Below are 105,694 nucleotides of genomic sequence, written 5' to 3' on the forward strand. Positions count from 1 at the left end.
GGGAATATGATAAGGGGTGGCAAAGAGATGAAACGCTTCTGGCCGGCGCAATTTTAAGGCTTGATTTAAAAAAGTTGAAAAATATCAAGCTGCCACTTAACGTACAAACCACGGCAACTCAAAGCCTGATAAACCAGGCGTCTGACGTTGCAATGAAATTACCGGACGGTACCTATAATCCTTATTGCGCGGCAGCGCCGCTTACCATCTTCGCTTCCGGGATCCGGAATGCATATGATATGGTTTGGCACACCAATGGGCAGTTATACGTTCCGGCTAATGGATCTGGTGGCGGTGGCAATTCGCCAGCATCTGTTAAAGGCACCAGACGACCGGATGGTTCATATTACACAGGGCCGGAAATCCCCTCTACCAGGAACGTACCTGTTCAGCACGATTGGTTATTCCGGATAAACCCGAATAAGCCGGTTGGTTTCTTCGGACATCCCAACCCTTTGCGCGGCGAGTATGTAATTAACCGTGGTTCTGTAGATAATCCTAACTATCAGCCAAACACAAAACCTGATATCAATTATAGAGGTGCTGCGTATGATTTTGGTTTTAATAAATCGCCAAATGGTGTAATTGAATACAAGAGCAACAATTTTAACGGAACTCTTAAAGGGAAACTACTGGTTTGCAGGTTTAGTGGCGGCGGCGATATAATGGTTTTAGAGCCAGGCACAATGACAAAGCAAAACAACAAAGCTTCATTAGCCGATGATCACATTTTTGACATATCCCGTGCAGCAACCGGTGTAAGCAATTATGGACTTGAAGGTATGAATGGATTTGCTAATCCTTTGGATCTGGTAGAGGATACCTTAACCGGTAATTTATACGTAAGTGAGTTTAACTGGAACGAGAACCCAAATTCTATCTCACAAATAACACTTTTAAAAGCCAACAAGAAAAATATAGATCAACCTAAACCAACTGTTTATGCATCAGATAAGCATTGATATAGCCGGGAGAAGGTTATTAAGCGAGTTACATTTTTAAGCCAGAAATTTTAACATATTATATGATCCCTTCACAATTTAAATCCTCCTTTCCATGAAAAAAAACAGGTACATTTTACTCAGTAACTCTACGTATAAGCGGTGCTGCAATGTTTTAATTTTATGCTGCCTGGCAATCAACTGTGCTTATGGTTCAGATAAAGTAGCCGTGAAAGGTTTAGGGACAAATATTGCAGATAATGTTGCTAACCGGGCAGCAGATGGCTGCCCACTTGTAAGTACGCTGCCTTGTTCGGCAATTACAGTAGGTTTGCCTTATAGTTTATCATTTACCAGCAGCGTGGCCTCTACCATTTTAGATAAAAATGGATTAGGTACTGGCTTTACTACTGTTAACAATTACTCAGGCACAAGACTGCCTGACGATGGTACACCCACCGATGCTACTGTACCTGGTTATGTACCCTCAAAAATAACTTTAACAGGAGGGAGGCTTCAGATTGTTACTAATAAAGGTATCGACATACTTACAAACAATAATCAGTTAAATGTGCTTGGGGCGAAAATTACAGCCGTGCAAAAGTTACAGTTAGATGTAAAAATTATTAATCCTGCAAATGGAACCCTATCACAACAAGGCGGTTTATGGTATGGACTAAATGATAAAACCTATATTAAGCTGGATATCAGCGGAAACAAGGTAGAATTAAGAAAAGAACTAAACGACGTTACGAGTTCTGCCGCTGGCACTTCAAATCCTGATCAAAGGATCACCGCTGTAATTAGCAATCTTAATACTCAAACCGTTAGTTTACGATTGATAATTGATTCAGCTACAAATACCGCAGAAGGTTTTTATTCTGTAGATGGCGTAAATTTTATAAGCACGGGTGCCGGATATTCGACTACCGGATTAAATATTGCCGGAATGGGTTTAACTACGGGCGAACAGTTTATAGGTATTTTCGCAACCCATCGTAATTCTACTACATCTTCAACCTATAATTTTGATGACTTTGCGGCAAGTAGCATTGCGGTCTCAACTCCAGCAACCACTAATATTGATTTTTTACCGGCTGGTTCTGCGGTTCCTGCAGGTTTTACGGCAGATAATGGATTGCCTTACGACGCCACAAGAAAATACGGATGGATCACACCGGTAACCAAAGTACCGGTAGATCTGAGTGCCAACATGCGATTGCGTACAGGTACTGCCGATGCGAAATTAAGGTCGGTTGTTCAAATGCAAGCCAGTACCGCCGGACAAAATCCTGGTACATGGGAATATGCAGTGCCAAATGGAAAGTACACTGTAACAGTGAGTGCTGGCGATGATGGTTTTTACGACAGTAACCACCAAATTAATGTAGAAGGTTTACCTGCAATAAGTGATTTTACACCTTCGTCCGCAAATAAATACAGGTCGGGCACAGCTACGGTCCAGGTAAGTGACGGCAAATTAACTATCGATGCTAATGGTGGCGTAAATACCAAAATGAATTATCTCACATTTGCGCCTTTTAGCGTTGTAACAGATAATACCGCTCCAACGGCCAGCGTTAGGGCAACCGGCACCTTAAAATCAACTGGCGTGTATTCTGATTTGGCGAAAGTTTATATCACTGCAAACGATGCCGGCGGATCTGGATTGAGCTCATTACAATATTCGATAAATAACGGTGCCTATGTTAATTATACTGCCCCGTTTTTCGTTACGGCTTCCGGGGCTTACAAAATACAGGTAAAAGCAACAGATGGTAACAATAACCAGTTAATTACAACCGGATACAATTTCAGTATTGCCCCTTCTTCGGGAGCATTTATGGTATTGAACAATCCAGATCTTTTTCCAAGTAATGATCGTTTGGTTTTTTCGTTGATCCAAACGCCATGGAGAAGAACAAGCCCGGATACTACTCCTTACAATGCAAATCACAATAAGGTAAAACTTCGCATAAATAACAAAGGTACGGGTAACCTGGTGTTAAGTAACCTAATTTTATCAAATAGCGCGGCCTGGAAAATAGCGTCTGTTAATACAGATACTAATAGTACTGTTCCGATAAGCATCGCTCCGGCTTCATTTGCGGACGTTACCGTACAGTTTATTGCTAAAAACGCGGCAACGAGACTGAAAGTTTTTACCGATACTTTAACCATAGCGAGCAATGACAGCATTAATCCGTTAAAAAAAGTTGTATTAAGCGGAATATGGCAGGGAGCTGGCGAGGATATAAACGAACCTTATGCCCAGCAAATTATAAGCGCGTTTGGCTTTAAAACAAATACAGGTTACGCGCACGACGATGGAAATGTAAAAGGCACAACAAGAGTGCCTAACTCCAGCGAAGTAAACGCGGCCTATTTTGTAGCTGCTGATCCGAGTAAGCCGGTAACGGTGTATCAATTGGCGGCTTATCATAACTGCTGCGCGGCGGTAGAAACGTTTACTTATTACAAAAAAGGATCAAGTACGCTCACTGCATTGTTTGCGCATAGTAATTTAGATGGCCAATCTATTTTACCCAGGCTGCTAAACACTGCGAACGGAACGGCAAGAGGTACACTTAACTTAACAGGTTCGTTCGGTTTTAAAGTGGGCTCCTCATACTCCGATCGTACTAAAAATTTTAACGGCCTTATTGGTATGAGATTTTTAAAGGTGTTTGGTGAGGATGGTAATATTATACCTGATGCCTACATTTTGGATTGCGATTATTTAGGCACTGCCGTCACTAACTATGATTACCAGGATAATGTTTATTACGTTGATAATATCAAACCTGATTCCGGTTCTGTACATCACTCTGAATTAGCTGCATTGCCCAAAACTGCTGTTAACTTCGATCCAATTAATACAGGCGCAACTACATCGTTTTTGTTGACGCTCAAAAACCAGGGGATCACTTATCCTGACGGAACCGGCGATTCGCCAATAACATTAAAAAGCGCTGTTATCTCAGGCCCAGATGCTTCAGAGTTTAGCGTAAGCGCGCTAAAAACTTTTACGTTAGCCGAGCAGGCAACTACTACGCTCACCGTTAGGTTTACACCAACTTCGGTAGGTATAAAAAATGCAGCTTTACTTGTAAATTATAACAGCGGGGTTTCGCCGTTAAGGGTACCGTTATATGGAATTGCCAATAATGCAAATAGTACGGTTAGTGTTGTAAAACGGATCAAAGGTGGTTCGGATGTAAACTTAACCATAGGCAACCAGGTTTACGAGTCGGATAAAAATTACCGCCAGGGATCGATCAAGTTTGATTCGCAGCCAGTAGTTACCGGAGTTGCTGGAACCGATATTGATTCGTTATATATAAGTTATTTATCGGCAGCGGTAGATAAGGGACAAACGCGTTATGAAATTCCTGTAACAAATGGCGATTATTTAGTTAGGTTACATTTTGTTGAGAACTTTTGGACCGTACCTGGCTCGCGGATCTTTAATGCTACAATAGAAAACAAAGTAGGCTTGCAGAATTTTGACATTTTTAGCGAGGTTGGCTACCGGACGGCGTTAGTTAAAGATTTTGCTGCTACCGTAACAGATGGTTCATTGAGCATAAAATTTGATCCTACTGCAGATCGTGTAGCATTAGCTGGCCTTGAGTTGTTCAAAATCAATGCAATACCATCTTTGTTTGCCAAAGCATTAGCCACTCCCTTGGCACCGGCTATCACCGATAAAAATATAACGCTATTTCCTAACCCAAACTCGGGAGGGGCTTTTAGCCTAAACGCGGCTAATTTTCCAGTAAACGAATCTGTGCAATTATCAATAAGCAGCATGAGCGGTAAATTGATCCAAACCGAAACGTTCACTACCGATCAGTCTGGTGCAGCAGGAGTATATGTTACCTTAAAAAGCAAGTTACAGCGCGGTGTATATATAATTAATACACACTCTTCGTCCGGAAGTCTTTATGCTAAATTGTTAGTGCAATAACAGGACTGTTTTTTTAGTGTTCATAGAGCTGAATTTGGCATGTTACGTGTCAGATTCAGCTCTTTTTTTTGCTGTATTTCAAGTATACAGAAATCATTCATTTCATTGCCAAATACGGTTGCCAAACACAGTTTCACACCTATTCTCACAATTTTACATTAAAGTATCAATACCAAAAATCAGGCTCTAATAATTGATATTTTGATAATATTTGTTGGAGATCAATGTAAAAATACTTCAATAAGCATTGAAATATTAAATTGATTGCAACCTATGTTAAAAAAATGTTACTCTGTGAGTGAGATGGCGAAGCTTTATCAAAACCAATAAAATTCATGTTTTGTAAAAAGTTTTATAAGCCTTAATAAGTACAACCAAAAACAACAATAAATATTTATTCATGGAAAATAACCGTTACTTCCTTGCTTCATTTATTGCACTTGTCACTATTCTGGCATGTTCATGCAGCAGCACAAAAAAGCTGATATACGTACAGGATGCTTCTCAAGCATCTACCCCGGCACCTTTAGCTATTGGCAATTACACAGAACCGGTAATTAGGCCGGATGATATCCTGGCTATCAATATAAATACAACAGACCCTAACGCCACTTTAAGCATCAATAGTAAAAATGGTGTTTACGTTAATGGTGGTACCTCAACTAATGGTTCGTCTAATCCGCTTGCAGGTTATTTGGTAGACAAAGATGGCAACGTTGATATCCCGGTGCTTGGAACTATAAAACTTGGCGGTTTAACCACGTTTGAGGCTAAGAAAAGTTTAAAAGCCCTCGCAAAAAAATCGTTTGAGAACCCGATAGTTGATGTTAGGTTTTCAAACTTTAAAATTACTGTTTTGGGCGAGGTAAGTCATCCTGCTGCCTATATACTTCCTAATGAACAGGTAACAATTTTTGATGCCTTAGGGTATGCTGGTGACCTTACCATTTATGGCCGCCGCACAAATGTATTACTTATTCGTAAGGGTGTTAATGGGAATGACGTATCTGTAAGGTTGGATATGACCAAAAAGGATTTTTTAAACTCTCCTTATTATTACTTGAAACAGAACGATATTTTATACGTGGAACCACTTAAAACTAAAGTTCTTAACAACGATAGTAACCTGATAAAATACCTGTCTTTGGCTGCCACATTACTTACCGCCGGGATACTTGCCAAGCGTTATTGGTAAAAGCCGCTTTTATATTAATTATTCCTTGATCTACTAATTCACCAGAAAAACAGATGAAAAAAAGATATTTAAACGGAAGCGATAAAAATGACAATAAATTTATTACCCAGCTTAAATCTTATTGGTATTTATATTTATTGTGCCCGGTACTATTTGTAACATTAGCGTATTTTTTTACAGTTTATGCCACGCAACAGTACCTGGTTAGCAGCACTATGCTTTTGCAACAGCAACCCAATAATCCGGATGCCAGTTCGGCCTATGCAAATGGAGGAGCAGCTGCGGCATTAAACGTTAACGAGATCATAAAAAATGAAGGTGATGTGCTTAGATCGCGTAACCTTATCCAGGAAGTAGAGCAAAAGCTGCACCTTAACGTTAAAGTATTTGCGAACAGCGGCATATTTGGTACGGAGATTTATGATCAAGCTCCTTTTGATGTAAAGATAACAAAAGCTAAAGTCGACTCTTTGAGAAAGCGGGAGTACGTAATTACTATAGTAGACGGCAACCATATAAATGTTGCTAATCCGAAGGAAAAAGTGGACTTAAATGTAGGTTACGGCGATACTATCAGTTTGCCTCAATATAACCTGGTAATTGCCAAAAAACCGGGCGTGACGGCTTTACAAACCGAGTACTCTACACAAATTGTATCTGATGATGACGCTATAGCCGATATTACCCGAAACTATGACGCCGATTTTATAGATAAAGGCACCACTACCGTCGCGCTTACGTTGTATTACCCAAATTCAAAAAAAGGTGAGGTTATATTACAAGCGATAATGAACCAATATCTACAGGATAATCTCGAGCAGAAGAAGCAATCTATCGATAGCACCATTAATTTTATTAATTCCCGTTTAAGCGTTGTAGAAGGCGAGTTGACTAACGTTGAAAAAAACTATCAGGCTTATCGCAGTTCCAATAACATTGCAGATCTTGATGAACAATCCAAAGTACTGGTAGGTTCTGCAAGCGAAAACACCAATAAGTATCAGCAGCAACAGATTCAGTTATCTATCATTAAAGATTTAAAAAGCAGGTTAAATGACCCTAACAATAAACAGGTTATACCAAGCTCGTTAAATATTCAAAATGCATCATTTGCCGCAAGTTTATCTCAATACAACAACCTTTTAAATGAAAGGATTAAACAACGTTTATCTTTTACAGAAACAAACCCTGTAATAGTTAATATAGATCAGCAAATACAAACGGTAAGGCATAACTTATTGCAAAGCATCGATAGCTACAAGAATGAAATGGTGTTAAACAGTTCGGGTATCAATGCCCAGACCAACATGCTGAGTAACTTTATTAAACAGGTTCCGGGAAAACAGCGTACCATCATGGATTATACCAGGCAGCAGGAACTTAAACAGCAATTATATGTTTACCTGTTGCAAAAAAGAGAAGAAACTTCGATGGCTAAGGCCGCTAATATATCTTACTCGAGGGTAATTGATAACGCAAAAAGTTCTAAAGACCCAGCTAAGCCTATTAAGCCGCTTATTTACGTAATGGGCTTTTTTATGGGAATAATAGTTCCTTTTGGATTGGTTAACTCTAAGAAACTCATACAGTCAAAAATTATATCTGAAGGTGATATTGAACAGCAAACCGATGTTGCCATTATAGGCAAAATTGGGCACCAATCGCTAAAACTTAATTCAAAATCAGATCAGCTATCCAGAACCCAGGTTGCAGAAAGCATGCGCACTTTGCGAACCAAGCTGAGAAACATATTAGATAGCGGACAATCGAGTGTTATTATGGTTACTTCAAGTGTGAACGGAGAAGGAAAAACCTTTTTAACCAGGAACCTTGGTGGAACTTTTGCAATTGCCGGAAAAAAGGTGTTGATGATAGAACTTGACCTTAGGAAGCCTAAGCTTTCAAGCATGTTAGATATAGACAACAATGATCTTGGCTTTTCTAATTACGTTTTAGATGATATTGATGCCGACCGGCTTATCAAACCAAGTGGATTTGATGATAACTGTTTTATAATAACTTCAGGACCGGTTGTTTCAAATGCCAGTGAACTCTTACTGACAGATAAATTGGGCAAACTTATAACTGAAATGAGGGATAAGTTTGACTACGTTATTATAGATAGTTCGCCCGTTGGGCTTGTATCGGATGCTTTAGTAATTCAAAAGCATGTAGACATGACCATTTACGTTTGCAGGCATAATTATACAAACAGATCTCAGATCGAGATCATAAACGAGATGAAGCAGAAAGATAACGTAGATAATTTGTACGTGGTTATTAACGACGTCAACTTTTCAAAATCCGGTTATTTTGGATATGGATACGGCATAGGTTACGGAGATTGATCCATCATTATTTCATCAGTATAATATCACCTATAACATTTCTGGAAAACTAAACTTTATGATGAAATTATCATTCATGGTTTGCTGGTATATGCTACTATTTTATACATGCAGTGCTCAAGATAATAAATCGCAGTTTATATGGGGTATAAACGGGCATCCCTTAACACAGCAAGACTACAGTAACATCGATGATCAGATAACTGCGTTAAACGACCTTAATGTGAGTAGCTATCGATTTGACGTAGTGCTGAATAAGGACGGCTATGCGAAAAAACAAGATGATTTTATAAAGCTGTTAAAAGCCCTTAAGGGCAATAATATATTACCATTTGCTGCGGTAATGCAAACGGGATTTGGTGTTATGCAGCCAGATTCTGTTTATGCCACAGCGGTTTTACAGGGTAAAAATTTCGGTACAGCCTACGGCGACTATTTTACGGTACTTGAAGTAAATAACGAGGTAGATACCAAAATCGCTTTAAAAAATTCGCCGGGTGGAGTTGCATCCAATACGAAGTATGATACCGCAAAAAGCAAGCGTTTCATGGCCCAGATCTCGGGTTTTATAGATGGAATAAAATCCGTTAAGCCGTCGATAAAAATCTCGCTGTCGGTAAGCTTTACTCATTTTTATTATCTCAAATTATTACAGGAAAATAAGGTGAACTATGACATTATTGGCTGTCATTGGTATTCTAATATGGGTGATATGCTGGCGCAAAAACTACCTATCGCAAATGTGCTATCCTATATAAAAACTAATTTCAATAAGCCTGTCTGGATTACCGAGTTTAATCGGTTTAAAGGTACTGGTAGCGTAAGTTTTGCTATGCAGAGCCAATACATTACTGAAAGCATTCCTAAGCTGATAGCACAAAGGCAAATAGGCGCATTTTTCCTTTATGAACTTTTTGATGAACAATCCTTAGCTGCAAAGTATCCATTAGAAGCGAACTATGGCATAATGTACAGGGATCCTTCCGGAAACTTTGTTAAAAAAGATGCTTATCAAGGATATAAAACTATGATTTCCAGGCAAACAAAATAAAGTGATTGAAGGAGGCATTGAGTAGCAGTTACCAAAGCACTCAATCATCGGCCGTAATAATTTAAGTATTGCGTAAAAAATTACAAATCTCACAGCTATGAAAATTGCAATTGTACATGATGACCTGGTACGTAAAGGTGGCGCAGAACAGGTAGCTTTAAGTTTTCACCATGCATTCCCATCTGCGCCAATCTATACCCTTTCTTATGATGCTGCTAATACTTATCCGGAGTTCAGATCGTGCGATATAAGGACAAGTTGGTTTGGGAAATTCATTAAAAGGGAAAAAAACATGAAGCGGTTTTTCTATCCTCTTGGTGTTTTGGCAATGCAAAAGCTTGATTTTAGCGAATACGATGTTATACTACAGTCAACAACTCACTGTGCCAAATATGTTAAAGCCGGCGATAAAACATTGGTCATCACCTACTGCCATAATCCGTTCAGATTGGTTTGGAGTCCGGATTCTTATGAAAAAGTAAAAGAGTCTGGAAGCCTAAAAAGGAAGGTATTAAATAAAGTTTTGGCCGCCTTAAAAGATATCGATATCAAAGCTGCTGATCGTACAGATTGGTTTATTACCAACGCGCAGGAGGTTGTGCCAAGAATTGAGAAGGCTTACCATCCTAAAAAACCTATCGCTGTGATAAATCCTCCTGTAAGAATAGAGAACTTTTATGTTTCTAATTCTGTTAGCGATTACTTTTTGGTGGTATCCCGTTTTGAATCATATAAAAAGGTCGACCTGGTAATTGAGGCCTTTAACCAAATGCCAAACAAAAAGCTTTTGATAGTTGGCAAAGGTTCAAGAGAAAAAGAACTAAAGGAGATAGCTAATAATAATATAACATTTTTGAGCGGGCTTGATGCCAGCAATCTGGCCAGACTTTATGCAAACTGTAAGGCGTTCATTTTTCCGCAATTGGAAGATTATGGCATTACCCCGTTAGAGGCGAATGCATCAGGACGGCCGGTTATAGCTTTTAATAGGGGGGGAGTACTGGATACCATGATCCCTTATACCAACAATTCGATGGAAGCTACGGCGGTATTTTTTGATCAACAATCTGTTGCATCCTTAAAGGAGGCCATTTTGTTGTTTGAGCAGTTGCAATTCGATCCGGCATTTATAAGTGCCCATGCGCATACATTTGATGAAAGCCATTTTATTGAAAAAATAAAGGCCTTTGTTTTAGAAAAATATAATGGCGAAGCGCAGATACCTCAAAAGTTGCCCAAGCAAAGTGAAAAAGTTGCAGTATGAGTGTGTATTGATAAGCATTAACAGCGCAAATTGAATTAGCATGGCTGCCCAGTAAACATGCTAATAGTTACCATCCTAAAAAACATCGTTATACTCCTCAAATTTATATGGATAACGTAATTCTACAAACTGAAAAAACAGACGAACATAATATCAAGAAAGCAGGATCAGACAAGAAGGTTGTAGTATCCGGTATCTTTTGGAATTTTGTTCAGATGGTTATTAACCAAGCATTTAGCTTCTTGCTTAAGCTGGTGTTGGCAAAGTTGCTATTTCCGGGTGAGTTTGGAATAGTAGGTATGGCTACAGTATTTACCGGATTTGTGCAGGTGCTAAATGATTTGGGTGTTGGCGCTGCGTTGGTACAAAAAAAGGAAGAAACTTTACGTACAGAGCATTACCATACCGCTTTTTGGACAGGCGTTGCCTGGTCGGTTTTTTTGTTTCTTGTTATGAGTTTCGCTGTTGCGCCGCTGGCCGCAATGTTTTACAACAAACCCATTCTGGAGTCGATAGTGCCTGTGCTTAGTATAGGCATTTTAATAAGCCCGGTTAATTTGGTTCATAAAGCCCAACTTACCAAGCAAATGGATTTCAAAAAGCTGGCTTATATTGACAATGTATCGAATATAGTGGTTGGTTTAATTGCACTTGTACTGGCTTTTGAAGGGGCCGGGGTATGGGCACTGGTTTTTAACTCGGTAGGGAATGTTTTTTTTGCGATGCCTTTATTTTACAGGGCAACCAGGTGGAAACCGGCATTTATTATGGAGAAAAAGGCGTTTCAAGAGATATTTGGATTTGGTGTGTATACAACAGGATCTAATATCTTAAATTATTTATACAATAACATTGATTATTTATTGATAGGCAAACTGTTAGGCGCCTCGTCCCTTGGTTTGTACACGTTGGCTTTTGTGCTTACAGATACATTTCGTGGCAGGCTGATGGCTGTTATCAATAACGTTATGTATCCCATTTACGGTAAAAAGCAAAATGACCTGGTATCTATCAAAAAGTATTATCTAAAAGTAGTTTTAGCCAATTGTGCACTTGTTTTTCCGGTAATGATCTATTTTATAGTAGAGGGTAACCGTTTTATTACCCACGTTTTTGGTGCCAAGTGGCAGGATACAGTAGCGCCTTTACAAATTTTGTCGGGTGGCGTAATGCTGCATCTTCTGGTTAGCGGTAATACATCGTTACTAAGAGGCTTGGGGAGGCCAGGTATGGAGATGAAACAACAAGTTTTAAAAGCCTTAATATTTCTTCCTACTCTGGCATTCGGAATATATTATAATGGGCTTGTAGGTGCAGCCTGGGCAATTCTCTTTAACAAGCTTTTTGTTGTATTGATAGCACAATATGGGTTCATTTATCTGCTGCCGGTAAAGATCTCTGTAATGGACTTTTGTAAAGAGTTAAAGGCACCATTTATCGCGTCTGCGGCTTCGTTCATTATAGTTTACTTGTTGAAACTGGTTGGTGTTAATTTCATAATAAATGGAATTTGCCTCTGTATAGTATATTTTGGTTTGATTTATATGTTGATGGGCAGTGAATTAAAAGAACTTTACCGGGGATTTAAAACCAAAAGAGAGCAATCATAAGTTTATTTATGATAAAGTTTTGCTTAAGCAATGTATTACAGAACATCAATTTACCAAGCCATTTTACTCAAATTAAAATGGTAATTAACTGCTAAACCCCCTAATTCAAACTTACTTGGTCCGTTAACCTTTCACTTCAATTTACCTGTATGAACCAAAAAAAAGTTTCGATTATAATTCCTACGTATAAAGATTGGAATAGGCTATCGTTGTGCTTAAATGCCCTCGAAGCTCAAAGCTATGATTCTGATTTATTTGAAATTATTATTGTTAACAACTATCCCAATGCCAAAATTCCCGCTAATTACTTTCTTCCCAAAAATTGCCTTGTAATTGTTGAGGGAAAGCCTGGATCTTACGCTGCCCGCAATGCCGGAATTACAATGGCAACCGGCAATATCATCGGCTTTACAGATTCTGATTGCATACCCGATGTAAACTGGATTAAAAATGCTGTTCTATTTATGGAGGCAAACACGGATTGTGATAGGATAGCCGGCAGCATAAAACTATATTACCATTCAAACAAGCTGACCGAGGCTGAATTGTACGAAAAAATTTATGCCTTTAATGAAGATATATATGTTCATCAGGACGGTACCGGAGTTACAGGAAATATGTTTAGTTATCGGCACGTGTTTGACGCGGTTGGTGTTTTTAGGGATGATTTAATGTCGGGTGGCGACTACGAATGGTCTATACGAGCGAAAGATAACGGTTATAAAATAAAGTATGCCGAGGATGTTATTGTAAATCATCCTGCGAGGCAAAATATATCTGAACTCATCAAAAAAGCAAAAAAGATTGGGGGAGGGCAGTCCGGGTTTAACCCACCGCCCGATCAAAATAAGTTCCAGGCCATTGTTAGTTTCCTTTATGATCTCAGGCCGCCAATTAAAAGCATAAAATTAATAGCCCAAAAAGGTAAAGATCTTCATATAACACAAAAGGTTACTGTGTTTTACATCCGGTACTACCTCTCAATCATTACCGCTCGCGAAAAATTTACAGTAAGCTTCGGCAAAAATTCAGAACGCCAAAAAGTATTACACCACACATAAATAATCACCTTTAAAAAAAACATCATTATGAAAATTGCTATTGTGGGAACCGGCTATGTTGGTTTAGTAACCGGAACTTGTTTATCAGAAACCGGAAATGACGTTACCTGCGTTGATATTAACAAACAAAAAGTTGCGATGATGCAACAGGGCCAGCTGCCAATTTATGAGCCCGGCTTAGAGGCTCTGTTTCAAAGAAATATTATTCACGAACGGTTACGTTTTACAGATGATCTGGCAGTGGCGATTGAGCATGCGGAAGTTATATTCCTGGCATTGCCAACTCCTCCGGGGGGCGATGGCTCGGCAGATTTGAGTTATGTGCTTGGTGCGGCAAAGGATATTGCTAAACTAATAACCGATTACAAAGTGATCGTTACAAAATCTACAGTTCCGGTTGGTACAGCCGATAAAGTAAAAGCGGTGTTTCAACAACATACCGATGTTGAAGTTGCAGTAGTATCTAACCCTGAGTTTTTAAGAGAAGGTGTTGCCGTAGAGGACTTTATGAAGCCAGATAGGGTTGTTGTTGGCACCACGGACGAAAGAGCTAAAAAGCTCATGGCCGAGCTTTATGCGCCATACGTGCGCCAGGGTAACCCGGTTATTTTTATGGATGAAAGATCATCTGAATTGACCAAATATGCAGCTAACTCCTTCTTGGCCACTAAAATATCGTTTATGAATGAAATAGCGAATTTGTGCGAACTGGTTGGTGCAAACGTAGATATGGTACGTCTTGGTGTTGGCTCAGATGACCGTATAGGTAAACGCTTTTTGTTTCCGGGGATAGGTTATGGTGGCAGTTGCTTTCCAAAAGATGTACAGGCGCTTGCAAAATCGGCAGAGGATAATGAATATGATTTCAGGATACTAAACGCCGTAATGGAAACCAATACCATACAGAAGAAAATTATGGTAGAGAAGCTGAAAAAATATTACAACGACGACCTGAAAGGGAAAAAATTTGCCATTTGGGGGTTAGCCTTTAAACCCGAAACTGATGATATCAGGGAAGCACCGGCTTTGGAGATTATAGATGAGTTGGTTAATGAAGGGGCGCAGGTAATAGCATTTGATCCGGAAGCTGCTAACAATGTGAAATACCTCATCGGCGATAAGATCGGTTACGTTGATGATCACTATGAAGCTTTACCAGGCGCAGACGCATTATTGATATTAACTGAGTGGAGTATTTTCAGAAATCCAGACTTTGCGCTTATCCAAAAAAGCCTTAAAGAGAAAGTGATTTTTGATGGCCGAAATCTATATGATCTTGATAAAATGGCCGAATTAGGTTTTTATTACAATAGCATAGGCAGGAAAACTATTAATGAAACAATAACATCTACAATATCTTAATTTTAAGTTTTAAGCCACCTACCTCAAGCATTTTTAACCTTATTTATTGGCACTACACAGTTTTATACATAATGGTGCCAGAATCATAAATCGGCCGAAATAGCGGTGTGAATATTGTATTATTGTTAAAGAATTCGCCATTAGCTTATTAACTTTTGCGATTTACCTTAATAGCCTTATTATTTTTTTATTTTAAATATTTGGATAAGTTGTTATAATAACATTTTTAACCATGGTTTAATAAAAACACGCTTATGAAAACACGCTACCTTTTCTTGATTTATTTTGTGATGGCCGCTACCGATCTTGCCGTAGTTAATGTTGCGTTTTTAACTGTTATCAATTTGTTAGGTTATGAAAATGCACGCGTTGACATGGGGCTGATGATGAGCGCCAATTATCTATGGTTGCTTGCAGCTTTGTTATCCGGACTTTACACAAGCAGATCTATCCATCGTCTCGACAACATTTACAGGTTAACAGTAAAAAGTTTTATTGGATTCTCTGTTCTGTTTTTATCTTCCATGATCTTGTCTAAGGCACACCAATTCTCTTTCTCTTTTATATTTCTGTTTTATGCATCGGTGTTAGTTGGCCTTGTATTGAGTCGGGTTTTCGGTGCCGCTTTTGAACGAAACTTAAAAAAGAATTTCAAAATTACTCGCTCTGTTGCTGTAATAGGTTTGAATTCGATGGGGCTTAGGTTGGCTGGTTTTTTTCAAAATACTGATAATCACTTCTCTTTTCAGGGTTTTTTGAACCAGGAAGATAACTCTATGCTTGATAATCGCGGAGAGGTATTGCAAACCGTTAAAGAGCAGATTTTTAGCGCTGCAAATTCGGGTATCAGAGATGTTTACGTGTCCTTATCTCCTGAACGCATTACCGAATATAACAAACTGCAAGAGGAAGCAGATAAGTATTGCCTTAGGTTAAAACTTGTACCGGATATGTCAAATTCAACTGTAAATAGCTTAAAGCTAAGTTACATGGGCGATTTTGCGGTGTTAAGCAACCGTAACGAGCCATTGGAGGAGATGGAGAACAGGTTTAAAAAGAGAGTTTTTGATATCCTGTTCAGCTCGTTGGTTATTGTTTTTGTATTAAGCTGGTTATATCCTCTTATTGGTTTATTGATCAAGCTTGAAAGCCGTGGCCCGGTAATGTTTAAACAGCTGAGAAGCGGCAGGGACAATGAATCATTTTTATGCTTCAAATTTAGAAGTATGAAGGTGAACAACCAGGGAGATTTGCAGGCCACTAAAAACGATAGCAGGATTACCAAAATAGGAGCTTTTCTACGCCGTACCAGTTTGGATGAACTACCTCAGTTTTTTAACGTGTTACTTGGCGACATGAGCGTTGTTGGCCCACGCCCACATCCGCTTAACATGACAAAGCAATACAGCCAGATCATTGATAAATACATGGTAAGGCATTTCCTTAAAGCTGGCATTACTGGCTGGGCCCAGGTAAATGGTTTCAGAGGAGAAACCCAGGACCCAGCCCTTATGGAACAACGCGTTAAACACGATATCTGGTACCTTGAAAATTGGTCGATGTGGCTTGAGTTGAAAATTGTTTACAGAACGGTTTACAACGTTATTAAAGGCGAAGAAAACGCCTACTAACAAAATTTTTAACTTAATAGCAAGCGTTATGTTAATACAAAAAGTATCAGAAGCACAACTTAAAAATAAGCCTAAAATTTTGGTTATAGGCGATCTGATGATCGATCGTTATATATACGGTAACTCAAGTCGCTTATCACCCGAGGCACCGGTTCCAATCGTTAATATTCAAAACGAATCTATTACACTTGGCGGTGCGGCTAACGTAATACAAAACTTGGTTAGCTTAGGGGCCAACGTTAATGTAGCTGGTATTATTGGCAATGATAACGCCGGTATCCAGTTAATTGAGCATTTGGAGATCGATTTTTTAGATACTGATCTTATTGTAAAAGATAGTACCAGGGTTACCACTTTAAAAACCAGGATAATGGTTGGTAACCATCAACTGGTTAGGCTTGATAATGAAGTTACTCACCCAATGGCCGTCGAACTGGAGAATGAATTGATCGAGAAGATTGACGATGCTGTTCGTGAAGCCGATATTGTAGTGTTATCTGACTATAATAAAGGCCTGTTAACCGAATCGTTCACAAGCCGTGTTATAGCTTTAGCAACTTTATACGAAAAAAAGGTTATTGTTGACCCTAAAGGTCTTGACTATCGGAAGTATAAAGGAGCTTTTCTTATTAAGCCCAATAGGAAAGAGTTGGCTGAAGCTTCAAAATCTGAGAATATCAATTCGATAGAAAAATTGAAAAATGCAGCCAGCGTTATTTTTGATCAAACCGATGTACCATACATGGTGGTCACTTTATCAGAACAAGGCATGGTTTTACTCTCTCCCGATACCCATGTTGAACTGCCGGTAAAAGCTACCGAAGTTTTTGATGTTACCGGAGCAGGTGACACCGTAATATCCTGCATAGCTTATTTCGTTTCTCTTGGTATGGATCTGGAGGACGCCTGCGAGTTGGCCAATCATGCCGCTGCCATCGTGATCCGCCGCTTGGGTGCAGTTACTACTACTGTAGAAGAAATACTGGCAGATCTTGCTCAAAGCGTAAAGCAAGGTGTGCACCTGGCACATTGATCTATCTATAATAATCCTGCATCTACAAACCCGAAATTATCATGATTACTGAAGAATTGAACGATCACCGTGATGTTATCACGAAGGTGCTTGATACCCTTGTGCCCGATATTGAAGCAGCTTGTACCACTATTTGTGAAGTGATTAAAGCCGGTAACAAAGTTTTGCTTGCCGGCAATGGAGGAAGTGCTGCCGACGCACAACATATTGCGGCAGAACTTACAGGTCGATTTGTGAAAGAACGCAGACCTTTACCTGGCATAGCACTTACAACAGATACTTCAGCAATTACTGCTATTGCAAATGATTACGGCTATGATCAGGTTTTTTCGCGGCAGTTGGAAGGTTTAGCTGCTCCGGGCGATCTGTTTATAGGTATATCTACAAGTGGTAACAGTACCGGGATTATTAAAGCGTTAGATATAGCCAAGGCTTTAAATTGCAAAACACTCGGCCTATCCGGCCGCGACGGGGGGAAGATGAATGATAGTTGCGACCTGAATATCATTGTCCCGTCAAACATCACCGCCCGGATCCAGGAGATGCATATTTTGATAGGACATATTTTATGTAAAGCTGTCGATAATTTATTTGAATAATAAACCGTGAAGAAATGAACAACAGCCTATCTGAAACGTTAAATGCCAAGATATATAATTTACCGGCGCTCTTGCAGCAAGTAACGCGCTGGAAAGAAAACGATGAACAGATAGTTTTTACAAACGGTGTTTTCGATATTCTGCACATTGGCCACGTTAGTTATTTGGCCAAAGCCAGAGAGTTGGGAAATAAGCTTATTATTGGTTTAAACTCTGATGCATCCGTTCGTCGTCTTAAAGGGCCCAGCAGGCCAATCAACAACCATTTTAACAGAGCCGGTTTATTGGCAGCGTTTTATTTTGTTGATGCCATAGTAGTATTTGAGGAAGATACACCGCTTAACCTGATCACCAATATTAATCCGGATATACTTGTAAAAGGCGGTGACTACGTTGTTGAAAACATTGTAGGTAGCCAGGAAGTGCTGGCAAACGGCGGAAGAGTAGAGACAGTTAGCTTTTTAGATGGCTTTTCCTCTACAAATATTATCGAAAAACTTCAGGCAGAAGCTTCCGAATAGCATTCTCTTCTTTATCGAGATCGCACAACTGTACCTGCCAACCAGGTAACGCGATTTTTATATTAACATTTCAAAACCAAAAAGATAATCATGACACCTCAGGTTAATTATCGATTTTACCCCGATTCGTCAGAAAGATCTATTAAAATCATTAAGGCGATAGATAAGGTATTTTACTTTTTTAAATCTAAAGGCGGATCCAAACCTGAGCGTAAAGGAACAGAAGAGATAACGTTTGTACAGTTGGCTCATATAGGCGATATGGTATTAATGCTACCCGCCATAAAAGCCATGAAAATGATGACTGGCAACAAAATTAGCCTGGTTGTTAGTAGTGGCAATTTTAAGTTGGCAACCCAGGTGCCTTTTATTGATGAGGTTTATATTGCTGATGCTCCATATTTTTCAAGAGGCAAGAAAGTATCCTATTCAAATTTTTTAAAACAAGTACGTAGAATAAAAACCGGGATATTATTTGATGTGAGGGGCGATTTGCGGAATAATTTATTTCTAAAGCTGTTTGCAAAAAAACAAATATTTACGGGTTATAACGTAGGAGGAGGGGGGGCTTTGTTGGATGTAGAATTACCTTATGTTCACGGAGGGCATGTATCAAAACGAAGTAATTCCCTTTTTAACTATTTGAATTTGCCGGATCCTGTATTCTCTGAGTATTGGAACGTTGATGACCTGCCTTGTGCTCCTATTGAAGATACATTACTGCCTGAAAAGTTTGTAATTGTACATTTAGGTTCGGGGGCACAGGCAAGAAAATGGCCGGTGAAAAATTTCATACAGGTAATTAAAGGAATAACCCCTTATTTTCCTGTGTACGTAATGGGGATTGAATCTGATCTATCTGCCGATGAAATCACAGAGATATCGCTTCTTGATAACGTTACTAATTGCATAGGGAAATTTTCTATGCTACAAGCGATCTCTTTAGTTAAAAAATGTACTTTGTTTTTAGGTTTAGATTCTGGCTTTTCGCACATCGCTGCTTTGCTGTACAGGAAAATAGTATTGATATTTAGCGGCACCGTTAGTTTAGAAGAGTGGAGACCGATATCGCTATTTGACAACCAGGTAACTGTTATTAAAGAAAAAGTTGATTGCGATTTAACAACCGGCTGCGGAAAGTTATCATGTGCCGATAATATTTGTATGACGCGGATATTGCCTGATAGGGTGATTAAAGCTGTACTAAAAACTGCCAGTGAAGCTATTGCTTTTAATAATAGCGAAGTGAATTAATTAGCCCGTTGATCTTTATTTATCGAACCGGTATCCACGTCTGTGCCACTGTCTACCTTTTTAATAAGTAGATCCAACTCCTGGTGATAGTTATTTAGGCTCAGCTCTGCTTTACCCATCTTGTCAAATAATGACTCGAGCTCAATTTTTAATAACTGATTCTTATTTAAACCATCAATTACTTTAAGCGTACCCATTGAATAGGATATAAATTCAGGCTCTTGTAAAAAGTTAAGCTCTTTTTTAAGATACTCAACCTTTACCTTTTCTAATTTAACCAAATTTAAAACCGCTAAATTCTTTTTGGTTCGGATGATATTCAAAGCGCGTTTTCGTTGGTTGGTCATCTTGTTAATGGAGAAAAAAAAGAGTCAATAATTCTTTTTAATTGTACTGTATAATTCGAAAATTTTGCAGCATGGTATTTATACGCAATGAACTTGTTTTTGTTGCCTTTTACTTGAAAATAATTCAAGGTTTTTTAAACAAAAGTTCGCAATAATTGTAGCCGCAACTTTACGTTAAAATAACGACAAAACAGCTTTGTGCTACCGTCTTAAAATTGGTTTATTGCAATGAAGAATAAATGAATTTTTCGTTTTATTTATCAGCTTGCTTGATGTTTTCTATTTTAAATTCGGCGCGACGATTTTTTTGCCTTCCTGCAGCGGTTTTATTACTGGCAATAGGAATGGTACTGCCAAATGGGGTTGTTGTGATCTTTTCGGCATCTACACCATTTTTAATCAAAAAATCTTTAACCAGGTTAGCTCGTTTATCCGATAAATGCCAGTTGCCTACGTAAGTGCCTATAGAATCTGCATGGCCCCGTATGGCCAAAACATAATTTCCGCTTGACATTAATGAAGCTAATTGCGTTAATTGATCTACATATTTTGAACGTATAGCCGATTTTGAGAAATCAAACTCTATGTTTCTTATCATCTCATCAACAGACATTGTTCTGTGGATTTTTGCCCGATTGTGATTTACACCTTTAATCGGTTTACTTAACACAGGCTGTTTTAAGAAAAATATAAACAATACAAAGGGTAGTGTTAAAATGAACTTATTTTTCATGACATCTGATTTTATAATTATCAAAGTAATAGTTATTTCAGATGATTTGATTTAGAAATATATTGCTTGTATATTATTTTGAGAATTTATGCCCTGTCTGTGTGTAAGTTATACGAGCAGTATCATATATATACTACAACATGCTTAGATGTAAACTATAGATAAGTATTGGAAAATAAATCAGAAATTAGCTAAATTCTTTATCACTTTTTGTTGTGATTCTTTAAAAAACCACAACAAATTTAAATACGTATAATACACTGTGTAACAGTGAGAAGTGTAATGTCATAGCTGTTTGTTATTTTTGATAGTAGATTTTTTAATAGTAGATTACCGATTTGGAATAAACCCTGAAAAGGGTTTATTCCATTTTATGGTTTTATAAATAATCACCTTTACCTTGTATTACATTTCTTGCTTGGATAAGCTATTTTAATGAAAAATTCAACGTTTACAGTTTGTTATTGCTTTAATAAAGATTGTCCGAGTTCGGTATATAATTTACAATGCGTTCCGGTCAAATTAAAGTTAGATACAGTTCTTACGCAATCGTTCGGTTGTGCCACATGTGGCTCTGAACTTCTATCTTCTTTCACCCTCGATTTGCAGATCGAGCTTTTCTCTATCCTCAATTCCAGGTCAATCAAATCTATAGCAATAGTAGATGATGACTTAATGTATCATTACTCCATAAAAAAATTACTTCAAAATACAGCTTCAATTAAAGCCGATTTTTACGAGAATGGAGAAGCTCTTCTTCGTGATCTGAAAAGTAATTTAAAAAATGAAATGGGTTTGCCAGCTATGATTTTTTTAGATATACACATGCCGGTTATGGATGGTTGGGAATTTCTTGATCATTTTGAAAAAATAAATAACAACCTGAATGTGCCTATCCATGTTCATCTCGTTTCAAACTCGATCGAGCCTTTAGATGAAAAGATAGGCCAACACTACCCATGTGTTAAAAGTTTTATCCCCAAACCTTTAACCTTGGAGCTTTTAAAGCAAATGTTAATGTAAAGCAGAAAATAAACGTTGATACGACCTTCTTTTTCAAATACTCTTTAGCCTTTGCGCACTATTACTCACAATTTGTGCAGTAAACTGCCGCGGCAGAAAGTGCTTTATCAGTATAAATCCTCATATTTTTATACGTGACGATACCGGCGAATTGCATTTGCATTTCGAAATAATCTGTTTATCCTTATCTATCTGGCAGTTTCTATTAAATAATTACCTATGCTTTTTAACTCGCTTAATTTCGCTGTTTTTTTACCGATCATCTTTTGTTTGTATTGGTTGGTTAATAGAAACGGATTAAAAATTCAAAATATCCTTTTGTTAGCGGCAAGCTATTATTTTTACTCCTGCTGGGATTACAGGTTTCTTTTTTTATTGATATTTTCCACTTTGCTCGATTATTTTACTGGCCTCAAGATGGAAGATGCCAAGGGAATAAAGATGAAGCGGTTTTGGTTTTGGCTTAGCGTATCTGTTAACCTTGGCTTTTTAGGCGTATTTAAATACTATAATTTTTTCGCAGAATCTTTTGTTTCAAGTTTTGGTCATTTCGGGATAAAACTTCATGCATCTACAATTAACGTAATTCTGCCGGTAGGCATCTCGTTTTACACATTTCATGGTTTATCCTACGTTATAGATATATACAAAGGACGGATCAAGCCCGAGCGGAATTTTGTAGATTATTCGCTATTTGTGAGTTTCTTTCCACTGTTGGTAGCGGGGCCTATCGAAAGGGCTACACACTTATTACCTCAAATAAAACGAAAAAGAGCTTTTGATTATAGCAAAGCGATAGATGGCTGCCGGCAAATTTTGTGGGGGTTATTTAAAAAGGTAATTATTGCCGATAACTGCGCCGAATATGCAAACATGGTATTCAACCACTCTTCAAATTATTCGGGAAGCACCTTGGTATTGGGCGCTTTGATGTTTACTTTTCAAATATATGGCGACTTCTCCGGCTATTCGGATATAGCCATCGGCACAGCTAAACTTTTTGGTATAGATCTGTTACGGAATTTTGCCTTTCCATATTTTTCGCGCGATATGGCAGAATTTTGGAGGAGATGGCATATCTCATTGTCAAGCTGGTTTAAAGATTATTTGTACATCCCTTTAGGAGGCAGCAAAGGCAATGTTTGGATGAGGATAAGAAACACTTTTATCATATTTATAGTAAGCGGTTTTTGGCACGGTGCAAATTGGACATTTATAATTTGGGGATTTTTAAACGCTTTGTTTATCATACCATCCATAGTGATGAAAACCAACAGGAGCAACCTGGAAACTGTAGCTCAGGGACGTTTGCTTCCTTCATTTAAAGAGTTAACTCAAATGGTGGCCACATTTTCGTTAACTGTAATTGCCTGGATCTTTTTCCGTTCGGCAAGTATAGGCCAGGCTTTTCAGGTTATCAGGGATATTTTCAGATCAAGTCTTTTTACTGCTCCGCACAATCCACCGCGCCCGGTTATATTATTGATCCTAATAATTTTCATGGCAATTGAGTGGATAGGAAGAGAAGGAAGATACGCTATAGAAAATGTTGGTTTAACGTGGCCTCCTTTACTGCGCTGGAGTTTCTATTCGGTTATAATTGTTTTTATAGGCATGTATATGCAAACTGGCGGATCGGATTTTATTTATTTTCAATTTTAAATCATGAGAAAATTTGTCATTAGGCTTTTGTTTTTTTCTGGGTTCTGCAGCGTGTTTTATGTTGTTTTGATACTATTATACGGCACCATAGTCCCCGCATCGTTCGCTGTAAATTTTAACTATTTCGGTGGCATGGGCTTTACCAGGCAACGATTTGACGAGGCCGCGAAACTAAAAAATGTTGATTTGGTAATTGCCGGTTCTTCGCATGCTTATCGTGGTTACGATCCGAGGATATTTAAAAAATCGGGAATTTCGATGTTTAATTTTGGTTCGAGTTCTCAGTCGCCGTTGCAAACTAAGTATGTTTTAGATAAATATGTAACTAAACTAAAACCCAAATTGGTCATCATTGATGTTTATCCGATTCTGTTCGGTGTAGACGGACTTGAATCGCAAATAGATTTAATATCAAGCGGGCTTATTGATAAAGATATTGTAGCTCTGTCTTTTAAAATTAACAATATCAAGCTTTACAACACGTTGCTATTCGGGGCCTTTAACAATCAGTTTCATATAAAAAAGCAAAAGGTATCAGATAATGAGGGGGACACCTACATACCTGGGGGATATGTTCAATCGTTCAGGCATTTGGACTTCAAAAAAACAAGATTTAAACAAAGCGTGATAATTTCGGCCACACAGCTGGAAGCTTTTAAGGCTGGTTTAGAGGAGTTACGCGCCCAACAAATAAACTTTGTAATTATACAGGCACCTTTTTCGCGAAGTAACTACACTTCATATAAAAATAATGATGAATTAGATAGGATATTTTCCAGCCTTGGTGAGTACTACAATTTTAATAAAATATTGAACCTGCCTGATAGTATGTATTATGATGATAGTCATTTAAACCAGCAAGGCGTAAATATTTATAACGCAAAACTTATAGATACGCTATCGAAGCGTGGACACTTTGGGAAATTGGCAATGGCCAACTGAATCAGCCTGATATCAAATACCAATTATAAATCGTAATTAATGCCGGTAAGCCTAAAGCTCACCGGCATTTTTTTGAGCTTATTTATTTATTGTAGTTAACGAAGTCTTTATGATGAACTTCCAGTTCGGAAAGGGATTTAAAGTATTCAAGCGTTATTTTTAACCCCTCACTTCTTGAAACTTGCGGTTCCCATTCTAAAATGGCCTTAGCTTTTGTTATATCAGGCCTGCGTTGTTTCGGATCGTCGGTAGGTAATGGCAAACTAATTAATTCCTGATCGCTATTAGTCAATCTGAGTATTTCCTCGCCAAACTGGCGTATCGTTATTTCATCGGGGTTTCCAATGTTCATAGGTTGAACATAACTGCTGTGCAACAGGCGATAAATGCCTTCAATCAAATCATCTACATAACAAAACGAACGGGTTTGCGAGCCGTCACCAAATATAGTTAAGGGCTCTTCCCGTAAAGCCTGGCCAATAAAGGCTGGCAAAACGCGGCCATCGTTTAATCTCATTCTGGGTCCATAAGTATTGAAGATTCTTACAATTCTTGTTTCTACACCGTGAAATGTATGGTATGCCATAGTAATGGCTTCTTGAAAACGTTTGGCTTCATCATAAACCCCTCTGGGGCCTACCGGATTTACGTTACCCCAATATTCTTCGGGCTGGGGATTAACTGACGGATCGCCATACACCTCAGAAGTTGAAGCTATAAGTATTCTAGCATTTTTAGCCCGGGCCAATCCCAATAAGTTGTGGGTACCTAATGAGCCCACCTTTAAGGTTTGTATCGGGATTTTCAGGTAGTCGATGGGGCTTGCGGGCGAAGCAAAATGCAAAATGTAATCTAACTCGCCCGGAATAAAAACGAATTTCGATACGTCGTGGTGATAAAATTCAAAATTTTCAAGTTTAAACAAGTGTTCTATATTGCGGAGCTCACCGGTAATTAAGTTATCCATACCCAATACATGATAACCTTCCCGTATAAATCTATCGCAAAGGTGAGAGCCTAAAAAACCTGCGGCTCCTGTAATTAAAATCCTTTTTTGTTCTCCCATTTTTTAATGTATTTTAAGCTATTTTACCAAAAAAAATCCCGGTTGCAGCTACTATAATGGGATTGCGATTTTATTGAGAATAATTGAGCAAATGTGCGCAGCAGCGCGTAGGGTGATAAATGATGACTAAATGGTATCGCAATTTTCTAAAAGGGCGGATTAGAAAGGGGACAGAGATTAGAGCCCCCTATACAGGTAAAGTTCCGGCATATCTTATTGCCAGCCCTTGAATAGAGATTAAGGTTGGGCGGGGGGGATATTTGCAGGGATCGGTAGTCATTACCATCTATACCAATTAGTACAATTGAAAATGCCTAAATGAACATCAGGCATTAGCATTAGGATAAGATAGGCAATATAGGGCAATACAAAGACTGACCATATACGTGGTGAAACAGAATTATAGCAATAGGCAACCTCCGCCGCCTAATGAATTATTTTACAAGCAATAGCCGCTTTTCATCATTAATTAGTACCGCATTGTTATATTCCTCTAACAGCCGCAAATACTTTTCTTCCCAGTCTATTATTTGTTGAGGGGTAGTTGAAACTACTATGTTGTCAAGATACCGTTGATTAAGCAGCTTGAAATCATCTTTGCTAAACAGTTCAGGAAATTCAACAGAAAAATCATGCCGTATCACATTCCCAATTTTAAAAATATGCGCAGCACTTAGATCTTTTTGATTAAACCAGTTATATAAAGATCTTCGGTTAATGTTTAGACTTCGAGCCAGGTCGCTTATGTTAAAGCCCTTTTTTCTGATAACGTACTCAATAATTTGTCCAGAATGTTTTTCCATAATGTTAATAAAGTTTAGTGGTTTATACTTGATTTTACAACCAAGTTAACAAGTAGATGTTTCACCTAAGATAGGTTATTTTTTCGTAATTAAAAAAGAGATTCGCAATCATTTTAGTAATTAGCTGTTGCTTTTTTGAATTTTATGCCGTGATAGCCAGCATATTCATAGATTTTAGCTTAGCATTGCTTTTTGCCTTACAGTAATTTAATAATAAAATAATGCAGTAAAATCACTCTTATTTGGAGTATTAAATAATCGGGTGGATTTTTAACATCTCATAAATGCACATTTTCTTACCAATTGCATATAAGTTAGGTTAACTGAAAGTAAAACGCTTTAGATTTAGTTCAGCAAAAATTGAACATCTAAATATGCACACCTACGTTAAGACACAAGCACCCAGCGGCACTCATAACCATAATCATAGCAATAGATTAATGTGGGTTGATTACGCTAAAGGAGTGGGGATTGTGTTGGTTGTTTATGGCCATGTGCTGCGCGAGATCAGGCCCGCAAAAGGGTTATTTGCCGAGTATGCGAATTTTTTTGAGCTTTCTGACAAGTTCGTTTACAGTTTTCACATGCCCTTGTTTTTTATCCTTTCTGGATATTTTTTTATGTCGTCATTGTACAAAAAAGATTTTTTGCTGGATAAAATTAAGGGATTAGTTTATCCTTTTATTATATGGTCTATACTACAAACTACGGCCGAGATATTACTCTCTTATCTCAGTCCCTATACTAATACGCAAACTCCGCTAACCGAGTTAATAACCTGTTTGATAGTACCAAGAGATCAATTTTGGTTTTTGTATGCGTTGTTTTTCATAACGGTAATTAATTATTTTTTATTCAGGCTAAATGTTGCTGCCGGCATTTATTTTTCAATAGTATTATGGATTGGATATATTTTGTTGAGGCAATTTGTACCTGACACGTTTAATAACACTTTTCAATTTTTAATATTTTTCGACATTGGAATATTGTTTTCTCAAAGCAAGAAGTTTATCGTTGTAATAGGGCGTGGTAAGTTTTTATTAGCTGGTGCAATTATTTTTGCAGCAACAGAATATTTTTATTTTTCTGGGGTTTTCCCTTTTAATTCAATCATCTTGTCAAAGTTTTTGGTAGGAGTGGCTGGCTCACTATTAATTATTCAGCTTTCAAGGCTCGCAGTAGCAGCAAATTTTCTCCCCATTCTTAGTTATATAGGCAAACGCTCATTACCGGTTTATTTAGCTCACATGCTTGTTGCAAGTGGTACGAGAATTTTCCTGTTAAAAATTTTAAAGGTAGATAACCTTGCTGTCAATTGTATTATAGGTACCCTTACCGGCATATTTTTGCCGCTGCTATTATATAAGGTTGTATCAAAAAATGAATATACTGCCTGGCTATTTACATTCCCTAAAAAAATCAGCAATAATTATCCTGCTAAACGACAAGCCAAAATAAATCCAGCTTAACTATTTACTCTTGCGATAACCGGGTAGCTTCTAAGGCCATTGTTAAATTGGGGAGGGAAGGATAATATCTGCTGAACGAGAATGGGTTATACGAACTACTACACAAGTTTTCACATAAAAAGGCCAAATAGTTAAGGCCGGCTATTAATAAGTGAAACTTTGCAATATTTGTTTAAATACCAATGAAGTTGTATTGCCAAATAAGGTTAATGCTTTGGCTAATTCAAACATAACAGATGAAAAACTTAATGATAAATGATCCGGTATATGTCTTAGATACGGATGTAAATGCGTCTTTTGTGCGGAGAAGCGTTAACGCTTTAATGTTATTTTTTCCAATTACAACATTCGTGCTGGTGCCCGCTATACCAGGTACAACAATAATAACGGTTTTGGCTGGTTTGCTATTTGCAATTATTCCATTATTGCCGCCAATAACGGGTAAAAGATTTTTTTTTCAAGAACTGGGCTATTTTTTTTGCGTGATAATAATATTAGCGTTTTCGTCGCAAATGATAAACCTGTTAATAAATTTAAAACTGACCAAAGATCTGTTGCTGATCAACAAAAACAATTTCACTAAAACTTTTTTCCGCCCTTCATTAATTACACAATCTTTGTCATTGATTGTTGGGTTTATCATTTATCTGTACGTTAAGAATTTTTCGAACAATAAAGTAATCAACTTTATATATTTTGGATTGCGGTTTTTATGTTTTTACGCCCTGTATGAATTTATTCTTTATGCGGCAACTGGTCTTAACGGAGATTTTCTGGTTAATCGAACATTTGGCGACGATGAATCGTCAGGTTCGCTGTTTCAAACGGTTAGTCTCGGTGGCCTTGGTTTAATGAGATTAAAAGGCTGTACTGGCGAACCGTCGATGTTTGTTTATACAGTTTTTCCTTTTTGGGTACTGGCATTCGGTTTAAAAAGAAAATTTGATACCTGGCTCCTGTTTATTTGCCTGGTGCTTACATTTTCAACAACGGCCTATGCATCAATGTTATTGTTTTTTGGTTTTTGGGTGTTATATAAAAGGGATTATCAAATATTTCTTTACGGGTGTGGGTTTATCATTGTTGCATGCGCTGTGCTACAACTCGATGCATTTCACCATTTGATAGACAGTGTGTACGACTTTACTTTTGGAAATAAATTGGGCGGTAAAAGTGACTCTTCCGAATCAAGAGGGAATGATTTTATTAATCACATTTCTTTTTGGGCTAACCTTAACGGCTGGAGCCAGGCTTTGGGTATTGGTTTTGGTTATGTCAGATCCGGAGATTACTTTTCAACTCTAATGCTTAATAATGGCATTATAGGTTTTCTGATATTTAGCTGGTTTGTGTTAAGAAATGCTTTTCTCTCAATCCCAATTAAGTTGGTTTCAGTTGCCTATAAGTTAGGTTTGGTTATTTTATTCCTGATATTGATGACAACAGTACCTGAATTTGCCTACCCTTCTTTTTGGATATACTTAGCACTGGGGTTTGTGTTAGAACGCCTGGAGATATCGCCTAAAGCTGATGATAAGCAAACTGTGCATTTAGAAAATGTTGAACTAAGGTCAGTTGATAATAAAAAAGTGGCTGTCTCAACGCTTTGAGATCAGCCACCTTTATCCTTAGCTAACTTTAAAGTACTTGAAAGCCATATTTACCTGCTTAGTTAAGCGTCATATTACTTGCCGCCAATTTCTTTGTCCAGGAGGTGTAAGGTATATTCCATTTAATAAAACCGTAGCTTCCTTCTTGTTTGCTTTTTAAAGGTTCATCAAACAATTCATAAAGCATCAACACTTTAACTCTCGGATTAGCTTTACATTTTTTTATGAAATTTGCAACAAATGTGTTTTGATTCTGTTCTTTTACGCTTTGTTCCAGTGTACTATACCTGATATTGGCTTCTGTGATCCAAATTGGCCTATTAGGAAATAGCTGAGCAAGCTTGATAGTTATATCAGGGACTCCGTTTTCAGGGGCAAGTCTTTCCATTTCAGAGTACCAGTGGTAGGCAACTACGTTAAATTTAACACCGTATGAATCACATAATCTTAAAAACGCATATTGTAACCAGCCGGCAGAAATCATTGTTTTTGCAGTAGGGTCCTGAGATTTTATACCCTCATCCATACCTTTAAGATATGCTGCAGTTCTGTTAACTTTCGTTCTGTCGTAATCATTTACACTCTTGCCTGATTTATTAGGAAGCAAAAGCGCTAATGTAAGGTCGTTACCAAGATCGTAGTAATCAAAGTATTTTGCATACTTTGCTGCAAAGTTAGTGCCTAACGTTTTGCCAGCCTGGTAGTTTTCACTCTCGCTTTTGTTAAGATCCATAGTTTTGGTGTAAAGCATAGGTAAAATGTTTACGTTACCGGCTGCTGCTGCATCCAACAATGGGCCCAATAAATATGGTACGGTAATTGTTCCATTAGATTGAGGCATGCAATCTACCCTGTACCAGTTCATGCCCATGCCTTTTAAAAGAGAAATTTGTTGTGTAGCAGGAGTTTGAACATAGGGCGGGTCGCCGAGGGGGTGGCCATTAATGCCTAATTGTAATGTAGAGCCAGCAACGGAGATTTTAGATGAAGTTGCTGTTGTCGCCGTGGTAGCGAAAGCCGCTGAGTCGTTTTGCGGAATTGAGGCCATTTGAGCTGGTTGCACGTTATCTTTAATTGAACAAGATGCGAGAACACATCCCGCCGTGACACTAATTGCCCACAGTTTTGTAAGATTGAATTTTAACATGATAATGTATTTAATTAATAGTTAGGTGTCAAACGGGGATTTTATTGAAAATGTTGCATCTGTTTGTGCAATAATTTATTAAAATTGAATTTTTTGGGACTTTTGGGGTAGTTTCTTGTTTTTCTTAACATGCGTTATTGTCTGTTATTGAGTTAGTTATCTTTCACCTTAGTGTAATGTGTTTGTTACAAAAAAAAAATCAAACAAATTGATTTTTTTTCGCTTAGATAAGTGAAGGTTAACTTGCGCGCAAGTTTTTTTGCATGAAGCGATCCTATGAAACTTAACAGTTTCTGATGTTGATACCAGTATTTGTTTCTTAGGTAGAATATATTTTCGCTCAGCTATGAGCTTAACTATGCCTGGATACGGTTTGCAGGCCGTACCTCGATAGTGTTTTAATTACACAGGGCAAATATATGCCTAAGAGTTAAAAATTGAGTGTGGTGTTTTGACCAAAAACCAACACATATTTGATCAAATATGATGAAATGACGGTGGAGAGTGTGCATAAAATCCCGTTAGCCCTATTTTAGTCGGCAGAATGATGCTCGTCAAAAGCGAATGTTTTTAACGCTTTAAATAAAAGTTTGATTTTTACGAAATACCGCTATAAAGGTGGCTTGAAATAAAAGCGATGTCTGCGTTATTTTAACCTTTCTCACCAATATACAACTTGTTACACATCTGTAATTTAAGTGCACCTGCCTTTTAAATACTTTGTAATATTGCTATTATTCAATGTTAAAAAATTGGTTATGAACAAATTGCAAATTGTTTGTTGCTGTTGCGTTTTTTTCTGTTTTATGAGTTGTAAAACAGAACGTGTAGAGCCAGTTATCACTGGCACTCCAGATGTTGATAAATCGGCAGCTGCTAATGCAGCCCCTATCGTGTATCCTCAATTTACAGTGCGAACGATTGCTGGTATTTTTGAACAGCAGAACAGCGAGCCTCATTTGGTAAATGGCCCCGGCCCTAAAGCAAAATTTTGGAAACCGCATGGCATATCGGTAGCTATTGATGGTAGTATTTACATAGCCGATTTTTTTAATGGCGCAATAAGAAAAATATCCGTTACTAACGAAGTCACAACCATCGCGATACCTAAAACCTATCTACTGCTTCCGGAAGCGGTTGAAGTTGGAAACGATGGTACTTTTTACATCGTTTCAACCGGATACGGGGTTAGGATTTATAATAAAAATGGCATCGATTTAAATAGCCGAATTGGTAATGCGGATTCAAACCTGGATATCGAAAAAGATGACAAGGGGGGACTTTGGTTTGTTAATTCAAACAGTTTATGCAAAATAACAGGAGTGGATATTCAGCGTAATGTTGTGAATTTTTCGTCTTTGCTTTCTACAGGAGAAACGTTAAGGGCAATTGCCACCGGGCCTAATGGTGTTAAATATGTGAGTTCGGCTACGCAGCTTTTTAAAGTAGCGGCCGACGGGAAAATCACTAAGCTATTTACAGATACCAATTTTACTTTTATAAGTGGCATTGACGTAACCAAAGACGGATCGACTTTATATATAGTTGATGGTAATACTATAAAAAAGATATACCAAAACAAAATATCAGTAATTGCAAAACCTACCTCGGGGGATGGAAAAGATGGTATTGGGCTTAGTGCTGATATTGTTGGTGCTAATTTAGCATTATCAAATAGTGAAACGGCGTTGTTTGTAACAGATACGCGAAACACCATCAGGAAAATACAACTTTAGTTGAAATGATGCTGAGGTATGTTTCCTTGTAAATAATATTATTATATATGTTTTAATATTGCATATGCTCGCATCGGAGCGCTATCATCCTTTAAAGTTATTATTACAATTGCTTTTTTGATCATATTGATATCACTAAAGTAAAGTGTGTTTTTCTTTTAAAAGGGGTGTGAAATTATGTGTAGAAATATGTGGTTTGAGGCTTGAATTATATTTAAGATATTTATTACAAATGCAACGTATTGTCGGCAATGTTCTTTAGATCTGTTTGACACTTGTAGTTAGGAGACGAATATAATTAATGCCTGACCGAGACGTGGAAGTTTAACCAAAGTTCAGCATTATAGTTAATGAAAAAAACAATACTTGTAATAGAGGACGATGAGGATATTTTAGAATCAATCGCCACATTACTAACCTTGCATAATTTTAGCGTAAGGGGTATTGTACAAACCACGGATATTATCTCGGTGATAATTAACCTTAAACCAGACCTGGTTTTAACTGATTATATTTTACCTGGATTAAATGGCGGGCAAATTTGTCAAATGATCAAAAGAAATGTGCTCACATCAAAAATTCCGGTAATCCTGATGTCTGCTTATCATAAACAGGCTATTAACATTGGCAATTTTGGGTACGATGCTTACTTGCCAAAACCGTTTGAAAATAAAAAATTAATAAGCCTGATTGTAAAATTATTAGAGTAAAAGTAATTCCAGCAATATGCATATCTCGCTGAAGCGCAATTTACAAGTAGGTTATGGCTTCTCGTTGATCGCATTGTTAATTGTATCGGTAATAAGTTACCTGAGCGTGAACGGGATGTTGAAAAGCGGAAAGCTTGTAGAAAACAGTTATGGTGTTATTAGTAAAACTGATAGTATTGTTACCTTGATGAAGGATGCCGAGGCTTCGCAATACGGATACCTGCTCACTAATAAAATTGAATTCCTCAAACTCTACAACAACTCTGAAAAGAAAGTTATGGTGCTGCTTAGGGAAACAGAATATCTGATAGCAGATCATCAAATGGGCGTGATGACTTTTAGTAAAATTAAAGCTGTTATCAAAGGCAGGTTATCCGTTATCAAATTAGCAATCACAAACAGGCAAATAGTTGATACCTTATCTAAGGATCAGGTTATTGCGGGAATGATTGCAATGCAAACGCTTAATTCTTTGGTAGTACAGGCTTTAAGCGGCGAAAAGTTATTGTTACAAGAAAGGTTATTAGCCTATGAAACCTTCTCTAAATCCATTCTTACAATTATTATAATATCCGCCGCGGTTGCTTTTGCTATCTCTGTTGCCTCATACACTAAGGTTACTTCAACCATTACAGATCTCGAAGCATTGAGGAAAATACTGTTTATAAAAGAGCAGGAAACAACGGGATTAAATGAGAAGTTATCGGCTGCAAATGAAGCAATTACCTCGGCCAATATCGAATTGCTTAATAATAACACAGAACTGGCCAATTCAAGGAACCGGTTAATAGCACTCACCAATAATCTTGCAAACCAGGTTAATTCCAGAACAGAGGAGCTGGCTTTAAGCGAAAGCAGATTTAGGTTGATTTTACAAGTTTTGCCGCAAATAGCCTGGACAAACACACCAGAAGGAGATGTAGATTTCTACAATCAAAAATGGTTTAGTTATACAGGGATGGGATTCGATGAAACTAAGAATCAGGGATGGCAAAAAGTTATTCACCCCGATGATTTGGATTTCAATATTCAGTGTTTTAAAACCATTATCGAGTCGGAAGAACAAGGTGAATTTGAAATACGAGAGCGTAGATATGATGGTGATTATAGGTGTCATCTTGTGAAAATGGCGCCTTTAAAAAATGAGGAGGGGGATGTACAGATGTGGGTAGGTACCGCTACTGATATAGAAGATATTAAGCAATTACAACGACAAAAAGACGATTTTATAAATATAACAAGCCATGAACTTAAAACTCCGCTTACAAGCTTAAAATCAACCATTCAGTTGATAGAAGCAATGCAGGGTAATTTAACCGAAAAGCATTTATCAACACTTATAGTGAGGGCAGGTAAGGGGGTAAATAAATTGGCGTATCTTATCGATGAGCTTTTGTATATAGGAAAGGTTAACGAAGGACAACTGAACCTTAACATGGAAAGGGTTAACCTCATGGACATTATAAGGGATAGTTGCAGCGGGATCAGTATGGCCACAGAGTTTCAGATAAATATTATCGGCGATGAAAATTTTGGTGTGCTTGTTGACCCGGACCGAATAGAGCAAGTGGTTATAAATTTAGTGAACAACGCCGTAAAGTATGCGCCCCTTTCTGAGGTGATCGATATAAATTTTCAAGCCCATGGATCATATGCATTGGTACAGGTAACAGATTATGGCCCAGGAATCCCGGAGGATAAGCTGCCGTTTCTTTTTGACAGGTATTATAGGGTGCAAATGGGCGGAAGCCAGCATTCCGGGTTAGGAATAGGCCTATACATTAGTTCGGAGATCATCAAAAAACATGGTGGAGTGATAGGTGTCAATAGCGAATTGGGTAGGGGGAGTACATTTTGGTTTACATTTCCTATTAGTTAAAATCAAGGGACATCATAACAGAAAATAGATTGATAGTAAATGATATTAAAAGCATCGTTAAAATGAGTTTTATACATCATCCGGTATTTAAAGCATTGTTTGATGCCCCAATACCGCGTATAATTCTAAAAGCGGATCCGCCAAATTTTACAATCTTGAGATATAATATGGCTTATCAGAAAATTTCAGGTTTGCATCATCGTGACGTTATCGGATGGCATTTAATGGAAGCATTCGATCCCAAAAAAGCTGGAATATTTGATGATCGCTATTTACTTGATATGCTGGAAAAATCTCTTAAAACCAATAAGCCAATCACTACCGAACCTTTTAGGTTTGACGTGACTTTTCAGAACCTGGATGTATTTGTTGAAAAATGGTGGCAAATAGACATTTTGCCTTTTGATGGAACCGTTACCCAGCCGTTATTTTTGTTATTAACCGCAATTGACGTTACTGAGGCTAAGGTTTAACACTATCGCCATAACGGTTAAAAAAACAGGTTGACCAAATTAGGCCAACCTGCATGGGTTTAATTTAATTAATAGTTAGCATGTTAAACGTGATAAAAAAAGATAAGTTACACATAATTAAAAAAGGGGTTCGCACTTGCTGCTTGCCCCTTTTACTATTAATTAAATTATCCCATAATAGGATTCTCAAATTTATATATATATTATTATTAAACCTATCATTTATACCACATTTATTTAAACAAAGCTGTTGTGACTACCCTTAATGATTTTATGCAAGCAGGCGCTTCAATTAAATAAATTATTAGAATAAATTTCATTACTGAGATATTAATGCAGTTATAAAGCATTTAAAAATTGCAGCACTGAACTAAATATATCTAATGCCAATTTTCATGCTGGTAATGGAGCCAGTGAAAACTGTATCTAACATTTGTTATAAGTTAAACTTTGTTATTATGGATATAAAACTACCCTCAAGTGTTATGCTAATTGATGATGATGTAATTAACAACTACATTGCAGAAAAATTACTAAAAAAAGTATCGCATAATATACAAGTATCAATGTTCAGCAATGCTCCAGACGCATTAGAACAACTAAAAAAGTCGATTAGCGGATCAGGAGTATTTCCTGAAGTTATTTTTTTAGACCTAATGATGCGTCCTATGGATGGATGGGAGTTTTTGGATCATTTTGCTACGCTTAAATTGCCATCTCCTATCCGGATGGTTATCTTGTCATCTTCGGTATTTCGTCATGATATGGAGAGAGCGGCAGCGCATCCGGTTGAAAACGTTTTTGTTAGTAAGCCGCTGTCTGTAGATCGTTTATATGAGTTATTTGGAGTTATTTAACAACTTATATGATGCGGAACCAATAAACAATGCCATTGGCGTTTAGAGCCAATGGTTAAATTAACATACTATTAAAATTGATTTCTATCGTAGTAATAGTTTTCTTATAGTTGAATGGTCGCTGAAATAGAGCGTTCCTTCGTCTTTTGATAAAACCATATAAAGAGCAAAAACTTTTGCACTTGAACCAACACCATCTACTGCTGTTATATCATATTTTTGCGGACCAACAAGAAATTGCAATTTACCGTTTACCAGGGCTTTGATAGTCCCGTTATCAGCTATATATAATACCCTGCTATCTTTCGAGGCGGTGAGACTAAATATGTGCGTGAATTTTAAATCCTTATATATCTGTGTAAAAACGCCGGACGGCGTTAATTTGTAAATATGATTATTGTTTATCACAATATATTTCACCCCGTTATAACTGCAGTAGAAATTTGATATGTTATAGTTTTCTGTATTTCTCTCAGGCAATGCCAATGAATCTCTCGGTGGTAAAAATGTATCGGTTCCAATTCTACCATTAGCGTCGATGTTGAATTTTTTCAAAGACGTGGGTACAGTAACTGTGCCGCTACTTCTGTCATAATTTTGCGAAAACCAGAAAAAATCGCCAAAAGGATCTTTTTGCAAACCCGTGTAAAATGCCCAGACATTACCGTATGGATTTGGTGCTAATGGGGTAACAATTGTTCCATTAGGTTTAATTATCCAAACTCTTCTTATGCCGCTTTGAGTTAATATATTGATGGTTCCATCTTTCGCTACGCGTACATATTCAGGAAAGTAAAAATTTTCACCGTCACTTGCCGGAGGGATAGTTAATGTTGAAACCACGTTTGGAGGAGTTATTTTTCGGATCTTGTGATTGTCAAAGTCGGCTACGTAAATAGTTCCGTCATCTGTTACATCAATTCCAAAAGGATAATAGAACCTGGCTTCTTTACCGGCACCATCTTGCAGGCCTGTTTGAATCGGATCTCCGGCTATGGTAACAACCGTTAAAGGAAGGTGTGTACCGTTGGCCTTTAAGGAGGTGTTAGTTGTTAAACTGTCCGGTTGAAATGAATCGTCGACATTCTTTTTACATGAGAAAATTGTGAAAAGAATACATAATGCCCACGGCGACAAATAATGAAGCTTTTTCATGCTTTTTTTATTAAAGCTACCGGATAATTGATGAAAACATTTGTAATTATAGAAAATGATAAATCTTTGTGTAACACCGTTTAACCTTATGCTTAACGAGAGATGTGTTTTCTCATAAATGGAGCAAACTGTTTCGGTTTTTGCGGTGTAAACACTAATTACAGATAATGAAATTCGCTCTTTTTATTGCTTAAGTCGCAAGATTGAACAGGTGTAATTGGGTTATATCATATAAAAGAAGAAGCCTGCAATTGATTTGCAGGCTTCTTAATATTTGATATGAAAATCAGCGGAGAGTTAGGGATTTGTTTACGTACCTATTTTTCGCTCTAAATTGATATTTTAAGGGTTTTCAATTTCGAACTCACCGATTTACTCACCACTTTTATTTTCGTGAAATTAGCTGCAAATGCTATATTCAAATTTACAATAATCGACGCTGAGTATCAAATCTAAATGGATTAAATGAATAGTAATAGGGTTAAAACAACAGGTGTTTTCAACAAAATGGTTTGCTTAAATAGTCATTGGTGCTGATTGGTGCAAAGTATATTGAGTTATATAATTTCCGGAGGGGGCATGAAAAATCATATAACCGGCTAACCTTCAATATCAATATTTGGGCTTTTGACACTGCTCACTGTGTACTTATCAAATTGGCACTAATTGACCTTACTATGCTATTAATATAATTATTAGGATTTTTAGATGTGTTAAGCAGCTATTCTAATGAAAATGTTAGACAAAGCATGGTATGCTATCAGGTAGCAATGAGATATTTTAAATGTTGAGCTAGGTTAGTTAAAGAAGATAATCAGTTTAATCTCCGTTATAAATCAATGCTTTGTGTTTTCATTCTATTTAGAGGTTCCCAAATAGATCACCGCTATTTGTGTAGGTAATAGACTGGTGTAAAACAGGGTTGAGACATGAACAACACTAAAATCAAATATTATTGCTTTAATAAAAATTGCAGTGTTTCATTTATCAACACGATACTGCGCATACGAGGTAAATGTTTTGCAGGAGGACACCTTTGAAATCATGCAGGACCGCTCAAGTATGTGGGTTAGCTTTTATTTCATGGCTGGACCTGAAGTAAATGCCTTATTCTTTAAATCATCCTGTATATTGCCCGCTTCTTACTAGCAGAAATACCCGTGTAGTCCCCCAATTAGCGAACGAACTAAGCGTAAACGACAATTATCTTAAATGGAATTAGATTGTGCTTAAGAGATAGATAGTCTTTATAATCGATATTTTAATGCCTACAGAAGCTGTAATTAATTTTCGGGGCAAGGGTAAAAGGCTTAAAATGTATCCAAAATATCAAGAAAATCATAAACGGAAATCGGTGTAAAGTTAAGAACAGGTTAAAAGTGCTCATTTCTTTTTTATTTTAAGTTGAATGAAAAAAAAATAATTAGAAGTGAAACTATTTTTAAAAATAAACATTAACTACTTACAGCTCAAGCGATCTACCATATTTTCAAGCACTTCTCTTTACCAACATTGCTGTCATTACCTTAAGTGTGATTGCCATGGAAAAATTCCCTGAAGTGCCGACAATTAGTCAGCAGAGATTAACGAGGTCTGAAAAAACAGATTTATTTATTACTATTCTTTCCGACCTTCACAATTCAAAAGTCGCGTTGATCAATCATCTCTCTTTTTTCGTATCCAGAGCTTACGCTAAAGACGTTAAGTTGCTTCTTCTCGAATCCGCAACTATTATTAATGGCCAACTGATCAGGGTTTGTTTAACGAAGAATCTGTTAGGTTTAACTTTGACTACCCAAGCACCGATGTTAAACGGATGCCTTAATCTGGAACAATTCCTGAAAGAAAACATAAATAGCAAATCCCCCAAAACGGATGTCATTATCCTAACCCATCTCATCATAGCCGAAGGGATCGAGATAGACGCCTTCAGGGTACTTCTCAGTTTGGCAAAAAACATCAAGCCGAAAAGTATCGTCAAACTTATGTCTGTTTGTTGCAAGGAGGCTCATCAAAGTAAAAAAGCGCTGAAAGCCATGCTTGCTTTACACTAATCATACAACAAATTAAAATAAATTAATCTACATGGTTCCTATCTATTTTACCTTAAGTCCTCAGCTGTCTTTAATAATAATACCGGACACGCAGGCTCATCTCGACGGGCACACGATCATTACGCGTACCTACCACATCCATAAAAAGGACGAATCTCTCTCGAGAGAATTTTACCGTAACCTGGAGATACTGGGGATAAATCATAATGACGAACCAAGTTACATGGGCTATCTAACTTTCGATGTACCAGGACGTATATACAGCTACACAAGAGATGGTGATTTGACCCTATCCTCTGACGAAATAGAGGAACTGATCGAACAATTAAACGAGGTAAGGGAAAACCCAGGCATGTGGCCGCGTCAGGAAGAATAACCTTACCTGCCGTAAGCGTAACATGATTATGCCCGCCAATATCATAAACGCTTATCCAGCATTTTTAGAAATTACAAAAGCTGGAAAGATCTTGCTCGAAAAATACCAAATTTTGGTTTAACAATGCGAAAGATATTCCTTCGCATTTGCATTTATACCAGCGGCGGTGCGATAGACCCGCTTTTATTTGTTAAGCCTCAAAATGAAACTCCGCCAGCTGTTACTGCACCCGTAGTAAAGTTGGCGACTATGGCAAGTTACAGTGATATCCCGGTCACCATCAGCGCAGCTACAAGAAATTCATATAAAGTTATTTATCCCGATAACAGGTCAGTATTTGTTAATGCCGTGCAAGTAAAACCACTTCTTGATCTTCCCGAAACTATCCGGTACCGCCAACCATTATATAATGCGCCAGACAGCAATGCGGCGCAAATTACCGAGCTTAATACCAAAGATAATGTTAAAGTTAAGGGAATATTTAAAGGTTATCAGCTTATAGGTTTTGGAGATAAAACCGGCTGGATCAAAATACCCTCATCAAAAAACACAGCGTCGAAAATAAATTCCGGCGCTGTGTTTTAAGTTGCTGCTTTTGAAAATTGCAAAAATTAATGTGTGCTTTTCAAAGCCCAGGCAATCAGCACGGGTTGAAAGAATAAGCGCGCCAATCTTTTGTTAGATGTATCAAGCCCGAACGCATTCCTGTTGTGCGTGTATTGCGCTATGTTGCCGGGGAAGACGGCGGCGAAAAAGCCGGCAGCAACTTTCCCCATGGTTTTTTCAGTATGTTTACTACTTAGCGCCAAAGTTGCACCTAACGCTATTTCAGCAAAGCCAGAATAAATAACCGTATCATCTTTTTTTAATGGAACCCAGTTGGGTACCTGTGCCCTGAAATCTTTGCGCGCAAAGGTAAGATGGCTGATACCGGCCAATACGAGACTTGCGCCTAATAATATGCGCGCGGCTGTTTTGATATTTTCTTCTTTCATAACAATTTACTTTGCTACCTGATCTTTTATTTTTTCATCAAGCGCTTTTACGGCAGCGAGGTGCGCTTTAAGCGTAGGGAGTTGCCGTTGCGCAAACGCCTTGACCGCCGGATCTTTACCATTCACGGCATAATTTTCAAAAGTTTGAACCGTGTTATTATGCCCTGCCAACATGCCGTGTACATACAACCTGTCAAAATCCGGACCTGCATTTTTCAGGTTGAAATCGGGTTGGATACCACCGGTTGCTGCCGCAGGCAAGTTATAACCCCTGCTTTTAGCCAGCTGTAATAGTTGCTGCTCCGCCTGGGTATGATCTTTAACCATCATCTGTCCAAAAGAACGAACGTCGGCGAGGTTTGCTTTTTGTACAGCAAGTTGGCCTGCACTTGCTTCCTGCAGATTACCGATGCTGGCAACGATCAGAAAATGTTGAGCCGTTGTATCAGGATCAGGCTGTGGAATCTGGGCATGTGCGGTGAAACCGCCAATGCACAGCAATGAAATAAAAATCGCTTTTTTCATGATCTATTTGGATTAAGGCTGACCAACACCACCCGATGCACCATAAATCTGCCCGGAAGCAAAGCTGGCATCGGATGCTGCTAATTGTACATAAATAGAAGCCAGCTCTGCAGGTTGCCCCGGCCGGCCCAGCATGGTCCAGCTCCCAAACATTTGTTGTTTTTCGGGCTGCGCGCCACCACTGATCTGCAGGGCGGTCCAGATTGGCCCTGGCGCGACGCCATTAACCCTGATACCTTTCGGGCCTAATTGTTTGGCAAGGGATTTCACATAATTCATGGTAGCAGCCTTGGTTTGCGCGTAAGCATATAGGTCTGGCGACGGATCATATGCCTGCTCTGAAGTAGTGCCGATAATAGCTGAACCCGGCGGCAAATGAGGCAATGCCTCACGGATGATCCAAAATGGCGCATAAATGTTGGTTTTCATGGTAGAATCAAACTCCTCGGTGGTCACATCTGCAATAGAATTGATAGACTGCTGCCTGCCGGCATTGTTAACTATAATGTCCAGACCGCCGAGGCCGCTGATGGCTTTTTGCACTAGTTGCTTACAGAAATCTTCGCTGCGCAGATCGCCGGGGATAGCGATAGCTTTACGCCCTTCTTTTTTAATCAGGGTGATCACCTCCTGCGCGTCCTGTTCTTCGGTAGGATAGTAATTGATCGCTACATCCGCACCTTCGCGTGCGTAAGCAATCGCTGCCGCACGGCCCATGCCCGAGTCTCCACCAGTAATGAGGGCTTTTCGTCCCATTAACCTGCCCGACCCTTTATAGCTGGTTTCACCACAATCAGGTACCGGGTCCATTTTGCTTTGCAGGCCCGGCCATGGCTGGGGCTGACTCTTATATGGTGGTTTGGGATAAAGTTTAGTTGGATCGCTTATCTTTGCAGGGCCATCAACCGGCTTATTTAATGTTCCTGTGGTTGCCAATGCAGGCGAAACAGTGGCCGCTGCAATTGCAGCTCCCAAGCCGGCAACTACCTGTCGCCGGCTCATTTTATTTTCTTCGTTCATGTTAGTTTTCGGTTTATCTGTTATTTTTCCAGGCCTGTAGGTGTATTATCCATGATTAGGCCTGATGGCTAATTTTTATTTGCTGTTCCTGATCAACCGGCTGCTGCTGCTCATAAATGGCATGTGCAACCGAACTATCGGGCATCAGGTTACTCATGTTGACCTGAACTTTATTTTTAAAACCCGAGATCACGCGGTCATCGCCGGCCATCAATGCGTCGTAGCCATCCTTAGCTACACCCGCCGGATCGGCCAGGGCTTCTTTATCCTCTGCTATTTTGCTATCGAGCATGCCTGCTTTGTTAAAGAAGTCGGTATCAGTAGCACCTGGCATCAGGGCTGTTAACGTAATGCCTGAGTCTTTTAATTCCTCGCGAATTGCTGTAGTGAACGAAAGCACAAAAGCCTTAGTGGCGTGATAAACCGCCTGCCATGGTCCAGGGAGTTTGCCGGCAACAGACCCAAGGTTCAGGATTTTGCCCTCGCCGCGCCCAAGCATTTGTTTTACAAAATGTTTGGTCAGGATCACAGTTGCACAAACGTTCAGGTGGATGATATCCAGCTCACGTTCGATGTCATTATCCTGAAATAAGCCATATACGCCCTGGCCAGCATCATTAACCAGCACATCAACGGGCTGATCAATCTCCAGACATAAAGCTTTCGCTTCTTCCATTTTGGACAGGTCTTTAGATATGATCCTTACATCAACTCCGTAATTAAATTTGAATTCTTGTTGTTTTATTTCGAGTTCATCCTGATTGCGTGCCACGATGATCAGGTTATAATGATTTTGTGCGAAGAGTTTGGCCAGTTCATAGCCGATCCCGCTTGTCGCGCCTGTAATAAGCGCTGTTTTTTGTTGATTTTCCATAGGTAGATAAAGTGCTAATGCTTAATTTTCAATTTTTATAGGTTCGGTATTATCCGTTGGTTTCCTCCGTTCCCAGGGTTTCAAAACGACTTTCACGCAATCCTCTTCTTTTTTATCGAAGATCTCGTAACCATATGTCACTTCGCTCAGGGGTAGGGTGTGGGTGATTATATCGTCCAGTATTACTTTTTCTTCTTTTACCAGTTCAATTAAATGGTCGATGTAATTCAAAACCGGTGCCTGGCCCATTTTAAGGGTTATACCTTTATCGAATAAACGGTGCAGCGGGAAATTATCGTAAGTTGATCCGTAAACACCCATAATAGAAACTGTTCCCATCCGACGAACAGCCTTAAAAGCCATATCAAGTACTTTCATGCTGCCTACCTCGAAATTGATCAGGGCTTTTGCCTTATCTATAATGTTGCGTTCCGGTTCAAAGCCTACAGCATCCACGCAAACATCCGCACCGCGGCCGCCGGTCATTGCGCGGATGGCTTCGACAACGTCGACATCATTGGGATTAAGCGTTTCCACTTTATTTACCGCTTTAGCTTTCTCCAGGCGATAATTTAGTGGGTCTATTGCAATGACGCGGCTTGCGCCGTTGATCCAGGCTGCTTTCTGTGCCATCAACCCAACCGGGCCGGAACCAAATATGGCCACAACCTCGCCGCCTTTTAACTGCGCCCAATCGATTGCCGACCAGCCGGTAGGGAAGATGTCTGTCAGGAACAAAACCTGTTCATCGGTCATATTATCTGGTACAATTCTCGGGCTGATATCCGCATAAGGCACACGTACATATTCCGCCTGTCCGCCGGAATATCCTCCATACAGGTCTGTGTAGCCAAATAGTGCAGCACCTTTCTGATCGGCCATGTCACCGTCGGGCCCATAATGTTTATAATTGGAATTTTCGCAGGCCGGAGAAGCATCATGTTGGCAGAAAAAGCAATGGCCGCAGGATATTGGGAATGGTACAACCACGCGGTCGCCTTTTTTTAATTTGGTCACGCCCTTACCAACTTCTTCAACAATGCCCATAAACTCGTGTCCCATTATCATGGGTTTTGGTTGCGGTACGCCGCCGCTCAGGATATGCAGGTCGGAACCGCAGATGGCTGTAGAAGTAACTTTTAAAATGACATCGTTATCCTGCTCCAATCGGGGATCTTCAACGGTATCGTAGCGAATATCGCCGGGTTTGTGAAATACTGCTGCTTTCATAGGAGAATTTAAGTTTTAATGTATTGATTTAACTTTAGGTAAAAATATTGTTTTTTAATTTATCACATAAATAAAATGATATGGCACACTTGAACCTTTTTTAAGGTTATCGGCCTTATTATAACTTAAGAAGATGATGATTGACTTCTTTGCTTCTTCTTACCGAGATCAGGAAAAGTAGGTTACTCAAAACCATCTCTTAAAGATGATACTAAGAAAATCGGTGAAAAGTAAGTTCGGTTTAAGTTTACCAACTTGAGTCAAGTAGCACTTTAACCATCGGCTTTGCTAAATCGTTAGGATAAAATAAATCCGTTTTTCGGATGGAGAAAATCGGAACTCAATTTATTCCAGCCGATTATTATAAATGAAATAACAAATAACGAAGGCCACCTTTCGGCAGCCTTCGTCAATCTTAAAAAATTATTCTGTTTCTGCAGCGGCAGCTTCGTTTACATAGTTTTCAGCTACCTGGGTAAGCAGAGAATCCGCATTTTTCTCCTCGGCGAGGGTTTCGTCGAGCAGGCTTTGTGCTTCGCTGAAGCCAAGGGTGCCAGCCAGCGTGCGCAAAGTTCCGTAGGACGCAATTTCATAATGTTCAACTTTTTGGGCTGCCGAAATGATCGCTACGTCGCGTACCTCGGTTCCTTTTTCGGTATCGCTTAACAGTTCTGTAGCCTCGGCCAAAAGCCCTTCCATTGCAAGGCATTTTTTTGCAGCCGCTTTTTCACCTACCGATTCGAATACACTTTCCAACCTGGTGATCTGGTTCTTTGTCTCTTCAAGGTGCGTGGTGATGGTCTGTTTCAGATCTTCAGATGTTGCGCCTTTAATCAGTTTAGGCAGGGCGGTAGCCAAATGCTTTTCGGCCCAATAAATATCTTTTAATTCGTCAACGAATAATTCCTTCAAAGCACTTTCGGCTTCGGGTGTGCGGCTTGCAGCTGCTGCAGTCGCTTTTTTGTTTGTTTTTGTAGGCATAATGTAGTTTTATAAATGTTAATTGATTTGATTTTGACTGCGGTAATCAATCGCTTTATATAAGTGCAATTACTATTCCATAAAGTTGTGTTGCTGCATCGATCCTAAGGATTAAGGTTTGCTCTTCCGGCGCAAACAGTTGCCTTCCTCTTTTTTGGTTGCTCATCCTTTTTTATGGACCAAGTGTGAGCGGATAGGAGAGCGATAGGGAGTGCAAAAGCAACGATAAACGCAGCGGCGATCTTTCGTTTTGATGTTTTTTTCATAGTGATAGGTATTTAATTTAGCGTAGTTTATGTTCTGGTGCTGCGAGTAGCATCTTCCCGCGTTTTCATTAAATTATAGCGCATGGCATATTTAACCAATGCGGGCGTATTGCGAACACCGGTTTTATTGATCATGGATTGCCGGTGGCCCTCAACCGTTCGTTTACTCGTAAATAGCTGATCGGCTATTTCCTGGTTGGTACAACCGTCGGCAATCAATTGCAGTACCTCCATTTCACGTCCCGAAAATTCGATGTTAGGCTCAACAATAAGTGACGTCATTTCGGTTCCCTTTAAAAAAAGGAGGGTAAGCCTTGATGCGAGTTGCGTGCACATATAGTATTTACCCTGATTAACCTGACCGATGGCAAAAATCAGTTCGTCCCGTGCAATCGATTTGGTTAAATAACTTTTTATCCCCGATTTAAACGCGTCAATCAGATAGTGTTCCTGTTCTTCCACGGTAAACATGATAGTTTTGATGAAAGGGAAATTCCGGCTGATATGCCCGGCCAACAAAATCCCGTTAATGCGTGGCAAGTGCACATCGGTAAGAACTACATCAGGCACAACATCCGCGCTTATTAAATCGATTACACTTTCACCGTCTGACGCCTGGGCAAGCACTTCAAATCCCGGTTCATTATTCAACAAGTTTTTTACACCGGCCAAAGTATGTTCATTACCATCTGCTATCAGCACACGTATCATATTATTTTTTTTGAGAAAAAAATTGAATTTTTATTCGGCAAATTTTTCACCGGTTAGCCGGTAGGTATCGGAATGGTATTAATTTAATAATGATTTTTTTTCTTAAATGTTTCATAATTTAAAAATTTAGAAATATTGAAACAGATTTTATTAGCAAGTACGGTGAGAGTTACGAGTCAATTTTATATTATTGCCTCTCTTAATTATTACCGACTTTCAGTAGCATCAAACTAAAAACATACAACAGGTAGTTTACACGAACTTTTCACGTATATACCGTACAAACAGCATTCACTTCTGTCATGTTGTCATTGAAGCGTTTCAACAAAAGAAACGCTTCTTACATTAACAACATGAAGATATTTACCTGGCACATACACGGAAGTTACCTTTTCTATTTATCGCAGGGTAATTATGAAATTTACATACCGACGAGCGCTGAAAAAGCAGAGGGCTATTACGGACGCGGAGAAACCTTCCCTTTTGGCCCGAACGTAATTGAAATACCTCATGATGAGGTAAAGAACCGGGAATTCGATTGCATCCTTTTTCAAACCAATCAAAATTACCTGGCAGACCAATACGAGATCTTATCTGAAGAACAACGCGCGCTGCCAAAAATCTACCTTGAGCACGACCCGCCGCGCCAGCACCCAACCGATACCAGGCACTTAATTAACAACCCGGACATTACTCTCGTGCATGTAACGCATTTTAACCGTTTGATGTGGGATTGCGGCGATACGCCAACGATGGTCATAGAGCACGGCGTTACAGATCATGGTGCGATTTATAGCGGTGAACTCGCCAAAGGGATAGTAGTTATCAATAATCTGCCCTCCCGCGGCCGCTTATTAGGTTTTGACGTTTTTAAAACCGTAAAGGAAAAAATTGCTGTGGACCTGGTGGGTATGGGTACGGGCGAATGGGGACTCGGCGAGGTGCTGCACCCGCAACTCCCGGCGTTTCAATCGAAATATCGCTTCTTTTTTAACCCTATCAGGTATACCAGCCTGGGCTTGGCCATATGTGAGGCTATGATGATGGGAATCCCGGTTGTAGGACTTGCCACCACCGAATTATCTGCTGTAATTGATAACGGTGTGAATGGCTATATCCATACCGATGTTGATTACCTGATAGAAAAAATGCAGCAATTGCTTCACGATCCTGGAATGGCCGCTGAAATTGGAGCAAGGGGACGGGAAACAGCGATTGCGCGCTTCAATATCAACCGTTTCGCTACCGGTTGGAAGCAATTATTTGAAAAGGTAAGCAATCCTTTAAGACTTATTGATACCGAAACAAAACTGATGTACCATGAATAACTTTCCACTAAAAATTGCCTTTATCAGCGAACATGCCTCACCATTGGCTTGTCTTGGCGGCGTAGATACCGGGGGCCAGAATGTGTACGTGGCACAACTGGCAAAACACCTGGCAGATCAGGGGCACATTATTGATATATATACCCGGCGTGAAGATAACAGGGCGCAAACTGTAGTGGAGTGGGTACCTAACGTTCGGGTTATCCATGTGCTTGCAGGCCCGTCAAGGATCATCCCGAAAGAAGAAATCCTGACCATCATGCCCGAGTTTGCCCGTTGGATGCAAAATTTTATAAGTAGAGAAAAACTGAATTACGATCTGGTACATGCAAATTTCTTCATGTCAGGCCTGGTTGCTATGAAACTAAAGCTAAAAATGAGGATCCCTTTTGTTATCACCTTCCACGCACTTGGGCATGTAAGACGTTTGCATCAAAAAGAAAAAGATCTGTTTCCGGAAGAGCGCTTAGCGATAGAAACGGTGCTTTGTAAAGAAGCAGACCAGATCATCGCGGAGTGCCCGCAGGACAGGGAAGACCTTATGGAATTTTACCAGGCCGACCCCGATAAAATCGCAATTGTGCCCTGCGGATTTAGCCTGGCAGAGTTTTACCCTATTAGTAAAAACATAGCGCGTAAAATGCTGCAGATAAAACCTGACGAGAAAGTTTTGCTGCAACTTGGCCGTATGGTGCCGCGCAAAGGCATCGACAACGTGATCCGCTCCATAGCATCACTCAGCAAGAAAAGCGCTGAAAAAGTCAGATTGCTGATTGTTGGTGGAGATCAGGATAATATGACCGAATCGTCATGCCCCGAATTTAAACGGCTATCAGATTTGGCCACCTCTTTAAGGGTTGCAGATAAGGTGCATTTTGCAGGTAAGAAAAACAGGGAATACTTGAAATTTTATTACGCTGCTGCGGACGTTTTTATTACTACGCCCTGGTACGAACCGTTTGGCATTACACCGCTTGAGGCTATGGCTTGCGGTACTCCGGTTATAGGTTCCAACGTAGGCGGCATCAAATATAGTGTGGTTGATGGTATTACAGGCGCGCTCGTGCCACCTAAAGATGCAATTGCGCTTGCTCGAAAAATAGATGAACTTATGGCCGATGATAGTGTGTTAAGCGAGATGGGGCAAAATGCCTTAAAACATGTGAATGCTAATTTTACCTGGAAAAAGGTGGCCGAAGAAATTGAATTGGTTTATAAAGTGGCATTAAGGCAAACTGCCAAACCGTTCGCCCGTAAAAATACTACACGTATTAAAGCTGCCTGATATGAATAAAGCAATTTTCTTAGACAAAGACGGCACACTGATACCGGATATCCCTTATAATGTCGACCCTGATAAGATAACCCTAACTGGGCATTGTATAGAGGGCTTGCGAATATTGGCCGCAACAGGGTACAAGCTATTCCTTGTTTCCAATCAATCCGGTATTGCAAGGGGATATTTCAGCGAAGCTCAGCTCTTGTGGGCGATAAAACGCTTGTATGAATTGTTTGAAGCGGAGGACATCAGGCTTGATGCCTTTTATTACTGTCCCCATCACCCGCAAGGAACCGCTGACGGTTACAACATCAACTGCGATTGCCGCAAGCCAATGCCAGGGATGCTGCAAAGCGCCGCCATGGAGCATCAACTTGATCTTGGCCGGTGCTGGATGATAGGAGATATCCTTAACGACGTGGAAGCCGGGAACCGTGCAGGATGTAATAGTATTTTAATTGATAACGGAAATGAAACCGAATGGCTTGAAGGGCCATACCGGCAGCCGGAATTTAGTTGCAGCAATATCAATGAAGCTGCAACGTACATTTATAATTATAATTTATCAGATGTCGGGCTGGAACAGCGTTAGAAATATTTTATGTATCCGCCCTGATAATATGGGCGACCTGATCATGAGCGGTCCTGCATTGCGCAAACTTAAGCAAGGGTTAGACGCCCGAATCACGGTATTAACATCATCTATGGCAGCGGGCGTGACACCATTTATGCCCGAGATCGATGATACTATAATTTTTGATCTGCCATGGGTCAAAACTGCTAATGCTGAAGGACCAGAGACCTTGTTAAAGTTAATTGGGGGGCTTAAAGAATATAATTTTGATGCCGCAGTGATTTTTACGGTTTACAGTCAAAATCCGCTACCTTCGGCGATGATCGCTTACCAGGCAGGAATATCCAGAGTGCTGGCCTATTGCCGCGAAAACCCGTATGGTTTGATAAGTGATTGGGTGCCGGACGAAGAACCTTTTCAATATATTACCCACCAGGTTGAACGGGATTTAAAACTGGCTAACTATGTTTGTGATGCAAACATCGACAAGCGTTTGAAACTAACAGTCAACGATGCCGACTGGCCCTTAATTGCAGATCAGTTGAAACAAACAGGATTAGACCCTGATAAACCATGGTTGACCCTTCATGCCGGGGTGAGTGAAATAAAAAGACAATTTCCGGAAAGACTTTGGATTGAAACTGCGGTGCAATTAATATCACAAGGCTACCAGGTATTACTCACCGGTTCAGTCGGGGAAAAAGAACTCATAAACCGTTTGCAGCGCAAAATAGGTCTGGGTGCGTATAATGCAGCAGGATTATTCTCAATCAAACAATTGATCATCCTTATTTGTCATACGCCTTTATTGTTATCTGTCAATACAGGCGTAACTCATATAGCCGCGGCGGTTGGCACACCGGTAGTTGTTTTATATGCGCAAACCAATCCGCAACACACTCCTTGGATGGTGCCCAGCGCGGTAATGGAGTTTCCTGTACCTGATGGATTGAAAAGTAAAAATGGCGTCATCCGTCAGGTCGATGATATCGTTTACAGCGATCCGGCACCGATGCCCCAACCTGCGATTATTGTAGATCGCGTGATCGGCCTGATCAGGCCACCTTTTGTATCAGGTCGACAGTTTCACGAAATACAACGTGAAAATCCGGAGCTTTCAGCCAATCGATAGTGCGGTGACGGTAGGTATCTAATGGTCCCCAGCGGTGTGGTTCACCATCCATACTGATCACTACACTTGGTGTCTTAAACGCAGCCGCTAAGTGTGATACACCGGTGCAATTTGAAAGAAGCAAGGCAGCATCCCTGATCAATGCACCAACCGCACCCAGCGATGTTTTTCCGGTGGTGTCGATAGCGGTGTTTTTCATCTGACTGATCACAGCATTGGTAATGTCCCCTTCATCATTTGTACCGGTAATTACCGCATGGTAACCCTGGTCGATACAAAAATCGGCAAGTGCTGCGAAATAGTTAACCGGCCATTGCCGCCATGATCCTCGTGAGCCGGGGTGGATACAAACGTATCGCTGCGGTTCTATCAGTAGTTTTAATTGGCCCAACTCCACCAGGTCTGCTTCTGATAGGGGGAACTCAAGCTCATTACCCAGGTTGGCGATGCCCAAATGCTCCATCAAAGCGATATGTCGGTCTATTTCAGAGCCGTAGTTTGGATAATCTAAAAAGAGCCCGTTATCCGGCGCGTAGTGTCCATCGGTTTTAAATCCTGCGACATGCCGTGCGCCAAATAATTCCATCATGGGGTTCACAACAGAGCCACTGCCTTGCATCTGCAACAACAGATCAAATTGTTCTGCCTGCATTTGATCAATGAAAGCGGGAAATATCTTTACGTCGAAATCCTGTTCCGGCAACCCAGGATAACCGGGAAAATGGAAAAAGCCATCAAAATAGTGATCGAAGCGTTTGGTAAAGCCTTTTGCCCATGGCAAACCTAATAAAATAATTTCAGCATGCGGATAAGCGCGTCGCAACGCACGGATAGCAGGGATGGTACATAACAGATCGCCCAATTGGAGCGCCCTGAAAATGCCAATTTTTTTTATTTCCTGAACAGGTAATTTCATGTTTAAATAAATAATACGCGGTATTTAAAAGCTCCATACCATTGCCAATAAATGGAATAAAAAGGGATGAGTATTGATGTAAAGATCATTTCAGCCACATGCCTGAGCGAACGGCTGGTACGGTACAATCGCCTGGCGATGAAATAAGTAGTAAGTATTAACCAACCCATGCCCCCAAATGCTATAAGCAGAGAAGCATTAAAAAATAACCCGATGATAAAAACCATAAAACAGGCAATGATCAGGTAATATAAAATAGGGGGCTGGGATTGGATTTTAACACGGTAAAGTGCCGGGAATTTTTGATAAAGTAATGCATTAAATAAGGTTTTCTTTTGCTCTTTCAGGCTGACACCCCAACTTGCCTGGCGTACAGGATGAACTACCGTTGCGTGATTGATCTTTTTGATATCAATATGATGGAAGATCAGTTTGAATGCCAGGTCACTGTCTTCACGCCATGCCATGCTAAACCGTTCATCAAAACCGCCGGTAATAAACAGGGCGAGTTTTGTACAGGCACAGTTAGCGGTAACAAAATCGGCGGTTTCCAGGCCTGCTGTGTTAAGTTCGTAGTCGGTAGGGCGCTTGCCCCTCGGTACAATAACACGACCGGTAAATGCCTGCGCCCTGGTGGGATCAGCTTCTGCAAGTATGGCCTTAAGCCATGTACTATCGGGCTGACAATCATCATCGGTAAATGCCACAACAGCAGCTTTGGCGGTAAGCCAGCCGAGGTTTCGGGCAGCGGCCGGTCCTTTTTTATCCGGCAGGCAGAAATAACGGATATTCAGTAGTCCGTTAAATTCACTCACGGCTGCTTCGGTCTCCTCATCGGGGCCATCGCTTATTATCAATACCTCAAATTCCTGTTTATTCAGCAACTGCAACTGAAGCGCTTTCAGGCATTTGCTGAGTAATTGCGGTCGCTTGTATGTTGGGATTACTACTGATATCTGCATGTTTTTCAATTATAAATGAACCAATGATCAAAGCATCAAAGGGGGAACTCCAAAAACATTCAATGGCATCGCGTGGTGTACAAACTATAGGTTTACCAAGCGTATTGAACGAAGTATTGATCAGTACAGGAATGCCGGTTTTACGATAGAAGGCCTTTAGCAGATCATAATATTTTTTGTTTTGCTGTTCGTTCACTGTTTGTATCCGTGCTGTGCCATCGGTATGCCGCACAGCAGGGATCCGGTCGGCTTTATCCGCTTTAACATCGTATATAAACAACATAAAAGGCGAATAATCGGCACCTTCAAACCAGTTGCCGGCTTCCTCTTCAAGCACAACCGGTGCTACAGGCCGGAAATCTTCCCGATCTTTAACTTCGTTCAAGCGTGCCTGCATATCGGGATTGATAGGCGAGGCCAGTATGGAGCGGCTACCCAAAGCCCTTGGGCCAAATTCCATCCTGTTTTGATACCAGCCTATAATTTTATCCTGTGCAAGCACCTCAGCCGTTTCTTCGGCAACATTTTCCATGCGGCGGTATGGCAATTTGCACCATTTCATGAATTTTTCAATTTCATCGTCGCTGTATTCCGGCCCCCAATAGGCATGGTCCATCACAAACTCACGTTGATTGCTTTTTCGCTGCTGTGCGTCTATCCATAATGCGGCACCTAAAGCGGTACCGTCATCGCCGGATGCCGGCTGCACCCAGATATTGTTAAATGCTTTGGCATCTCTTATACGCGCATTGGCCACACAGTTAAGCGCCACGCCGCCTGCCATGCATAAATTTCCGGAGCCGGTTTCTTTTTGCAGCCAACTGCTTATGTTCAGCAAAGTCTCCTCTACTACCAATTGCAGTGAATGCGCAATATTGAAATGATGGGATGTAAATTCATGATGGCGCAAGCGTTGCGGTCCAAATCGTTCTGTGAAATTTTGATTGGTAATAGTGTATTGACCATTAGCGCTCAAGGTGATCATCTCCCGAAAATCCTTTACAAAATCGGTATTGCCGTAGGAGGCCAAAGCCATTACCTTGTATTCGTCAGAGGAGTGCAGGAAGCCCAAGTGGGTTGTAACCTGTTCGTAAAGCAAGCCCAAAGAGTGCGGCATATTCACCTGGCCTATGCGCGTTAGCTGTTGCCCGGCGCCAAAATTATAAGTTGTTGTAGCCAGTTCGCCACGCCCGTCAACGGTCATTACCGCGGCCTCATTAAAGGGCGAGCAGTTAAAGGCACTGGCGGCGTGGGCCACATGGTGCTCTACATAATGCCATTGCTCCGGTTTTATATTTGCGCCTATAAAGCGTTTTTGAAGATGATGAGGATAACCATCATTAAGCTGCGCGCGCGCGTTCATAATGGAAGATAAAAACAGCGGGTCCCATACGTTCAACCAATCATTGTTATCAATTTTTCCGCCGTTTTCAAATGGTATCTCTATGGTTGATTTACCACAGTATTGTTCGCCAACCAATAGATAAGGATCGAATGAATAAGCTACATGATTTATATCGTTGATATGAATGTCGGCTACGCGCAGGCAGTAATCAATGGCATGAAAGGGCAATTCCCAGGTTGAAAATGGTACCGGCCTTTTGCCATGTTTAAAGTGGGTGAACCTTTCCTCCTCCGCAGCTGCGATTAGTTGTCCATCTTTTAATAAACATGCCGCCGAGTCGTGAAAAACGGCATTTATTCCTAATGTGTACATACTTTATAGTTTCTAACCTGTTTGCTTTCAGCTTAAATAACATGGACACTGTTCATGCAGTTTTTAGCATCTCCCGAGCAGATGGTAAAATAGGTATGCGGATATAAAGGTTTATTTATTAAGTATTTGAAAATCAATACTCTGTTGTATTATTCTTGCTGTAGTTAGTTTGAAATTCAGTAGTTATCACGATCATTTAACGTAGTTTACGCAATTACAGGAAGAGATGATTTTGTTAGTCAATGATAATCGAAACGGCTATTTTGAAAAAATATCGAGTACTTATCCGGGTTGATATGTGTTTTTATACACCGATGTAAAAATCCCTAAGCCGAACTTTGGTAAAAGCGGGAAACTGTGTTTTTTTTTCGTTTACCTAAAAAGCAAAATGCCATTCTTAGATCATGTATTGCAAATTCCATCGTATGGTTGGAAAGATCCTGCCGGGGTCCTGGTTAAACCAACCTCAGGTCAAATTTTAAAAGAGTTTTTTTCCAGGTTAAATCTTTTTAGAACCCGTAGAAACTGGCTTCCGGCATTCAGCTGGATAAAAGTGATTTGCTTATCGGTTTTTTTTGTGATGTTTTTGGCATATTATCTGAGTTGGTGGACACTGTTGGCGGCGTTTGTATACGGCATGATCATTATGGGCACACACGGTACCATCTGGCATCACCGGTATTGTACCCATGGAGCCTATAAATTTCGTAACGGTTTCTGGCGCTTTGTTACCCAAAATCTCACCATTAATGTGATCCCCGAAGAAATTTATGTGATCTCCCACCATGTTCACCATTCTAAATCAGATCAGCCCGGCGACCCTTATAATGCGCAGGCCGGTTTTCTTTATTGCTTTTTGGCCGATGTTAACCATCAGCCGATCGCTAAAGATCTGAGCGAAGGCGATTACAACAGGGTGCGGTCTCTCATGAAACATACAGGAGTAAAAGCCAACACCTATGCGCAATACCAGCAATGGGGCTCGTACGTTAATCCTTACAGGGCTGTATTATCCTGGATTCTGAACTGGGGTTTCTGGTATGGGGCATTTTACCTGGTGGGTGGAAATGCACTTGCGTTTAGCCTGTTTGGAGCTGCTGGCTTCTGGGCGGTTGGGGTGCGCACTTTTAATTATGACGGCCACGCCAAAGGGAAGGATAAACAACGTGAGGGAACGGATTATAACCAAAACGACAAATCGATCAACCAGTTATGGCCAGGTCTGGTAGCAGGCGAGTGGCACAACAACCATCATTTATATCCAAAAAGTGCCCGTAGTGGTTTTAAACCACACCAGATTGATCTGGCCTGGTATTATATCAGGATGATGAATTGGCTGGGTGCGGTCACCGAGTACCGCGATAACAAAAAGCAGTTTTATGAACGTTACTATCTGCCACATAAAAATGCCAACCTAAATCAATAACCACAGTAACTTAATTATCCAAATCAACAGCCTGTAATGAATGAACCCACAAACGATAAAAAAACATCCGGCCCTGTATTAAATCAGGATCAGCTTCGCATCTTTTTCATTAATCATTTGAACCGGATTTTCTGTGCTAAATCGCATTTGTTTGAGCGATTGCCCGAACTTACGGAACATGTGCATTTCCAGGATCTGAAACATGCTATTTTAGAGACCTGGGAAGATATAGGCAAACAGGTTGCCCGTATTGAAGAGATTTTTACGCTCCTTGACGAAGTACCGTCTTTAAAAAACTGCGAAGAACTGATAGGCTTTATGGAATCAGGTTTTTCAGGAATCTATCATAAAAAGGAAGAAGCTGAACTACGTGATCTATCTCTATTATTTTATCTATCTCTTATTGAAAGTGTAGAACTTGCTTCCTTTCAACCGTTACAAATGGCTTCTATAAAAATGCCTAATAAGCAAATCCAGCAGTTGTTGAAAGAAAATTTCGACGAATCAAAAGCAGACCGGAGCTTATTCGTCCAGATAGCTGCACGGTACATCAATTAATTTCATCGAAACAATGGGAGGGATCAACAAAGTTATGCTGGTAGGGAACGTTGGAGAAGAGCCGGCACTTCGTTATATCAACAACGATATTGCTATTACAAGTTTCCAATTGGTTACTGCAGAGCGTATAATAAAAAACGGAGTCAAAACCGAGCATACTGAGTGCCATAATATTGTGATGTTGCGCGGTGTTGCGGAGCATGCGTTTAAGGTGTTAAAAAAAGGCAAATTGATTTGTGTGGAAGGCAAACTTCAAACCCGCTTTTTAGATGATCCTTCAGGCATGATAAAAATTACCGAGGTTGTAGCTATGTATTTCAGGTTGTTGGGCAGAACCAGCGATTTTGACGAAGTGCCGGAAATAAAAGGCGTATGATAGCCTATCCGGAAGACACCAGGATCTCCGATGCAGAACTCTGCCTATTGATACAACGCGGTGAAAAAAATGCAGCGGAAATACTATATGATACTTATGCGGGTTTTCTTTTCCTGAGTATTATTCGCATAGTACGAAACAAGGAGCTGGCAAAGCGGGTTCTCGAAGAAACGTTTAAAAAAATTTGGCATTCGATACCTGATTACGAAATAGACAAAGAGCGAATTTATACCTGGATGAAAGCGATAGCCTACGACTCAGCTAAAGAAGCTTTATCTCAACTCAATAAATGAAAATAATATCAAAGATATTCAGACCGGAAAGTGGTAAAATAGTCATGATTGGTACATCTGCCGGTGGCATGAGCGCTTCCATAAAATTATTGCACCAATTCCCGATAGATTTTCCGGCACCTATTCTCATTGTACAACATATATCCGGCGATGCTTCCGGCGATGCTCTCTTGCAGGCATTAAATGAAAGTATTGAGCTTAAATGCGTTCATGCAACGCAAGATGCTCCCCTTGAAAACGGAAAGGTGTACCTGGCGCCATCCGATCATCACCTGATGGTATCTAAAAGCGGGCATCTGCAGATAACCAAAGGGGCGCAGGAAAACCGATCAAGGCCGGCCATCGATCCCTTGTTCCGTTCTGCAGCGGTTGCTTTTGGCAACCGTGTAACCGGCATTGTACTTACCGGATATCTGGACGACGGTACAGCTGGCCTTATTGCCATTAAACGATGTGGAGGTACCTGTATCATACAGGACCCTAACGACGCGGAATACCCGGATATGCCGCAAAACGCATTGAACCAGGTAAAAACCATCTACCGGTTGCCGATAGCAAAAATGGGAGCTGCGCTCACAAAAATATTGGCAGCCCCGGCAAAAAAGCAAGTGAAGATTCCGAAGGATATTGAACTGGAAGTTAAGATAGCCGAGCGTGTTCTTAGCGACCTTGCCGCGGTAAATGAACTGGGCCATCAGGTACCCTTTAACTGCCCGGGTTGTGGCGGCGTGCTGTGGAAGATAAAAGAAGGCTCATTTTTGCGGTACCGCTGCCATACCGGTCATGCTTACACCGCGGCAAGTTTGGTAGCCGAGCAAACTAATAAAATTGAGGAAACGATGTGGGTGGCGTTACGCATGTTTGAGGAGCGGCGAAATTTGCTCACCACGCTCGCCAAAGGACAAACAGGAGCCGCCGCACGTTCTGCCGAAGAACGCGCCGCTTTGTCTCAGGTTCATATTGACAGGATCAGGGCAATTTTACTCGCTGATGATAAGGCTACTAAAAGCGACCTGCCTTCATAGCTTGCTTTAAACAGCATGGATAGCAGATTGCTGTCGAATTTAATTACCTTTAACCTTACAAATCAAACCAGGCGGAAACCAGATGGTCAAATCAAGAAAAGTTGTCGTACCGGAAATAGCTCAAAAAAAAAAGCGGGTAAAGGCCGGCGGTAAAAAGTCAAAATCGTTTCCGGTTATTGCCATCGGCGGTTCAGCGGGTTCTTTTTCAGCCTACGAAAAGTTTTTTGCAAACATGCCTGCTGATAGCGGTATGGCCGTCGTAATCATTATGCACCTTGATCCGCTGCACAAAAGCCTGCTTTCTGAAGTGATGCAGCGTTATACCGCTATCCCGGTAATTGAAGCCACCGATGGCATGGCAATCGGGCCGGATCATATTTATATCATTCCATCCAATAAAGATATGGGCATCCATAATGGTAAACTCCTGCTGTTAGCCGCGTCAAAACCGGAGGGAGTGAGGCAACCCATCGATTATTTTTTTCAAAGCCTGGCTAATGACCAGTGGAACAGATCGGTAGCTGTAATTTTATCAGGAATGGGTGCTGACGGGGAAACGGGCATCCGGATGATCAAGGAAAATCTGGGCATGACGATAGCCCAGGATCCGCAAACCGCGGACTACGACAGCATGCCCCTGGCAGCGATAGGCACCAACCTGATTGATTATGTGCTTGCCCCTGAAGAAATGCCGTTAAAGATCATTCAGTATCTGAACCATCCCGTAATAGCGGAAGAAGTGGATGACGACCTGAAGATGTCATTAAAAAACAACAATGCCATTAACAAAATATTGATGTTGCTGCGTTCGCAAACGGGTAATGATTTTGCGCTGTATAAAAAAACTACCGTTACACGCCGGATAGAACGCAGGATAGCCTATTACCAGTTTACAGATTACGCGCATTATGCGGCATACCTTAAGGATAACCCGGAAGAGATTGATAATCTGTTCAATGAACTTCTGATAGGGGTTACCAAGTTTTTTAGGGACGCCGAGGCTTTTGAATCCTTAAAACAGTTGCTGAAAGAACTGATAGGGCGAAAGAAAGTTGATGAGCCCGTTCGCGTTTGGATAGCGGGCTGCTCTACCGGCGAAGAGGCGTATTCTGTTGCTATGTTGCTGGTGGAAAGCTTTGAAGAACTCAAACGGAAAATTATGCCGAAGGTTCAGATTTACGCTACAGATCTTGATCCGGCTGCCTTGGAGCATGCACGAGCCGGCCTTTATCACGAAAACATTGTAGCCGAAGTATCGGCCGCTCGCCTGAAGAATTTTTTCACCCGCGAGGACGACCGTTATCGTGTAAAAAAAGAACTGAGAGATCTTGTGGTATTTGCGCAGCAAAACCTGATCAAAGATCCGCCATTCATCAAACTCGACCTGCTTTGCTGTCGAAATATGCTCATCTACTTTACACCGGAGCTTCAAAAAAAGATCATCCCCTTGTTTCACTATTCCCTTAATCCAGGCGGAATTATGTTCATGGGGCCGGCCGAAACGATAGGCGGCTTAACTGACCTGTTTCGTTCGCTCGATCCTAAATGGAAATTATTTGGGCGGCAGGAAGGTAACATCGCGCTGCGTGATATGATCGACTTTCCCTACCAGGCATCCAAACAACCTTTACACACAGTAAAACCTCATGAAGTGAATACCACCAAGCAAAAACGTTCTTTTACAGATATTTTTAATAAAGTACTAATCGACAAATTTCTGCCGCCTTCGGTGCTGGTTAACGAAAAGGGTGATATCCTATATAATAACGGCAATACCGGCAAATACCTGGAACTGCCCCGCGGCGAAACAGTAGCGAATAATATTTTAAAACTGGCCCGCGAGGAACTAAAATACGCTTTATCCAGTAGCTTACAGCAGGCGCTTAAAAGCGGCGATACACAGGTAAGAGAACATATCACCTTAAAAGATGGCAAATATAGCCACCTGGTAAGCATACGGGCTACAGCTGTACGGGAGCATGAAATGCCTGCGCTGGTAATGTTTGTATTTGAAGATCATGGACTGATAGAAGTAAGTAAAAAAGCGCAACATCTGTCGTCATCGGACGGAGATGCAATGGCTGAGGCGTTAAAAAAAGAATTGGTTTATACCAAGCAGCAGCTAAACACTACTGTTGAGGAAATGGAAAGCTCGATGGAAAAACTCAGGCTAAGTAATGAAGAATTGCAAAGCACCAACGAAGAGCTGCAGAGCACCAATGAGGAATCGCTGACCACGAAAGAAGAAATGCAGTCGTTAAACGAGGAACTCATGACCGTGAATAGCCAATACCAGTTAAAAGCGGAAGAACTGACCCGGCTGAACAACGATATGAAAAACCTGCTGGACGCAACGGAAGTTTGTACGCTGTTTCTTGATAATGATTTGAATATCCTCCGCTACACCCCGCAGGTGCGCCATTTATTCAACCTCATCGCAAGCGATGTTGGGCGGCCTATCAGTCATGTGGTATCTAATTTCGAAAAACCTATAAATGAAGATGAAATCCGTGAGGTGATTGATAAGCTGACCATTAAGGTTACAGACTTGCGTACCAGGGATAACGAATGGTACCGCGTGCGGATCATGCCTTATCGTACCCTGGATAACTATATTTCGGGTGCTGTATTAACCCTTACTCAAATAACAGACTTTAAGCTTATGGAATCAAACCTTGAAGTTTTGAAAGATTATGCCGCATCCATCTTAAATGATCTTCCGGAGGCTACCATTCAAATGAACAAGAATTTTGTTATTATAAGTGCGAACGGAACAGCGCTGAAGTTGTTTAAAATAACCCAACATGATCTTCAGGGAAAAAACGCGGCGGAGCTTTTAAAGAAACTATGGAAAACAGAAGAGGCCGAACTGTTGTTAAGCCAGTGTTTAAATGAACGGAAGGAAGTATCAGCAGCCGTAACTACCAAAACCAGGCAGCCTAAAATATACCAGCTGAACGCCCGCCCATTTTTCGAGCAAACGGAAACAACGCCTTTAATCGTATTAAGGATCAATGAAAGTCAAAGCAGTGCATAATGATTTGTTAACAGAAGTAAGCGGGAAATCGCTTAATGAAATGCGCCTGCAAAAAGTGCTGGAAGAACTGCATTTGCACCAGGCCGAACTGGAAATGCAGAACGATGAGCTTCGCGTAGCCAATGAAAAACTGGAGATGCAACATCTCAAATTTTCCGGAATTTACGACCTCGCACCAATTGGCTATTATATCCTTAATAAAGACGGCCTGGTTAGTGAAGTGAACAATGCGGGCATCTCGCTATTGGAAACCGTTAAGGGTAATATTATCGGCAACAGGCTGCAAAGTTTCGTGGCCCCCGAATACCGGGATACTTATCACCTTTTTTTTCGTGAAATTTTGAACAGCGGAAGAAAGCAAAGTCGCCAGTTAAAAATGTTGTCCAGAAGAGGGCGTGTGTTTTACGTGCAGATGGAAGGCATAATGGTTAACACCGTACGGAATTTACCGCTTCAATGCGATATCGCGGTTATGGATATTACCGAAAGGGTTGAGGCGGAAAAGGTATTGGCCAAAACAAAAGAGCGGTTGGAGTTGGCCCTGGAAGCTTCATCATCAGGTACCTGGGAATTGGAACTGGATACCATGAAGTTTTACCTGGATGAGTTTAATTATCAAACCTGTGCCATACCCGGAGGTAAATTTGACGGCCGGTATCAAACATTTATTGGGCTCATCCACCCGGACGATCGCCTTGCTGTCGATCAGCAATTTCGCACCGCGCTTAATAATCAGAAGTCTATCGATCTGGTTTGCCGCTTTGATAACCAGAGCGGTAATACGCGCTTTGCCAGCATCCGCGGACATGTGATCACCGAACCGGGACAACCAAACAGGTTTGTGGGGATCATGATGGACATTACTGCAAAAAAAGACCTTGAAGAGGAAGCCGTCCGCGTCAAACACGAGCAGCAGAGGAATATAGCACTGGCAACTATTCACGCGGAAGAAAATGAGCGTTCGCGGATCAGCGAGGCTTTGCATGATAGTGTGAGCCAGCTGTTATACGGCATTAGGATAAAGATTGGCACTTTATTGGATTCGGACAATGCGGCAGAAGCACTGAAGGGCGTTTATAAACTGCTTGATATGGCCGTTTTAGAAACGCGGAATATCTCTTTCGAACTGGCACCGGCTATCCTGAGTGATTTTGGGCTCCGGGCGACTATAGAAGAAATGGCCAGTCGCTTAACCACGCCGAAGATGATCATCAAAACCAAGCTCATGAGGCTAAACGAGCGGATGGATCTACCTGTGGAATCTAATATTTTCAGAATCTTGCAGGAACTGGTCAATAATGCCATGAAGCACTCGGGAGCAAGTTTGATCATTATTGAAGTGAAAAAAAACAAAAATGTTGAATTAACAGTTTCGGACAATGGAAAGGGTTTCGAGATTGGCAAGCCGGGAGATATTACCTCAGGATCGGGGCTTAGCAGCATCCGGAACAGGCTAAGCCTCTATAATGGATCCATTGATATTAACTCTAAACCCGGAACTGGTACGATGGTGAAAATTACGCTCGAAATAAGACCAGAATAATTAACAATGGCAAACGCTCCCATAAACATCATATTAGCCGACGACCACCTTATTGTTAGGGGGGGCATTAAATCTATGCTGGAAAAAGAAAAATCGTTTCAGATAACCGGCGAGGCCAATAATGGTGTTGAGGTACTTCGATTGCTTGAACGAGGCACTAAAGCCGACATTGTACTGGTGGATATGAATATGCCTGCTATGGGGGGGATAGAACTAACTGAAAACTTAAAGCAGAATTATACCGAACTGAAAGTAATTATTTTGAGTGCTCTGGATACAGAAAAATATGTGATCAAAGCATTTAAGTCCGGGGCCAGCGGTTACCTGCTAAAAAACATCAGCACAGCCGAACTGATTTTTGCCATTTGCCATACCCACCAGTTCGGGCAGTATATTTGCGCTGAACTTTCCGGGCGCTTCCTGAACCGCCTGCTGACCATCCCAGATATGATAACCAACGAAAATATTGAAAACATTGAATTCTCAACGCTTGACGTAGAAATTCTGACTCTTATCTCCGAGGGATTCACCAATCAGGAAGTTGCCGATAAACTTTTCACCAGCAAACGTACTATCGAAAATCACCGGCAGCAACTGATCGACAAAACCGGTTCGCGCAATACGGTCGCCCTGATCCGCTTTGCCATGCTTAATGGCGTCATATAAAGCCATTTATAGCAAAAAGGAGTATTAACCACATCAGCATATTGGTATTATAACCATTATAGGAAAAATCTGGCCGGGTACCTTTGATAAAAATCTACGGCTATGCAAAAAATTTTAACTACCGAGCTATTGGAAACCCTGATAGGACAGGGTTACCGCTACTGTTTATCGCGTACCACCAGCATTTTTGGCGAAGACGCCGACATCTGCATCACTTTATTACCCGTAAAACGGGCCCCTTCATTAAAGAAACTTCCCGAAAGATTTGGTACTTATTTCAAGATAGGTGAGGAGCCGAGGCAAATGGCCATGGTTATTGATGAAACTATTGTGTTGGTAGATTTAACCGAGATCAATGTCAATGCGGAGGTGAACTGATGAGAAAGCGTATATTGATATTTGACGATGACGTAGCCGTACTGGAAGTTTTACAGATGGTGTTGGATTACGAAGGTTTCGAAGCAGATATTATAGAAAAGACCGGTGGTTTTCTGAGTTTGGTGCGGTTTTATCAACCTTCGCTGATCCTGCTGGATTTTTCTTTAAAGGGTTTATCCGGGGGCGACTGGTGCGCCCTGTTAAAAAAAAGCACGGAATTTAAAGCTATTCCGGTTATTCTCCTTACCGCGTATTCCAATAAAGGCCTTGAAAAAGGGACTTATGGATGCGACGATTTTATAGCCAAGCCATTTAATGTGGTTGACCTTATATCCCGGATCAATTTACTGACTGATAGCACACATGAGTTGCTTTCAAAAAAAGAACATAACGAAAAAGGTACAAAGGTTTATTAAAACACTAACCGTTATGATCATCATCAGCGTTAAGGATCCTGAATCCGGCTTGGCCAGGGAATTAAGAATACAACCAGTAAATAATTTCGCTTTTCCGGGTTGGGTGGTTTTGATTCCAGGAGGCAAAAATGTATTGCTTTACCGGAAAGATGAACGTTGGGAGATCATTCCCCAAAACATCAGTGCTTCTTATGCTGAAAAGATCGGTGAAAAACTTACCGAATTGTCCACTATGTAGTACTGTATTTCCTTTTATCCCCACCATTTTTACCCCATTTATATTTTAATTGAATTTTATGCTGATCATTTTTTCATTTTTTATTGCCCACTGGTTTCTGTCGTTGTTTTTTCAAACTTTTTTTCAGCACCGGTATGCTTCTCATCGTATGTTTACTACAAGTAAGGTATGGGAGCGGGTATTTTACCTGATGGCTTACTTTTTTGAGGGCGCCTCTTTTCTTAATCCGCGTGCCTACGCAACTATGCACCGTGAGCATCATGCTTATAGTGATACAAAGCTGGACCCGCACTCGCCGCATTTTTTTACAGATATCTTCCAAATGGTAAAAGCAACGGTGAATACGTTTAAAGACCATTTAAAGAGGACTAAAGAACCAGACACACGCTTTTCCGGCTATTACCCGGAATGGCCGCTTATTGACCGCATGGGTTCATCCTTGTTATCGAGAGTGATTTTCGCCCTGGCTTATACCTGCTTTTATATTGCTTTCGCCACTCATTGGTGGCTGTTTCTTTTACTGCCTGTTCATTACCTCATGGGGCCGGTTCATGGCGCTATTGTTAACTGGTGCGGTCATAAATATGGCTACACTAATTATGATAATAAGGACAAGTCCAAAAACACTACGCCGTTTGATTTCCTGATGCTTGGCGAATTATTTCAAAACAACCATCACCGTCATCCTAACAGTGCAAATTTTGGTAAACGCTGGTTCGAGATCGATCCTGTTTACCCTGTGATGAAAATGATGCATTGGCTAAAAATTATCAAACTAAGAAAGGCATATTGAAGCGATGTATATTTTATGATCACAAAATTCAAAGCGTTCTACACGCTTACATGTACATTGTTTTAAATTAATTTTTATTTAATTTATTTAATTTATTTAATTTAAAATAAAAGGCATTGTAATTGCACACGTATATAAAATACCCCTATTATAAATCTAACGCACGCCACAAAAATTTAAAGCATGACACATATGAAAGGACAACGGGTGACTACACCAGGTGGAAATGGAGAAGTTTTGGATACCATCGGAGACAAAGTAGAAGTAAAGCTGGATAACGGAGAGGTAAAAACTTATCCCAGCAACGATGTTTCTGACGATAGCAGTGCCGGTTAAAAAAAGTGATATGAAATAGTTAATGGTTGATAATTCAAGCCAAAAACTTATACCAGAATATTTTAAAGAGAAATGGAAAAAACAACTACACCTGAAACTATCATTAAACAGGTTGAACGTTACCTGGAAACAAAATTTAAATTATTAAAATATGAAGGAGTACACAAAGCAAGTGGCATCATTGCCGAGATGATCACCGACTTGGTTGTTGTTGTGCTTTTATTATTAACCTTCCTCTTCGTCAGCATAACGCTTGGCATTTTTGCGGCACATCTGCTCCATTCCGGTTGGAAAGGGTTTGGATGCGTTGCTTTATTATATTTTATCATGTCCTTGTTTGCAAAAACGCTAAAGTTAAGCCTGCAAAATATCTTCATCCGCATTTCTATCAGCAAAGTATTTAAACACAAATAATCATACTATCAACAAAAACAAACATGGAAAACAACAAATCAACCAGTGAAGGACCGGTGGCTAAGGCTATCGAAAAACAAACAGCGAAACTACCATCAGATATTTTTCTTTGGGCAGCTTTGGCGGCAATGGGCGCGTCACTCACTTTAAAAATTTTACAAAAGAAACATACTGCATTGTTTGTGGGACAATGGGCTGCGCCGTTTCTTTTACTCGGCGTATACAATAAGCTGGTAAAACTGGAAGGTCACGATAAAGAATCCTGATCAATTAAACAAACACATAAGCCGAATAACCTACCGTAGGGCTTAATCAGATTGTAAAGGGCCATCACTAATCCTTTTACCAATTTTTCTTTAAGGTTTATTATCCTAATCTCAATTTGTTTACAACTACAAAACCAACCATAGGGATCCTTATTTCCTTAGGATAACTGCGCGTTGGTTTTGTTTTAAAGACCTTTTGAGCACCGCAAAATCAGGTGCCTTTCAATTATAATAACACCCAAAACAATCATCAAATTACAATCAATCAAATGAAAAAAATATTATTAGGATTAATCGTATTGGCCGTTACCGGCTTTAAAGCAAACGCGCAAATTCAGCAGGGTAACGTGCTGGTAGGCGGCAATTTTGCAAACATCAACCTTGGTTTAAACGACCCGAAAATATTCAGCCTGGATATTACGCCAAAAGCCGCCTGGTTTGTGAGGGATAACGTGGCCTTAGGTGGATATGTCAACCTGGGGATAGAAACAGCAAAGGGATCAAATACAACGGTAAGTTACGGGGTAGGTGCCTTAGGTCGTTACTACACAGGGTCTGACGTGGAGATCCTTCGCCACGGCCGTATCTTTGGCGAGGCCACAGTAGGTCTGGGTGGAGTTAACGTCAGTAATGGTGGCGGTAATACTAACGGCTTGAACTTTAGTTTTGGGCCGGGCTTCGCTTACTTCATTACACCAAGTATTGGTTTAGAAACTTTATTGAAATACAATGGCTTAGGTGGTTTTGGTAGCCAGGGTTACCAAAGCAACCTGAATTTATCGTTCGGTTTTCAGATCTATTTACCGGGACAACGTACCGCAAATAAAGTGAAATCTGACGCGAGATAGTAGAATATTAAAGTATTAATCAATGTGAAAGTACCTATCTGCAATATATTTGAAAAAAATATTCTGCAGATTATTATCGTACAAGCCACAACCAAAGCCCCGTAAGGGGCTTTTTATTTGAAAAATTTAAATCATTGCGATTTAAATAATAAGTTATATTTTTTACTTTTAAAACAATTTAACTTACTAATGCTTGTGTTATTAAACAAACACATGATATGCAACTAATTAGCAAGCCTCTCGGGCGGTATCCTAAACCTACATCTAACTACCTGCCTGGCAACCTGGTGTGTTTTTCTCACTTACGCTGGGATTTTGTTTTTCAAAGGCCTCAGCACTTGCTAACCCGGTTAGCTAAAATCAGGAATGTTTTTTATGTCGAAGAGCCGGTTATCTCAGATACTGAAATTCCTTATTATGCCTACACATCCCGTGGCACGCAATTAACTGTAGTTACTCCGCAGCTTCCAAAAGGATTAAGCATCACAGCTTCGCTCAAAATTCAAAAACGGTTGTTTGATGAGTTTATGACCGGGCACGTTGTAAATGATTACGGGTTTTGGTACTACACACCGATGGCTTTGGAGTTTAGCAGGGGATATAGGCCGGAAATTACTGTTTTTGATTGTATGGATGAATTATCCGCCTTCAAATTTGCGCCTGAGTCTATTAAAACATTAGAGAAAGAATTATTGCAAACAGCAGACGTTGTTTTCACGGGGGGATATTCTTTATTTGAAGCAAAGAAGAACCAACACAACAATATTCACGCGTTCCCGAGCAGTATTGACAAGCCACATTTTTTAAAAGCCAGGGAGTTAAAAAACGCCAAGGCTAACAAGGCTGCCAGGCTTGGATTTTATGGCGTGATTGATGAACGGTTTGATATTGAGCTTATCCGAAACATAGCCGAACTAAGGCCCGATTGGGATATCATACTTGTAGGGCCGGTGGTTAAAATAGACCCGGCTACATTGCCGGTAAACAAAAACATCAAATACCTCGGTTCCCGGACTTACGCAAAGCTCCCTGAACTTATTGCGGATTGGGACATTGCGTTGATACCATTCCTGCTTAATGAATCTACCAGATTTATTAGTCCTACCAAAACGCCTGAGTATCTCGCAGCTGGTCTACCGGTAATCTCAACGGCTATTGAGGATGTAATTAACCCTTATGGTAAATACGGATTGGTATCGATTGGTAATAACGCAAAGGATTTTTTATCACTTGCCGAACAGGAACTTCAACGCGACGACCGTAAAGAGTGGTTGCAAAAGGTGGATTTTTTCCTGGCGCATAATTCATGGGATGAAACATGCGAAGGGATGATGGCGGTAATGAATAACATGATCAAATCAACCCAGATTGTTTACAATACCATTGCCCATTCATAATGTTTGATTACCTTATTGTAGGCGCTGGCTTTGCAGGCAGCATACTCGCCGAGAGGCTCGCATCGGTAGAAAATAAAAAAGTGCTGCTTATTGATAAGAGAAGCCATATTGGCGGAAACGCCTACGATCATTATGACAACGAGGGCATTCTTGTACATAAGTATGGGCCTCATATTTTTCACACCAACAGTAAGGAGGTGTTTGATCATTTATCGAGGTTTACGGAATGGCGGCATTATCAACACAAGGTACTGGCTGATCTGGACGGGCAACAGGTACCTGTTCCAATCAACCTTACAACAATTAACACGCTTTATAATATGCAGTTGAGCAGTGCGGAGCTGGAAGGTTTCTTTGCCACAAGGGCAGAAGATGTCGGTCTGGTTCGCACTTCCGAAGATGTGGTAGTTAAAGCGGTTGGCCGTGATCTTTACAACAAATTTTTTAAAGGCTATACACAAAAGCAATGGGATCTTGACCCGTCAGAACTTGATGCATCAGTAACGGCACGTGTACCTACCCGCCTTAATAAAGACGACCGTTATTTTACAGATACTTATCAGTCAATGCCTTTGAACGGCTATACCAGGATGTTCGAAAAAATGCTCGATCATCCCAATATTAAGGTAATGCTCAATACAGATTATAGCGAAATAATGGAAATTATCGCTTTCAATAAAATGATTTTCACCGGCCCGGTAGATGAATATTTCGATTACTGTTATGGCAAGCTACCATACCGGTCGATCAATTTTAAATTTGAAACGCTTGATAAAGAACAATTTCAACAAACCGGCACCATAAACTATCCGAATGATTATGCTTTTACCCGTATTACGGAATTTAAGTATTTAACCGGGCAAAAGCATCATAAAACCAGTGTGGTATATGAATTTCCTACAGCGGAGGGCGATCCTTATTATCCAATTCCACGGCCTCAAAACGCGGAAATTTACAGGAAGTATAAGCTTTTGGCCGACCAGTCTGATACCTATTTTGTAGGCAGGCTGGCAACCTACAAGTACTACAATATGGATCAGGTAGTTGCCCAGGCACTTAGCACCTTTAAAAAAATACAGGCTGAGACAGCTGAACGCCCGATTGGCAGCGATGTGGTTGCCATGGTATCTCACTGAGAATGGCCTTGAGGAGCATTTTTATATAATGTTAACGGACTTGCACGATAATTTAAGTTATGAATCAAATATTTGATATGGCCTTGCCCAATAATGGTATGGGGATATTAATCTTCCAGGCATCCAGTATTCATGGTTTGGGCCTTTTTACAAATGACGATCTGCCTGCAAGCACCATCCTTTGCAGAAGGTTAGGACTGCGAACGGCATTGTCCCTCAGAGATAAAAGGGCGATTATTGGAATTGATGGGATAGACCCTGCTGTACCCGAAGATTTTATTTTTAAAAAGATAAACCACTCCTGCCAGCCGAATGCCACTATCACGGATACAGGATGTTTGGTAAACATAGAAAGAGTTTTTGGCGATACAGAAATAACTGTTGACTACGGTCAGCTTTTAACTGGCTCATCCTGGTCAGCGGCCTGTTTATGCAGATCGCCCAATTGCCGTCATATTATTTGTTCAATATATAATTGATAATCTGCCTTGAACGACCTTTAAACCAAAATAAATTATTAACCCTACAATAAAGTAATATGCTCAGGATCTCAATAACGTTTATTGCACTTTCGATAGTATTCTTCGGATGCAACGGATCGCCTAAAGACAGTAAAGCCAAAGCCGATAGTACAAACAATTTTTATGATTCACTGAACAATAAAAAAGGTGGACGTGGCACCAGAGCATTAAGTGGCCCGGATGCCGATTTTGCTGTAGAGGCTGCGAATGGCAGCCTGTTAGAGGTTGAATTGGGAAAACTCGCACAACGCAAATCTGGTAATGCCGAAATAAAGGCTTTTGGGGCAATGATGGAGAAAGATCACATGCAGGCAGGAAATGAACTTGAGGCGATAGCTAAGCAAAAGCGGATGGCATTACCGTCTTCTCCGGGAGGAGAGGAGCATAAAACAATGGAAGAACTTAATGCAAAATCCGTTTCGGAGTTTGACAAAAGCTACGTGAATGCCATGGTAAAAGACCATGAAAGCGATATGAAAAAATTCACGAACGGCAGGAAGCTTGTGCATTATCCGGAAATGACCAAATTTATAGATAAGACATTGCCAATTTTAAAAATGCATTACGAAGCGGCGCTTCGGTTACAGCAAAAGTTTCGTTAACGGTTTAAGATTACAGGAGAGCATAGAGAGGAGATATTATTCATTAATCATGACAAATAAAAGTAAAATTAAACAACCTGAAATAAGTCCAGGTAAAAACCCCAACAACGTAGCCGATCAGGACGATCTCCACGAAATCCAGGTATCAGACGATTTAAATGAACCCGATCCTGAAGCGCAGTATCCTCCAACCGTGCTAAGTCAAAAAGAAACCCAATCTGAAAGCTAAAGGTCCATCGCACAGGATATAAACCTTATAAAATAAAAACTTTGGAAGTTAATATCAACGATACAGGAGCCCGCAGCGATGGAAATCCCTTTTGGTCATTTTGGATGGGTGGTTTTGAATGCTCTGACCAGCTTAACTCATTTGGTGACCGTGTTGACCTGCTCAGGACGACCAAGCACCTGGAGAGAATTGATGAAGATTATTTCAATTTAGCCCGATTCGGGATCAGAACGGTGCGCGAAGGAATTCGTTGGAGCAAGGTAGAAAAAAATCCTTTCAGTTACGATTTTAGTGAAGTGGCTGTTATGTTAGATGCCGGCAAGCGTTGTGGAATTCAGCAGATCTGGGATATTTGCCATTTTGGCTTTCCGAATGACCTGAGTCCTTTGCATCCGCATTTTACAAGGCGATTTTCAGCGCTCTGCGTTGCCTTTGTAGTTTTTTATCGGGAACGGGAACCGCTCGAAACTTTGATCATAACGCCTATCAACGAGGTTAGCTTTATATCCTGGTTGGGCGGAGAAGCCGGAGGTACATCCCCATTTTGTAATGGTCAGGGCTGGCAGGTGAAGTATGCATTAATGCGTGCTTATATACAGGGTATTAAACAGATGAAGGCCATTGACCCAAACATCCTTATAATGACAACGGAGCCTCTCGTTAATATGGTTCCCCCGCTTGATGCAACCGATCTTGAAAAGCAGCAGGCCGCTGCTGCCAACTTAGAACAGTTTCAATCGCTCGATATATTGGCTGGTAAAGTATGCCCGGAACTCGGCGGATCTCCCGAACTTTTAGATTTATTGGGTTTTAATTATTACTATAACAATCAGTGGGTATTAGGTTTTGGTGAGTTTTTGCCTTGGGTGAATGATCAGGACGATGATCGCTGGAAGCCGCTGAGCGAATTGCTGATAATGGCTTATGCTCGTTACAGAAAGCCTGTATTGGTTTCAGAAACAAGTCATCCGGGAGAAGACAGGCCATTATGGATTGAGTTTATCGGCCGGCAATGCCGGGAGGTTATAGACCTTGGCATTCCATTATTAGGGGTTTGCTTATATCCGATAATAGACCGGCCAGACTGGGACGACCTGCAGAACTGGCATCACAGCGGCCTTTGGGACGAAGAATTTTTGTTAAACGGGGAATCTGTAAGACAACTCAATAAGCCTTATGCCACAGCTTTGCTTGACGCACAACGTCACTTACAGTTTTCAATAATTGAAAAGCATGGACCTCAAAATAAAACGAGGTCGCGGGACATTATTCAATCAATATGAAAAACTTAACTAACAGTCTTATAGGCGGGATTGCCGGGGCCATAGCGCTCAACATCCTTCATCAAACAGTAAAGCAATTTGTTCATGAAGCACCGCGTGTGGATCTGATTGGAGAGGAAGGCATTGCCAGGGGAATGGAGAGAGCAGGCTTTAAACCATTAACCGGGGATGCATTGTTCTCGGTAACACTTGTTACTGATTTGATAAGTAATTCAGCTTATTATATGATGATCGGTATGGGTAAAAAGAAGTATCTTCTATACCATGGCGCAGCGCACGGCTTGTGTGCCGGAATTGGCGCGCTAACCCTTATCAGGCCAATGGGGCTTAGTGACGCCCCGGTTGCACGCACAAATGCAACCCGGCTAATGACAGTGGCCTGGTATACTTTCGGTGGTATAATCGCGGGCTGGACAATGAAAGCATTGCGGAAATAGTTCGTCGGGATTTTTAATGGAAATTAAAATATAGGATAATATTTTAATTTAAAGTTGAAACATAAAATACTTCTTGTGGTTGTATTATTATACGATCCTTCTATTATCAAGCTTCTGCTCAATCATCTCATTTATCATCTACTAAAATTATATTTATGTTTCACCACGTTAAATCACTACAATTTAATGCCAGGGTTTCGCGCCCCGACCCTCGCTTCGCTAATCTTTTACTGGAGCAATTTGGCGGCGAAAATGGCGAGTTGGCCGCGGCCATGCAATATTTTACCCAAGCCTTTGGTGCCAAGGTACCACACCCCGACAAGTATGATATGCTGATGGATATCGCTACGGAAGAATTTAGCCACCTGGAAATTGTTGGCGCCACTATCCAAATGCTACTAAAAGGCGTTAACGGAGAGTTAAAGAACGCCGCCGATAGTTCTGAAATTATGCAGGTGATGAATGGCAAAGCTGCTAAAGAAAACATCATCCACGAGGCATTGACCGCTAATCCGCAGTTTGTTATGATCACGGGTGGTGGAGTAACCCCACGCAACAGCCAGGGCATCCCATGGTGCGCTTCGTACATCCACTCTAACGGCGATCTGACTGTCGATCTGCGTAGCAACCTTGCTTCCGAATCAAGGGCGAAGCTGGTTTACGAGCACCTGATGAAGTTTACGGATGATCCGTATATCCACGAAACACTTTCATTTTTAATGACCCGCGAAGTAGCGCATTATAAAATGTTTGAGGCGGCGCTTGATAGTATCCCTAATAATTTCCCCCCGGGTGTGCTTGCCGCCGATCCGCGTTATACTCAGGAGGTTTATAACCTTTCGGATGGTGCTCTACGCGGCCCGTGGAACGAAGGTGAAATGCCGGGGATGGGTAAGGAATGGATCTTTGTTGAACACCCTTTACAGCAGGTACAGGAAACAGAAGGCCAAACTAATTTGCCCCAGGATTTCAGCGAGGAGTTAAACGCTGCTGAAAGGCAAAATCAAAACATGAGCGCTGTAAAAAGTGCCGAGGTAAAAAATGCAGAACCTAAGGGTGTTGCCCCGTGGAGTACATATGATGCCGTTACTAAACAAACCGAATTGAAATGAAAAGAGTGATTTGGCATATTGGCGCATTATGTATGTTATTCATTTCTGTATTCGCCTGTAATTCCGGCGATAGTCAGAAACAGATTGGTAATAGCCAGGATACCACAAGTGTAAATAAAGCGGGCGGCCCAGCCATACGTGATACAACTACTATTGACAAAGATCGAAAGGATTCTGCTAAACAACCTGCAGCCGATTCAATGAGTAAAGGTAATGCCGATCCGTCAGGTCGCATGTCTGCTAAACCGGTAAAACAATAATTATTATGCAAAACATTAATAAGGTCAAACAGATCCATACAGACTTTAAACAAAGCATCTGGCTTGATTTTATTGACCGGGAGATCATGCGGTCAGGGAAGTTGCAACAGATGATTGATCAAGATGGTGTGCGGGGGGTAACCTCCAATCCGGCCATTTTTGAGCAGGCAATCAGTTCAAGTGCTGACTACGACGCGGATATCCTGGAACTTGCTAAATCCAGTTCCGATCCTGAGCATATTTTTTTTAGCCTTGCCATTTCCGACATCCGGCAGGCTGCCGATCTGTTCGCATCGGTTTATATTGAAGAGATAAGCGGGGCCGACGGCTATGTAAGCTTGGAAGTATCCCCCTTGCTTGCACTCGATGAATCTGCAACAATTACGCAGGCCAGAGAACTTTGGCAAAAGGTTGACCGCAAAAATCTGATGATCAAGATTCCCGGTACCTTGCCCGGCTTGCCCGCTATCCGTATCGCGATCAGCGAGGGAATCAATATTAACGTTACTTTACTATTTGGGCTGGAACGTTACGAGGCTGTGGTGAACGCTTACATAGCAGGGTTGGAGGAACGCCTGGCTACCGGACAAAGTGTTAGTCAAATAGCCTCCGTAGCAAGTTTTTTCCTGAGCCGTATAGATCTTTTGGTCGACCCGATGCTTGATGAAAAAGATTTATCAGAAATGAAAGGAGAGGCCGCTATTGCAGCTGCACGGGCTGCCTATGCCTTATATAGAAGACTTTTCAGCGGTGAACGCTGGCAAAAGTTAGCAGAGGCCGGAGCAAAACCGCAGCGATTATTATGGGCCAGTACAGGAAATAAGAATCCGGCTTACCGGGATACCCGGTACATCGAGGAGTTGATAGGACCAGAGACAGTTAATACCGCTCCATTGGGCACGATCGAAGCCTTTCGCGATCATGGCGTAGCGTCAGCAAAGTTGGAGAGCGGAACCGAGCAAGCTTTATACATGCTTGAGATGCTGGGCACAGCCGGGATCAATATGCAGGATGTCGCAGAACAACTGGAAAAAGAAGGCATTGAAAAATTTGAGGTTCCTTATCGAAAACTACTGGGGGCTATCCGGGAGAAAGTCAAATTATAGAATGATCAATTAACTGCCGCCACCGGTATATACCGGCAGCATCAAATGAAAATGGGGTTGTGTACATAGATGGGGAGGTCGCTTGTTTTCAGGCGGCCTTTTTTGTTTTTCAAATCTATGAATTTTACTACGGTATCCCTTTTTACATTAAATACGGTTATTTTTGAGTTAGTCACCCATCTATGAGCGTAACATATTTTAAACCACGTGATCGTTTCGACATTGCAAAAGATACTTTGGATATCGGTAATCCATTACAATGGGACAGGTCACATTTTTTAAAGCACTTTTTTAAAAGAGTGTTCGCCATTCCAGAGGACCGCATAAAAGAATTTTACCAACGCCACCTAGCCTATTATTTATCTCAACATACCGATGGTACAGAGGAGATCTTCTTTAAATATTTCTGGTCGCTCATTGAAAGACAATTAAAAGTGTTGTTGGGCAAAGACGTCTATGACAAGAACCATTTGAGGAATGAGCGCGAGATAGTACGATTGCAAAAGTTTACGGCAATGTTGTCTCGCATGACCGCTGGAATATTCACAAATCCAATGATGCAGTGATAGCACAGCAGGAGTCAGAAATATTAGTACTTAAACAAGAGGTAACTCAATTAAAAGCCGATCTCAAGAAAGCCACTGCGCTTGAAACCGAAGGTTATATCAATATTCCGGAAGGATATCGAAATGCCGTTTTGCACCTGCATTTACAGATGCAGGAACTCAAAACACCTGAAGGGAAAGAACTCATGTTTTCCCAAACGCAAAGCGTCTGGATGAAAATGATCTGCAAGTATTTTCGCGAAGGAGACAAAGAGATCAATTATGAAACCATACGCCGTTATTTCCCGAGTGACAAGCGCGAACCTAGAGATAAACACGCCGACATCCCTGCAAAATCAAAGCTTTTTACGATCAATTCTGCGAAAAAGAGGAGTTAGCTTTTTCTTTTGCCAGCAAAGTAATCAGTTATTTGACAGTATAGTAGCAAGCTGTCAGTCAGTATTTTACAAGCACCTTTAGCTTTCTCCAAACTACTCCATTTTAACCATGCAGTTCTGCATGGTCAATAAATCTATCCTGTACAGCACACATTTGTTCCAAAACAAATGCTATGCAGATAATCAATCAAGAAGCGCTTAGCCTGTGCATACGCCAGGCGGTGAGAGCAGAACTACAGGAACATTTTAAAACAGAGGGCAGCCAGCTACCAAACTCAGAAAAACTTTTATCCAAGCAGGAACTTGCCGCCGAACTCGGCGTGTCTCTCGTTACGCTTACTGACTGGATGAAAAAGGGCTTACCCTATTTGCGCCTGCATAAAAGGGTGTACTTCAGAAAAAGTGAGGTGCTGAATGCCATGCAACAAACCATTAACGATTAAACAAGGAGGAACAGATGAATGTGGAACTAATCACCAAAGGGGATTTACTGGAATTTAAAAGCGATCTGCTTAATGAGATCAAAAGGATCATACAACCTGGACAAGCCAGTACCAAAAAATGGCTGAAGAGCGTGGAGGTAAGAAAACTGTTGGGGATATCGCCCGGCACACTTCAAAATCTTCGGATCAACGGCACGCTGCGATTTACCAAGGTAGGTAGTATCATGTACTACAAGCTGGAAGACATTAATAAGATACTGGAAGGAGATGGCAAATGAAGCTGCAAAAGGAAATTGTTAAAGAACTGGCGGGTTTTGCAAGCCTGCTTAAACAGATGGAAAAAGATAATCGCTTGCTGCCAACCCATCTTAGCCTGTTTACCGGTCTGTTTGTTTGCTGGCAACGGAACGGTTTTACAAGTCCTTTCAGTGTGACCCGGAAAACGCTCATGGCGTTTTCCAAGGTCGCATCTATTGCCACTTATCATAAGTGTATCAGGGAGCTGGATGAGTACTGTTATATCCGGTATCAGCCGTCCTATCATCCGAAGCAGGGCAGCCTGGTTTACTGGCCGGAAGCACAAACAGTGGCGAAAAAAGATGGTGTCTGAATCCGCGCAAAGCTTCGCTTTACAACATTGGAAAAGGCATACCGCAAGCGGTATGCGGTAGATATACACATAGCTGCATATATGGCGGATAAATCTACGACCCGAAGGGAGCGAGTTAATGTTTTTGCTTCACAAAAACCCGGATACACCCCGCTGGGGTGATCCGGTAACTCGCTCCCGTTGGTCGGTTTAGGAAGAATTTTTAAGAACGTGATTTGATGACAGGAGCAACTGAAAAAGAAAAAATACAGAAAAAGCGGTTGCCCGGCAGGCCGAAGAAAACGGTCAGCCGGAGCGATTTCCTGATGGTCCGGCTAACGCCGACAGAACGTGTCTTGATCGATGGGCGGGCAAAAAGGGCCGGATTAAAATCCAGTGAATGGTTCCGCAGGGCTGCCAAGAGCGCGAAAGTTTTCCCGCGATTTACAGTAGAGGAAACCGGTTGGTTCAGGATGTTGGCAGGGCTTGCCAATAACCTTAACCAGCTGACACACCTTGCCCATGTGGCCGGGCTTTTTTCCCTTGCCCTGAAATGCCAGGCTTTGCTGAAACAGATCGAGGAACTATTAAATAAGATCAGCCGCTATGATAGGTAAACCAATCACAGGGCGAAGCTTTGGCGGCTGTGTTCGTTACGTGGTGAATAAGCAGGATGCGAAGATTATTGCAGCTGAAGGCGTGCGGATGCAAAACGCAGGAACGATTACCCATGATTTTAACCTGCAACGGAAGATGCGGCCGGAATTGGGCAAAGCTGTCGGACACCTGGTTTTAAGCTGGAGCAAGGAAGATTTGTCTAAGCTAAGTGATGGAATCATGGTTGAGCGGGCAAACGAATATATGGATAAAGTGGGGATCCGTAATACCCAGTTCGTTGTAGTTCGTCACCATGACAGGGAGCACCCGCATTTACATGTGATCTATAACAGGGTAGATAATAACGGCAACACCATTACAGATAAAAACAACTTTGCGAAAAATGTCAAAGCCTGCAAAGAGATCACGCTGAAATACTGCTATCATATAGGGGAAGGCAAGGAACAGGTGAACAGGCAGGCCTTAAAAGGAAAAGAGAAAACCCGGTACGAACTTTTTGACGCCATTAAAGCAGCGCTTAAGCAATCTGGAGACAGGAAACGGCTGGAAGTGAATTTGCAAAAACAGGGTATTGGCATCGCTTATAAATATCGGAGCGGTAGTAATGACGTGCAGGGCATTTCTTTTGAAAAGGGCGATATCAAAATAAAAGGTTCTGCTATTGACCGGAGTTTGAGTTATGCTAGGATCGATATGCAGCTTAACCGGAATCTACAGGCACAGCAGGAACATGTAGTAAGAAAAGTGGGTTCGCCTTCATTAGCCGATCAGTTACGGGATGCGATCAGGCAGCGGGGCCAGGCTGATCACGTACACCTTCAAACTGGCGGTAAAAGCATACTGGAAACGTTGCTGGAGCCGCAGTTTGTTGCCGGTCCGCCCGATCCGATGGGAGATGCGGATATAGCCAAAAGGAAACGAAAGAAACATGAAGCAGAGCATTCCCAGTCGCAAGGGATAAGCAGGTAGCGTGATTAACAAAATGATTATTCAACTATTCAAATTCAGGTATTATGCAACAGGAAGAATTGGAAGAAAAAGTAACGATGCTGGAGGAACTGATACAAGGGTTTATTCAAAGGTTAACAATAGTAGAAACCGAAATGCCGGATTTTCTAAAGACTTTTCTAAGCCAATACAAAGAAACATTAGACCGGATAGCCAGCAGGATCGAAACGGCTAATAAACGTTATGATGATAAAAAGATCCAGCAACAGATAGATGAATTGAAAGATGTGGTTTCAAGGGTGCCTAAAGTTATCGGCGTCAAAAATAGCCATCATTTCGGGGCATGGTCAAACAGCCTTATTATCGGAGTGGTGGTAGCTTTTGTTGTTACTGCCGGATCGTTTGGTGCAGCTCTATATCTTCATCATCAAAATGACCGGCTAAACGAGGAGGCTTATAATTTCTGGCTGGTCAGGGCGATGTATCCTAAAACTGCGGATGCAATCATTACAGAATTACATAATGATCCAAATGCTTTTATTGCTAAGGCAGAAAAGGCGATTGAAAAGCAACAGGCAATTGCTGCCGCTAAAGCTATTGCGGATCAGGCGGACAAGGATCAGAAAGCGGCGAGGGATAACCTGAAGAAAGTAAGTTCAGCCAAGTGAGTACACTTTGACCTGTTTTATTTTTGGATAGGAGTGGACGGCCATTCGGCTGCAGCAGTCAGCTCCATTAAACCACGTGCTTCGCTCCGGGTTCCATTACGCCGCCAGCCTTGCCGCCGCGAGTGCAGGAGTTGTAGGTTAGTCACAGCACCGCAGTCACAAAGATAGCTACGCAGGAAAACCGTCAAGGGTATATAAACCACGGCTATCGCCGTGGCCCTTGACAGTTTTCCTGCTAACAGCTTCGGTTGTTTAAGCGGTGATATGAATGGGTGTGTGCAGTTAAATATCGGTACATGGCGCATTATGGCGCCTTCTGATTACCCTCGCCACTTAACGCTTCATGCCACCGCTACCCAATGAACGCCCAATATTCTGATCCTGTTGGGGCTTTATTATACGTTTTTGCTCTTGCGTTTTCTCTAAGGATATTCCCATATCCAGAGCGATGCGGTTAACCCACTGCGGTAAATTAGGAGCCTGTTCGACAAGTTTACCGTCCGTGTATTTCAGATATACTGAAATATTTTGTCCCTTTTCCTGAGATGCGGCTTTCATCAGGATAACTTGGTCAAAAGCACGGTAATATTTTTGTAAGTTAATTAAAGACTGCTCATAATTGGCTTTGATGTTATCTGGCGATACATCATGCCCTCCTTTAGCTAATCTTAAACGTACTCGCTCAAAAGATATAGCAATTTCATCCAGACCCAAAAAAAATAATCGGGAACTATAGCCTTTAAGCTTAAATTCATTGACTGATTTCATGATATCTTCTGTTCGAAAGTTTGTTTCGAAAGCACAAGTGGCATTTCTGCCCTGCATTGTCTCCTTCCAATCTGAAAAAACATGCCCGTTAACTGCGTCATATAAATTACCGCTGTCTAAACCTGGAAACTGCTTTTTAAGCAGCATAAATTCTTTATCGCCATCAAAAATAGGAGTACCAGGTGGTACCATAGAGGATGACAGCGTGCTTTTACCGGCGCCATTTGGCCCGGCAAAAACAAACAGTTCCGGCTGTTCCATTAAAATCTGCTGCTAACTATTTGGCTTTCACCTGTGGTGGCGTTTACTTTAACCAAGTCGCGATGATCGCGGTATTCACGGATAACGTGATTTCTATGCTCCTGATTTCCGGCTGACTCGTAAACGTTATATAGACCCACACGAATATTTTCGGCTTCTACGTTTTGGATTTCAGGACGCAACCGTTCCTCAAGCTCTTTTAAAGAACATTCAAAAACTGGCATATAAGTTAGTTGCTCCATTAAATTTTGTAATTCCGCTGCCTTTGCTGAGTGCCAATGTCTCACAGGAATAAGAACAGCGGTTGCTTTCTGTTGTTCGTCGTAAAGAATATTAAATGTATCCTGGCTGACGAACTCTTTCAAATTTAGTGCTTTATACATGATTTTACAAATTATTGCTTTACAAATGTGTGATGCTGACGCGCTGTTTTGTGTCCAATCGACCTAACGGCGGGCCGGAGATTATGGGATTGAGATTGAATAGGAGTTGGTTTACTTATATTTCCTGGTTCTTCATGGAGTAAGCCTACCAACGCATTTACCTGTAATTTTAAAGCTAATGCAAATCCGAAGGAAATTGCTGTTGCGATAACCAAGCTGAAATAAACAAATAGCATTTTTAGTTTTATTTGTTCAGGAGAGGATTTAAGCGCTTTATCAAGTTTTTTCTCCAAACGGTCTATGGCAAGTTCTAATTTGTTATCCGGTTGACCGTTAACCAGCATATCCACTTGCACGCCGATCCGGTCAAGTTGTGAAGTATAATCCGGGAAATAAACTTTTGGATAATTATTAATGTTCTTCTCCATGTTGGCTATGCGATCATTAAAGGTTTTGCTATGTTCTGTTGACCTGTCGTTAACTTCCCCCAGTGTATCAATTATATCATAGTTGTGATTGCTCATTTCTGTTAAGTGTTTAATTCTGTAAGAAGTTGTCGGCCAAAGAAACACGATTGACTTTATTTTTCCTTTTTGTATTGGTTAAGAATATAATGAATAACCATGAATACGCTTAGGGCTTCATGGTTATTGAGTAGGCAGCTTTAATATAGCTGTCTAATTTTTGACATATCCTGACCGACCTTAAGGTCAAGGATTTTAGCATAATGCTGGGTCGTTTTGATATTAGTATGGCCCAGCATTTTACTGACACTTTCAATAGGTACACCATTGGAAAGCGTGACAGTTGTGGCGAAAGTGTGTCTTGCAATATGAAAAGTCAGCTTTTTAGGAATACCACAAATATCAGCTATCTCTTTTAAATATGCATTCATCTTTTGATTGGTTGAAACCGGAAACGCTTTACCTGAATGTTCGCAAACCGGGGAATCGCTATACTTATTGAGTATTGCAACGGCAGGAGGGAGTAGGGGAACCCGTGTAGGGATAGCCGTCTTTTGTCTTTTGGTATTGATCCATTTCTCTCCATCAGGTCCTGCGATAACCTCAGCCCCCCTAAGCTTGTACACGTCAGCATAGGCCAATCCAGTAAAACAGCTAAAAAGAAAAATATCCCTGATCTGCCCTAAACGCTCAGTTACGAATTCTTTAACCGCCATCCGCTTTAATTCCTCGTTATTCAAAAATACCCTATCAACAACTTTTACCTTGGCTTTGTAATTTATAAAGGGATCGCTTTTCAACCAACCGCTTGCAATACAGATCCGCACTATCTTTTTAAAGTTTTTAAGGTACTTAACAGCCGAATTATTGCCGCATTTCCTTACCGAACGAAGGTAAAAGTCATAGCTTATAACGAAATCATGATCGATGTCCCGAATGTCAATATCATTCACATTATATTTCCATTTGATAAAATCGGCGGTATGCTTTAAAGAAGTCTGGTAACGTTCTAAAGTTCCTTTTGCAAAGTCGGTACCGACCAACGTTGAAACCTGCCTGTTGTGCTCCCTGAATACATCCAGGATCATTCTGATATTTTCCGTTTTTCCGGTAAGCTTGTTTTTCAGTCGATCTGCTGTGATAGTCGTTTTTTGCTCGGTGAGGCTTTGATGAGCCGCATATACCATTGCTTGTAACTGGTCGAGATAAGCATTAAAAGTCCGAGCGGATTCCTTTGTTCCTTTTAACCGTCCTGTTTTACTGCTCCATTGCAAAGGATCGCAACTGCGGGCTGTTGTAGTTTCTGCGCGTTTACCATTAACGGTAATACGAAGATAGATTGGCACAGTGCCATCAGTGTAGTTTTTGGGCTTCTTTAAATAGAAGAGCAAGCTGAAATTAGTTTTCATGTTAATTAACATTAAAAAGTGAAACAAAATTAAGCTTGCAGCTAATCATAATCAAGATGTTTAAGTGTTGAACAACTTGATAGTCAAAAAGATATGACTAATTCGGTGAGTTGAGGTTTCTCAAAAATAACTCACCATATCACGCACCACTTATATGGGAGTTGACGGATATTTTGAGCGTTTGATATAAAAACAAAAGCCTGCAATCATTTGATTTGCAGGCTTTTGAATAATTTGATATCAAATTTAGCGGAGAGTTAGGGAACAATAACGTAATTAACTTCCGCTGTAAATCAATGCTTTGTGTTCCTATTCAATTTGAGGTCACCTAATAGATCACCGCTAAATAATCAAACCGCTTGTGCTTACTTAACAAAGATATAACTATTTTTAAATATAAATACTTACGAAAAGAAGATAAAGAATTGACAGATATTCTGGTTTCAAACACCCGTCGGAAGTCGTGCCCATTCGACTCCACCTCAGGGCAATAATCAATGGAATGGCTAGATATAGTTTCATTCTATTGAGTTAAATAATTTTAGATCGCCTAAAAATGGTTCGAGCCCATTAGGGTGCACCTTTAGGTGCACCCTAATGGGCTCGAACCTGAATAAAGAATATTAAACAGCTATTATTACTTGGTCCTCAGTTCCTCAGAACAATTGTAAAATCGAAGAATTATTTCAGGTTCGACCAAAAACGGGTTAGATATTGCGATATCGGCCTTAACCATCAAATAGAGCGGCAAATCGCCTCTGGTCATTAATGAATTGGTTCGTGAGGACGTCGGGTTTGAGTCTTGACGAGAAAAGTAGCGAAATTTCGCTACTTTTCTCGTTTTTCATTACCGCATATAACTATTAATCAAATAGTTAAGAAAGGAAAAATTAGTTCGATATTATTTCCCCAATCCAGTTTTACCTAAATTTCAATACGCTAATTATCAGTAATTTACAAAAAAAATCTCTTATTAATTGGAGGCAAATAAGGCGAGAATCGAACCAATCGATTCGGTTAGAAAACATATTAGTTTTTCCTTCAGTTTTTCTTTAATAAGAGCTAACTTAGTTTTATTTAATTAATTTCCAAATCACATAATAACTCCAGTACATGGATAACCTTAACGCTTATTTTGAAATGGACGACCGTGACCTACTCCTGTCCATCGGTAATGCACTTGATGAAGATAGCCGTGCAGCCTTCCCCGCCCCAGTAGGTCAACTTCTGCTAAATGCAAAAAATTACATCCACTCAAAACTGGGCGAATATCAAATCCGCGTTTGTGGAAATGATACTGTAAAAGAACTTGCCACGGGGGGATTTACTACCGAACTTGTTGCTGCCGTTATCGGTTTGATCGAATCTGTCACTATCGGCGCCGCCATTTCACCGGTTGCTATTTTACTCTGTAAAAGAGGGGTTTTGAAAATCTGCGACAACACATGGAATTTGGACGATTCAAAATAATGGAGGAATCCGGGAGGACTTCAACCTATGTCGAATACCGTTGTGTGGATAAACATAGCAGTCAGAATTATTGGTTAAAGCTGCCACACAACGCAACGAGTCTTGCCAATAAAGATATTGTGTTCCCCGAAATAATAAGGCTTTGGAATACCTATTCAAACAAAGACACACCACGTACAAGGCAATACTATGGCGTTATAAATAACCATTATCTCGACTGTGTAAGTGACCCTTTACTGAATGAAGGGGCATGGCCGGTCATCAAAATATTAAAAACTTTTCAGGCAAACGATCTGCCCTTGTTTGGTTTATGGGAAGGAGTTGCGTTGCAAATGTTGACGGAGGCATCTTGGGTATGCGATGGAGAGCTTTCGGAAGAAAAGTTTATTGGTGATTGGAAGAACCTCGTTGGAGGCTCAATATTGAGAGAAGCCGTTATCAGTTATATGGATAACGGCGACATGAGCAGAACTGAAAAACTACGGGTTGCAGAAAAGATCTCACAAAAGTATATTGATTATCCCGAGCTTGCCGAAAATATCCTTTTACGCCTAATCGGTGGCATGAGCCGTGGAAGAATTGAGCCGGAAGACGCTATTGCAACCTTATTATGCCCTCAGTTTCGTTGTAATATTACGGACATGGACATTCTTCAAATAAGTGACTGTAAAAAGGCCTTAAGCCGGCAAATTGGGCCGGAGGTAGATATGCTTTGGTTGACCTTTGTTCTTGAGATGATGAAAGTATTTCCAGACGGTAAACCGGAACAATTGAAGAGAATATCAAATAAAGGAATAACAAACAATTATTCACTTTACCTTGAGACACATTAAATGATGTTATGAAGAGCAATCCAGTCTTTACTAAAGCACTTGAAGACCTTATAAAGAGTCAAGGTTTAGAATTTCCGCGTAATGCTTTTCCCGATGAATACCATGTCATTTATCAGCGATTTCTGAAGGAAAGGAATCTAAAAGAAGAAGATTTGTTGCCAATCCTTGATATGGAAAAGTTCACACCTGAAATGCACGGTGCCCTTCTTTCCGCATTTTTGTCGAGCATGAAATCAGGGAACAAGGACGAATTGACCGGAATATTACAGGCTATGAATTTTGCGATAATTGGTCATAACACCAATCACCTTATCGCTACAATGATGTACAAGTTGATGGCTGATTTAGAAGGTATTGGTATTCGAGTTCCACCATTTTTTGCAGGAGTTTATCCGATCAGTATGGTTAATGCACAGTGTGTTATTCGTGAAAAACTGCCAATACTTTTGATTGATACGGGCTGTATGGAAATGATCAGTGCAGTCATTACAACTTTCGTAAGTAAAAGAAATGAAACAGAACAGGCGGAGTTACTCATCCATTTTTTGACCGAATATTTTATTGATGGAAAGTATCCTGATATAGAAGCTGGAAATCATCCAAGTATTAATTGGGGGAGTAGCGTTGTTTCAATTCTTACAACTGCAACCGAAGAATTTACATTCATGCATGAATTGGGACACTTTTCCCTTGGACACTTGAAAAAAGACAGTCTGTTTGCGTTATCAGAAAAGGACGCGGCACCGTTGATGGTTCTAAACCGAAGCCATGAGCAAGAATTTGATGCAGATGTTTGGGCAATCACGACGCTTATAAATCGAGCTAAAAATAACCAGACTCCGGATACTGCGCTTGATTTAGCTTGTGCTGGAATTGTCATATTTTTATCTATTGGTATAATGATAGAAGCGCTTGCAAAAAGTGAAGGCATGCCGATGAGAGATACGCATCCGCCAATAGAAAAAAGATTATACGTGGCCGAGATTACCATGGAACTATTAGGAGTTCACGAGCACACCCGGATCGGTAGTAAATTTAAAAGACTTATCCGCGAATTTTGCGTTTTGAAAGGCGTGAAAGAGAAAATGCCGCCAATGATGGATCGTGAACTGAATCGGATTGTAGTGGGGGTATACGAAAGACTTAACATACGCTATAAACACCTGACGTACTTAACTGACTTCATATAAACATGTTGTTGTTTGGTGGCTATCAAAAAAATAGTTAATCTATCGGCAATATTCGTGAATTAAAAATGCCTGCCAATCGAATAAATTGGTGGACATTTTGGCCAATGAGATTTTCATCAATTACTTATAGCATAAAAAGAATTGAAGAATATCAGCGCCATCCAAGCTATGAGTTTATACAAAAGCAGTTCGCGAGGTTTAATAACGTAGCGAACAAAGTTGGATATATAATTAAAGGCTGTAAGAAGATTTAGGCACAACAATATCTACAATGAAAATTAGAATGTGGTTGGATTTGGTACCCGTCACTTTTATCATTTACTGTGCCTGCGATGGAATCAACCGATAACCTGGAAATCGAAGCGGCAGTTGTAATGGAAGTAGAATCGTTCACTACACATGCCGTAAACATACCGTCAAGCCTTCTTAAATCGATTATTTTGCTGGGTCCGAACTTGCCTGCTTTGCTGAGAATGCTTTGCGTCCCACAAGAACTCAAGCCCAAAAACATCAGACAAATTGTAAATGCTTGAATCATACTGGATCGGCGGATAAAAAGTTTATCGTGATCGAATAACATAAGGCTAAAGGTTAAGTGACAACGAAACATATGAGTAAAGCATACTGATTATTCAGCCATTGCAATGACCAATAATAAGAAAAATAATAAACATAAGCAACTGTAATACAGTATTTTATTACACGAAAAAATCGTTCAAAGATCAATGATTTTCCTGGATACCGTATTAGCGTTCCTGACGACTTTGACGAGCCCTATTCTGAAATTTCGACTAAGAAACCGACAATTCTGGCTCCTATGCCGCAGTACGAGAAACTGGCCGTAGGCCTTGAACAAAAGGGAGTAATTTTAACAATAACCGACAGGCAATCTAAAATTCAATTAAATAAATTTCAGAAGGCTGAATAAGTGAGTATTTAATATCAGGGGGCATTCAAATTTACCTAAGACTTCACTTTGATAAGTTGGCAAGCGTTGTGATTTTCGGCTGCTTAGTGGATGGCAGACAATTCACTGTAGATTAATTAAAGCGGGAAAGGCTACACAGGATCCTGACGAAAGAAAGTCTGCGGAGGGTGAAACATTCGATAGTAGCATGGATAAGTCACATAGTCCGAATTACATCAGCAGAAATCTTGCTAAGCGACTTCTGGGCAAAATTTCAGCAAATATAAACGTAATAATAGACAGACAACTTAAGGTGTCAAAAAACCTGCTAAAAGAAAAGTTGGAAGCGCAGATTTTAGTAGCCATCCACCGGGGTGTATAAAACAGTCTTTACGATATCCTAAAGGCTATTTTTTTTTGAAATATTAAAGGTAGTCAACTGAATGAATATATAATATAAAGATATCATTGAATTATGATGACGCTCCGTAGACAAACAAAAAATGATCGATATATAGTTCGTATAATAGAACACAAGAAAATCAGACACCTCTATTTTGTCGCAGAAGACCTTGGAATTATGGTGATGAAAGAATTTATAATCATCAGCTTATTAGAGTCATATCCGGAGGGAACGTGAAAAATCACTTAACCGACTCACTCTCAATATCAATATTTTTGCTTTTGACACTGCTCACCGTGTGCTCACCAAATGGCCGCTAATTGACCTTATTATGCTACTTAGTTTATTAATATAAATATAGGAGTTTTAGATTCTTTAAGCAACTTAAAAGCAGTATTTTATTAAAAAATACTCATGGGTGGATGGGGTGTTGCAAATATTTTCTAACGATAAAAATGGTTAGCGGTTTAAGCCACCGGTTGGTATCAATAGGATGATAGCCAGCAGCAGTGTAATATTCTATTTTTTTTTTGTTTTTAAAATACCAAACGTGGCCAACCGAAGATTCATTGATCTTTAACGTGTCGGTTATGCGCTTAAAATTGCGTAAACGTACACTGTCTAACCCCAATACGCCGTCCCGGCCCGCCACATCTTCACAACGTTGGGGTTCATAATGGTCATTTATCCAGATCATGCAGGCCCCTTTAGTTGGAGGAGGGATAGGGCCGCTAAAAGCCCTGTCTGCCTTTTTTTGGGGCCGTAGAATATAGGCTCCGAAGGTGATCATTACCGCTAAAATAGTTAAGACTACTCCCGTTACTACTGGCCGTTTGCTCTTGTGCCCCGTTTCTCCGCACTCTTTTTCGCCTTCAATTTTGCCTCCGGTATCCACCGGAGTCTTTTTTGTATCTACACTAATCGTAGGGTAAACATAATTTTCCTGATAGGGTCTTGGCTGAAGATTTAGCAACCAAGCCAATAACTCTATGTTTTTATCTTCTGTTTCCTCAATCGCTCCTTTTAAAAAATTATCGAGTGGCCTGAATTTGTCTACATCAAATTTTCGGATCACCTCGCCATAACTTTCACCTTCTTTTAACGCTCCAAAAAAATTCCGCAGCGTTTGTTCATCCTTTTTGTCATAACGCTCTTTATAAACAAATTCGCATTCTTTCCTGATCCTTCCGGGTGATGACCGCTTAAGGTTTGGAGAAAAAAGCGGTTCGTTGATGCTTTTTTGCTTGTAATGATTGTGGGCCCAGGTACGGTAATCTTTGAACATGATACATTAAACTGGATCAAAACTAACAGATTTTTTAACATGTACAAGGATTTGGCGGAATTACAGCGGAATGGGCGGAATTAGCGGAACGGCTTGCCGGAATGTGTTTTTATCCACTTTACATTTGCTCTCGTTATCGGCTGGTGATCATAGGCCATGACAATTTGGTGTGAAAGAAGCGGCTACTGTTGCCCGGCTTGGGAAGCAGGTTTTCAGTAACCGCGACTAACACACCCTACTTCCCAAAAAATGTAAGAAGCGCTTCTTACGCGGTTGGCAGATAAGGTACCCGGATAGTCCGGGCACCGGGCTGCCGTAGTATTCACATTCTTAATTTTTTTCAAATGTTAGAGATTTTCATAGCACTCTTCATGGCCTTGTCATGCCCCGTGCATTCCGGCAATTGTAATAATAACAGTAATGGTACTGTTCAAACCCAAACCAATAATGATAGCGGCGGCCAGCAAGGACACTTGCCTCCGCCACCTCCACCTCCGCCGGGTGGTGGCCAATAACCATACAAAATATGAAAGGTGAATCCCATAAGGTTCACCTTTCATATTTTGGGCTTTTTTACTAATTTGGTTCAAAAATTTCTGTTTGAAAAAGCGCTTATGCTGTTTGTTGCCGTTGATACTATTGTTGGCTTGCCGACACAACAAGCAAAATACCCCGAAAAAAGATTGGACCCTCTATCGCAAAGCTTACGCTTTTTTAAACCATCAGAACGATTCTGCTTTTTATTACTTTAATCAATTAACCGTAAGTACCAAGGATAGTGCTCAAATTGCTATGGCATTTGACATTATGGCTATGATACAGTCGGATGCCGGCGACCATTATGGAGCTCAGGAAAGTTTAACCGGTGCGTTAAAATATTTAGATGAAAATCGCCTTGCAGATCAGCCAACCTTGAGCAATGTTTATAATGAATTAGGCATGTCCAGCACCGATTTAAAAAATTACGGACAAGCCATCAAATATTTCGATAAGGCCTACAAATTTTCGGTAGATAGTAATTGGACGGTTACTATTTTAAACAATAAAGGCTTAGCGTATCAAAATCAAGGCGCTTATAAAGTTGCCCTGGATATTTACCGGCAGATATTACCAAGAGCTAAAGGAGCCGATAGAGCACGCATCATGACCAATAAGGCCACCGCAGAATGGTTAAAGGACACCAACTATCCCGCCGCTGCTGAGTTACGTGTAGCGCTCACCCTTTGGCAAAAAGAAAACGATAAGTGGGGCTTAAATTCAATTTATCTCAGTTTAGTGGCCTACTACGAAAAAGTCAAGCCGGATTCGGCATTGATATTTGCCAAAAAAAGATTAACTATTGCAAGCGAATTACACAGCCCCGACGATAAATTGGAAGCTCTTACTGCTTTGATCAAAATCAGTCCACCTTATACAGCAAAATCTTATTTTCTCAGCTTTCAAAAACTTAGTGACAGCGTTCAGCTCGCCCGAAATGCCGCTAAGAACCAGTTTGCCTTGATCCGCTATAATGTGGAGAAAAGCCAGGCTGATAATTTGCGGCTACAGAAGGATGTGGCCGAAAAGCGTTATCAGTTATTTTTGGCGGTATCTCTGTCGGTGTTTGTTGTTTCGGGTTTGAGTTTTTATTTCTGGTGGCGCAGAAGGAAGATGCGTTTGCAACAAGAGCTTGCTATACGGGATAGTGAGATGCAGGTTGCAAAAAAGGTACATGATGGGGTGGCTAATGGTATTTATCAGTTGATGTCTGAAGTAGAGCATGGCTTACTAACTGATAATGAGGAATTGGCGGATAAATTAGATTTGTTATATCAGCGCTCCCGGGATATTTCTTATGAAAAGGCTGTTGTTGCGAGTTCGGCCTTCGATAGGCAACTGAGTGTGCAGCTAAGAGCGTTTGGAGGACAGAACTGCCATATTTCTTTAACAGGCAATAGCCCGGAGTTATGGTCAGGTGTCCCTGATGTGATACGACAAAACCTGAATTATATTTTACTGGAGTTAATGGTCAATATGAAAAAGCATAGCCGGGCAGCGAATGTGCTGATCAAATTTGAGGTGACGGATCACTTGCATATCAACTATAGCGATGATGGGGTAGGCCTTGCACCAAATGTCCGGTTTGGTAACGGTTTGGTTGGTACGGAAAACCGCATACAAGCAATGGGTGGGGTAGTTACTTTTGATGGTGGGCCTGGCAAAGGCCTGAAAATAGCTATAATTATCCCTTTATGATAACAAGTGTATTGATTGCCGAAGATTTTGAGAGTACCACCATATCGGTACGTAAAACTCTGGATGATTTTCGTATAGAAGAAGTGCGTTTCGTTTATTATTGCGATGACGCGGTTACCCAACTCAAAAAAAGCGCCTATGATTTGCTCATTACAGACCTCTCTTTTGACGAAGAGGCCGACCGGCCGCAACAAGTAAAAGATGGCGAGGCGCTCATTAGTGCGGCGCGTGCACTTCACCCGGCCCTTAAGATAATCGTATTCTCGGGGACGGCGAAACCCTTCGAGATCGTCAGGCTTTACGAGCAATTGCAGATTGATGCTTATGTACCTAAAGGTAGGCGAGACGCGCAAAAACTGAAAGAGGCCATCGAAGCCATTCAAAAAGGCAAACGCTATTACCCGCCCGATGTGCGCCAGATGATGCGGCAGCAAACTGGCCATGATTTTACCGTTTATGATATAACCATTCTGTCGCAGATATTGAAAGGGAAAACCCAAAAACAAGTGGCAGACCACTTGCATCAACACCAGATAAGCCCCTCCAGCTTGCGCAGTATCGAGCAACGGCTCAAGGAGATCCGCGATAGCTATGGCTTCCTCAAAAACGAGCAGTTGATAGCTTATTGTAAAGATCAGGGTATCATTTAAACGCTGCGGGAAACCGCAAAAATAACTCCGTTGTCTATCATAGTTTTGATTTGTTCATCTAAATCAAAACACAATGCAAACCCTAACACCTACAGAAACTACTTTTTACCAGGATACGCAGGTCCTGGTAACCCAATCGCGTTATGTTACCAATTCTAAAACTTACGCCATGCGGAATATATCTTCCGTGCACATTTTCGAGATCATAAAAAGCAAAAAACTTCCGATAGCAATGATCGTGATCGGGGTATTGATGCTCTTAGCTGATAGCGCCCGTGTTTTCGGTTTCTTATTACTGGCCACTGGCATCGCTTTATTATTCATTATAAAGAATGAATATGCTGTGAGGATTAGTACAAATTCAGGCGAAGCGAATAGCCTGGTTTCCAAAGATCAGCGATACATCCAAAATATTGTTAATGCGTTGAATGAGGCCATCATTCACCGGGGATGAAGACCGGGGCGCTGGCTGTTCTATTGTTATTCACCTCGGCTTGCCGGGATAATCGAACGGTTTATATCTGCCTCAGTAAAAACGCATACCGCTATCATTTACGTGCAGAATGCTCCGGCCTTCGGCATTGTACATACCAGATAATCCCAGTCACAGAAAACGAAGCTAAAGCCGCCGGCAGAACACTTTGCCATTTAGAAGGCGGCCATGATTAATAAGAAAATAAAGACATGGCAGTAAAAATTACTTGTATCAAAAAAGCAAATGGCGACCACGAGAACCAATACGTCGCTATATCATCCATGAGCTGGATTAATGAATATACTGAAGTTACCGGAACAACAACGCGCGAGGACATGTATCAATTTATCTATGAAGGTGGTGAAGCCTATGTTGAAGATGCCGCAGGCAATAAAGCCCAATTAGTAGCCTGTATCAGTGCTAAAGGCAACAAGTATGTTAAAACTGAGGCCGACAGCATGACTTCGGATAATCTGTTGAAATTAAAAGAATGTTAACCTAAACCATATCACAATAATTTATGGATTTTAAAGACCAAATATTACAATTAGCCGCACGGGTTGAAAAACTGTTGCCGCAGTTGAAAACCGAAGAGGCGACAAAAAATGCGCTGATCATGCCTTTTATACAGGTATTGGGTTATGACGTATTTAATCCTTTTGAAGTAAATCCTGAATTTATCGCCGATATCGGGATCAAGAAAGGGGAGAAAGTGGACTACGCGATAATGCAGGAAGGCGAGCCAGCCATTTTAATTGAATGCAAGCATCACCTTGAAAAACTGGACCCTCACAATTCACAGCTATTCCGATATTTCCATACTACCAAAGCGAAATTTGGCTTATTGACCAATGGTTTAACCTACCGGTTTTACACCGATCTGGAAGAAAAAAACAAGATGGACAGTACGCCGTTTTTTGAATTTTCCATTACAGAGATCAAGGAGACCGAAATTGCTGAACTGAAGAAATTTCACAAGTCGTATTTTGATATCGACAGCATCACCAACACGGCCAGCGAACTCAAATACCTGAACGAGCTGAAGACCTACCTAAATAAGGAGCTTCTTACACCATCAGATCCGTTTGTAACCTTTTTTACAAAACAGATATACACCGGAACAATCACCGCCCGGATAAAAGAGCAATTCGGACCGATCATCAAACGCTCTTTTCATTTACTCATCAGCGATGCCATTAATGAGCGGCTAAAATCTGCCCTCAACCAGGAAAAGGCTTTAGACGCTACAGAAGCCGGCAAGGTTGAAGAAGCTGCTCAGGAAGGGCAAACGCCATTGATTGTTACAACAGAAGAAGAGTTGGAAGGCTTTTACATTGTGAAAGCCATGCTACGTTCACATATCGACGCAAAAAGGATCACTTACCGCGATGCGCAATCCTACTTTGCTATCCTGTTGGATGATAACAACCGGAAGACGATTTGCAGACTGTATTTAGGCACGGGGAAGCAATATATCGTTGTTCTGGATGAAAATAAAAAGGAACAGAAGTTTGAAATTACAAGCCTTGATGATCTTTATCAGCATGGGGAAGCCTTGTTACAAGTAATTGGCCGGTTAGAAAAAGCTAAAGCTTAACAAAATGAGCAAACAGATCTCCCGTAATATTTACTGTTTTTTTCTGCTACTATTTATCAGTTCCTGCACGCCATTTAATGCCGGGGTTGAAGATAGTTTTACCGAAGAAGGTTGTTTGGTGCAAAAAGAACCAATTATAAAAAGCAGCGCTCATAACATCAATTTCTTTTTAGAAACATCTGGTAGCATGGCGGGTTTTATGCCTGCCGGCAAAGCTACGGAGTTTCAAACCAGTATGTGGGATTTAATTGCCACCTTGGGCGGAGAGCCACAAAACCGTTTACGAATGTTTCAGCTACCGTCCCGTAAACAATCTCCATTGCCCATCACCGCCGTATCTTTCAGATCAGATTTGAATAACGGAAAGTTTAAGTTTGGGCAGGAAACCGATATTCCCGAAATGCTGGATAGTATTATGGCTAAGGCTTCGGATAATACGGTTTCCATATTGGTTTCTGATCTGATCTTTTCACCTGCCGGAAATTCGCCAAGCTTGCTTGCACAGTTTAAAACCGATATCCGTACACGCTTTGCCGGTAAGAAATTAGGTTCGGCCATCTTGCAACTGAACTCATCATTCTATTATCAGAAAGGGAAAAAAGTGCACACCAATACTCCATATTATATGTGGCTTATGGGTGCCCCTGGGCCAGTGAAAGATCTGACCGAAAAGATCAAGGCGCAACTCAATATCAGCAATGAGATAACGGATGGACTGGCACCCATCAGCGCAGCCTATTCAATACTACCGTACGCGGTTACCAATGCTTCCGCCGTAGCTAATATTTGTGCGGAGGATCAACGTTATTACTGCCTCACCGAATGGGATGGCCAAACACCCAATATGGAGGTAGCGTTAGCCATCAATTTACGGGCCTTGCCACTGCATACCAATATCCGGCAATTGCTTACAGCCGTAAACACGTCCGCAACAGTGTTTGTGGAGCAGGCAGATACTCATTTTAACCTGCAACCCCAAGACGATAAGTTGCGATCTCAAGTTTCTGCAACCCATTTTGTACGGTTGAAGATTAGCGGTTTAAGCCAGGAAAGTAACCTTATTACGCTGAATTTAAAGGATCAGAAACCAGACTGGGTAGCAAAAGCCGACCAAAATACCCCAGGGCTGAATTCGCTGGTGGAAGGTTTGGAGCAAGCACTGCCAAGAAAAAAAGGCCTCTTAGCCCGGCCAATCCGATTATTGATCACCAAAAGAACTTATTGACCATGAAAAACCTCTACGATAGTTTTTTACAATTTATCACCAATACCACCTGGGGGCAATTTATTGCCCGTGCCCCCGGAGATCCTCAAAGTGCTGTAACGGTGAAAAGCATCTTTCAGCAAGATATGTATGCCTATGCAGGGTATTATCTACTGGCGCTTACGATACTTGCGCTTGCCTATTATTATTTCATCCTGAACAGGAAAGGCGGAAGTGGTTACGGTTTTAAACTCAAATACTGGATCATAACCATGATAGTAAGCGCGCTGTCGTTGGCCGCTTTAACCACCTGGACCACCAATAGCCTGGTAAATCGCTTCCTGGATCTGCACACATTTAAGTTGTGTTTGGGGCTTGGGGTGATCAATGGGATATACCTCATCGTGGCGTTTACCTTGCTTTCCATCGTTCTCAAAAGATTTTCATCTGCTAACAGAACCCCTTTTTAATTAAGTTATGCCAAGAATATTTGTTTTCGGGATTGGCGGCACCGGCTCCCGTATCATGAAAGCCCTCACGCTCACCTTAGCCGCCGGTGTGAACCTGAACGGTTATGATCTTGTCCCCATTTTTATAGACCCGCATAAGGACTTGCCTGAGTTTAAAGATTGCAAAGAACTGGTGAGTATCTATACCGACCTTCATCAAGCAGCCTACGCTCATCAGCAGCCGGGGCCAGGCGCTTTCTTTCATACACCCATTGTTTCTCTTGGCGATGCCTCGGGCGGCGAGATTGCTTCCGGCTTCGATTTCGACGAGCGGATCGATGAAACCTTCGGCGAGTTTCTTGATCTGCATTTGCTTGACAAGGGCGATATCAACCGCGACCTCACCGAATTACTTTTTAGCGAAAAAAACCTGAACACACCGCTTTCAGTAGGTTTTAAGGGCAATCCCAATATTGGCTCAGTTGTATTGAATAAAATGGACCAGGCGGGCTGGTATAAGGCTTTTGAAAATATTTTTTCAGATCAGGACCGGATTTTTATCATCAGCTCCATTTTCGGCGGTACCGGCGCAGCAGGATTTCCATTGTTGGTTAAAAATCTCCGCGAAAGTTCTAATAAATACATTCAACGTGCAATGATCGGTGCTTTGCCGGTTATGCCTTATTTTAAATTAGGGGAGCCGGACAAAGATGCGGAGCATGCTGATATCGACTCGAACAGCTTCTTCACAAAAACCAAATCCGCCCTTTCGTATTATGAAAATCATTTAAAAGGCGTAGACGCTTTGTATTATCTCGCTGACCTGCACGAACAATCGGTGCCATATAAAAATGATGAAAAATTACAGGATAACAAAGCGCACCTGATTGAGCTGATTGGCGCTTCGGCAATCATCGATTTTTCGCAAACGACCGGCGGCGGGAGCAAGGCCGAACGGTTTTATCACTATACCCCGGCAGAAAACACATCGCCAATCCACTTTTATAATTTGGGTAATCAACTGCGGGATCAACTCTATCTGCCATTGGTGAATTTTTACGTTTTTGCGCAGGTGCATAATACCTTTAAAAAACATCCCGATGCACCGGCTATAAAAAATGAAAAGTTCGATGCGCATTTCTTTCGCTCAGACGCTGTAACCGCGTTGGAACGTTATTTTCAGCGATATTTTTTGAAGTGGATAGGCGAGCTGGCGCAGAACGATCGCCAATTTGCACCATTTAACCTGCGCCTGGAAGCCGATAGATTTCATAAGCTGGTTGTAGGTAATCCGCTGAAAGAAAAGAAATTTTGGGTAGTGGCCGACACCTTTGACCACTCCAATTATCTCAACAGCCTGGAAAACTCACGTAACGAGGTAGCCCACCTGAGTGGCGCGGATAAATTCAGTAGATACCTTATCCTGGCCCAAAAAGCGATGCAGTCCGTTAACCAAAAGAAATTTAAGCTATGAAACCCTTTAATATTTACGATGCTACCGGCAATCATCAAACCGGTTGGGCACCTACTGATAAATTGAACGAAACGGCGATCAGCGCAGTTTTGGATAAATCTGCGGCGTCGGCCAATGCTTTAAACGCTATCCCGTCGCCATTTTCCAGGCTGCATATTTTCGAAACCGCGTTCCGGTTTATAGTGCGGGATATGCAGGAAAAAAAAGATAGGGCTTCTCACGCTTATAAAGAACTGGTTTCCGATTGTTTAGATGCCCTGGAATTGATATTTAACTGGCAGTACCACGAATCGCAAGGCAGCCAGTTAACTATCGAGAACTGGCGACCGGAAAATCTGAAAGATTTTGCCCAGGCCGGGGAGGGAAGACAAACTTTTGCCAAAACCCTTGGGCTTTTTATCAATCAGGACCTTGGTAGTGGCTTCGAAGGCTTGTCGTTGGTTAAGTATAAGGGAATGGTGATCTGCGCCTCATCGCCTTACACCTTGATGTTCACCAGTCCCAACCTGGACAAGCAAAAAGGCGGCGGTTTTGTTAGCCCGACCTATCAGCGGGAGTTTGACCTGGTTAATCCTATTTCCAATTCGGTTTATTTTACCAAGATCAGGTCTTTCCAATCCCGGAGCGAGGTATTTAAAGTTTATGTACGGACTTTTTTTCAAAGCAACCCCTCGCTGAAAAGCAGTATGAAAATGGTTTGGAACTACCTGCTGGCAGAGGGGATTGAAAGTTTCCAGTCAACCATCAGGCCTTCAGCTCGCTCGTTGGCCGCGCGTAATGGCGGACAATTTCATATTGCCGGAAATCCTTTCCATGCCAATGCGGATGCCGGCGCTACCGACATTTTCTACGATCACCTGGTCCGCGTTAACTATCGCATTGACAATACAAAATTCTATACCCCACGTTTTATCAACGAGCCGGCCGACCGGGAGTTTGATTTTCTGTTACCTGTGAAAGAAGACTTTTTAAAGAATGTAGACATTAAGCAATTGCCGGAGCTTTTTAGCTATGAGATCAAAACCCCTGAATTGATTAAGGTAACCTATCATGGTACCGTGGAAACCCCAAGCCGATCCAAAGAATACGCGTTGAACCGGAGTGATAAACGAGATGGCCGGATAGTTGACGTAGAAGCCGGTTATCAACTAAATTTCACTTTGGGGATCTTTCCGTTCTTAAAGGTTAAAGAACAAGATCAGCATAACAATTATTACCAGGTACATTTTGGGATCGATGTCCAGTCGGCTGCGATAGCGGCTTTGGAAACCCGTGCATTCGCTTTGGAGTTTTTTAAATTTAAGGATTATGGCTTAGAAAAGATTAGTTCCGAAGGAGGGAACTATCGGGCTAAGCGGGCAGAAAGGCGCAAGTTCGAGAATCCGGATACGCTCGCTTCTATTTATTATAAATTAGAAAATACCGGTTTTGATCTTATTAAGGTGATATTGCCCAAAATCGGAGATACCACATCAGTGCAGGGTCTTGTTATTCCACGCTGGAAAGAGAAGTTATTAGGAAAAAAGGCCTTTTCGTACGCGGTAGACTTTGGTACCACCAATACCTTCCTTGCTTTTACAGACGATACCGAATTAACTTCAACCCCAAAACCATTTTGCTTTGAACCAGCGGACACACAAATGGTTTTGCTCCACCAGCCTAAAAAGCAAGTCGGCGGTCTTTCCCTGATATCTACCTTTCGTAATCATAATCTATCGGCGATTTTGGATAACCTAATTTACCAGGAATTTGTACCGCCAATATTGACCCCTGAAAGAGACAGCGTTTTCGGTATGCCCTTCCGTACTGCTGTGATGCAAAGCAAAAATATCAACTCGTTTGAGTTGTTCCAAACGGTCAATATTCATTTCGCTTACCAAAAAGCGGTGATGGACTCAAGTACGGCCATGACCCAAGAGATAATTCCGAATATCAAATGGGATATCACGAACGCGCAGGATAGAGGTTCCAGGCTAAGGGTAGATGCCTTTATTAAAGAACTTTGCTACTTAATGCGTTATAAGACCATTTTAAATGATGGCGACCCGGCTAAAGTACAAGTGAACTGGTTTATTCCCCAAAGTCTTTCGTATGCCGCCCGGCAAGCTTACCGGGAAATTTGGGAAGAACATACGCGGAGCGTATTAGGCAGTACGCGAACTACCAACATGGTGTTCGAATCAGAAGCGCCTTATTATTTTCTGCGAAAAAAAGCGCAGATCCAAGACCCTCGTTCAGTTTTGTCGCTGGATATCGGCGGCGGCTCTACCGATGCGATGCTGTTTGTTAACGATATCCCGAGGGTGGGTACTTCCTTTAATTTCGCTGGTAATGTGCTATGGTCCAACGGGCATAACCAGTTAACCACCGACGCTCGAGAGAACGGCATTTATCTGGCTATAAAAGACGAAATGCAACAAAAGGTAGAACGCATGCAGGATACTGCTATGGCGGCAAATCATCAGTATTTTAAAAACCGATCTACCGATGAAATCATTAACTTTTGGCTGGCTAATGAGGATAAATTACATGTTATAGAAGAATTAAAGAAGCCATCGTTCAAAATTCTCTACCTTATTCATTATTGTTCTCTCATATATCACACCGCACAACTACTCAAAGCCAAAGAACAGCCGGCACCTACCTGTATTATTTTTAGCGGTAATGGTAGTCGCTATATCGATTTGCTGGGTGATCCGAAATTATTGGGAGATATTGCGGGTTATGTGATCGAGAAGGTATACGGTTCACCGCAAGGGAAGCCGCAGATTATTTTGCCTCAAGAAAACCGTAAAGAGGCCACGTGTTTTGGGGGAATTTTCAAAACCGGGCAGTCCGAGTTTTCCTCGGTATCCTATCTGGGAACGGAATTGGCTTTTCCGAACCGGACAGAGATCAAAAAGTACAGCGATATACAAACCCATTTAGCCGAGATCAAAGCGAGCGTCAATAAAAATATCAACGATTTCTTTTCGGTGGTTATGGGGCTAAACGATCAGATACCCTTCAAATCCCACCTGAATATCGATATCAATATCAAAGCGCTACAGCGCTTCGCCGCTTCACGTGTGGATAGCAATTTTGAAATGGGCTATGGTATTCGCAAAACTAAGATCGATTACCAGGAGGAGATTTCCGACAGTCTGTTCTTTTATCCGCTGATCGGTATATTGTTTGAGATAGGCAAATTAAATAAGGAAACGCTTGATGAGCATATCCCAAGGATCACCTATTTCATAGCAGGGCCATCTGGTGATCAGGTCTTTGCCGAAAAAGATATGGCTACTGATACCTCGATAAATAGCAATTACAGTATTCTGGTTTCTACCGCTCATCCGGATGAAGCAGAGTTTGAGTTACTCAGTGACCCAAGAGTACACAAGCGGATCTATGCTTCCTTCCCTGATCTGGCTAAACCGGTGTGTTTTTGCGAAAAGTTTCCGGATAATAACGCACAGATCAACATCCGGACGATTAGCAGGGGCCGTTTGCGGAAAGATGGTTCTAATTGGGTAGTAACTGAAAAACTAAAGATCGCATTCGAATAAAATGAAACTTATTTACCTTGAAGCCATCGCATTGATCGGCGTGGGCTGGTTGCAATTCAAAGCTTTCATATCTACCAGGCAGGCGATAAACAGCCTAAAAAAACTATTTCCGGAACATCGCCTGACAGAAGAGCACATGGTACTGTTGGAGTTTGAGGGAAATGATATTGAGCAATTGCAAATGCCTAATCATCCTTCGGATGAATTTCAGCAGATCATTGTTGCAACTAATACTTACCTCCGTAATAATAAAGGTTCGGCAGATTTCAATATTATTAAAAGCATTTCGGAACGGGTTTCTGAAGGGCAGGAACACCAGATAGCCGCCGGAGTAACCACACCCTTATATCTCGGTTTGATGGGTACTTTTGTGGGCGTAATTTTAGGTTTGGTTCATGTTATCTTGATGAGCGATAAGATGCTGCAGGGCAACGTGGCCGAAAACGCTATTATAGGTTTGCTATCCGGTGTGAGCGTGGCCATGATTGTAAGTTTATTAGGCCTGGCTATGACTACTTATAATAATGTAGTGGTGCTTCGGCAAGCGGTGGTAACTCGCGACCGGAACAAAAATGCTTATTATAATTTTCTGCAAAGCGAATTATTGCCCAACCTGGATAATAACCTGTATTCGGCACTCAACTTGCTCAAAAGCAACATTGGCGACTTTAACGCGAAGTTTACAGATAATCTGAAACTGTTTGATCAGCAATTCGGCCAAAACATCGGATTACTACGTAGCGCAGTTGCCGATATTTCCGGACAGATCGTCGCCATTCATGAAAATACCCGCTCGCAGATCGACTTCCTGCATGAGTTAAAAAAAGTTGACTACCAGGCTATCGCCAAGTCTAATATCAGGATGCTCGATAAAATGAAGGATACGGCTCCCGTTCTGACCGAATTTATATCGGCGCACCAGTCATTTAACACCCACATTCAACAGTCTGATAGCCTTGTTACCAAATTGGGTAGTCTCATGGATCGCGTTCATACGTTCGAAGACAGCGTGAATCAATTAGGGCGCGATATTCAGCAATCTGAAATGTTAGGAGGAGATGTGATTAACCTGGTCAGAAAACATCTTACTGCCATCGACACCAAAGAATCCCTGATCAATGAATATGCCAGTAAATCTTATAGCGATGTGCAAGCTTATCTGCAGCAAGCTGCGGAAAGGGTTAACGAACTCCGCCGCAAGATAGAGATCGATCTGCAACATGCTTTCGATTTTCAAAGTGAAGGCAATCTGATGCAGAACCTGAACTACCTGGGATCCATCAACAATGGCATCGGTGAGCTAAAAGAGGCCCTTAACCGACGCCCCAGCCCTCAGGTTACTTATGTAGAACGTCCGGTTACAAAAGCTCCTGAAAAACGCCGGAACATGTTTGCCCGATTATTTCGACGGAAATGATGGAACAAAACGGAAAAAGCCATTTTTGGCCCAGCTATGTAGACTTGATGACAAGCCTGTTTGTTGTGATGCTTGTGCTTTTTGTACTCAGCTACCTTAGTTTTAGTAAGATAAAAGCAGAACTATTGGTGAATGCCGAACAAATGGAAAGGATCAAACAGATTGATAGCGCTCTTAAAAAACTGGACCGCAGGTACTTTAAACTGGATACAGTTAATAACCGCTATAAATTATTAGTAGATGTAAATTTTGCGCCGAACAGCTCGGATATGAATACTATCAAAGCTGGCGAGCGCGCCAGTCTGGTGGATGCCGGGAAGGCACTATATCAAAAAATGAAACTGCTCGCCTCAGACCCTAATATAAATTATATACTGGTTGTAGAAGGGCATGCCGAGGTCGCGTATTATCGTGGAAAATTAAATTCGGTTATAGACCCCGACCGCGGATACCAGCTCAGTTATTCTCGTGCTCTCGCCCTCAAAAACTATTGGCTTGGGCTTGGAATGGATTTTAACAAATTTCAAAACTGCGAATTACTCATTGTAGGCAGCGGGTATTTTGGCAAGTCGAGGGATAAAGACGAAAAGAATAACAAGCGTTTCACCATCCAGATAGCACCAAAATTCAAAATCAAACAATGATTGTTAAGAATGTTACCGTAAAACAACTGGTTGAATTTAGAAGATATTCGGCCATCCGTCGTCAAAATTTTGCTAACCAAATAACGATCCCGCCGTCAACAAAACTTAAAGGCGATGGCGGTGACTATTGGATATCAGCTTTAAGTGCAATTGCGAATACTTACAAAGAAAATAATCAGCAGTTAATATCTGACAAGATCGACCAACTGGATGAAAGCTATCAAAAAGCGCCAATCACCCAAAAGATCAGATATCAGCGCAACCTGGAAATATTGCAGGACTATGTTCAGTTTGACCTAAGTAATTGGCGTCCCGCTAAGATCACAGCGTATTTAAAAAAGCCGAATATTATTTTAAACTTAAATAATGTCCCAATACGAATTAATCCACATCATATTTTTACGTTTGATGATCAAGGTGCGGTAAAAACAGGCGGGATCTGGTTTGTTTACTGGCAGGATGGCTTTAATGATACTGACTTAGGAATGTACACGGAAGCAATGTTTCATTACCTAAATTTTATTTATGGAAAGGAGTTTAGAATCTCACCTGAATTTTGTTTAACGGTAGATGTATTGCGCCAAACTGCGATAAACTATGAGCAATTACTTACCGGACAAGTTGCATCTGTATTAAATGAAACTTTGAACGATCTGCAACAATTGATCTGAAATTATTATCATGACTATCTGTGCCCAATCCTTATTATAGCCTTAAAAGTCTTGCTTTAGAACCGTGAGCCACAAATTATGAAAAAGCCCCGCGTATAGGCGATCAAACCAAATAAATTAAAATCGTAACCCAATTATAAATGCTGATCGATAACTCAGGTCTGTTTTTATATAAGAGGATGTTAGTTTGAAAATTGAAATGTTCGACGAAAGCCCCAACTTCGCAGACAATGCTTATTTTTGAGCTAATCACCCACCTATGAGTGCAACATATTTTAAATCCCGTAGTCGTTTCGATTTTGAGAAGGACACCCTGGATATAGGCAATCCATTACAATGGGACAGGTCTCATTTTTCAAAGCACTTTTTTAAAAGAGTGTTTGCAATTCCAGAGGACCGTATAGAAGAATTTTACCAGCGCCACCTGGCCTATTATTTATCCCGACATACAGATGGTACAGACGAAATCTTCTTTAAATATTTTTGGTCGCTCATTGAACGGCAATTAAAAGTGTTGTTGGGCAAAGATGTCTATGACAAGAACCATCCAAGGAATGAGCGTGAAATAGTACGATTACAAAAGTTTACAGCAATGCTAATCTCGTATGATCGCTGGAATATTCACAAATCCAATGATGCGGTAATAGCACAGCAAGAGTCAGAAATATTGGCACTTAAACAAGAAGTAACTAATTTGAAAGCCGATCTCAGGAAAGCGACTGCGCTTGAAACAGAAGGTTATATCAATATCCCGGAAGGCTACCGAAATGTAGTTTTACACCTGCATTTACAAATGCAGGAACTTAAAACACCTGAAGGGAGGGAACTCATGTTTTCCCAAACGCAAAGCGTCTGGATGAAAATGATCTGCAAGTATTTCCGCGAAGGAGATAAAGAGATCAATTACGAAACCATACGCCGTTATTTCCCAAGCGACAAGCGCGAACCGGGAGATAAGCACGCCGATATTCCTGCAAAATCCAAGCTATTTACGATTAACCCTGCAAAAAAGAGGAGTTGATTTTTTTCTTTGCTGGCTAAGTAGTCAGTTATTTGCCAGTATAATATCAAGTTGTCAATCAGTGCCTTATACGCACTTTTAGCTTTCTCCAAACTACTTCATTTTAACCATGCAATTCTGCATGGTCAAGAAATCTATTCTGTACAGCACACATTTGCTCCAAAACAAATGCTATGCAGATAATCGATCAAGAAGCTCTTAGCCTGTGCATACGCCTGGCAGTGAGGGCAGAATTACAGGAACATTTTAAAACGGATGGCAGCCAGCCACTGGATTCAGAAAAACTTTTATCCAAGCAGGAACTCGCCGCCGAACTCGGCGTGTCTCTCGTTACGCTTACCAACTGGATGAAAAAAGGCTTACCCTATTTGCGCCTTCATAAAAGGGTGTACTTCAAAAAAAGTGAGGTATTGAATGCCATGCAACAAACCATTAACGATTAAAACAAGGAGGAACAGATGAATGTGGAACTGATCACCAAAGGGGATTTACTGGAATTTAAAAGTGATCTGCTAAACGAGATCAAACGGATCATACAGCCGGGGCAACCAAGCACAAAGAAATGGCTGAAGAGTGTGGAGGTAAGAAAACTGTTGGGGATATCGCCCGGCACACTTCAAAACTTGCGGATTAACGGCACGCTGCGTTTTACCAAAGTAGGTAGCATCATGTACTATAAGCTGGAAGATATCAATAAAATTCTGGAAGGAGAGGGTAAATGAAGTTGCAAAAGGAAATTGTTAAGGAGCTGGCAGCTTATGCCAGCTTGCTTCGACAAATGGAAAAGGATAACCGCTTGCTGCCAACCCATCTTAGCTTGTTTACCGGCTTATTCGTTTGTTGGCAGCGCAATGGTTTTATAAGCCCATTCAGTGTGACCCGGAAAACGCTTATGGCGTTTTCCAAGGTCGCGTCCATTGCTACTTATCATAAATGTATCAGGGAACTGGATGGGTATGGTTATATCCGATATCAGCCTTCCTATCATCCCAAGCAGGGTAGCCTGGTTTATTGGCTGGAAACATAAACAGTGGCAAAAAAGGATGGTGTCTGAACCCACGCAAAACTTCGTTTTGCAACATTGAAATAGCATATACCGCAAGCGGTATGAAGCACCTATACAGATAGCGTGATATATGGCGGAGAAATTTACGACCCGAAGGGAGCGAGTTAATGTTTTTGCTTCACAAAAACCCGGATACACCCCGCCGGGGTGATCCGGTAACTCGCTCCCGTTGGTCGGTTTTGGAAGGAGTTTTAAGAACGTGATTTTATGACAGGAGCAACTGAAAAAGATAAAATACAGAAAAAACGGTTGCCCGGCAGGCCGAAGAAAACGGTCAGCCGGAGCGATTTCCTGATGGTACGGCTGACGCCGACGGAACGTGTCCTGATCGAAGGGCGGGCAAAGAAAGCCGGGTTGAGATCCAGTGAATGGTTTCGCAAGGCTGCCAAAAGCGCGAAAGTTTTCCCGCGATTTACTGTAGAGGAAACCGGTTGGTTCAGGATGCTGGCGGGGCTTGCCAATAACCTTAATCAGCTGACACACCTTGCCCATGTGGCCGGACTTTTCTCACTTGCCCTGAAATGCCAGGCTTTACTTAAACAGATCGAGGAATTATTAACGAAGATCAGCGGC

At 41.0% G+C, this 105,694-nt stretch carries 108 protein-coding genes (1 of these 108 running past the window's edge); 86 read left to right on the plus strand and 22 right to left on the minus strand.

What is annotated here, in order from left to right; genetic code table 11:
• The 14 genes from AAFN85_RS25500 to AAFN85_RS25565 form a co-directional block, all read left to right on the plus strand.
• On the plus strand, positions 1 to 962 hold the 3' portion of the coding sequence (locus AAFN85_RS25500; protein WP_347530642.1) for an Ig-like domain-containing protein. 1,780 nt of this gene lie to the left of the window's left edge; 962 of the gene's 2,742 nt are visible here — the last part of the coding sequence; the start codon falls outside the window, past its left edge; the stop codon is at positions 960 to 962.
• Positions 963 to 1,056: 94 nt separating this feature from the next.
• Positions 1,057 to 4,911 carry a malectin domain-containing carbohydrate-binding protein gene (locus tag AAFN85_RS25505; protein ID WP_347530643.1) on the plus strand — a complete coding sequence of 1,285 codons (3,855 nt, stop codon included), beginning with the start codon at positions 1,057 to 1,059 and terminating at the stop codon, positions 4,909 to 4,911.
• 400 nt (positions 4,912 to 5,311) lie between these two features.
• Positions 5,312 to 6,106, plus strand: a complete 795-nt coding sequence (locus AAFN85_RS25510) for a polysaccharide biosynthesis/export family protein (protein WP_347530644.1) — start codon at positions 5,312 to 5,314, stop codon at positions 6,104 to 6,106.
• Positions 6,107 to 6,159: 53 nt separating this feature from the next.
• On the plus strand, positions 6,160 to 8,454 hold the full coding sequence (locus AAFN85_RS25515) for a polysaccharide biosynthesis tyrosine autokinase (protein WP_347530645.1): 2,295 nt from the start codon (positions 6,160 to 6,162) through the stop codon (positions 8,452 to 8,454).
• A gap of 58 nt (positions 8,455 to 8,512) precedes the next feature.
• Positions 8,513 to 9,505, plus strand: a complete 993-nt coding sequence (locus AAFN85_RS25520) for a glycosyl hydrolase (RefSeq protein WP_347530646.1) — start codon at positions 8,513 to 8,515, stop codon at positions 9,503 to 9,505.
• 97 nt (positions 9,506 to 9,602) lie between these two features.
• Positions 9,603 to 10,769 carry a glycosyltransferase gene (locus AAFN85_RS25525; RefSeq protein ID WP_347530648.1) on the plus strand — a complete coding sequence of 389 codons (1,167 nt, stop codon included), beginning with the start codon at positions 9,603 to 9,605 and terminating at the stop codon, positions 10,767 to 10,769.
• Between the two features lie 107 nt (positions 10,770 to 10,876).
• Positions 10,877 to 12,379: a lipopolysaccharide biosynthesis protein gene (locus AAFN85_RS25530; RefSeq protein ID WP_347530649.1), complete on the plus strand. Its 1,503-nt coding sequence runs from the start codon at positions 10,877 to 10,879 to the stop codon at positions 12,377 to 12,379.
• 149 nt (positions 12,380 to 12,528) lie between these two features.
• A complete protein-coding gene (locus AAFN85_RS25535; RefSeq protein WP_347530651.1) occupies positions 12,529 to 13,440 on the plus strand; it encodes a glycosyltransferase family A protein in 912 nt (303 codons plus the stop codon).
• A gap of 27 nt (positions 13,441 to 13,467) precedes the next feature.
• Positions 13,468 to 14,802, plus strand: coding sequence for a UDP-glucose/GDP-mannose dehydrogenase family protein (locus AAFN85_RS25540; protein ID WP_347530653.1), 1,335 nt, complete (start codon positions 13,468 to 13,470; stop codon positions 14,800 to 14,802).
• A gap of 254 nt (positions 14,803 to 15,056) precedes the next feature.
• A complete protein-coding gene (locus tag AAFN85_RS25545) occupies positions 15,057 to 16,433 on the plus strand; it encodes an undecaprenyl-phosphate glucose phosphotransferase (RefSeq protein ID WP_347530654.1) in 1,377 nt (458 codons plus the stop codon).
• Between the two features lie 28 nt (positions 16,434 to 16,461).
• Positions 16,462 to 17,466, plus strand: a complete 1,005-nt coding sequence (gene rfaE1, locus AAFN85_RS25550) for a D-glycero-beta-D-manno-heptose-7-phosphate kinase (RefSeq protein WP_347530656.1) — start codon at positions 16,462 to 16,464, stop codon at positions 17,464 to 17,466.
• A gap of 41 nt (positions 17,467 to 17,507) precedes the next feature.
• Complete coding sequence (locus AAFN85_RS25555; protein WP_347530658.1) at positions 17,508 to 18,065, plus strand: D-sedoheptulose 7-phosphate isomerase; 558 nt, start codon at positions 17,508 to 17,510, stop codon at positions 18,063 to 18,065.
• Between the two features lie 14 nt (positions 18,066 to 18,079).
• Positions 18,080 to 18,586 carry a D-glycero-beta-D-manno-heptose 1-phosphate adenylyltransferase gene (rfaE2, locus tag AAFN85_RS25560; protein WP_347530659.1) on the plus strand — a complete coding sequence of 169 codons (507 nt, stop codon included), beginning with the start codon at positions 18,080 to 18,082 and terminating at the stop codon, positions 18,584 to 18,586.
• A gap of 291 nt (positions 18,587 to 18,877) precedes the next feature.
• Positions 18,878 to 19,840 (plus strand): glycosyltransferase family 9 protein, encoded by a 963-nt coding sequence (locus AAFN85_RS25565; RefSeq protein WP_347530660.1) that lies wholly within the window; start codon positions 18,878 to 18,880, stop codon positions 19,838 to 19,840.
• On the opposite strand, the gene AAFN85_RS25570 is transcribed toward AAFN85_RS25565, so the two are convergent.
• Together AAFN85_RS25570 and AAFN85_RS25575 are read right to left on the minus strand one after the other, a co-directional pair.
• Positions 19,837 to 20,187, minus strand: a complete 351-nt coding sequence (locus AAFN85_RS25570) for a hypothetical protein (RefSeq protein WP_347530661.1) — start codon at positions 20,185 to 20,187, stop codon at positions 19,837 to 19,839. The genes AAFN85_RS25565 and AAFN85_RS25570 overlap by 4 nt on opposite strands.
• A 253-nt stretch (positions 20,188 to 20,440) precedes the next feature.
• Entirely contained in the window at positions 20,441 to 20,920 is a 480-nt protein-coding gene (locus AAFN85_RS25575; protein ID WP_347530663.1) for an OmpA family protein, read from the minus strand.
• 435 nt (positions 20,921 to 21,355) lie between these two features.
• Here AAFN85_RS25575 and AAFN85_RS25580 point away from each other — a divergent pair, with 435 nt between their 5' ends.
• The 3 genes from AAFN85_RS25580 to AAFN85_RS25590 all read left to right on the plus strand — a co-directional run bounded on the left by AAFN85_RS25580 (position 21,356) and on the right by AAFN85_RS25590 (position 24,547).
• Positions 21,356 to 21,943 (plus strand): response regulator, encoded by a 588-nt coding sequence (locus AAFN85_RS25580; protein WP_347530665.1) that lies wholly within the window; start codon positions 21,356 to 21,358, stop codon positions 21,941 to 21,943.
• A gap of 417 nt (positions 21,944 to 22,360) precedes the next feature.
• Entirely contained in the window at positions 22,361 to 23,605 is a 1,245-nt protein-coding gene (locus tag AAFN85_RS25585) for an MBOAT family O-acyltransferase (protein ID WP_347530667.1), read from the plus strand.
• 66 nt (positions 23,606 to 23,671) lie between these two features.
• A complete protein-coding gene (locus AAFN85_RS25590; RefSeq protein ID WP_347530668.1) occupies positions 23,672 to 24,547 on the plus strand; it encodes a hypothetical protein in 876 nt (291 codons plus the stop codon).
• Positions 24,548 to 24,629: 82 nt separating this feature from the next.
• Here AAFN85_RS25590 and AAFN85_RS25595 read toward each other — a convergent pair whose 3' ends face one another.
• Together AAFN85_RS25595 and AAFN85_RS25600 are read right to left on the minus strand one after the other, a co-directional pair.
• Positions 24,630 to 25,613: a UDP-glucuronic acid decarboxylase family protein gene (locus AAFN85_RS25595; RefSeq protein WP_347530669.1), complete on the minus strand. Its 984-nt coding sequence runs from the start codon at positions 25,611 to 25,613 to the stop codon at positions 24,630 to 24,632.
• A gap of 434 nt (positions 25,614 to 26,047) precedes the next feature.
• The gene (locus AAFN85_RS25600) at positions 26,048 to 26,416 is read right to left on the minus strand and encodes a helix-turn-helix domain-containing protein (protein ID WP_347530670.1); all 369 of its coding nucleotides are present in this window, start codon (positions 26,414 to 26,416) and stop codon (positions 26,048 to 26,050) included.
• A 374-nt stretch (positions 26,417 to 26,790) separates the two neighbouring features.
• Between AAFN85_RS25600 and AAFN85_RS25605 the strand changes: the two genes are divergently transcribed.
• Together AAFN85_RS25605 and AAFN85_RS25610 are read left to right on the plus strand one after the other, a co-directional pair.
• The gene (locus AAFN85_RS25605) at positions 26,791 to 27,885 is read left to right on the plus strand and encodes an acyltransferase family protein (RefSeq protein ID WP_347530671.1); all 1,095 of its coding nucleotides are present in this window, start codon (positions 26,791 to 26,793) and stop codon (positions 27,883 to 27,885) included.
• Between the two features lie 236 nt (positions 27,886 to 28,121).
• The gene (locus tag AAFN85_RS25610; protein WP_347530673.1) at positions 28,122 to 29,495 is read left to right on the plus strand and encodes a hypothetical protein; all 1,374 of its coding nucleotides are present in this window, start codon (positions 28,122 to 28,124) and stop codon (positions 29,493 to 29,495) included.
• 58 nt (positions 29,496 to 29,553) lie between these two features.
• On the opposite strand, the gene AAFN85_RS25615 is transcribed toward AAFN85_RS25610, so the two are convergent.
• Positions 29,554 to 30,642, minus strand: a complete 1,089-nt coding sequence (locus tag AAFN85_RS25615) for a glycosyl hydrolase (protein ID WP_347530675.1) — start codon at positions 30,640 to 30,642, stop codon at positions 29,554 to 29,556.
• Between the two features lie 806 nt (positions 30,643 to 31,448).
• Between AAFN85_RS25615 and AAFN85_RS25620 the strand changes: the two genes are divergently transcribed.
• The 5 genes from AAFN85_RS25620 (at position 31,449) to AAFN85_RS25640 (ending at position 36,297) form a co-directional block, all read left to right on the plus strand.
• On the plus strand, positions 31,449 to 32,378 hold the full coding sequence (locus AAFN85_RS25620; protein ID WP_347530676.1) for a hypothetical protein: 930 nt from the start codon (positions 31,449 to 31,451) through the stop codon (positions 32,376 to 32,378).
• Positions 32,379 to 32,728: 350 nt separating this feature from the next.
• A complete protein-coding gene (locus AAFN85_RS25625) occupies positions 32,729 to 33,088 on the plus strand; it encodes a response regulator (RefSeq protein ID WP_347530678.1) in 360 nt (119 codons plus the stop codon).
• A 115-nt stretch (positions 33,089 to 33,203) separates the two neighbouring features.
• The gene (locus AAFN85_RS25630) at positions 33,204 to 34,967 is read left to right on the plus strand and encodes an ATP-binding protein (RefSeq protein ID WP_347530680.1); all 1,764 of its coding nucleotides are present in this window, start codon (positions 33,204 to 33,206) and stop codon (positions 34,965 to 34,967) included.
• Between the two features lie 62 nt (positions 34,968 to 35,029).
• On the plus strand, positions 35,030 to 35,440 hold the full coding sequence (locus tag AAFN85_RS25635; protein WP_347530682.1) for a PAS domain-containing protein: 411 nt from the start codon (positions 35,030 to 35,032) through the stop codon (positions 35,438 to 35,440).
• A 458-nt stretch (positions 35,441 to 35,898) separates the two neighbouring features.
• On the plus strand, positions 35,899 to 36,297 hold the full coding sequence (locus tag AAFN85_RS25640; RefSeq protein ID WP_347530683.1) for a response regulator: 399 nt from the start codon (positions 35,899 to 35,901) through the stop codon (positions 36,295 to 36,297).
• Between the two features lie 84 nt (positions 36,298 to 36,381).
• On the opposite strand, the gene AAFN85_RS25645 is transcribed toward AAFN85_RS25640, so the two are convergent.
• Complete coding sequence (locus AAFN85_RS25645; protein WP_347530685.1) at positions 36,382 to 37,452, minus strand: hypothetical protein; 1,071 nt, start codon at positions 37,450 to 37,452, stop codon at positions 36,382 to 36,384.
• A gap of 1,541 nt (positions 37,453 to 38,993) precedes the next feature.
• Between AAFN85_RS25645 and AAFN85_RS25650 the strand changes: the two genes are divergently transcribed.
• From AAFN85_RS25650 to AAFN85_RS25660, 3 genes are all read left to right on the plus strand, one after another.
• Positions 38,994 to 39,506, plus strand: coding sequence for a DUF892 family protein (locus tag AAFN85_RS25650; RefSeq protein WP_347530687.1), 513 nt, complete (start codon positions 38,994 to 38,996; stop codon positions 39,504 to 39,506).
• A 31-nt stretch (positions 39,507 to 39,537) separates the two neighbouring features.
• Positions 39,538 to 39,882 (plus strand): hypothetical protein, encoded by a 345-nt coding sequence (locus AAFN85_RS25655; RefSeq protein WP_347530688.1) that lies wholly within the window; start codon positions 39,538 to 39,540, stop codon positions 39,880 to 39,882.
• Between the two features lie 123 nt (positions 39,883 to 40,005).
• Entirely contained in the window at positions 40,006 to 40,467 is a 462-nt protein-coding gene (locus tag AAFN85_RS25660) for a hypothetical protein (RefSeq protein ID WP_347530689.1), read from the plus strand.
• A 26-nt stretch (positions 40,468 to 40,493) separates the two neighbouring features.
• Here the strand turns inward: AAFN85_RS25660 and AAFN85_RS25665 are convergent, their stop codons facing one another.
• The 8 genes from AAFN85_RS25665 to AAFN85_RS25700 form a co-directional block, all read right to left on the minus strand.
• Positions 40,494 to 40,877 carry a hypothetical protein gene (locus tag AAFN85_RS25665; RefSeq protein WP_347530690.1) on the minus strand — a complete coding sequence of 128 codons (384 nt, stop codon included), beginning with the start codon at positions 40,875 to 40,877 and terminating at the stop codon, positions 40,494 to 40,496.
• A 6-nt stretch (positions 40,878 to 40,883) separates the two neighbouring features.
• A complete protein-coding gene (locus AAFN85_RS25670; RefSeq protein WP_347530691.1) occupies positions 40,884 to 41,402 on the minus strand; it encodes a DUF4142 domain-containing protein in 519 nt (172 codons plus the stop codon).
• Positions 41,403 to 41,414: 12 nt separating this feature from the next.
• The gene (locus AAFN85_RS25675; RefSeq protein ID WP_347530692.1) at positions 41,415 to 42,422 is read right to left on the minus strand and encodes an SDR family oxidoreductase; all 1,008 of its coding nucleotides are present in this window, start codon (positions 42,420 to 42,422) and stop codon (positions 41,415 to 41,417) included.
• Between the two features lie 55 nt (positions 42,423 to 42,477).
• Positions 42,478 to 43,296, minus strand: coding sequence for an SDR family oxidoreductase (locus AAFN85_RS25680; protein ID WP_347530693.1), 819 nt, complete (start codon positions 43,294 to 43,296; stop codon positions 42,478 to 42,480).
• A gap of 21 nt (positions 43,297 to 43,317) precedes the next feature.
• Positions 43,318 to 44,526: a zinc-dependent alcohol dehydrogenase gene (locus tag AAFN85_RS25685; protein WP_347530694.1), complete on the minus strand. Its 1,209-nt coding sequence runs from the start codon at positions 44,524 to 44,526 to the stop codon at positions 43,318 to 43,320.
• A 423-nt stretch (positions 44,527 to 44,949) separates the two neighbouring features.
• Entirely contained in the window at positions 44,950 to 45,507 is a 558-nt protein-coding gene (locus AAFN85_RS25690) for a ferritin-like domain-containing protein (protein WP_347530695.1), read from the minus strand.
• A 104-nt stretch (positions 45,508 to 45,611) separates the two neighbouring features.
• Positions 45,612 to 45,773, minus strand: coding sequence for a hypothetical protein (locus tag AAFN85_RS25695; RefSeq protein WP_347530696.1), 162 nt, complete (start codon positions 45,771 to 45,773; stop codon positions 45,612 to 45,614).
• Between the two features lie 27 nt (positions 45,774 to 45,800).
• Positions 45,801 to 46,484 carry a response regulator transcription factor gene (locus AAFN85_RS25700; RefSeq protein ID WP_347530697.1) on the minus strand — a complete coding sequence of 228 codons (684 nt, stop codon included), beginning with the start codon at positions 46,482 to 46,484 and terminating at the stop codon, positions 45,801 to 45,803.
• A 353-nt stretch (positions 46,485 to 46,837) separates the two neighbouring features.
• Here AAFN85_RS25700 and AAFN85_RS25705 point away from each other — a divergent pair, with 353 nt between their 5' ends.
• The 4 genes from AAFN85_RS25705 to AAFN85_RS25720 are packed head-to-tail and all read left to right on the plus strand — an operon-like array spanning position 46,838 to position 50,797.
• Positions 46,838 to 47,812, plus strand: coding sequence for a glycosyltransferase family 4 protein (locus AAFN85_RS25705; protein ID WP_347530698.1), 975 nt, complete (start codon positions 46,838 to 46,840; stop codon positions 47,810 to 47,812).
• Entirely contained in the window at positions 47,805 to 49,097 is a 1,293-nt protein-coding gene (locus tag AAFN85_RS25710) for a glycosyltransferase family 1 protein (protein WP_347530699.1), read from the plus strand. Before AAFN85_RS25705 ends, AAFN85_RS25710 begins: the two co-directional genes overlap by 8 nt.
• Position 49,098: 1 nt before the next feature.
• On the plus strand, positions 49,099 to 49,683 hold the full coding sequence (locus AAFN85_RS25715) for an HAD family hydrolase (protein ID WP_347530700.1): 585 nt from the start codon (positions 49,099 to 49,101) through the stop codon (positions 49,681 to 49,683).
• Entirely contained in the window at positions 49,661 to 50,797 is a 1,137-nt protein-coding gene (locus AAFN85_RS25720; protein ID WP_347530701.1) for a glycosyltransferase family 9 protein, read from the plus strand. The genes AAFN85_RS25715 and AAFN85_RS25720 overlap by 23 nt, the downstream gene beginning before the upstream one ends.
• Here the strand turns inward: AAFN85_RS25720 and AAFN85_RS25725 are convergent.
• From AAFN85_RS25725 to AAFN85_RS25735, 3 genes are read right to left on the minus strand one after another with little or no spacing between them, the layout of a single operon-like run.
• On the minus strand, positions 50,721 to 51,713 hold the full coding sequence (locus tag AAFN85_RS25725; RefSeq protein ID WP_347530702.1) for a glycosyltransferase family 9 protein: 993 nt from the start codon (positions 51,711 to 51,713) through the stop codon (positions 50,721 to 50,723). The two genes, AAFN85_RS25720 and AAFN85_RS25725, sit on opposite strands and share 77 nt — an antisense overlap.
• Positions 51,714 to 51,715: 2 nt before the next feature.
• Positions 51,716 to 52,675 (minus strand): glycosyltransferase, encoded by a 960-nt coding sequence (locus AAFN85_RS25730; RefSeq protein ID WP_347530703.1) that lies wholly within the window; start codon positions 52,673 to 52,675, stop codon positions 51,716 to 51,718.
• Positions 52,587 to 54,392, minus strand: a complete 1,806-nt coding sequence (locus AAFN85_RS25735) for a carbamoyltransferase C-terminal domain-containing protein (protein ID WP_347530705.1) — start codon at positions 54,390 to 54,392, stop codon at positions 52,587 to 52,589. The genes AAFN85_RS25730 and AAFN85_RS25735 overlap by 89 nt, the downstream gene beginning before the upstream one ends.
• Before the next feature lie 388 nt (positions 54,393 to 54,780).
• Here AAFN85_RS25735 and AAFN85_RS25740 point away from each other — a divergent pair, with 388 nt between their 5' ends.
• The 34 genes from AAFN85_RS25740 to AAFN85_RS25905 all read left to right on the plus strand — a co-directional run bounded on the left by AAFN85_RS25740 (position 54,781) and on the right by AAFN85_RS25905 (position 79,297).
• Positions 54,781 to 55,818 (plus strand): fatty acid desaturase, encoded by a 1,038-nt coding sequence (locus AAFN85_RS25740; protein WP_347530706.1) that lies wholly within the window; start codon positions 54,781 to 54,783, stop codon positions 55,816 to 55,818.
• 36 nt (positions 55,819 to 55,854) lie between these two features.
• Entirely contained in the window at positions 55,855 to 56,376 is a 522-nt protein-coding gene (locus AAFN85_RS25745; RefSeq protein WP_347530707.1) for a DUF892 family protein, read from the plus strand.
• Positions 56,377 to 56,389: 13 nt separating this feature from the next.
• Positions 56,390 to 56,752 carry a single-stranded DNA-binding protein gene (gene ssb, locus AAFN85_RS25750; protein ID WP_347530708.1) on the plus strand — a complete coding sequence of 121 codons (363 nt, stop codon included), beginning with the start codon at positions 56,390 to 56,392 and terminating at the stop codon, positions 56,750 to 56,752.
• On the plus strand, positions 56,749 to 57,045 hold the full coding sequence (locus tag AAFN85_RS25755; protein ID WP_347530709.1) for a hypothetical protein: 297 nt from the start codon (positions 56,749 to 56,751) through the stop codon (positions 57,043 to 57,045). The genes ssb and AAFN85_RS25755 overlap by 4 nt, the downstream gene beginning before the upstream one ends.
• Positions 57,042 to 58,070, plus strand: a complete 1,029-nt coding sequence (locus AAFN85_RS25760) for a chemotaxis protein CheB (protein ID WP_347530710.1) — start codon at positions 57,042 to 57,044, stop codon at positions 58,068 to 58,070. Before AAFN85_RS25755 ends, AAFN85_RS25760 begins: the two co-directional genes overlap by 4 nt.
• Positions 58,071 to 58,152: 82 nt before the next feature.
• Positions 58,153 to 61,107, plus strand: coding sequence for a CheR family methyltransferase (locus AAFN85_RS25765; protein WP_347530712.1), 2,955 nt, complete (start codon positions 58,153 to 58,155; stop codon positions 61,105 to 61,107).
• The gene (locus AAFN85_RS25770; protein ID WP_347530713.1) at positions 61,085 to 62,650 is read left to right on the plus strand and encodes a PAS domain S-box protein; all 1,566 of its coding nucleotides are present in this window, start codon (positions 61,085 to 61,087) and stop codon (positions 62,648 to 62,650) included. The genes AAFN85_RS25765 and AAFN85_RS25770 overlap by 23 nt, the downstream gene beginning before the upstream one ends.
• A 6-nt stretch (positions 62,651 to 62,656) precedes the next feature.
• Positions 62,657 to 63,316: a response regulator transcription factor gene (locus AAFN85_RS25775; protein ID WP_347530715.1), complete on the plus strand. Its 660-nt coding sequence runs from the start codon at positions 62,657 to 62,659 to the stop codon at positions 63,314 to 63,316.
• Between the two features lie 102 nt (positions 63,317 to 63,418).
• Positions 63,419 to 63,694, plus strand: coding sequence for a hypothetical protein (locus AAFN85_RS25780; RefSeq protein WP_347530717.1), 276 nt, complete (start codon positions 63,419 to 63,421; stop codon positions 63,692 to 63,694).
• A complete protein-coding gene (locus AAFN85_RS25785) occupies positions 63,694 to 64,110 on the plus strand; it encodes a response regulator (RefSeq protein WP_347530719.1) in 417 nt (138 codons plus the stop codon). The genes AAFN85_RS25780 and AAFN85_RS25785 overlap by 1 nt, the downstream gene beginning before the upstream one ends.
• 13 nt (positions 64,111 to 64,123) lie before the next feature.
• Positions 64,124 to 64,348, plus strand: a complete 225-nt coding sequence (locus AAFN85_RS25790) for a hypothetical protein (protein WP_347530721.1) — start codon at positions 64,124 to 64,126, stop codon at positions 64,346 to 64,348.
• Between the two features lie 61 nt (positions 64,349 to 64,409).
• On the plus strand, positions 64,410 to 65,141 hold the full coding sequence (locus AAFN85_RS25795) for an acyl-CoA desaturase (RefSeq protein WP_347530788.1): 732 nt from the start codon (positions 64,410 to 64,412) through the stop codon (positions 65,139 to 65,141).
• Between the two features lie 192 nt (positions 65,142 to 65,333).
• Positions 65,334 to 65,477 carry a hypothetical protein gene (locus tag AAFN85_RS25800; protein ID WP_347530723.1) on the plus strand — a complete coding sequence of 48 codons (144 nt, stop codon included), beginning with the start codon at positions 65,334 to 65,336 and terminating at the stop codon, positions 65,475 to 65,477.
• Positions 65,478 to 65,549: 72 nt separating this feature from the next.
• Positions 65,550 to 65,891 carry a hypothetical protein gene (locus AAFN85_RS25805; protein WP_347530724.1) on the plus strand — a complete coding sequence of 114 codons (342 nt, stop codon included), beginning with the start codon at positions 65,550 to 65,552 and terminating at the stop codon, positions 65,889 to 65,891.
• A gap of 23 nt (positions 65,892 to 65,914) precedes the next feature.
• Positions 65,915 to 66,157 carry a hypothetical protein gene (locus tag AAFN85_RS25810; protein WP_347530726.1) on the plus strand — a complete coding sequence of 81 codons (243 nt, stop codon included), beginning with the start codon at positions 65,915 to 65,917 and terminating at the stop codon, positions 66,155 to 66,157.
• 269 nt (positions 66,158 to 66,426) lie between these two features.
• Positions 66,427 to 67,005, plus strand: a complete 579-nt coding sequence (locus tag AAFN85_RS25815) for a hypothetical protein (protein ID WP_243487489.1) — start codon at positions 66,427 to 66,429, stop codon at positions 67,003 to 67,005.
• 218 nt (positions 67,006 to 67,223) lie between these two features.
• Entirely contained in the window at positions 67,224 to 68,402 is a 1,179-nt protein-coding gene (locus AAFN85_RS25820) for a glycosyltransferase (RefSeq protein ID WP_347530727.1), read from the plus strand.
• Entirely contained in the window at positions 68,402 to 69,538 is a 1,137-nt protein-coding gene (glf, locus tag AAFN85_RS25825; RefSeq protein ID WP_347530729.1) for a UDP-galactopyranose mutase, read from the plus strand. Before AAFN85_RS25820 ends, glf begins: the two co-directional genes overlap by 1 nt.
• 59 nt (positions 69,539 to 69,597) lie before the next feature.
• Positions 69,598 to 70,017 carry an SET domain-containing protein-lysine N-methyltransferase gene (locus tag AAFN85_RS25830; protein WP_243487492.1) on the plus strand — a complete coding sequence of 140 codons (420 nt, stop codon included), beginning with the start codon at positions 69,598 to 69,600 and terminating at the stop codon, positions 70,015 to 70,017.
• A 59-nt stretch (positions 70,018 to 70,076) separates the two neighbouring features.
• Complete coding sequence (locus tag AAFN85_RS25835; protein WP_243487493.1) at positions 70,077 to 70,661, plus strand: DUF4142 domain-containing protein; 585 nt, start codon at positions 70,077 to 70,079, stop codon at positions 70,659 to 70,661.
• A gap of 49 nt (positions 70,662 to 70,710) precedes the next feature.
• Entirely contained in the window at positions 70,711 to 70,890 is a 180-nt protein-coding gene (locus AAFN85_RS25840) for a hypothetical protein (protein WP_243487494.1), read from the plus strand.
• 41 nt (positions 70,891 to 70,931) lie between these two features.
• A complete protein-coding gene (locus AAFN85_RS25845; protein WP_347530732.1) occupies positions 70,932 to 72,173 on the plus strand; it encodes an amine oxidase in 1,242 nt (413 codons plus the stop codon).
• Positions 72,170 to 72,610 carry a hypothetical protein gene (locus AAFN85_RS25850; protein WP_347530734.1) on the plus strand — a complete coding sequence of 147 codons (441 nt, stop codon included), beginning with the start codon at positions 72,170 to 72,172 and terminating at the stop codon, positions 72,608 to 72,610. Before AAFN85_RS25845 ends, AAFN85_RS25850 begins: the two co-directional genes overlap by 4 nt.
• Positions 72,611 to 72,765: 155 nt before the next feature.
• A complete protein-coding gene (locus tag AAFN85_RS25855; protein WP_347530735.1) occupies positions 72,766 to 73,722 on the plus strand; it encodes a manganese catalase family protein in 957 nt (318 codons plus the stop codon).
• Positions 73,719 to 73,982: a hypothetical protein gene (locus AAFN85_RS25860; protein ID WP_347530736.1), complete on the plus strand. Its 264-nt coding sequence runs from the start codon at positions 73,719 to 73,721 to the stop codon at positions 73,980 to 73,982. The genes AAFN85_RS25855 and AAFN85_RS25860 overlap by 4 nt, the downstream gene beginning before the upstream one ends.
• A gap of 5 nt (positions 73,983 to 73,987) precedes the next feature.
• Positions 73,988 to 75,088: a transaldolase gene (tal, locus tag AAFN85_RS25865; protein WP_347530737.1), complete on the plus strand. Its 1,101-nt coding sequence runs from the start codon at positions 73,988 to 73,990 to the stop codon at positions 75,086 to 75,088.
• A gap of 182 nt (positions 75,089 to 75,270) precedes the next feature.
• Complete coding sequence (locus AAFN85_RS25870) at positions 75,271 to 75,654, plus strand: hypothetical protein (RefSeq protein WP_347530738.1); 384 nt, start codon at positions 75,271 to 75,273, stop codon at positions 75,652 to 75,654.
• Positions 75,651 to 76,031: a hypothetical protein gene (locus AAFN85_RS25875; protein ID WP_347530739.1), complete on the plus strand. Its 381-nt coding sequence runs from the start codon at positions 75,651 to 75,653 to the stop codon at positions 76,029 to 76,031. The genes AAFN85_RS25870 and AAFN85_RS25875 overlap by 4 nt, the downstream gene beginning before the upstream one ends.
• A 173-nt stretch (positions 76,032 to 76,204) precedes the next feature.
• Positions 76,205 to 76,474, plus strand: a complete 270-nt coding sequence (locus AAFN85_RS25880; RefSeq protein ID WP_347530741.1) for a helix-turn-helix domain-containing protein — start codon at positions 76,205 to 76,207, stop codon at positions 76,472 to 76,474.
• 14 nt (positions 76,475 to 76,488) lie between these two features.
• On the plus strand, positions 76,489 to 76,752 hold the full coding sequence (locus AAFN85_RS25885) for a helix-turn-helix domain-containing protein (RefSeq protein ID WP_347530742.1): 264 nt from the start codon (positions 76,489 to 76,491) through the stop codon (positions 76,750 to 76,752).
• The gene (locus AAFN85_RS25890) at positions 76,749 to 77,084 is read left to right on the plus strand and encodes a hypothetical protein (RefSeq protein WP_347530744.1); all 336 of its coding nucleotides are present in this window, start codon (positions 76,749 to 76,751) and stop codon (positions 77,082 to 77,084) included. Before AAFN85_RS25885 ends, AAFN85_RS25890 begins: the two co-directional genes overlap by 4 nt.
• Positions 77,085 to 77,302: 218 nt before the next feature.
• Positions 77,303 to 77,680 carry a MobC family plasmid mobilization relaxosome protein gene (locus AAFN85_RS25895; protein WP_347530745.1) on the plus strand — a complete coding sequence of 126 codons (378 nt, stop codon included), beginning with the start codon at positions 77,303 to 77,305 and terminating at the stop codon, positions 77,678 to 77,680.
• Positions 77,670 to 78,650: a relaxase/mobilization nuclease domain-containing protein gene (locus tag AAFN85_RS25900; protein ID WP_347530747.1), complete on the plus strand. Its 981-nt coding sequence runs from the start codon at positions 77,670 to 77,672 to the stop codon at positions 78,648 to 78,650. Before AAFN85_RS25895 ends, AAFN85_RS25900 begins: the two co-directional genes overlap by 11 nt.
• 44 nt (positions 78,651 to 78,694) lie before the next feature.
• Positions 78,695 to 79,297, plus strand: a complete 603-nt coding sequence (locus tag AAFN85_RS25905) for a hypothetical protein (RefSeq protein ID WP_347530749.1) — start codon at positions 78,695 to 78,697, stop codon at positions 79,295 to 79,297.
• Between the two features lie 333 nt (positions 79,298 to 79,630).
• Here the strand turns inward: AAFN85_RS25905 and AAFN85_RS25910 are convergent, their stop codons facing one another.
• From AAFN85_RS25910 to AAFN85_RS25925, 4 genes are all read right to left on the minus strand, one after another.
• Positions 79,631 to 80,326 (minus strand): hypothetical protein, encoded by a 696-nt coding sequence (locus tag AAFN85_RS25910; protein ID WP_347530751.1) that lies wholly within the window; start codon positions 80,324 to 80,326, stop codon positions 79,631 to 79,633.
• Positions 80,326 to 80,709, minus strand: a complete 384-nt coding sequence (locus AAFN85_RS25915) for a hypothetical protein (protein WP_347530753.1) — start codon at positions 80,707 to 80,709, stop codon at positions 80,326 to 80,328. The genes AAFN85_RS25910 and AAFN85_RS25915 overlap by 1 nt, the downstream gene beginning before the upstream one ends.
• An 11-nt stretch (positions 80,710 to 80,720) precedes the next feature.
• Complete coding sequence (locus AAFN85_RS25920; protein WP_347530755.1) at positions 80,721 to 81,233, minus strand: hypothetical protein; 513 nt, start codon at positions 81,231 to 81,233, stop codon at positions 80,721 to 80,723.
• Between the two features lie 140 nt (positions 81,234 to 81,373).
• Positions 81,374 to 82,582, minus strand: a complete 1,209-nt coding sequence (locus AAFN85_RS25925; protein ID WP_347530756.1) for a site-specific integrase — start codon at positions 82,580 to 82,582, stop codon at positions 81,374 to 81,376.
• A 1,113-nt stretch (positions 82,583 to 83,695) separates the two neighbouring features.
• Here AAFN85_RS25925 and AAFN85_RS25930 point away from each other — a divergent pair.
• Genes AAFN85_RS25930 through AAFN85_RS25940 form a run of 3 tightly spaced genes read left to right on the plus strand, consistent with a single transcriptional unit; the run spans position 83,696 to position 86,075 of the window.
• Complete coding sequence (locus tag AAFN85_RS25930) at positions 83,696 to 84,052, plus strand: hypothetical protein (protein ID WP_347530758.1); 357 nt, start codon at positions 83,696 to 83,698, stop codon at positions 84,050 to 84,052.
• Entirely contained in the window at positions 84,028 to 84,885 is an 858-nt protein-coding gene (locus AAFN85_RS25935) for a hypothetical protein (protein WP_347530759.1), read from the plus strand. The genes AAFN85_RS25930 and AAFN85_RS25935 overlap by 25 nt, the downstream gene beginning before the upstream one ends.
• Positions 84,886 to 84,893: 8 nt before the next feature.
• Entirely contained in the window at positions 84,894 to 86,075 is a 1,182-nt protein-coding gene (locus tag AAFN85_RS25940) for a hypothetical protein (RefSeq protein WP_347530760.1), read from the plus strand.
• Between the two features lie 1,722 nt (positions 86,076 to 87,797).
• Here AAFN85_RS25940 and AAFN85_RS25945 read toward each other — a convergent pair.
• The gene (locus tag AAFN85_RS25945) at positions 87,798 to 88,670 is read right to left on the minus strand and encodes a hypothetical protein (RefSeq protein WP_347530761.1); all 873 of its coding nucleotides are present in this window, start codon (positions 88,668 to 88,670) and stop codon (positions 87,798 to 87,800) included.
• A 344-nt stretch (positions 88,671 to 89,014) separates the two neighbouring features.
• On the opposite strand from AAFN85_RS25945, the gene AAFN85_RS25950 reads away from it, so the two are divergent.
• The 18 genes from AAFN85_RS25950 to AAFN85_RS26035 all read left to right on the plus strand — a co-directional run.
• Positions 89,015 to 89,185, plus strand: coding sequence for a hypothetical protein (locus tag AAFN85_RS25950; protein WP_347530762.1), 171 nt, complete (start codon positions 89,015 to 89,017; stop codon positions 89,183 to 89,185).
• 85 nt (positions 89,186 to 89,270) lie between these two features.
• Positions 89,271 to 90,905, plus strand: coding sequence for a tetratricopeptide repeat protein (locus AAFN85_RS25955; RefSeq protein WP_347530763.1), 1,635 nt, complete (start codon positions 89,271 to 89,273; stop codon positions 90,903 to 90,905).
• Positions 90,902 to 91,555 carry a response regulator gene (locus AAFN85_RS25960; RefSeq protein WP_347530764.1) on the plus strand — a complete coding sequence of 218 codons (654 nt, stop codon included), beginning with the start codon at positions 90,902 to 90,904 and terminating at the stop codon, positions 91,553 to 91,555. Before AAFN85_RS25955 ends, AAFN85_RS25960 begins: the two co-directional genes overlap by 4 nt.
• A 73-nt stretch (positions 91,556 to 91,628) precedes the next feature.
• Positions 91,629 to 92,009, plus strand: coding sequence for a DUF6232 family protein (locus AAFN85_RS25965; protein ID WP_347530765.1), 381 nt, complete (start codon positions 91,629 to 91,631; stop codon positions 92,007 to 92,009).
• Positions 92,010 to 92,239: 230 nt separating this feature from the next.
• Entirely contained in the window at positions 92,240 to 92,527 is a 288-nt protein-coding gene (locus AAFN85_RS25970; RefSeq protein ID WP_347530766.1) for a DUF3892 domain-containing protein, read from the plus strand.
• Between the two features lie 23 nt (positions 92,528 to 92,550).
• Entirely contained in the window at positions 92,551 to 93,627 is a 1,077-nt protein-coding gene (locus tag AAFN85_RS25975; RefSeq protein ID WP_347530767.1) for a type I restriction endonuclease, read from the plus strand.
• Between the two features lie 4 nt (positions 93,628 to 93,631).
• Positions 93,632 to 94,852 (plus strand): hypothetical protein, encoded by a 1,221-nt coding sequence (locus AAFN85_RS25980; RefSeq protein WP_347530768.1) that lies wholly within the window; start codon positions 93,632 to 93,634, stop codon positions 94,850 to 94,852.
• A gap of 2 nt (positions 94,853 to 94,854) precedes the next feature.
• Positions 94,855 to 95,301 carry a hypothetical protein gene (locus tag AAFN85_RS25985; protein WP_347530769.1) on the plus strand — a complete coding sequence of 149 codons (447 nt, stop codon included), beginning with the start codon at positions 94,855 to 94,857 and terminating at the stop codon, positions 95,299 to 95,301.
• A 7-nt stretch (positions 95,302 to 95,308) separates the two neighbouring features.
• The gene (locus AAFN85_RS25990) at positions 95,309 to 96,754 is read left to right on the plus strand and encodes a hypothetical protein (RefSeq protein WP_347530770.1); all 1,446 of its coding nucleotides are present in this window, start codon (positions 95,309 to 95,311) and stop codon (positions 96,752 to 96,754) included.
• Positions 96,751 to 100,302: a hypothetical protein gene (locus tag AAFN85_RS25995; protein ID WP_347530771.1), complete on the plus strand. Its 3,552-nt coding sequence runs from the start codon at positions 96,751 to 96,753 to the stop codon at positions 100,300 to 100,302. Before AAFN85_RS25990 ends, AAFN85_RS25995 begins: the two co-directional genes overlap by 4 nt.
• Before the next feature lies 1 nt (position 100,303).
• Positions 100,304 to 101,719, plus strand: a complete 1,416-nt coding sequence (locus AAFN85_RS26000) for a hypothetical protein (RefSeq protein WP_347530773.1) — start codon at positions 100,304 to 100,306, stop codon at positions 101,717 to 101,719.
• Positions 101,716 to 102,363, plus strand: a complete 648-nt coding sequence (locus tag AAFN85_RS26005; RefSeq protein ID WP_347530775.1) for a hypothetical protein — start codon at positions 101,716 to 101,718, stop codon at positions 102,361 to 102,363. The genes AAFN85_RS26000 and AAFN85_RS26005 overlap by 4 nt, the downstream gene beginning before the upstream one ends.
• Positions 102,360 to 103,034: a hypothetical protein gene (locus AAFN85_RS26010; RefSeq protein ID WP_347530777.1), complete on the plus strand. Its 675-nt coding sequence runs from the start codon at positions 102,360 to 102,362 to the stop codon at positions 103,032 to 103,034. The genes AAFN85_RS26005 and AAFN85_RS26010 overlap by 4 nt, the downstream gene beginning before the upstream one ends.
• 259 nt (positions 103,035 to 103,293) lie before the next feature.
• Positions 103,294 to 104,055, plus strand: coding sequence for a hypothetical protein (locus tag AAFN85_RS26015; protein ID WP_347530778.1), 762 nt, complete (start codon positions 103,294 to 103,296; stop codon positions 104,053 to 104,055).
• 173 nt (positions 104,056 to 104,228) lie between these two features.
• Positions 104,229 to 104,498: a helix-turn-helix domain-containing protein gene (locus AAFN85_RS26020; RefSeq protein WP_347530780.1), complete on the plus strand. Its 270-nt coding sequence runs from the start codon at positions 104,229 to 104,231 to the stop codon at positions 104,496 to 104,498.
• A 15-nt stretch (positions 104,499 to 104,513) separates the two neighbouring features.
• Complete coding sequence (locus AAFN85_RS26025) at positions 104,514 to 104,777, plus strand: helix-turn-helix domain-containing protein (RefSeq protein WP_347530782.1); 264 nt, start codon at positions 104,514 to 104,516, stop codon at positions 104,775 to 104,777.
• On the plus strand, positions 104,774 to 105,082 hold the full coding sequence (locus AAFN85_RS26030) for a hypothetical protein (protein WP_347530783.1): 309 nt from the start codon (positions 104,774 to 104,776) through the stop codon (positions 105,080 to 105,082). Before AAFN85_RS26025 ends, AAFN85_RS26030 begins: the two co-directional genes overlap by 4 nt.
• 246 nt (positions 105,083 to 105,328) lie before the next feature.
• Positions 105,329 to 105,694: MobC family plasmid mobilization relaxosome protein (locus AAFN85_RS26035; protein WP_347530784.1), on the plus strand; the 366-nt coding region annotated here is incomplete at its 3' end.

It is taken from the genome of Mucilaginibacter sp. CAU 1740, from assembly GCF_039839285.1.
GTDB lineage: Bacteria > Bacteroidota > Bacteroidia > Sphingobacteriales > Sphingobacteriaceae > Mucilaginibacter.

What these genes read in the sequence shown, in the direction of transcription:
- AAFN85_RS25505 (WP_347530643.1), top strand. Translation starts at nt 1,057, where the DNA reads ATGAAAAAAAACAGGTACATTTTACTCAGTAACTCTACGTATAAGCGG.
- AAFN85_RS25510 (WP_347530644.1), top strand. Translation starts at nt 5,312, where the DNA reads ATGGAAAATAACCGTTACTTCCTTGCTTCATTTATTGCACTTGTCACT.
- AAFN85_RS25515 (WP_347530645.1), top strand. Translation starts at nt 6,160, where the DNA reads ATGAAAAAAAGATATTTAAACGGAAGCGATAAAAATGACAATAAATTT.
- AAFN85_RS25520 (WP_347530646.1), top strand. Translation starts at nt 8,513, where the DNA reads ATGATGAAATTATCATTCATGGTTTGCTGGTATATGCTACTATTTTAT.
- AAFN85_RS25525 (WP_347530648.1), top strand. Translation starts at nt 9,603, where the DNA reads ATGAAAATTGCAATTGTACATGATGACCTGGTACGTAAAGGTGGCGCA.
- AAFN85_RS25530 (WP_347530649.1), top strand. Translation starts at nt 10,877, where the DNA reads ATGGATAACGTAATTCTACAAACTGAAAAAACAGACGAACATAATATC.
- AAFN85_RS25535 (WP_347530651.1), top strand. Translation starts at nt 12,529, where the DNA reads ATGAACCAAAAAAAAGTTTCGATTATAATTCCTACGTATAAAGATTGG.
- AAFN85_RS25540 (WP_347530653.1), top strand. Translation starts at nt 13,468, where the DNA reads ATGAAAATTGCTATTGTGGGAACCGGCTATGTTGGTTTAGTAACCGGA.
- AAFN85_RS25545 (WP_347530654.1), top strand. Translation starts at nt 15,057, where the DNA reads ATGAAAACACGCTACCTTTTCTTGATTTATTTTGTGATGGCCGCTACC.
- rfaE1 (WP_347530656.1), top strand. Translation starts at nt 16,462, where the DNA reads ATGTTAATACAAAAAGTATCAGAAGCACAACTTAAAAATAAGCCTAAA.
- AAFN85_RS25555 (WP_347530658.1), top strand. Translation starts at nt 17,508, where the DNA reads ATGATTACTGAAGAATTGAACGATCACCGTGATGTTATCACGAAGGTG.
- rfaE2 (WP_347530659.1), top strand. Translation starts at nt 18,080, where the DNA reads ATGAACAACAGCCTATCTGAAACGTTAAATGCCAAGATATATAATTTA.
- AAFN85_RS25565 (WP_347530660.1), top strand. Translation starts at nt 18,878, where the DNA reads ATGAAAATGATGACTGGCAACAAAATTAGCCTGGTTGTTAGTAGTGGC.
- AAFN85_RS25570 (WP_347530661.1), bottom strand. Translation starts at nt 20,187, where the DNA reads ATGACCAACCAACGAAAACGCGCTTTGAATATCATCCGAACCAAAAAG.
- AAFN85_RS25575 (WP_347530663.1), bottom strand. Translation starts at nt 20,920, where the DNA reads ATGAAAAATAAGTTCATTTTAACACTACCCTTTGTATTGTTTATATTT.
- AAFN85_RS25580 (WP_347530665.1), top strand. Translation starts at nt 21,356, where the DNA reads ATGAAAAATTCAACGTTTACAGTTTGTTATTGCTTTAATAAAGATTGT.
- AAFN85_RS25585 (WP_347530667.1), top strand. Translation starts at nt 22,361, where the DNA reads ATGGAAGATGCCAAGGGAATAAAGATGAAGCGGTTTTGGTTTTGGCTT.
- AAFN85_RS25595 (WP_347530669.1), bottom strand. Translation starts at nt 25,613, where the DNA reads ATGGGAGAACAAAAAAGGATTTTAATTACAGGAGCCGCAGGTTTTTTA.
- AAFN85_RS25600 (WP_347530670.1), bottom strand. Translation starts at nt 26,416, where the DNA reads ATGGAAAAACATTCTGGACAAATTATTGAGTACGTTATCAGAAAAAAG.
- AAFN85_RS25605 (WP_347530671.1), top strand. Translation starts at nt 26,791, where the DNA reads ATGCACACCTACGTTAAGACACAAGCACCCAGCGGCACTCATAACCAT.
- AAFN85_RS25610 (WP_347530673.1), top strand. Translation starts at nt 28,122, where the DNA reads ATGAAAAACTTAATGATAAATGATCCGGTATATGTCTTAGATACGGAT.
- AAFN85_RS25615 (WP_347530675.1), bottom strand. Translation starts at nt 30,642, where the DNA reads ATGTTAAAATTCAATCTTACAAAACTGTGGGCAATTAGTGTCACGGCG.
- AAFN85_RS25620 (WP_347530676.1), top strand. Translation starts at nt 31,449, where the DNA reads ATGAGTTGTAAAACAGAACGTGTAGAGCCAGTTATCACTGGCACTCCA.
- AAFN85_RS25625 (WP_347530678.1), top strand. Translation starts at nt 32,729, where the DNA reads ATGAAAAAAACAATACTTGTAATAGAGGACGATGAGGATATTTTAGAA.
- AAFN85_RS25630 (WP_347530680.1), top strand. Translation starts at nt 33,204, where the DNA reads ATGTTGAAAAGCGGAAAGCTTGTAGAAAACAGTTATGGTGTTATTAGT.
- AAFN85_RS25635 (WP_347530682.1), top strand. Translation starts at nt 35,030, where the DNA reads ATGAGTTTTATACATCATCCGGTATTTAAAGCATTGTTTGATGCCCCA.
- AAFN85_RS25640 (WP_347530683.1), top strand. Translation starts at nt 35,899, where the DNA reads ATGGATATAAAACTACCCTCAAGTGTTATGCTAATTGATGATGATGTA.
- AAFN85_RS25645 (WP_347530685.1), bottom strand. Translation starts at nt 37,452, where the DNA reads ATGAAAAAGCTTCATTATTTGTCGCCGTGGGCATTATGTATTCTTTTC.
- AAFN85_RS25650 (WP_347530687.1), top strand. Translation starts at nt 38,994, where the DNA reads ATGGAAAAATTCCCTGAAGTGCCGACAATTAGTCAGCAGAGATTAACG.
- AAFN85_RS25655 (WP_347530688.1), top strand. Translation starts at nt 39,538, where the DNA reads ATGGTTCCTATCTATTTTACCTTAAGTCCTCAGCTGTCTTTAATAATA.
- AAFN85_RS25660 (WP_347530689.1), top strand. Translation starts at nt 40,006, where the DNA reads ATGCGAAAGATATTCCTTCGCATTTGCATTTATACCAGCGGCGGTGCG.
- AAFN85_RS25665 (WP_347530690.1), bottom strand. Translation starts at nt 40,877, where the DNA reads ATGAAAGAAGAAAATATCAAAACAGCCGCGCGCATATTATTAGGCGCA.
- AAFN85_RS25670 (WP_347530691.1), bottom strand. Translation starts at nt 41,402, where the DNA reads ATGAAAAAAGCGATTTTTATTTCATTGCTGTGCATTGGCGGTTTCACC.
- AAFN85_RS25675 (WP_347530692.1), bottom strand. Translation starts at nt 42,422, where the DNA reads ATGAACGAAGAAAATAAAATGAGCCGGCGACAGGTAGTTGCCGGCTTG.
- AAFN85_RS25680 (WP_347530693.1), bottom strand. Translation starts at nt 43,296, where the DNA reads ATGGAAAATCAACAAAAAACAGCGCTTATTACAGGCGCGACAAGCGGG.
- AAFN85_RS25685 (WP_347530694.1), bottom strand. Translation starts at nt 44,526, where the DNA reads ATGAAAGCAGCAGTATTTCACAAACCCGGCGATATTCGCTACGATACC.
- AAFN85_RS25690 (WP_347530695.1), bottom strand. Translation starts at nt 45,507, where the DNA reads ATGCCTACAAAAACAAACAAAAAAGCGACTGCAGCAGCTGCAAGCCGC.
- AAFN85_RS25695 (WP_347530696.1), bottom strand. Translation starts at nt 45,773, where the DNA reads ATGAAAAAAACATCAAAACGAAAGATCGCCGCTGCGTTTATCGTTGCT.
- AAFN85_RS25700 (WP_347530697.1), bottom strand. Translation starts at nt 46,484, where the DNA reads ATGATACGTGTGCTGATAGCAGATGGTAATGAACATACTTTGGCCGGT.
- AAFN85_RS25705 (WP_347530698.1), top strand. Translation starts at nt 46,838, where the DNA reads ATGAAGATATTTACCTGGCACATACACGGAAGTTACCTTTTCTATTTA.
- AAFN85_RS25710 (WP_347530699.1), top strand. Translation starts at nt 47,805, where the DNA reads ATGAATAACTTTCCACTAAAAATTGCCTTTATCAGCGAACATGCCTCA.
- AAFN85_RS25715 (WP_347530700.1), top strand. Translation starts at nt 49,099, where the DNA reads ATGAATAAAGCAATTTTCTTAGACAAAGACGGCACACTGATACCGGAT.
- AAFN85_RS25720 (WP_347530701.1), top strand. Translation starts at nt 49,661, where the DNA reads ATGTCGGGCTGGAACAGCGTTAGAAATATTTTATGTATCCGCCCTGAT.
- AAFN85_RS25725 (WP_347530702.1), bottom strand. Translation starts at nt 51,713, where the DNA reads ATGAAATTACCTGTTCAGGAAATAAAAAAAATTGGCATTTTCAGGGCG.
- AAFN85_RS25730 (WP_347530703.1), bottom strand. Translation starts at nt 52,675, where the DNA reads ATGCAGATATCAGTAGTAATCCCAACATACAAGCGACCGCAATTACTC.
- AAFN85_RS25735 (WP_347530705.1), bottom strand. Translation starts at nt 54,392, where the DNA reads ATGTACACATTAGGAATAAATGCCGTTTTTCACGACTCGGCGGCATGT.
- AAFN85_RS25740 (WP_347530706.1), top strand. Translation starts at nt 54,781, where the DNA reads ATGCCATTCTTAGATCATGTATTGCAAATTCCATCGTATGGTTGGAAA.
- AAFN85_RS25745 (WP_347530707.1), top strand. Translation starts at nt 55,855, where the DNA reads ATGAATGAACCCACAAACGATAAAAAAACATCCGGCCCTGTATTAAAT.
- ssb (WP_347530708.1), top strand. Translation starts at nt 56,390, where the DNA reads ATGGGAGGGATCAACAAAGTTATGCTGGTAGGGAACGTTGGAGAAGAG.
- AAFN85_RS25755 (WP_347530709.1), top strand. Translation starts at nt 56,749, where the DNA reads ATGATAGCCTATCCGGAAGACACCAGGATCTCCGATGCAGAACTCTGC.
- AAFN85_RS25760 (WP_347530710.1), top strand. Translation starts at nt 57,042, where the DNA reads ATGAAAATAATATCAAAGATATTCAGACCGGAAAGTGGTAAAATAGTC.
- AAFN85_RS25765 (WP_347530712.1), top strand. Translation starts at nt 58,153, where the DNA reads ATGGTCAAATCAAGAAAAGTTGTCGTACCGGAAATAGCTCAAAAAAAA.
- AAFN85_RS25770 (WP_347530713.1), top strand. Translation starts at nt 61,085, where the DNA reads ATGAAAGTCAAAGCAGTGCATAATGATTTGTTAACAGAAGTAAGCGGG.
- AAFN85_RS25775 (WP_347530715.1), top strand. Translation starts at nt 62,657, where the DNA reads ATGGCAAACGCTCCCATAAACATCATATTAGCCGACGACCACCTTATT.
- AAFN85_RS25780 (WP_347530717.1), top strand. Translation starts at nt 63,419, where the DNA reads ATGCAAAAAATTTTAACTACCGAGCTATTGGAAACCCTGATAGGACAG.
- AAFN85_RS25785 (WP_347530719.1), top strand. Translation starts at nt 63,694, where the DNA reads ATGAGAAAGCGTATATTGATATTTGACGATGACGTAGCCGTACTGGAA.
- AAFN85_RS25790 (WP_347530721.1), top strand. Translation starts at nt 64,124, where the DNA reads ATGATCATCATCAGCGTTAAGGATCCTGAATCCGGCTTGGCCAGGGAA.
- AAFN85_RS25800 (WP_347530723.1), top strand. Translation starts at nt 65,334, where the DNA reads ATGAAAGGACAACGGGTGACTACACCAGGTGGAAATGGAGAAGTTTTG.
- AAFN85_RS25805 (WP_347530724.1), top strand. Translation starts at nt 65,550, where the DNA reads ATGGAAAAAACAACTACACCTGAAACTATCATTAAACAGGTTGAACGT.
- AAFN85_RS25810 (WP_347530726.1), top strand. Translation starts at nt 65,915, where the DNA reads ATGGAAAACAACAAATCAACCAGTGAAGGACCGGTGGCTAAGGCTATC.
- AAFN85_RS25815 (WP_243487489.1), top strand. Translation starts at nt 66,427, where the DNA reads ATGAAAAAAATATTATTAGGATTAATCGTATTGGCCGTTACCGGCTTT.
- AAFN85_RS25820 (WP_347530727.1), top strand. Translation starts at nt 67,224, where the DNA reads ATGCAACTAATTAGCAAGCCTCTCGGGCGGTATCCTAAACCTACATCT.
- glf (WP_347530729.1), top strand. Translation starts at nt 68,402, where the DNA reads ATGTTTGATTACCTTATTGTAGGCGCTGGCTTTGCAGGCAGCATACTC.
- AAFN85_RS25830 (WP_243487492.1), top strand. Translation starts at nt 69,598, where the DNA reads ATGAATCAAATATTTGATATGGCCTTGCCCAATAATGGTATGGGGATA.
- AAFN85_RS25835 (WP_243487493.1), top strand. Translation starts at nt 70,077, where the DNA reads ATGCTCAGGATCTCAATAACGTTTATTGCACTTTCGATAGTATTCTTC.
- AAFN85_RS25840 (WP_243487494.1), top strand. Translation starts at nt 70,711, where the DNA reads ATGACAAATAAAAGTAAAATTAAACAACCTGAAATAAGTCCAGGTAAA.
- AAFN85_RS25850 (WP_347530734.1), top strand. Translation starts at nt 72,170, where the DNA reads ATGAAAAACTTAACTAACAGTCTTATAGGCGGGATTGCCGGGGCCATA.
- AAFN85_RS25855 (WP_347530735.1), top strand. Translation starts at nt 72,766, where the DNA reads ATGTTTCACCACGTTAAATCACTACAATTTAATGCCAGGGTTTCGCGC.
- AAFN85_RS25860 (WP_347530736.1), top strand. Translation starts at nt 73,719, where the DNA reads ATGAAAAGAGTGATTTGGCATATTGGCGCATTATGTATGTTATTCATT.
- tal (WP_347530737.1), top strand. Translation starts at nt 73,988, where the DNA reads ATGCAAAACATTAATAAGGTCAAACAGATCCATACAGACTTTAAACAA.
- AAFN85_RS25870 (WP_347530738.1), top strand. Translation starts at nt 75,271, where the DNA reads ATGAGCGTAACATATTTTAAACCACGTGATCGTTTCGACATTGCAAAA.
- AAFN85_RS25880 (WP_347530741.1), top strand. Translation starts at nt 76,205, where the DNA reads ATGCAGATAATCAATCAAGAAGCGCTTAGCCTGTGCATACGCCAGGCG.
- AAFN85_RS25885 (WP_347530742.1), top strand. Translation starts at nt 76,489, where the DNA reads ATGAATGTGGAACTAATCACCAAAGGGGATTTACTGGAATTTAAAAGC.
- AAFN85_RS25890 (WP_347530744.1), top strand. Translation starts at nt 76,749, where the DNA reads ATGAAGCTGCAAAAGGAAATTGTTAAAGAACTGGCGGGTTTTGCAAGC.
- AAFN85_RS25895 (WP_347530745.1), top strand. Translation starts at nt 77,303, where the DNA reads ATGACAGGAGCAACTGAAAAAGAAAAAATACAGAAAAAGCGGTTGCCC.
- AAFN85_RS25900 (WP_347530747.1), top strand. Translation starts at nt 77,670, where the DNA reads ATGATAGGTAAACCAATCACAGGGCGAAGCTTTGGCGGCTGTGTTCGT.
- AAFN85_RS25905 (WP_347530749.1), top strand. Translation starts at nt 78,695, where the DNA reads ATGCAACAGGAAGAATTGGAAGAAAAAGTAACGATGCTGGAGGAACTG.
- AAFN85_RS25910 (WP_347530751.1), bottom strand. Translation starts at nt 80,326, where the DNA reads ATGGAACAGCCGGAACTGTTTGTTTTTGCCGGGCCAAATGGCGCCGGT.
- AAFN85_RS25915 (WP_347530753.1), bottom strand. Translation starts at nt 80,709, where the DNA reads ATGTATAAAGCACTAAATTTGAAAGAGTTCGTCAGCCAGGATACATTT.
- AAFN85_RS25920 (WP_347530755.1), bottom strand. Translation starts at nt 81,233, where the DNA reads ATGAGCAATCACAACTATGATATAATTGATACACTGGGGGAAGTTAAC.
- AAFN85_RS25925 (WP_347530756.1), bottom strand. Translation starts at nt 82,582, where the DNA reads ATGAAAACTAATTTCAGCTTGCTCTTCTATTTAAAGAAGCCCAAAAAC.
- AAFN85_RS25930 (WP_347530758.1), top strand. Translation starts at nt 83,696, where the DNA reads ATGGATAACCTTAACGCTTATTTTGAAATGGACGACCGTGACCTACTC.
- AAFN85_RS25935 (WP_347530759.1), top strand. Translation starts at nt 84,028, where the DNA reads ATGGAATTTGGACGATTCAAAATAATGGAGGAATCCGGGAGGACTTCA.
- AAFN85_RS25940 (WP_347530760.1), top strand. Translation starts at nt 84,894, where the DNA reads ATGAAGAGCAATCCAGTCTTTACTAAAGCACTTGAAGACCTTATAAAG.
- AAFN85_RS25945 (WP_347530761.1), bottom strand. Translation starts at nt 88,670, where the DNA reads ATGTTCAAAGATTACCGTACCTGGGCCCACAATCATTACAAGCAAAAA.
- AAFN85_RS25950 (WP_347530762.1), top strand. Translation starts at nt 89,015, where the DNA reads ATGTTAGAGATTTTCATAGCACTCTTCATGGCCTTGTCATGCCCCGTG.
- AAFN85_RS25960 (WP_347530764.1), top strand. Translation starts at nt 90,902, where the DNA reads ATGATAACAAGTGTATTGATTGCCGAAGATTTTGAGAGTACCACCATA.
- AAFN85_RS25965 (WP_347530765.1), top strand. Translation starts at nt 91,629, where the DNA reads ATGCAAACCCTAACACCTACAGAAACTACTTTTTACCAGGATACGCAG.
- AAFN85_RS25970 (WP_347530766.1), top strand. Translation starts at nt 92,240, where the DNA reads ATGGCAGTAAAAATTACTTGTATCAAAAAAGCAAATGGCGACCACGAG.
- AAFN85_RS25975 (WP_347530767.1), top strand. Translation starts at nt 92,551, where the DNA reads ATGGATTTTAAAGACCAAATATTACAATTAGCCGCACGGGTTGAAAAA.
- AAFN85_RS25980 (WP_347530768.1), top strand. Translation starts at nt 93,632, where the DNA reads ATGAGCAAACAGATCTCCCGTAATATTTACTGTTTTTTTCTGCTACTA.
- AAFN85_RS25985 (WP_347530769.1), top strand. Translation starts at nt 94,855, where the DNA reads ATGAAAAACCTCTACGATAGTTTTTTACAATTTATCACCAATACCACC.
- AAFN85_RS25990 (WP_347530770.1), top strand. Translation starts at nt 95,309, where the DNA reads ATGCCAAGAATATTTGTTTTCGGGATTGGCGGCACCGGCTCCCGTATC.
- AAFN85_RS25995 (WP_347530771.1), top strand. Translation starts at nt 96,751, where the DNA reads ATGAAACCCTTTAATATTTACGATGCTACCGGCAATCATCAAACCGGT.
- AAFN85_RS26000 (WP_347530773.1), top strand. Translation starts at nt 100,304, where the DNA reads ATGAAACTTATTTACCTTGAAGCCATCGCATTGATCGGCGTGGGCTGG.
- AAFN85_RS26005 (WP_347530775.1), top strand. Translation starts at nt 101,716, where the DNA reads ATGATGGAACAAAACGGAAAAAGCCATTTTTGGCCCAGCTATGTAGAC.
- AAFN85_RS26010 (WP_347530777.1), top strand. Translation starts at nt 102,360, where the DNA reads ATGATTGTTAAGAATGTTACCGTAAAACAACTGGTTGAATTTAGAAGA.
- AAFN85_RS26015 (WP_347530778.1), top strand. Translation starts at nt 103,294, where the DNA reads ATGAGTGCAACATATTTTAAATCCCGTAGTCGTTTCGATTTTGAGAAG.
- AAFN85_RS26020 (WP_347530780.1), top strand. Translation starts at nt 104,229, where the DNA reads ATGCAGATAATCGATCAAGAAGCTCTTAGCCTGTGCATACGCCTGGCA.
- AAFN85_RS26025 (WP_347530782.1), top strand. Translation starts at nt 104,514, where the DNA reads ATGAATGTGGAACTGATCACCAAAGGGGATTTACTGGAATTTAAAAGT.
- AAFN85_RS26030 (WP_347530783.1), top strand. Translation starts at nt 104,774, where the DNA reads ATGAAGTTGCAAAAGGAAATTGTTAAGGAGCTGGCAGCTTATGCCAGC.